This window comes from Halorussus salinus (genome assembly GCF_004765815.2).
GTDB classification, from domain to species: Archaea; Halobacteriota; Halobacteria; order Halobacteriales; family Haladaptataceae; genus Halorussus; species Halorussus salinus.
This window is the reverse complement of record NZ_ML974128.1, coordinates 162025-273025: the sequence shown is the minus strand read 5'-3', so window position 1 is coordinate 273025 and position 111001 is coordinate 162025. Positions and strand designations below refer to the sequence as shown.

Genomic DNA, 111001 nt, shown 5'->3' with positions numbered 1-111001 from the left:
AGGAGCCCGAAAAGTACACGAAGGGACTCGGCCTGCACGCCAGTTCGTTCCCGGACGCTCACGAGGACATCGTGACGATGGGCGCGAACGCGGCCAAGCGCCTGATGGACCGCAAGGGTCTCTCGCCCGACGACATCGGTCGCATCGACGTGGCCACCGAGAGTTCGTTCGACAACTCCAAGCCCGTCTCGACGTACATCGCGGGCTGTCTCGAACAGGTCTACGACGGCGACTTCCACCACGCCAACAAGGGCGAGCGCAAGTTCGCCTGCATCTCCGGCACTCAGAGTCTGGACGACGCGTACAACTGGATCAAAGCGGGTCGTAACCGCGGCCGCGCCGCGCTCGTCGTGGCGACCGACACCGCCCTCTACGCGCGGGGCGACCCCGGTGAGGCCACGCAGGGCGCGGGCGCGGTCGCCATGCTCATCGACGAGGAGCCGAGCCTCGTGGAACTCTCGACCGAGCAGGGCTACGGGAGCGCCGACGAGACCGACTTCCTCAAGCCCAACCAGCAGTTCCCGAGCGTGGACGGTAAGCGCTCGATGCAGGTCTATCTCGCTCGGATGCGCGAGGCGCTGGAGGACTTCGAGAGCGTCTCGGGCGACACCCACCCCGACGACTTCGCGTACATCCCGTTCCACACGCCGTTCCCCGGCATGGTCCGGAAGGCGGGCCTGCTGGGCTACCGACACATGATTCGGGACACGCCCATCGAGGAGGAACTCGCGGAGGAAATCGGCTTCCAGCCCCGCGAGGAGGACTTCGACGACCGCGAGAGCTACGAGGAGGCCATCCGGGACCACATGGACGACCTGAGTTCGACCGAGGCGTACCGCGACTGGTACGCCGCCACCGTCGAGCCGACCCTCTCCATCTCCCGAGAGGTCGGCAACTGGTACACCGGGTCGGTCCACATCGCCCGTGCCAGCGCGCTCAAGACCGCCGCCGAGGAGGGCATCGACCTCGCTGGCCAGAAACTCCTCGTGGGGTCCTACGGCTCGGGCGCGCAGGCGGAAATCCACGCGGAGACGGTCGCCGACGGCTGGGAAGACGAAATCGAGGCGCTGAACATCGACGCCCAGAACGACGCCCGCTACGACCTCAGCTTCGAGGAGTACGAGAACGTCCACGACCGGCACAACCACGACAAGACCATCGAGATGGAGGACTTCACGGTGCCGGACGGCGAGTTCGTCTTCACCGGGACGGGCCGGATGAACGAGCGGCTCTACGATTATGTGGACAACTAGTCGGACCAGCTGAGTCGGTTGCTTTTCTGCGGTTCTATCGGCTGTTTTCTCGGTCGAGCGGTCTTGGACCCGCAAACCGCCCTACTGCCGACACCTCGGAGTGACCGCGACGCCACCGCATGACACCGCCCCGCACGGGCCTCACACCTCCCCAACCGCTTCCCTCACTTCGTTCGGTCATCCCTCGCGCGACGACGGCGCGAGATGAACTCGCGCCAGCGCGCGCCGACCACCACGGGACGTAACGATTCGAGCGAGAACGAATCCGCCGCGGTCCGAGAGCTTATAAACGACGACGCCCGACGATACCGGCATGAGTGACGCTGGCACGGAAGGCGCGAACGAGTCGGGTGCGGAGGCGACCCCGACCGAGTTACCGGAGCGTGCGGCGGTCGAGGAGACCCGCGAGTCCGACGCGGGGACCGTCACGGCGGACACCGAAGCCGCCGCACCCGCGCCGGAAGTCGAGTCGAGCGCGGCCAGCGACGCCTTCGAGGCGCTGGGCAACGAGGTCCGGATGGCGGTCCTCCGGGCGCTCGCGGGCGGCGAGGACGATAGCGACGCCGCGGGCGAGGGCACGTCGGACTCGCCCGAGCGCCGGACGATGACTTTCTCGGAACTCTTCGAGCGAAGTCCCGCCGACACGACCGCCGGGTTCGCCTACCACCTTCGGCAGTTGACCGACCTGTTCCTCCGGCGAACCGGCGACGAGGGCGACCGCTACGCGCTGACCTACGCCGGGCGGCAGGTCGCCCGAGCCATCGCCGCCGGAACCTACACCGACCGGGTGTCGTTCGGTCCCGTGCCGACCGGCGACGCCTGCCCGCTCTGTGAGTCGGGCGACCTCGCGGCGGTCTGCGAGGCCAACTCCGTCACCGTGGCCTGCGACGACTGCGGGCGCGGCGTCCTAACCTTGCCGTTCCCACCGAGCGCGCGCCGGGACCGCGACCCCGAGCGCCTGCTTTCGGCGTTCGACCGCCACCACCGCCACCGCCTCTCTGTGATGTCCGACGGGGTCTGTCCCGAGTGCGCGGCGACGATGGACGCCGCGCTCGCGTCCCCGCCCGACTCCCTGACCGACCGCCTGCCCGACAGCGACGCCGAGCGCGCGCAGGTCCTCCTCGACTGCGCGCAGTGCGGGTGCCGACTCCACGCGCCCGTCACGCTCGCGGTCCTCGAACACCCCGCGGTCGTCGCGTTCTTCCACGACCACGGGCTGAACGTCCGGGATAGGCCCATCTGGAACGTCGGCGACGAGTGGACCGAGACGGTCGTCTCCGACGACCCGTGGTGTGTCAGGGTCGGCGTCGAACTGGACGACGAACTGCTGGACGTGTTCGTCGCCGGGGACTGCTCGGTGGCCGGGACGCGGCGGCGCGGCGCGGAGTCGGTTCGGCAGGCGTCGTAGGTTTCGCTCTTTTCGATTCGAGGAGTTCCGGAGCGCCAGCAACAGCGACCCCGCCAGCGAGACGAGCGTCGCACTCGGGCCGGATAAACGAATAAGCGCGATAGGAAATCGCCGCGGAACCGTCAGGACGCCTGCCGATTCCCGCTCTCGTCCAGCAGTCCGAGACGGTCGAGCGCGCTCCGGCGCTCGTCGGCCGAGAGGTGGCGGTAGCCCGCCTCTTTCGTCACCGTCGCCACGGCCACCTCCGCGGGGGCGAACGACTCGTCGTCGGGCGCGGCGAGGGCTTCCAGCGAGAGGTCCACGCCCGAATCGAGGTCCGCGTCCGGACGATACTCGGCTTCGAGGAACTTCCGAATCTCGGCGCTGTCGCGTCCGACCGCCGCGGCGTCCCACGCCGAGGGCGTCCCCGAGGGGTCGGTCTCGTACAGCGCGGGCCGGTAGTCTCCCGAGGCGTCTTCGGTCACGCCGCCGACCAGCAGGCCGGTCCCGAACGGGCGCGCGCCGCCCGACTGCGTGTACTCCTGCACGTGGTCGGCGACCGCCTTCGCGAGCGGTTCGACGCCCATCGGCTCGTCGTAGGTCAGGCGGTCGCGCTGGGCGGTCTGACGCGCGAACTCCACCAACTGTCGGGCGTCGGCCGCGTTACCCGCCGAGGCGACCCCGAGGAGGTCGTCCACCTGATGCAACTTCTCGACGCTCTCGGGGTCCATCAGCGGCGAGCGCACCCGGCGGCGGGCCGCGAGGACGACGCTCTCGGCGGTCGTGACCCCGACGCTCGCGCTCCCGCGCTCGACCGCCTCGCGGGCGTACTCGACCTGATACAGTCGTCCGTCGGGCGAGAAGATGCTGGTGCCCCGGTCGTAGGCCTGCTGGTCGCCCTGCATCAGGCCACCTCCTCGCCGTCGTCGGCGTCGCGGTCGGCCGCGTCGCCTCCGGCCGCGGTGGCCGGGTCGGCGTACAACTCGGCCGGGTCGTCGTACGCGTCGATGGCGACCTCCTCGGCGGTGATTTCGGCGACGGTGACGCCGTTCCCGCTGGCGGTGTCGCGCTCGATTGCGCTCTCGACGGCGCGGGCCGCGGCGTCGGTCGCGGCTTCGACCGAGAGGCCGGGCCGGAACTCGCGTTCGAGGACGCCGAGCGCGAACTGGGTGCCGCTCCCCTTCGCGGCGTAGGGCGCGTCCATCACCGCGCCGCCGCCGTCGAGGTCGTAGACCTGCGGGCCGTCGCCGTCCACGCCGCCCAGAATCGGCCGGACCATGCGGTAGGGACCGTTTCGGAGGAGGTTCCCCGCGAAGGTGGCGAACGCGGCGACGCTCGGCGGGTCGCCACGGCGAATCTCGTACTGGTCGGCCCGCGAGCGGAGTCGGCGGGTGTAGTCTTGGAGACTGCCGACCGCGCCCGAGAGCGCGACTGCCGCGGTCGGGTGGACTCGCTCGACTTTCTGGGTATCCTTGCTCGTGACGAACCGGCCGCCCGCGCTCGCACGCCTGTCGGCCATCACGACCACCGCGTCGTCGGCCGTGACCGCGACCGTCGTCGTGCCGGTCTTCGTGAGTTCCGGGTCGCTGTTCGGGGTCGATTCCGAGGGAGGTCTGGCGTCTGGCATCGAAAACAGGTACGGGCCAGCCACCGAAAAGTGTTAGCTAAAATATATTTTAGCCGGACGGGTGGACGGAAGGTCGGACGCGCCTCGGACCGACTGCTCCGGTGGACACTCGGGCCGAAATTCGCTCAGGGGAACTCTCGGAGCGCCTGCAACACGTCGTCTATCGGCTCGTTCGTGACCGAGAGCGAGAAACCGTCGAGGCGGGCCATCTTCGGCGCGTGGTCCCACAGGTCCCCGCGGTCGAGGCCGTGGAGGACCACCGCGTTCGGCGTCGGATTCACGACGCGCATGGCGACCAGCGGCGACTCCCCGCGGGTGACGTTGGTGAACATCAGCGCGCGGCTGGTACTCTGGCCGTAGAGTCGATAGAACTCCTCGCTGGAGAGGCGCGTGATAGCCTCGATGCTGTCGATGACGGTGTGGCCGGTGACGTGGCGCTGGTCGCCCTCTGCGAGTTCCCTCGCGCCAACCGCGTCGTAGAATCGGTCGAGTGAGACCTGCGTCGGATACTCCCGGAGGTCGTTCACGATGTCGCTCTCGAACCCCGCGGAGACGACGCGGGCGTACTGGCGGATGCGGTCGCCCCCGCGGCGCTCGTCGATGTCCAGCAGGGCGTTGACGAGTCGGGAGACCACGCCGATGCCCGGACTCTCGCGGCGGCCGCTCTCGTAGTCGCTGACGACCGACGACGACACGTCGAGGTGGTCGGCCAAATCGGTCTGGGAGACTCCGAAGTCGGTGCGCCACTTGCGGAGCGTCGCGCCGGGGTCGTCGCTCAGGGTTATCTCGCCCGCGATGCGTTCCGCGAGGTCCCCGCGGGGGTCGGTATCTCCAGTCATGCTCCGGTCTGCGCGAGTCGCTCGGAAAAGCGTATCGAAATCGGGGTTCGGCGAACGTCGAAGATAGCGGGAAAGTGATAATGTGGATGGGTCACGTACGACAGTTCACATGCCTTCGACGGTGGTACACGTCGCGCTGGCGGGACTGGTGGGGACCGCACTGTTGGCGGACTACTTCGACGGGAAGTCGGTGGCGGTCGTGATGACGGCGGTGGCGCTGGTGGACTTCGACGTGTTCGTCGGGTTCTGGATAGCGGGCGCGCATCGGGCGGCGTTCCACACGCTCCTGTTGCCGCTTCTGGGTGGGGTCCTGCTGTGGGCGGACCTGCGCCGAGGAGACGCCTCGCTCGTTCGCTCGCAGTGGGGCGGCCGGGGCGTCCGCGTCGCGTGGGTCAGCCTCGTCGCGGTGACGTTCGCCGGAATCGGTCTCGACGCGTTCTTCAACGGCGCGAACCTCCTCTACCCGCTTCACGACCGATTCTACACCTTCGACGGGAAGGTGTTCTACTCCACGAAAGAGGGGTTCGTCCAGACGCTCGTGAACGTCGATTTCGGGGGGCTGGTCGAGGCGTTCGCGCCCGACCGGTCGGGCGGTGCGGGGGCCGACGCGGGGTCGGGAGCCGGGTCGAGCGGCGGCGGTTCGTCGGGTGCTGGCGGCGGGTCCGAGTCGGTGCGGACGACCGAGAACACCCACTACAGCACGGGCATCGACCCCCAAAAGGGTGCCGAGGAGGGCCGGGTCGAACGCCTGTTCCCCATCGCCTACACCGGCGAGCGGGCGCTCCTCGCGCTGACGGGCTACACGGTGGTCGGGCTTCGGGTCTGGATGGAGCGCCGTGAGTGACGCGAGTGCGAGCGGATTCGGGTCGCCCCCGGTAGCGCGAATCGACCCCGACCGCTGGAAACGAAGTTACGCCGACCATCAGAAACGCGAACCGACGCCGAACACGGGACGCGCCGCGCGCTCGGCCGCGCTCGCGGTTCTGCGCGGCCGAGCGCGCGAGCGGGGAGGCACGGGGCGCGGTGCTGTGCGGTCGCGGTCCGAGAGGTGTCGGCGACAGCGCGGTTCGCAGTGTTGTCGCGGTACGGTATCGTCGTGGCCTCACGAGCGTCGGAAACGACTCGCTCGGGGCCGAAAAATCGCGTCACTCCTCGTCCCGACTCGCAATCGCTAACACCCTCTCGGACCAAAGCCGGACCATGACCGAGACCGTCGAACTCCGACCGTACGACCCCGACCGCGACCCCCGCGACCTCTGGGACCTCAAGCGCGCCTTCGAGTTGGGACTCGGGTCCGGCACCGGCGGCGACGACAAGCGGGCCGTCTACGAGGAGAAACTGACCGACGACTACGGCGAGCGGTACCTCGACTGGGTGTTATGGTGTACGAAACACGACCCGCAGTGCGTCACCGTCGCGGAGGTCGTCGGGGACGACGAAGCAGATACAGCACGGTCCGAGAGCGACGAGGAGGCCCCGGAGGAAACGGAAGCGGCCGACGACCCCGCGCTGGCGGGTTACGTCTTCGTCCTGCCACAGCAGTTGGCGATGATCTGGGACGCCGCGGTCCTGAACGAACTCTACGTCCGGCCGGAGTACCGCGGCACCGGTGTCGCCGACGACCTGATGGACGCCGCGGTCGAACTGGCCGACGAGCAGGACCTCCCGCTCGACAGACTCGTGTTGGACGTGGACCGCGAGAACGACCGCGCGCAGGCGTTCTACGACCGCCACGGCTTCGAACATTGGGGCGAGATGGTCGCCAAGAAATTAGCGTAGCGAACTCGTTCTCGGAATGGTTCACTCGTTTTCGGGCACTCCTCGCTTTGAGGTGACCGCCGGAATCGGAACCGTGGAGTCCTCGAAAGCCCCCGCCCGCTCGCGGTCGTTGCTCGGCATATCTGTGCCTCTCCGCACCGCCCGGCGCGGATAGTGGCCGAGCAAGCGACCACGGGTCTTCGACCCGCGAGCAGGCGGCCCCTTTCATCCACCCGAACGGGTGTCTGTCCAGTCGAGCGGTCGCTATCTCGTGAGCGTAATTCCGACGAAAAGCGTCACCCGTCCGGTACCGTCCCGTTCGTCCTACTCAAGCGCGCTACTCAACGCGCCGCCGACAGCGCCCAGCGCCAGCGGATAGACCAGTCCTGCGAGGAGAACCGCGGTCACGAGGTCGGGCGCGATGGCGGCGTCGGTGTCGCCGATGGCGTGGGTCGCGACCAGCGCGACCCCGGCCGACAGCGGGAGGTAGCCGAGCGCGACCGTCGCGCCCGCTTTCGCGCGTTCGAGCGCGCCGCCCGGTCGCCCGTACGCGGCGACGACTCCGGCCGCGAGGAGGACGACGACCGGGAGCGCCAGCATCGCGGTCGAACCCTCCTCGCCGGTCACGAAGTTCGCGGTCTGGGTCCCGCCCGTGATGGTCGGGAACCGGGCGGCGACGAAGTGGGCGTTGAAGAAGAGCCACGAGACGCCCTTCCACGCGGGAATCGCCTCGCCGCCGAGCAGTTCCGAGACGAAGCCGACGCCGCGGAGCGCCTCCGAGACGGCTTGGGACTTCCAGACGTACGCGACCAGATAGCCGAGTAGCCACGCGCCGACGCCCGCGACTGCGCCGCGGGCCAGCGTCGCACGCCGAGCCACGCCGTCGGCGGTGAGCGATGGGTCCTCTGCGGTTGTCATGTCCGGGGCGTACCACCGACGATTGGAGTATCTTGTGGCCGCACGACAGTGGAGTAACACCTCCGGACTCCTCGCGGCCGATTTCGCGGGGGGCATTCGCGGGATTCAAGAGCGACCACTGGGAACGTTCACCACATGATTCTGCGTGACGCCCGAGTCGTGGACGGCACCGGCGACCTGCGAGACGACGCCGCGCTCCAGTTCGACCCCGAGTCGGGACGCATCGAGGCGGTCGGCGACGCCGACCCGCGGGAGAACGAACCGACCTACGACCTCGGCGGGAAGACCGTGGTTCCGGGTATCGTGGACGCCCACGTCCACTTCTCGCTGTCGGGCGAGGCCAGCGTCGCCGACGTGGTGGGGATGAGCGAGGCCGAGTTGATGCTGACCGAGGCGGTCAACGCCCGCAAGACCCTCGAATCCGGGGTCACCGGCGTCCGGGCGATGGGTGCCCGCGACCTCGACGTTCTCCTCGCCGAGCGCATCGACCGCGGCGACGTGCCCGGCCCGCGGATGGTCGCCAACTGTCGTTCTATCACCATCACCGGGGGCCACGGCCACCACCTCGGCCGGGAAGTGGACGGCCCGACCGAGTGCCGGAAGGCGGTCCGCGAGCAGGTCAAGCAGGGCGCGCAGTTCATCAAGTTCATGGCGACCGGCGGGGTCACGACACCCGGTACGGACCCGAACGCGCCCGCGTTCACCCAAGACGAGATGGACGCGCTGGTGGACGAGGCCCACCGCCGCGGCGTCCACGTCGCGGCCCACGCCCACGGCGCGGAGGGCGCACGCGCGGCCATCCGAGCGGGCGTCGATACCATCGAACACGGCACGTTCCTCGACGAGGCGACCATCGACCTCCTCGTGGCGGAGGACGTAGTTCTCGTCCCCACTCTCTCTGCGCCCTACCGCATCGTCCGCAACGCCGACCACGCCACCGACGAGGCGCTTCAGAAGACCAACGACGTGTACGAGCGCCACATCGAGTCGTTCTCCGCGGCGGTCGAGGCGGGCGTGGACATCGCGGGCGGCACCGACGCGGGCACGCCGTTCAACTACCACGGCGCGAACGCCACCGAAATCTCGTTCATGGCCGAGTACGGGATGGACCCCCACGACGCGCTCGTGGCGATGACCGGCCGCGCCGCCGAGGTCATCGGCTTGGACGGCGCGGGCACGCTCGAACCCGACTCGTACGCCGACCTCCTCGTGCTTGACGAGGACCCGCTGGACGACCTCGGCGCGCTCCGGGACCCCGAGACGGTCGTCAAGGGCGGCGAAGTCGTCGCCGGGACGGCGTTCGACCGACTCGCGGAGTAGCGCTCCAACTCCGATTCAGTGGGTGAAGACCAAGAGTCGGCCCTCCTCGCGGACGACGCAGAACCGGCCGTCGGGCTGGCTGAAGCTGTTGTGGCGCTTCTCGGAAATCAGGAGGTCCGCGAACGACTCGTCGCAGGCCGGGCAGTCGAGTCCCTTCTTGTTCTCCCACAGCTGAGTCTGGCCGGTGTCCTTGTGCAACTTCAGGGCGTGACGGTGGTCGTGAACGTCGAAACGCTCGGGCATAGCCGGTGGTTCTCGTCAGTCCCTCTTCGTCGCTTCGACCCACTGCTCGCGCGTGACGGTGTAGCGGTGCAGGTCGGCTATCTCGTCGCCCATCGGCACCCAGTTGCGAAGCACCCCGTCGTACTGCCCGCCGAATCGCTCGACGTACTTCTCGATGGCCCGCCGGGACTTCTCGTTGCCCTCGTTGTAGCCCGCCGTGGCGAGTTCCAAGTCGAGTCGGTCGAACGCCAGTTCCATCAGGGCGGCGGCGCGCTCGCCCGAGTAGCCTCGTCCCCAGAACGACTTTCGTAGAACCAGTCCGAGGATGGCGGTGCGCCTGTCCCACTCGCAGATGAGATTGGCCGTCCCCGCAATCTCCCCGGCGCGAGGTTCGCCCGCCTTCGGACGGACGACGTACTCGGCGGCCTCGCCCTCGTCCCAGCGTTCTTCGGCCTCCTCGATTCGGTCGTGGGCCCCCTTCGGCGTCTGGCACGGGTCCTCGGGGACGTACTCGAAGACCTCCTCGGCGGCGACGCCCGCGGCGAAGCAGTCGTAGAGCGCGAGGGTCTCGACGTTCTCGTGGCAGAGTCGTTCCAGTTGGAGGCGGTCAGTCTCGATAGTTTCGGGGAGGAGGTCGCTCTCGTTCATCGGTTCTCCTCCCACTCCTCGCGGGTGACGGTGTAGCGGTGGGCGTCGGCGGGACCGCCCGGACCGACCCAGTAGTTTCGCAGGCGACCCTCGTGGCGACCGCCGAATCGCGCCACGAACTTCTCGGTCGCGCGCCGGGAGTTGGCGTTGCCGTGGCGGTGGACGATTTCGACCGCGTCGAGGTCGAGGAGATCGAACGCGACCCGAGTCAGCTCCGCGAACGCCTCGCCGTAGTAGCCCCGGCCCCAGAACGGTTCGCGGAGCCAGATGCCGAGTTCGCCGGTCCGGCGGTCCCAATGGGGCGCGAGACCGACCGCGCCAGCGATGGCGTCGGTCGCGGCGTCGCCCGACGAGTCGTTCGACTCGTCGCCGCGGTCGCTCGGCCGAACCAGAAATTCGGCGTTCTCGCCCGCCGCGCGCTGGTCGGCGAGTCGGTCAAGATAGTCCGCGGTCTCCTTGGGCGTGTCGTGTGGCTCCCACGGCAGGTGTTCGGTTACGGTGTCGATGTCGTCGCCAGCGTTCCCGGAGCAGATGTCGTAGTAGTCCAGCACGGGCACGTTCTCGGGCGTCAGGGCGGTCAGTTCCAACCGGTCGGTCTCGATTCGCTCCGGGAACATGCCAGACGTGTCGGAGACCGAGGAGAAAAGCGTTACCCGAGAGCGGGACGCGGTGACGGACCGCTCAGTACTCGGCGGTCGCCTCCTTGCGCCCCGCTAGCTCGTCGGGGTCGAGCCTGAAGAACCGGAAGTTGACTTCCCGCGGGTTGCGCTCGAACACGTCCACCAGCGGAATCTCGACCTGCCGCATCGCCTCGCCGACCGACGAGTCCAGCGACTCCTCGGAAATCTCCTCCAGTTCGCCTTCCGCGACCACGCTCCGCCACCCCTCGTCGGTGTCCTCGTAGGTGACGAACGACATCGACGCGCCCTCCTCGACCGGGCCTCGCTTCTCGGCGTCCGGGTCGAACGCGAGTCGGAAGTAGAAGTGGCCCTCGGTCTCGTCGTAGCCGTACGACACCGGGAGCGAGAGCGGCGACTCGTCGCCGCGCGCGAACGAGAGAACCCCCGTGCCCCCGTGTGCGAGAAATTCGGTGCGCTCCTCGGCGTCCATCTCGACAGCACCTGCGTCTGTCATGCGAGATGGTACCACGCGAGAGAGGAAAAAGCTGTGCGGTGGTCGGGGACGAGGCGGTGCCTGTGTTGCTCGAACGCGACCCGTCCGGTACTCCGCAACAACTAACCGCCGCTCGCACCTACCGACGCTCAATGACCGACTGGACCGAGAAGTATCGGCCCACCTCCCTCTCCGAACTCCGCGGGAACAACAAGGCCCGCGACGCGCTCAAGGAGTGGGCCGAGACGTGGGACGACCACGGCGACGCCGCCATCCTCCACGGCAGTCCCGGCGTGGGCAAGACCTCGGCGGCCCACGCGCTGGCCAACGACATGGACTGGCCCACCATCGAACTGAACGCCAGCGACCAACGGACCTCCTCGGTGGTCGAGAAGGTCGCGGGCGAGGCCGCCAAGTCCGGCACGCTGACCGGGGGCGGCGACGGCCGCCGACTCGTCGTCATGGACGAGGCCGACAACCTCCACGGGAACGTCGATAGGGGCGGGTCGAAGGCCATCACCGAGGTCGTCAAAGAGGCCGGACAGCCGATGGTTCTCATCGCCAACGAGTTCTACGACATGTCCAACACGCTCCGGAACGCCTGCGAGGAGATAGAGTTCCGGGACGTGCAGGCCCGTTCCATCGTGCCCGCGCTCCGGCACATCTGCAAGCAGGAGGGCATCGAGTACGAGAAGGACGCGCTCCGAGCCATCGCGGACAAGAACGACGGCGACCTGCGCTCGGCGGTCAACGACCTGCAAGCCATCGCCGAGACCGAGGAGCGCCTCACCGCCGAGGACGTGGAGGTCACCGGCGAGCGCGACCGGTCGAGCGGCATCTTCGACTTCCTCGACGCGCTGTTCAAGGAGGAGGACGCCCGGAGCGCGATTCAGGCGTCCTACGACGTGGACGAGACGCCCGACGACATGCTGAACTGGGTCGAGGACAACGTGCCCAAGGACTACGAGGGCGCGGAACTGGCCACCGCGTACGACTTCCTCTCGAACGCCGACAAGTGGCTCGGTCGCGTGCAAGCGTCCCAAGACTACTCCTACTGGCGCTACGCTGGCGACAACATCGCTGGCGGGGTCGCGGCGGCCCGGCAGGGCGACAAGGGCGGGTGGACCCGGTACGGCCCGCCGAGCTACTGGCGGAAACTGGGCAGTTCGCGGGGCAACCGCAACAAGCGCGACTACGTTGCCCGAAAGATAGCCGAGGCCGACGGCGTGAGCATGTCCACCGCGCGCCGCGAGATGTTGCCGTTCCTCGCGGCGATGACCCACCACTGCAAGAACCGGGAGCTGACGATAGCGATGACCGCGAAGTACGACCTCGACGCCAAGCACGTCTCGTTCGTCACCGGGTCGGGGAAGGACACCAACAAAGTCCAGAACATCGTGGAATCGGCCGAGGAGCTACGGGAGGAGGCGGCCGTCGAGCATTCCGGGGGCGCGTTCGAGGGCAGTCACGGGTCGATGGCCACCGGCGAGTCGGCGTCCCCCGACGCCGACTCGGGAGGCGACGAGTCGGCGGAGGAGGCCGACTCCTCGGAGGGTGAAGCCAGCGGGGACTCCGGCGACGACGACGCGCAGGCCGGACTGGGCGACTTCGGCTGACGCCCGACCGACGCGGGTCGTCCGGGACGCCGAGTCGCCGAGCGACTCGTCACCGCGCGGGCCACACCAAGATTTCGCCGTCGGCCCGAACCGTCACGTCGTGGCCCTCGTACCGGAACGTGATGGAGGTCTCGGTCTCGCGGTCGCGCATCGACGCCACGAACTCGTGGAGCGCGTCGGGGTCCATGTACTCGTACAGCGGGGCGAGTTCGGTCACCGACACTCCGGTCGCCCGCGAGATGGCGCACGTGACCGCCGAGTCGAGCGTCTCGGAGCCCGACCAGTCGGCCTGCATCCGCAGGGGTGTCTCGCTCTCTCGGAGGGGGTTCTCGCTCTCGTACTCTCTCGCGTCGGCGGTGTGCATTTCGGTCTTCGACATCGTATCTCGCCGACTGTGGCAAGGGTAGACAGGTGCTTGAACCCCCGAAACGCTGAAAGCCGATTGGTGGCTCTGAGGGCGGCTTGCTCCCGAGTTAATCCGAATTAACTCCGCCAGTGGCGACCTAACGGGAGTAACGACTGCCTACCGCGGAGAAACGAGCCGTGGAACCGCCCGGAATGGGGTAAGACTACCCAAAACGACGCAATCCCTTTTTCCTTGCGCGTCGGACGTTCCTGACGAATGGGGGCGCGACAGTCCGTAGCGTTGCTCGCCGCGGCCCTCTGTCTGGTGGCCGCGGTCGGCACAGTCGTCGGTGGGGCGTCGGCTATCGGCGACGCCGGGACGGCGACCGGCGAGTCCGAGGTAGCACTCGCCGACGCGAGCGCGCAGTCTCGCATCGACGCGAACGCGCAGTCCCGCGCCGACGCGAACGCACAGTCCCAAAGCCAGCGCGTCACGCCCGACACGGTGGTCCTCGACGTGTCGGTGTACGGCAACGGCACCGCCCGGTGGGAGGTCGTCTACCGCACGCGACTCGACGACGCCCAGACGACCGCGGCGTTCCGGAGCTACAAGAACGACGTGGAGGCCAACGCCACGAAGTACAGCCAGCAGTTCGTCGGCCGGATGAACAGCACCATCCGGAGCGCCGAGCGAACCACCGACCGGGAGATGTCGGGGACGAACTACACGGTCAGCGCCGAGATTCGGGAGTTCCCGCAACGGTACGGACTCGTCGTCTACTCCTTCGAGTGGCACGGGTTCGCCACGGTCGCCGACGGCGAGGTCCGCGTCGGCGACTCGCTGTCCGGACTCATCCTCAACGAGAAGACCCGGCTACTCGTCAAGTGGCCCGAGGAGTACGACGCGACGACGGTCGAGCCGCGCCCCGACTCGGGCTACGAGAAGCGCGAGAACGCGGTCATCTGGAACGGCCCGCTGGAGTTCGCGGGCAACGAGCCCCGAATCGTGCTGACCGCGCCCGGCGCGGTCGGGCCGAACGTGCCGTGGACGCTGGTCGCGACCGGCGTCGGCGGTCTCGCGCTCGCCGCGGCGCTCGCGGCTGGCGGGTGGTGGCTCTACCGGAGCCGCGACCGCGACGACCGCGACCCGGAACCGGATGGCGACGCTCCGCCCGAGGACCTGCTGAGCAACGAGGAGCGCGTCCTTCGACTCCTCGAACGCCGCGGCGGGCGCGTCAAACAGCGCGCGGTCGTGGACGAACTCGGCTGGACCGAGGCCAAGACCAGTCAGGTCGTCGGGAGCCTCCGCGAACAGGGGAAAATAGAGAGCTTCCGGCTCGGTAGGGAGAACGTACTCGCGCTGCCGACCGAACGACAGGAGTCCTGAAACTCCGTTAATTCGGCTAAATCCGAGTTCAGTAACGGCGACTTATTGACCGTGGACGCCATCGGATGTATCTATGAGACCGACGTTCGTCGTCCTCCTCGCCGCGGTCGGACTGGCGCTCGCGACCGGCGGCGCGGTCGCCGACCAGTCGCCGCCGGTCGCCGACGGGACCTCCTCGGTGCGACCGGTCGCCGACCCCGGAGAACCGGGCTGGCCGGGCCAAGAGACGACGAGAAACGAGAGCGACGACGGGACCGAGCGACGAGACGCGCCGACCGAACAGCACGAGGAGACCGACCCGGCGGAGGCACCGACAGACCGAACGGAAGCACCGACTGACCGACCCGACGAACCGACCGACCGGAGAGAGACCGACCGACCCGACGACACCACGACCGGCGTCTCGCCGGGCCAGCAGTTGAGCGGCGCGGTCGGCGCGCAGGGCGCGTCCGTGCAGGGGGAACTGCTGAACCGGTCGCTGTCGGGGCGACTGGCGAACGCGACGACGCCCGACGAGCGCGCCGCGGTCGTCGCCGACGAGGCCGAGTCGCTTTCGGCGTACCTCGACACCCTCGAAGGCGTCCGGGCGAACCTCACCGAGGCGTGGGAGCGCGACGAACTCTCCGAAGGGGAGTACCGCGCCGCGCTGACCGAGTTCGTGGTCCGGGCCAGAACCGTCGAGCGTCGGGCCAACCGGACCGCGCGGGCCGCCGAGGAGCTTCCCGACTCCGCGCGCCGGGCGTACGCCATCAACGCCTCCCGAATCTGGGACCTCGGCGCGCAGGCCCGCGCGCTCTACCAGTTCGAGGATGAAGTCGCTCGCGAGGTGGTAGACGAGACCCTCGACAACGGGACCGGCGGGCGCGCGCTCCCGGTCGCTGGCGGGCGGTCCGGCGAGCGGTCGGCTTGAGTCCGGGGAGTCAGTTCGTCGGTCGAACGCGGCCGGGGTCGGCCGACCCGCCGAAGCCGACCCGCCGACCGCTGACCGCCGCCGAGTCAGTCCGACGACGATTTCGCTTGCTCTGACATCGGTGCAGATTTCTCTACTGATTGTAGATGTTTGTCTCGCGCGGACCGGGAACGCTCGGCCGTCGCGACGCCGGACCGTTCGCCCGCGGCGTCGGGTCGGTCGGCGGCCGGAGCGACGGCCTCGGACGGGACCTCGACCAGTTCCGGCGGGCGAGTCGCGCCCTCGGGCAGGTCCGGTGAGTCCGCGGCGTCGCCCGCGCCCGGCACGAGGAGACCCGCCGTGTTCCGAACGTCGCGGGCGAACGGCCCGAAGTCGTCGGCGCTGAGGTAGTCGAACCGGCGGTCGCGGACGACCGACCCGGCGACGGCGAGCGCCGTCTCGGCGAACGAGGGCCGGGAGACCAGCGGGAAGTCGTCGGTGAGGATGCTCGCCAGATGGAGGAGTTCTCCGCGGAGCAGGTGGCCAGCGACGCCCGCGTCGTAGTCGGGCGGGCGCGCGACGGGTCTGCCGGTCGCGCGCCGCCAGTAGAGCGTGGGGAAATCGACGCCCGCCTGCACGGTGAACGGAAGCGACGACCAGAACCGCGGGTTGACCTCCATGAGTTCGAACTCGCCGGTCTCGGGGTCTCGGAGGAACTCGACCATCGCGACGCCGTGCCAGTCGAGTTCGTCCAGCAGTCGGCGGCCAGCGGTCTCCAGTTCGGGGATATCGACCGACTCGCGGTAGGCGCTCGGCCCGCCGGAGTACTCCCACCCGCGGCGCTGGCGATGCTGGAAGGTGGCCAGCGGTTCGCCCTCGTCGTAGAGCGCGAAGAAGCCGTACTCGTCGGAGTCGGGGACGTACTCTTGGACGAGCGGGACGTGACCCATCTCCGCGACCAGCGCGTCCCGGTCGGGCGTCTCGTCGGGCGCGACGTAGCGGGTCGAACTCCACTGGGTGTGACTCCGGGCGAACCGGTCGGAGTACTCGGCGGCGTGGACCGTGTAGCGGGGTTTGACGATAACGTCGCGGTCCCACTCGTTCCACTCGTCCAGTAGCGCGGTTTCCGGTGCCGAGACGCCAGCCGCGGCCGCGGCGTCGAACAGTTCCACGCGGTCTTGAGCGCCGCGGAGGCGGTCGAGCGTGGGCCACGGCGTGCCCACGTGGTCGGCGAACGCCTCGCGGTTGCGCGCGAGGAGGTACACGTCCGGTTCGCGGAAGGGGAGGATAGTGTCGACGCGTTCGCGGCGCGCGAGTTCGAAGAGGGCCTCCTCGTACGCCTGTAAGTCGCGCGTCGGGTCGGGAACTGTGACGAACTCGTCGCAATACTTCGAACTCCTCGCCGGTGGAGTCTCGCGCTCGGAAACTGCGATAGTCCGGATACCGTGCCGACCGAGCGACCGGATGGCGGCCGTGCTACTCGCCGTGTCGATGGCGGGCACGACCACCGTGGACTCGGTGGCGGGATGGGGGTCTCCCATGCGTTCCCAATCGGTTTTCGTCGGCTTTGTTATGCGGAATCTGTTGAGGTACGCATATATTTCTCTGCGTGACAATCTGAGGTAAAACGCCCCTTCGGACCCGAAGACGGCGGTTACCGCGACGGAAGGGAACTCCTACGACGAGAGCGACGAGGAGAAGGCGGTCAGTACGGGAAGATTTCGAAGCCCTGCGGCAGGACCACTCCGAGGAGCAAAAAGAGCGTCCCCGCGATGGTCGCCGTGATGACTGCGTAGGGAATCTGGGTTCGGACGTGGACGAGGTGGTCGCTCCCCGCGGTCGAGGAGGCCAGCACCGTCGTATCGGAGATGGGCGAGGCGTGGTCGCCGAAGATGCCGCCGCTGAACACCGCGCCCAACACTAGCGGCAGATTCGCGCCCGTGGTGAACGCGACCGGGATGGCGATGGGGAACATGATGCCGTAGGTGGACCACGAACTCCCGTCGGAGAAACTGATGCCCGCGGTCGCGAGGAACACGAGTAGGGGAATCACCGCGGCCGGGACGCCTTGGAACCAGTCGGTCACGAAGTCCGAGATACCCAGCACGGTGACGCTGTTCTGAATCGACGAGGCCAACATCAGGATGAGCGCCGCGAGGAAGATGCCCTTGAACCCGTGGACCATCGCGTCGGTCGCGTCGTCGTTGCTCGGGATGTCGCCACGCAGGCGGAACAGGACCGCCGCGACGACCAGCGCCGCCGTCGCCGCGAGTCCCAACCTGACGCCGCCGATGTTGAACGCCCACTCGCCCGCGGGCGGCACCATCAGTTGGTAGCCCCCGAGCGCGAACAGCAGGTTCTCGGGCTTGCCGGGGACGTGAACGACGGGACTCCCGCGCCAGAACATCGCGCCGAGACCGACCAGAATCATCGTGCCGACTGGAACGGCGAAGTTCCGCCAGTCGGGCGTCGCGCTCTCGGCCATCTCGTAGCGGTCCATCTCCTCGGATATCATCGGGTCGTGGTCGTCGCCGACGACGCCGTTTCCGGCGCGAGCGCGGGACTCCTCGCGGCCCATGCCAGCGATATTGGGGAACACCTGCCACGCGACCAGCGCCGCGATGACGAGCGCGACCCACGAGTAAAAGCCGAAGAAGAGGCTGTTGAAGAACAGCGGCCAGATTTCGGCCGTGACCGCGGTCGGGCCGTCGCTTCCCGCCTGTACGAACCCGTCCATCGCTTGGGGAAGCACGTCTTGGGTCGCCGCCGACTCCAGTCCCGCGCCGATGAAGCCGATGAGCGCCGCGCCCCACGTCGAGTAGAACGCGAGGCGCGCGGCCGGACTCCCTGCCGAGTCCACGTAGTAGGCCAGTTTCGCCCGCGAGACGTTGTACTTGTCCGTCAGCGGGCGCATCATCGACCCGACCACCAGACAGTTGAAGTAGTCGTCTATGTGGACCGCGATTCCGGCGAGGAAGGCGGCCTTCTCGGCGTCGGCCGGGGAGTCGGCCCAGTCGGCGAGGGCTTCGAGGACGCCCTGAATCGCGCCCGCCCGAATCATGAGTCCGATCATCCCGCCGATGGCGAAGATAGCCAGCAGGACGTTCTCGACGTACCACGCGGAACTGAACAGCGGTGCGGTGGCGACGAGCGTCGGAATCAGTTTCAGGCCGAACAGCGCGCCGAGAGCGTTGCCCAGCGGCGTGCCCACCAAGTCCGGCGGCACGCCCACCGCGTCCGCGCCCGGCTTTATCGCGCCGTAGACCGGTCCGGCGCTCGCTACGCCGACGAACAGGCCGATGAGTGCGTCTCGCGTCGTCCACGCCAACGTGATAGCGAGGATTGCGGGGACGAGCGACCAGACGCCAGCGTCGATGCTTTCGAGAGCCATCTACCCGGTCAGTGGTAGTCGGTATCACATAGGAGTTGCGACTGAAAGAAACGCGCTCGGCACGCGATTTCGGGAGTACCGAGGAGCCTCCGTTTCGGGAGTCGAGGAGTTCCCGCCCCGACAGACGGTTCGGCTACCGGTCCCGGCCCTCGACGTTGCCGATGCCGGGGATTGCGGACCGTCGTTCCACGGCCGACATTAGCTTCGAAGCCGAGAGGACGAGTCCGAGGTAGACGAGCGCGGCGAACGCGTACATCGTGGTGAACTCGAACGACTCCGAGGCGATGGCGTCGGCGCGCTCGAACAGTTCGGGAACCGTGATGAACGCCGCCAGCGACGAGTACTTGATGAGGTAGACGAGTTCGTTCGACCAGCCGGGTATCGCGTAGCGAAGCCCCTGCGGGAGGACGACGTGGCGAATCCCCGCGAGCTTCGACAGTCCGACGGCGCGGGCCGCGGTCAGTTGTCCCGAATCGACGCTCTCGATGGCCGCCCGGATGTACTCCGACTGGTAGGCCGAACCGTTGATGGTGAAGCCGACGATGGCGACCCAGACGGCCTGACCGGGGACGAAGCCGACGCCGACGAGCGGCAGTTCGCGTACCCACGCCGACAGCCCGGTCCCGTAGTACAGCACGAACAGTTGGGCGAGCAGCGGCGTCCCGCGGATGAGTTCGGTGTATCCGAGCGAGAGCCACGCCGTCCGGTCGCCGTACACCCGCGCGACCGCGAGCGGAACGGCGAGGAGGAACCCCAGCGCGATGCTGGTGACCGTCAGCACGACGGTCAACCACGCGCCCTGTGCCAGTCCGGGGAGCGCCGACGCGCCGGTCGCGAGAAACGAGAACAGTCCCGCGACCTGCGAAAGGGGCCAGCCGAGGAGACCGAGCGCGTCGGCCGTCGCCGACAGCGACTCGGCGACTCCGGCGAACGTCGCGGCCGGAACGAGCGGCTGGCCGGGCGACACGACGGCCCCGCCGAGGAGCAAATCGTTGACCCACCGGAAGACGAGCCACCCCCAGAACAGCGCCCCGACTGCGACGGCGAGCCACTGCCGGAGTCCGTACGACCGCCAGCGCGGGACCGCCGTCGCCCGGCGAGTAACGTCACTCATGGTCGGCGTGGACGCTGTCGAGGCGACCGAGGAACTCCTCGGTTCGCGCCTTCTCGGGCCTCTCGAACAACTGTTCCGGCGGGCCGCGCTCGACGATTTGGCCGTCTTCGAGGAACGTGACCGTGCTGGCGGCCGACCGAGCGAACCCCATCTCGTGGGTCACCACGAGCATCGTCATCCCGCGCTCGACCAGTTTCTGCATCACGCCGACCACCTCGCCGACGAGTTCGGGGTCGAGCGCGCTGGTCGGTTCGTCGAACAGCATCAGTTTCGGCTCCATCGCCAGCGCGCGGGCGATGCCGACGCGCTGTTTCTGGCCGCCCGACAGTTCCGCGGGGTAGGAGTCGGCCTGCGCCGCGAGTCCGACCATATCGAGGTGTTCGTCGGCCACGCTCCGGGCCTCCTCCTCCGAGAGTCCCTTGACTCGTCGGAGACCGAGCGTGATGTTCTTGCGAGCGGTCAGGTGCGCGAACAGGTTGAAGTCCTGAAACACCATCCCGACGTTTCGCCGGAGTTCGTTCACGTTCGCGTCGGGAGCGGTCGTGAGGTCGCCGTCGAGGTAGACCTCGCCCGAATCAGTCTCCGTGAGGCGGTTGATACACCGCAGGAGCGTGGACTTCCCGCTCCCGCTCGGGCCGACGAGGACTTCCACGTCTCCTCGGTCCATCTCGAAACTCACGTCCCGGAGGACGCGTTCGTCACCGTAGCTCTTCGAGAGGTTCTCGACGCGTAGCAGACTCATGTTGAATCACCCGTAGGAATCGCGAAGACGTTGCCGACGTAGTCCAGCGTCCGATTCGTGACGAACGTCAGCACGAAGTACACCGCGCTGGCGAACAGGATGACCTCCAGCACGGCGTTGGTGTTCTGGACGAACAGGTCGTTGCTTCGGGTCAGCAGTTCCGAGAGACCGATAGCGAACGCGACGCTCGTGTCCTTGAGGACGATGGTAAACTCGTTCTGGAACCCCGGAATCGACCGGCGGAGCGCCTGCGGGACGACGACGCGACGAATCGCTTGCAGTCGGGACAGTCCGACGGCGCGGGCCGCCTCCATCTGGCCCTCGTCGACGCTCTGTATCGCACCGCGGAATATCTGGGACTGGTAGGCTCCGCTCCGGAGTCCGAGTCCGAGGACGGCCGCGACGAACGCGCTCTCGATGGGCGTCCCGAAATACGCGAACAGCAGGATGACGACGATGGGCGTCCCTCGGAGGACGACGCCGACGGTCTCGACCGCGCCGCTCGCGTAGCGGCCGCCGTACACCTCGACGGTTCCCGCCGGGAATCCGGCGAGGAAGCCGAGCAGGATGCTGGCGGCCGTCAGCGCGACGGTCAGCACGATGCCACCGAACAGATACGGCACGTTGTCGGCGACGAACGCCCAGTCGCTCGACAGCAGCGGAGTCAGCACGGCTCTACGAGTCGCTGAACCACTCGTTGCGAATCTCGGCGTACTCGCCGCTGTCGCGAACGGCTTTCAGGCCGGTGTCGAGCGCCGACTGCACGTCGCTGTCGCCCTCTCGCACGCCGAACCCGTACTGCTCGCCGGTCTCGTAGGTGAACGCGATGGAAACGTCGCGCTCGCTCTGGAAGGTCTGGGCGACCGGCTTGTCGATGACGATGGCGTCGATGTTGCCGTTCACGAGGTCCTCGACCGCCAGCACGTAGCTTCCGTACGAGTTGTAGTTCGACTGCTTCAGTTGGTCCGTCGAGACGAGTTCGTCCTTGACGATGCCCTCGCCCGTGGTTCCCTTCTGCGCGCCGATGGGGTGGCCCGAGAGGTCGCCGAGTTTCGACGGCGAGAAGTCGCCGCCCTTGCGCACGAGTATCGACTGGTCGGCGCTGTAGTAGGGGTTCGAGAAGTCGATATTCTTATCGCGCTTGTCGTTTATCGTCATCGCGGCCGCGATAACGTCTATCTTCTCGCTACCGAGCGCGGGCGTGAGGCCCTTGAACTCGAACTCCTCCCACCCCGAGAGGGTGTACTCGCTCTCGGCGACGACGGCCTCCAGCAGGTCGATGTCGAAGCCGACGAGGTCGCCGCCCTCCTTCATCTCGAACGGGGGGAAGCCGGGCGCAGTACCGGCGGTTAGGGTCTTGTCGGGGGTCTCGTCGCCGCCGCTTCCGGTGAGACTACCGACGCAACCCGCGGTCGCGGTCAGCCCTGCGACACTGCTCGCGCCGACGACCTTCACGTAGGTACGCCGGTCCATATCGACGGAAGTTCTGTGTTCCATACTCTCACAGGAAGAAGACTACGCTTTTGAACCTTTCTCACCCATTTTAACCTTCAAAAATTGCGTATAAGGGACAGATTATTGAAGCTTCGTCAATCAAAGACCGACGACTCCGGGCAGTCACCCGGAGTCGCCGAGACTGCGATTCACAGTACGCGCTGGAGGAACTGCTTCGCTCGGTCGGTCTCCGGACTGTCGAAGAACGCCGCTGGCGCGCCGGACTCCACGATGCGTCCCTCCGACATCAGCACCACGCGGTCGCCCACCTCGCGGGCGAACCCCATCTCGTGAGTCACGACGAGCATCGTCATGCCCTCCTCGGCGAGGCCGCGCATGACGCCCAGCACCTCGCCGACCAGTTCCGGGTCGAGCGCCGAGGTCACCTCGTCGAACAGCATCACGTCGGGGTCCATCGCCAGCGCGCGAGCGATGGCGACCCGCTGTTGCTGGCCGCCCGAGAGTTCCGCGGGATAGGAGTCCATCTGGTCGCCCAGACCGACCTCCTCCAGCAGGTCCTCGCCGGTCTGTCGGGCCTCGGCGTTCGAGAGGCCGCGGACTCGCACGGGCGCGAGCGTGACGTTCTCCAAGGCCGTCTTGTGCGGAAAGAGGTTGAAGTGCTGGAACACCATCCCGACCTTCTGGCGGAGTCGGTTCACGTCCACGCCCGGCGCGGTGATGGACTCCCCGCCGATGCGAACCTCGCCGTCCTGAATCTCTTCGAGTCGGTTGACACAGCGCAGGAGCGTGGACTTCCCGCTCCCGCTCGGGCCGACGACGACGACGACTTCCTGCTCCTCGACCGCGAGGTCGATGTCCTTCAGGACGTGGGCGCTCCCGAAGAACTTGTCCACGCCCTCGAACTCGACCATCGGTTGGCCGCTAGCGAGGTCGTCGGTCGTGACGGTGGTCTCGTCGGCGTCGCTCACGCGCGCTCACCCAACCCGAGCGCCGCCAACAGTCCGGACTCCTCGTCGTCGCCGGTGCCCCACTCGGCGCGGTCTTCGAGATACTGGACGGTCCGCATCAGCGGGAGCGTGATGGCGAGATACGTCACCGCCACGAGGACGATGGGCGTCCACGCGTCGAACGTGTTCGAGTTTATCTCCCGGAAGACGGTGATTATCTCCGGGAACGCGATGACGGTCAACAGCGACGTGTCCTTGACCAAGATGACTTGGTCGTTGCCGATGGCCGCCAGCGCGTTGCGCCACGCTTGGGGCAGAATTATCTCCTGCATCGAATCGACGTACGACATCCCGAGCGACCGCGCGGCCTCCATCTGGCCGTCGGGCACCGCGTTGATGCCGCCCTTCACGGCCTCGCCGACGTACGCCGCGTGGTTCAGCGTCAGCGCGACGACGGCCGTGATGAACGTCCAGTCGATGACCAGAATCGGCGGGTAGACCTGCCACCCCTGCGATATCGGGAACTGGCCCGTCGCCCACAGCGACGGGACGCCCAGATAGATGATGAACAACTGAAACAGCAGTGGCGTCCCCCGGAAGAACTGGACGTACGCGGTCGCGATGGCGTGCGTGATGGAGGTACGCGAGACTCGACCCAACCCGACGAACACCCCGGCAGTGACCGCGAGGACGCTGGAGATGACGACCACCACCACGACCCGGAAGAACGCTACGACGAATCGCGGCACGACCGCCGTCAGCAGTTCGTAGTTCACGTACTCGAGGAGGACGAGACCGATGAACCCGACGACGAGCGCCGTGAACACCAGCGCCACCGCCATCCCCGCCCACTTGACGCGCTCGTCGGTCAGCAGACTCTCGTCTCCGGGTGCCTCCACCGCCTGCTCGTCGGTGTACGTCTCCCCCATCTCGGATTACCCGCCGTTCGTCGTGGTGTCGGTCGCGTTCCCGGCCGTGCCGTTCTCGGTCCCGTTCGCCGCGGTCGTCCCCGGCGACGGGCGCGCCCGGTCCAAGATGCTCTGTGGCGGCGCGCCGGTGAAGTACTCGCTGTAAATCTCCTCGTACCGACCGCTCGCGATGACGGCGTTCAGCGCCTCGTTGACCTGCTGGCGGAACTCGTCGTCGTCCTGCCGGAACGCGATACCGTAGCGTTCGACCGTCAGCGTGAGGTAGGGCGGCGCGCTCTCGAACTCCTCGGCGGCCTGTCCTTCGCCCTGAAGCAGGGTGACCGCCTCTTGGTCCTCGGTGTACTGGAGATTGACCGCGTTGTCGTTGATGACCGCGACCGCCTGATTGTTCAGTAAGGCGTTGAACGCGCCCGTAATCTGGTCGTAGCTGTCGATGTTGAGGTTGCCGCCGAACTGCTGTTGCAGTTCTTGAGCGGCGGCCTCGCCCGTGGTCCCCTTCTGGACCGCGACGGTCTTCCCTTCGAGGTCCTCCAGACTTTGGATGTTGCCGCTCTCCAGAATCGCGACCGTCTGGAACGCGATGAAGTACGGTTCCGAGAAGTCCACCTGCTCGGCCCGCTGGTCGTTGATGGTCATCGCCGACATGATGATGCGGAAGTTCCCGTTGTTCAGACTCGGAATGATGGTGTCGAACCCGGTCTGGACGAACTCGTACTCCCGGTCTAACTCGCCGAAGATGGCCTCCGCGATGTCCACGTCGAACCCGACCAGCGTCCCGTCCTGCGTTCTGTACTCGAACGGCTTGTACGGGATGTCCGACCCGATTCGAATCACGCCTTGGTCCTGCGCTCCGGAGACTCCGCCCAACGCGAGTCCGCCGACGATTCCTGCACTCCCCTTGACAAACGACCGCCTGTCGATGTCCATTGTTTTTCCCCCGACATCACGTCTACGCGATACTATATAATCGTGGCGCGAACCGTCCAGATTCGGAGGAGAGCGCCGCTAAATTGTTCAGTCGTCGCTCGGATACCCGGCCGCGGCGTCGGCGGTCCGGGAGTCGGGCGCGCCCGACTCCTCGTAGGACCACAGCGTCGTCGCCAACAGCGCGCCGAAGATTATCAGCGCGGCGGTGTGGTGGGCCACCTGCACGAGCGGCGTGTAGACGAACACCGTCGCGCCGCCGAGGACGACCTGAATCGGCGTGACGGCGAGCGCGAGGGTGGCGGCTCCTCGGATGCGCTTCTGGCTGGTATACTTCCACGACCCGGCGGCGGTCCCGAGGATGAAGAACCCGGTGATCATGGCGACGAGGCGGTGGAACCACTCGATGAAGCTCGGCCACGTCTGCGGAATCAGACCGCCGTCACAGAACGGCCACTGGGCCGAACACGACAGGCCCGCGCCCATCGCGGCGGTGTAGACGCCGAGGAGGATGAGCGCGAACGTGAGACCGGTCGTGACGCCCGCGAGGTGGCGGAACCGGACCATCAGTGGATACCTCCCGCGTGTCGGAGTGTGTGGACTTGCACGGTTGGAACTCCCCTTATCGGACCTTTCGACCGGTCGTACTTAGGTCTGTTCGACTGGCGCTCCGGACGGGTCCAAGACGAGAGCAATCCGGGGCGGAAGAATGACCGAATTCGACCCCTTCAAGGCGGTTGGTGACGACCGACCACACATGACCAAACAGGAGCGTCTCGACACCTACCTCGCCGAGAACGACCTCGAAGCGGTCTGGTTCGCGCGACCGAACTCCTTCGCGTGGCTGACCGGCGCGAGCAACGTCGTGGACCGCGAGGGCGACATCGGCGTGGCCGCGGTGGGGTACGACGGCGACGGACTCGAAGTCGTGACGAGCAACATCGAGACCAACCGCTTCCGCGAGGAGGGACCGACCGACGTGCCCGTCACCGAGTTCCAGTGGTACGAGTCGTCGCTCGCCGAGGCCGTCGCCGACCACAGCGCCGCGCCCGCCGCGGCCGACTTCGACGTACCGGGGATGGAAACGGTAGACGCGTCGCCCCTCCGCCAGCCGCTCACCGACGAGGACGTAGAAAACTACCGGCAACTCGGGCAGGAGACCGCCCAAGCCGTCGAGTCGGTCTGTCGGGAACTCCGACCCGGCGACGTGGAGTCGGAGGTCGCTTCGGCGCTCCGCGTGGCGCTCTCGGCGCGGGACATCGAGGTCCCCGTCGCGCTGGTCGGCGGAAGCGAGCGCGCCCGTAAGTACCGCCACTACACGCCGACGAACGCCCAGTTGGGCGAGTACGCGCTGGTCTCGGTCACGACCCAGCGCGACGGTCTCCACGCTAGCGCGACTCGGTGCGTCGCCTTCGAGTCGGAGATGGACGACGCCGACCTGAACGAACTCGGCGAGAAGCACCACGCCGCGCGCATCGTGGAAGTGACTGCACTCGGCGCGACCCGAGCCATCGCCGGTCTCTCGGGCGACCCAACGAGCGTCTTTCAGGCGATACAGGCCGCTTACGAGCATCTGGGCTACGACGACGAGTGGCAAAAGCACCATCAGGGCGGCGCGGCCGGGTTCGCGGGCCGCGAGTGGTTCGCCGCGCCCGAGGTCGGCGACGACGCCGAGATTACCACCCCGATGGCCTACGCCTACAACCCGACGATTCAGGGGGCCAAGAGCGAGGACACCGTGCTAGTGACCGACGACGGCTTCGAGGTCCTGACCGACACCGGCGACTGGCCGACGACGCCCGTGGACGCCTACGACTACGACGGCGTGATAGCACGCCCCGACGTGTTGGTGCAGGAAGACGACGAGAGCTGAGACTCGCGGTCTTTCGTCGTCTGTCGAACCCCGATTCGACGCCTTCGGGTAGCTTTTTACGCTCGGAACCGGTTGCCCCGACTATGGGACTAGACGAGGACTCACTCGATTATCACCGCGAGGAGCCGCCGGGCAAGATAGAGATTTCCACGACAAAGCCGACGAACACCCAGCGCGACCTGAGTCTGGCGTACTCGCCGGGCGTGGCCGCGCCCTGTCGGGCGATAGACGAGAATCCCGACGACGCCTACAAGTACACCGCCAAAGGGAATCTGGTCGGCGTCGTCTCGAACGGGTCTGCGGTCCTCGGACTGGGCGACATCGGCGCGCAGGCGTCCAAGCCGGTCATGGAGGGCAAGGGCGTCCTGTTCAAGCGGTTCGCCGACATCGACGTGTTCGACATCGAGTTGGACCAAGACGAGGCCGACGAGATAATCCGGACGACGAAGGCGATGGAACCGACTTTCGGCGGCGTCAATCTGGAGGACATCAAAGCGCCGGAGTGCTTCGAAATCGAGGAGACCCTGCGCGAGGAGATGGACATCCCCGTCTTCCACGACGACCAGCACGGCACCGCCATCATCTCCGGCGCGGCCCTGCTCAACGCGACCGAAATCAACGGGAAGGACCTCGAAGACTTGAACATCGTCTTCTCGGGTGCCGGGGCCTCGGCCATCGCCACCGCGCGGTTCTACGTCTCGCTCGGCGCGAAGAAAGAGAACATCTTGATGTGTGACTCCTCGGGCATCATCACCGAGAACCGGGCCGAACACGGTGATGTCAACGAGTACAAAGCCGAGTTCGCCCGCGACGTACCGGAGGGCGACCTCGCCGACGCGATGGAGGGCGCGGACGTGTTCGTCGGTCTCTCGGTCGCTGGCATCGTGAGCCAAGAGATGGTCCGGTCGATGGCCGACGACCCCGTCATCTTCGCGATGGCGAACCCCGACCCGGAAATCGGCTACGAGGAGGCCAAGGCCGCCCGCGACGACACGGTCATCATGGCGACCGGCCGGTCGGACTATCCGAACATGGTCAACAACGTCCTCGGGTTCCCGTTCATCTTCCGGGGTGCGCTGGACGTTCGCGCGACCGAAATCAACGAAGACATGAAGATAGCCGCCGCGGAGGCGCTCGCGGACCTCGCCAAGCAGGACGTGCCCGACGCGGTGGTCAAGGCCTACGGCGACCAGCCGCTCCAGTTCGGTCCCGAGTACATCATTCCGAAGCCGCTGGACCCCCGCGTCCTCTTCGAGGTCGCGCCCGCGGTCGCCGACGCCGCGATGGACTCGGGCGTCGCCCGGAGCGAGTTGGACACCGAGCGGTACGTCGAGACGCTGGAAGCGCGTCTCGGCAAGTCCCGCGAGATGATGCGAGTCGTCCTGAACAAGGCCAAGTCCGACCCCAAGCGCGTCGCGCTGGCGGAGGGCGACGACGAGAAGATGATTCGCGCCGCCTACCAGATGCAGGAGGAGGGCATCGCCAACCCGGTCCTCGTCGGCGACAGCGACTCCATCGCGGCGACTGCCGCGGACCTCGGTCTCGACTTCGACCCCGACATCGCCGACCCCGCGAACGCCGACCACGACGCGTACGCCGAACGCCTCTACCAACTCCGCCGCCGGAAGGGCATCACCGAGAGCGAGGCCGAGGACCTCGTACAGAAGGACAGCAACTACTTCGCCAGCGTGATGGTCGAACAGGGCGACGCCGACGCGATGCTCACGGGGCTGACCCACCACTACCCCTCGGCGCTCCGTCCGCCCCTACAAGTCATCGGGACGGCCGACGACGCCGACTACGCCGCTGGCGTCTACATGCTCACGTTCAAGAACCGCGTCGTCTTCTGCGCCGACGCGACGGTCAATCAGGACCCCGACGAGGAGGTCCTCGCCGAGATCACCGAACACACCGCTGAACTCGCGCGTCGGTTCAACGTCGAACCGCGCGCCGCGATGCTGTCGTACTCGAACTTCGGGAGCGTGGACAACGAGGGCACGCGAAAGCCCCGAAAAGCCGCCGAAACGTTGCGAGCGGACCCGAACGTCGATTTCCCGGTTGACGGCGAGATGCAGGCCGACACCGCGGTCGTCGAGGACATCCTCAACGGGACCTACGAGTTCTCGGAGTTGGACGACCCCGCGAACCTGCTGGTCTTCCCGAACCTCGAAGCGGGCAACATCGGCTACAAACTCCTCCAGCGGTTGGGCGGCGCGGACGCCATCGGCCCGATGCTGGTCGGCATGGACAAGCCGGTCCACGTCATCCAGCGCGGCGACGAGGTGAAGGATATCGTGAATCTGGCGGGCGTGGCGGTCGTAGACGCCCAGCAGAACGAGTAAGCTCCGCGAGCGAACGGAGTGAGCGAGCGGCCTTTTTTGGTGGAGATTTTTTGCGCGAGCGGTGCCCGCAGTAAGCGACGCGAACGCCGGTGGCGTGAGCGGAGCGAGCGAGGAGACCCGAGCGGAAAAAAGGTCCAAGCGACATGGTGAATCTGGCGGGCGTGGCGGTCGTTGACGCCCAGCAGAACGAGTGAGTCGGTCGGCGAGAACCGACTCGGCGGACTTTCACGACCTGAAGCTCTCGGTGGGTTTTTATGTCGATTGCGTCAGTACCTCGATACCAGTGAGTGAGGACTGCGATGTCGAGGAGGTCGCCGCGCTCCTCGAAGACGAGACCGTCCGCGAAATCCTCACAGCTACGAGTATCGAACCCATGTCAGCCAACGCACTGAGCGAACGCTGTGGCGTATCGGAGCCGACCGTCTACCGGCGACTGGAGGAGCTACGCGCCTGCGACCTCGTGGAGGAACGGACCAAACTCGACCCGACCGCGGGCCACCACCACAAGGTGTACTCGCCGCGGTTGGAGCGCGTGACCGTCGAGTTGGACGAGGGGTCGCTGTCGCTCTCGGTGACGCGCCGCGAGGACGTGGCCGACCGGTTCACCGACCTCGTGGAGGGGATGTGAATGGCGATACCGTTCGACCCCTTCGTCCCCCTGCAACTCACGCCGCCCGACGTACCCGGTTGGGTCCGAGCGGTCTCGCAGGCGATGAACCTCGTCGCCGCGGTCGTCGGCCTCCTCATCGCGTATCAGGCCTTCCGGGGCTACCGGCGCAACGACAGTCGGCCGATGCTGTTCATCGCGGTCGGGTTCGCGCTGACCGTCGGATTACCGTTCGTGATGCTGGGACCGATGCTCCTGTTGCAGAGCAACGCCGCGGCGGTGACGGCGATGGTTCTGCTTTCGAACGGAAGCACGCTCGTCGGACTCGGCTGTATCCTCTACGCCCTCCGGATGCCGAGTTGAGCGGCTACGCTCGGCCGCCGTCCACGTTCTCGAACTCGAAGCGCGCGCCCCCCGACTCGCTGTCGATCACGCGACATCGCCACCCGTAGACCGCCGCGAGTTCCTCGACGAACGCGAGGCCGAGTCCCGTGCCGCCCTCGCCCGCCGCCGTGGTGAATCCGGCCTCGAAGACGCGCTCGCGCTCCTCGGCCGGAATCCCGCTCCCGTCGTCGGCGACGTAGAACCCCGTCTCGGTCTCGCCGAGGAGAACGGTCGTCGCGTCGCCGTGTCGAATTGCGTTCTCGAACAGGTTCCGCAACAGGTGCCGGAGGTACGTCTCGTCGGCCCGAACCGTCTCCGTGACTTCCACGTCGAGGCTCGTCTCCGGGGCGTCGATTCCGTCCCACGCCTCGCGGGCCACCGCCGCCAGCGCCACGTCGTTGCACTCGCCGACGGCCTCTCGGCCCCGCGTCAGGACCAACATCACGTCTATCATCTCCTCGATGCGGTCGAACGCCTCCGTGACGTAGCCGACCGCTTCGGACGCTCGGCCCTCGGGCAGTTGACTGCTGTAGATTTGGCCGATGGTGACGGGGTTGCGCAGTTCGTGAGCGAGCATGCTGGCGAAGCTTTCGAGGCGCTCGTTCTGGCGTTGCAGGCGCTGTTCGCGCTCCTCGCGCTCGGTCACGTCGGTCACGGTGGCGACCCCGCGAGTGACTTCGCCGCTCGCGTCCCGAATCGGCATCCCGTGGACCATGACCGTCCGGCGCTCGCCGTCTCCCGCGTCGAGTTCGTACACGTCGGGGTCGGTTACCTCCTCGCCGCGGAGGACGCGGGCCAGCGTCCACTCGTCGGGGGCGACCGGTTCGCCGGTGTCGGCCCACCGGCCCGGATAGCCGTCGTACTCCGCGACGCTGTCGGGAGTGAACGGGTTCTCGCCGACGATTTCGGTCGCGGCGTCGTTCATCTCGACGCCGCCGCCGTCTTCGTCCGCGACGACGACGCCGACGGGCAGGACCTCGAAGAGCGTTTCGAGCTGTTTGCGGTGGTCTTCGAGTTCGCGTTCGGCCCGCTTGCGCTCGGTGATGTCGGTGAGCGCACCGGGGAACGTGACGGGTTCGCCCTCGTCGTCGCACTCGACGTGGCCCCGCGCGACCACCCAGCGGAGTTCGTCGTCGTCGTTCCAGACCCGGTACTCCGCTTCGTAGTCCTCGCCGCTCTCGACGGCCGCGGCTATCTCGCGCTCGACGCGCTCGCGGTCCTCGTCGTGGATGGCCTCGATGTATCGGTCGAGCGAGACGCCATCGCGGGCCGCCTCGGGGTCCACGCCGAACGTCTCGGCGAACGACGTGCCCGTCACCATCTCGTCTTCCTGAATCCGCCACTCCCACGTGCCGACCGCGCCCGCCTCGGTCGCGGCCTCCAGTTGGGACTTGGCCTCCCGCAGGTATCGCTCCCGTTCTTTCTGCTCGGTCACGTCTTGGGCCATCGTCATCCCGGCGAACACGTCGCCGCCCTCGTCGGTGATGGGCACCGCGTGGACGACCCACTCGCGTCCGGCGTAGCTCACCTCGACCGACCGCTTCTCGCCGTCGAGCGCGGCCGAGAACGCCGGTTCGAGTCCGTCGGCGGTCTCGGCGTCCCACACGTCCCGGAAGTGTCTGCCTTCGAGGTCGCCGGGTTCGACTGGGATGTAGTCGAACGCTTGGCCCGCTGCCAGCGTGTACTCGCAGTCGGGGTCGAACAGCGTCACGATGCCGTTCGGGAAGTACTCCGCGAGCGAGCGATAGCGTCGCTCGGACTCCTCTAACTCGCGCTCGCGGCGTTTGCGCTCGGTCACGTCCCGGAAGTAGACGGAGAGGCCACTCTCGGATGGGTACGCCCGGATTTCGTACCACGCTTCCAGCGGCTCGGGGTAGTAGAGTTCGAAGGCGGTCGGCTCTTGGGTCGCCATCGCCTCGCGGTACTCGTCGGCGAGTTTCGAGTCGGCGGCCCACTCGAACACGTCCCAGAGCTTCCGGCCGACCAGTCCCTCGCCCCGGTAATCGACGAGTTCCTCGGCGCGGTCGTTGGCGTGGGTGAACTGCCACTCGTCGTCCAGCGCGTAGAACGCGTCGGTCACGCGGCCGAATATCTCGCTGAGTTCGTTTTCGAGTTCGCGCTCGCGCTCCTTGAGGTCGGTCACGTCCTCGTAGGTCGCGACGACGCGCTCCGTGTCGCCGTCGGGCGAGACCGGCGCGGCCTCGACCGACAGCCATCGCCGCTCGCCGTCCGGCGGTTCGACGCGCAGGACGCTCCCGGCGACCGACTCGCCGGTCGCCGCCACGCGAGCAGACGGGCGCTCGTCCGGAGGGACGCGGCGACCCTCCTCGTCGTAGAACCGCGGTGGGGCGGCCGAGTCCGGCCCGGATTCGGCCAGCGGGCGCTCGTCGCTCGTCCCGGTTCGGCACTCGCCCGCGGACGCGCCGAGGAGGTCCCCGGCCCGGTCGTTGGCCCGCACGACCGCTCCGTCGGCGTCGCGGACGACGACGCCGACGGGACTCGCGTCCAAGACCGCCGCGGCCCGTCGCCGGTGGGCGTCCCGGTCGGCCTCGCGGACGACGCCGGTCGCGCCCCGGAACTCGCCGTCGGCGACGCAGACCGAGACCGACACCTCGGCCGGAATCGCGTCGCCGTCGGCCGCCCGGAGCGCCACCGCGACCGACTCGCCTGCCTCACCAGCGAGTCGGCGCTCGGTCTCGCGCTCGACGGCCGCGAGGTCGCTGGCGTCGAGGAGCGCGCCGAGGTGTTCGCCGAGCAACTCGTCGCGGGCGTAGCCGGTCGTCGTCAGGAGCGCGTCGTTGACGCCGACGAAGCGACCCTCGGCGTCGAGTCGGTAGACGCCTTCGCCGATGTCGTCGAGGAGCGTCCGATAGCGCCGGAGGGCCTCCTCGTCGTCGGCGTCGCCCCAGAACGCCGACCCCGAAGCCTCCGCCGGTTCGTTCATGGGCCGGATACGATACTGCCCCGGAAAAACCTTCATATAGTCTATCTCTTGAAAGAAGCCGTCGCCGGATTCGCCCGAACTCGGCAGACGGTGGCGTTCGGGGCGATAGAACGCGAGCGAGCGTAGACGACCCGCCCGCCGCTGAATCGACCGCTGGGAATTCTCTGTGTTTCTAATAAACGCCTATACAATTGATTTCGACAGTTATTTCTGTCCGATTGCGCGCAGGCGGCCGTCCGACGCGCCGACGAAGACGCGACCGCCGCCGATTGCGGGCGACGAATCGAGGTACGGGCCGCCGTCGCGCTCCCCGTCGAAGGCGATGCGCCACAAGCTCTCGCCGCCGGTCGAGACCGCCGAGAGTCCGTCGCCGTTGCCGACGTAGACCGCGCCGTCGGCGACCGCTGGCGACGAGCGCGTGTCGGTCCGGAGTTCGGCGGTCCACCGGCGTTCGCCGCTGGCCGCGTCGAGGGCGTAGAGTCGCCCGCGGTTGGTCCCCGAGCAGTTCGAGTCGCCGTCTTCGGTGCCGTCTCCGCCGTTGGTGCCGTTCTCGCCGTCGTCGGTACCGTTCCCGCCGTCGTCGGTCTCGGTACTCGGCTCCCCGCCGCCGAGGAGACACGCCCGCGTCGAGGAGGCCGCGACGTACACCGTCCCGTCCGCGATTGCGGGGGAGGTCCGGAGGCTGGTGTCCTCGATACCGGCGGTCCAGACCGTCTCGCCCGACGCCGCGTCGAGGGCGGACAACTTCGCGGGCGGACCCTCGTCGGCGGCCGACGGCCCGCCGTAGTACACCGTTCCGTCCGCGACCGCGGGCGACGACTGTGGGTGGGCCGCGACCTCGCGGGACCACGCGACCGACCCCGAGTCAGTGTCGAGCGCGTACACCGCCGACTCGCCGCCGAAGTAGACCCGACCGTCCGCGACCGCGATGGACGACTCGACGTTCTCCTTCTCGCCGAAGTCGTCGTAGCGCCACCGCTCGTCGCCGGTTTCGGCGTCGAGCGCGAGGACCGCACAGGACTCGAACTGCTCCTCGTCCTCCTCGCCGCTGACGACCATCGGCCCGTCGCCGACGGTCCCGACGTAGACGGTGCCGTCCGCGACGGCGGGCGAGGAGGACCCGAACCGGTGGCCCGCGTCGTTCGTCCAAAGCTGTTCGCCGGTCTCGGCGTCGAGTGCGTAGAATTTCTTCCCCCACGTCCCGACGTAGACGCGGCCGTCGCTGACCGCGGGCGCGCAACTCGCGTAGCCCGCCGGTTCGAAGCGCCAGACCGATTCGCCGGTCTCGGCGTCGATGGCGTGGACGTAGCCGGGGTCGCCGCTCCCCGGCGCGTAGACGGTGCCGTCCGCGACCACGGGCGAGGAGTTCATCGTCGGCGTCTCGGCGTCGAAGCGCCACGCCAGCGCGGCGTCCGCGCCGGGACCGCTGGCCGACCGCGCGTGCCCGGCGTTGCTCGCGTCGTGGCCGAACTGGGGCCACGCCGTCGAACCGGGCGGTTCCGCGGCGACCTCGTCGGCAGTCTCCTCGTCGGCCGTCGCTCCGTCGGCCGGTTGCCCGTCGTCGGTCGTCGGCGTCTCACTCGTAGTGGGTTTCGACCCCGTACCGGAGATACAGCCCGCGAGTCCGGCGGTCCCGACGAGGAGACCGCCACTCGCGAGGAGCCTTCGCCGCGTCGAATCGGGGGCGTCGGAGGGACTGGTCATCGCTTCGAGTCGTGTCAGCCGAGCCATTAATAATCGGCGGTGAGTGAAACGAGCGTCGTAGTTACCGGACCTCCTCGTCGCGGGTCGGGGACCGCGAGCGTCCGAACCGCGACCCGCCGAATCGTCGGCGGACCGACCCGCGGGAGGCAGTAGCTTCAATTACCACGCGACAGAGAACCTATCATGGACCACAGTGCAGAGCGCGTCACGCTCGCGCGACTCCCGTCCGGCGTCGAAATCGAGACCACGGTTCACACCTACGACGGCGACGACGAGGGACCGACCGTCTACGTGCAGGCCGCCCAGCACGGCCGAGAGATAAACGGGACCGAGACCCTGCGGCGGGTCCACGACCGCCTCCGCTCCGAGGAGGGGTTCGCGGGGCGACTCGTCGCGGTCCCGGTGGCCGACCCGCTCACGTTCGACCGGGTGTCCTACACCACGCCCGAGCAGTTGGACAGCGTGAACCCGAACATGAACCGGGTCTGGCCGGGCGACCCCGGCGGCACCGTCCACGAGCGCATGGCCGCGACGCTCTGGGAGTACGTCTCCGAGGCCGACGCCGTGGTGGACCTCCACACCGGGAGCGCCGACATGCTCACCCACGTCGTGTTCATGGAGGGCCACGACGAGTCGCGCGCGCTGGCCGAGGCGTTCGGCACCGACTTGCTCCTCTCCGAGGAGGCGGGCGAGGACGCCGACGCCGAGTGGGCCGACCGGGACTTCGACGGGAAACTCCGCGTCGCGGCGACCCGCGAGGGCATCCCGACTATCACGCCCGAACTCGCGCACAACAAGCAACTCGTGGAGGACGCGGTGGAGGCCGGGGTCGAGGGGACGCTGGCGGTCCTGCGCCACCTCGACCTCCTGCCCGGCGACCCGGACGCCCCCGGCGAGCGCCGACTCGCGCGCAACCACCTCGGCCGCGTCACGGCCGACGACGCGGGCCTGTTCCGACTCGACCCCGACCGCGCGGTCGGCCAGCGCGTCGAACCGGGCGAACGCATCGGGACGCTCTATGACCCGACGACCTACGAGGTGCTACAGGAAGCCGAGACCGACCGCGCCGGGATTCTGTACTCGCTGACCCGAGAGGCGACGGTTTCGGGCGGAGAGACGTTGCTGAGCGTGGCGCTCCCCCGAGACGAGTGACGAACGCGTAGAAGGGCCGCTCGACTGTGGTTCGGTCCTCACACTCGCGCCGTGACGAACAGCACGGGCGCGACGACGAGGAGCGCGATGCCGAGGAACTTGAACGGCAGCGGTGCCATGCTCGCCGGGGTCACGACGAACAGGAGTCCGAACGTGATGGCGTTCAGCGACAGCACCTTCCGCGAACCGAGCGGTATCGCCGCCAACACCGACAGGACGAACAGGAACAGCAGCACCTGCCCGATGTTGTACTGGAGCAGGAAGTCGTCGATGAGGGGCAGTGGCACGAACTCTATCATCCTTACCGAAAACTCGCCCCGAAATACCCTTTAAAGTTCCGCTATCCGCCGGTCGGCCGCGAGCAGTCGCCCCGCGGCGTCGGGGGGTAGCTACGTCGCACCTTGCAGGTCGAGGGGCCGAATCCAGACGTACCAGACGACGAGGATGGCGGTCAGGTAGCCGCTGACCCACACCGCGGTCCCGAGCCTCGCGTAGCCGATAGTGGTGAACGCGTACTTCAGGAACCCCGGCAGGATGACGCCAGCCGCGAGCGCCGCGCCGAACCGGAGCTTCTCACCGCCGCCCATCACCGACCACCGCCGTTCCGTCGGGTCATGGCCGGTGGTAGGAACTCCACGAAAGTCAACTCCTCGGTTCGGGTCCGCTTCCCGCCCGAGCCTGCCGACCTTTTTAACGTATTGATATCTAGTAACAATATTCTCGAATGGTATTGATTTATGTAGCGCGAAAATCGGTATTTCGGTATGCGGAGACGCACTTTCCTGACCTCGCTCGCGGCCGCGACGGGCGGTTCGGCCGCAGGTATCGAACTGACCGGGCGCGTCCGCGGAGCGTCCGGCGAGATTCCCGAACTCGAATGCTACTCCACGTCGAGTCTGGTGAGTTACGACTACACGCCGCTGACCGACGACTCCATCGTGCCGGTGTGGGCCGAGGAGACCGCGACGAACGGCGACGCCGATTCGAGCAACGACGCCGTGGTCTACGGCGACGACGCGAAGATTCCGCTGGTCGCGGCCGACTGGAACGTCGTCGGCTTCGGGTCGATGCTGGCGACCGACAGCGACACCAACTGGCAACGGGGCAACGAGGAGTTCCTGCTCAACGTCTGGGACGACGCGCTCGGCGGGTCGGGCACCGTCCTCTGGGACGAGGGCCACGGCCAGTACTACACTCGCTCGACGTTCTCGCAGTTCGCGTCCTACGCCGAGAGCGAGGGCTACACCGTGACCGCGACCTCGTCGCTCACCGCCGACCTCTCGGGGGCCGACGCCGCGGTCATCACGTCGCCGAGTACCGCGTTCACCCAGTCGGAGCTACAGGCTCTCGGCGACTTCGTGTCGAACGGCGGGTGGCTGTTCCTCCACGACCAGTCGGACTACGGCGGCTACGACGAGACCGCGAACCTCAACGACATCGCCGGGTTCCTCGAACTCGCGTTCCGGTTCAACGACGACCAAGTGACCGACCAAATCCGCAACGGCGGCGAACCGTACCAGCCGACCACCACCCGATTCAACGCCTCGTTCCCCTACTTCTCGGACCGCGAAGGACTCGGCCTCGACCCCACCAAGACCTACTCGGTGCCGGTGCAAGAGGTCATCGACGGCGACACGGTGAAGGTCACGCTCCCCGACGGTACGACCGAGAACGTCCGCATCCTCGGAACCGACACGCCCGAGAAGGCGGCCAACGACCAGTACGAGCGCATCCAAGAGTGGGAAGGCATCGAGTCGAACACCTACCTCGAAGAGCGGGCCGCCGAGGCGACCACCTTCGGACAGAACGAACTCGGCGGGAAGACGGTGGACCTCGTGTTCGACGAGAACGAACCGGTTCGGGACGCCTTCGGCCGCGTGCTGGGCTACCTCTACTACGACAAGTCCGGCGACGGCACCCGCGACGCCAACTACAACCACCAACTCGTCAAGCAGGGCCACGCCCGCGTCTACGACTCGTCGTTCGCCAAGCACCGCGAGTTCCGCGCCTCCGAGGAGACCGCCCGAGCCAACGGCACGCAGGTCTGGGCGCGGAGCGACCCCGACGCGTCCCCGGAGATTCGTGACAGTCCCGTCACGCAACTGTTCTTCCCGAAGACCGCGAGCGTCCGGACGACCGGCGGCGCGGTCCCCGACTCGCGGGTCCCGGTCTACGCCGAGACCAGCGCGACCCAGCGCCTCGACGGCGGCTACAGCTACAGCGGCGACATCCCGCTCGTGGCCGTGGACGAGGCGGCCAGCGTCGCCGTGGTCGGCGGCCCCTTCGTGGACGAGAGCTACGAGAAAGGCGAGGGCTACAGCACCGACACTTCGACCTACGGCAACTACCCCTTCCTGACGAACCTCGTGGACCTCCTCGGGGACTCGTCGGGCGACATTCTCATCGACGGCGGCCACGGCCAGTTCGACGCTGGCTACGGTCTCTCCGCCGAAGACGCCGCCTACTACATGCGCTACCTCGAAGGCCAAGACATCGGCTTCGAGGGCGTCAACGAGTTCACGAGCGCGACCCTCGACGGCGCGCGAGCGGTCGTCGTCACGACGCCGCCCGAGTCGTTCACCGCGAGCGAAATCGACGCGCTGAACAACTTCGTCGCGGACGGCGGCGCGGTCGTGCTGATGGGGAGCGGCCAGACCAGTTCGGCGGCCCGCGCGAACGTCAACGACCTCGCCAGCGGTCTCGGCACCGACCTCCGGGTCAACGCCGACCAAGTGGTAGACAGCACCAACAGCGTCGCCGCCAGCGCGGCGGTCCCCGAGACGACCGTCTTCGATACCTCCTTCCCGCTGTTCGACGCCTACACGCCCGACGACGGCGGGTCGTCCGGACCCCCGGTCTCCATCCCGACTATCAGCCCGGACGGTTCGACGCTGAACGACGAGTACGTGGACGTGAGAAACGACGGGTCGAGGAGCCTCGACCTGACCGGGTGGACCCTCGAAGACGAGGCGGGCAACGACTACGCGTTCCCCGACGGCTTCTCGCTCGACGCGGGCGAGACGGTCCGGGTCCACTCCGGGAGCGGCACCGACTCCGCCACGGACCTCTACTGGGGCGGGTCGTACGTCTGGAACAACGACAGCGACACGGCCTACGTCTACGACGACGACGGCGCGCTCGTCGTGAAGAAGTCCTACCCGACGAACGACGACGGTTCCGGTTCGCAGGGGACGATTCGAGTCGCGACGGTCAGCGCAGACGGTTCGACGCTCAACGACGAGTACGTGGACTTCGAGAACACCGGTTCGGGCGCGCAGGACCTGACCGGCTGGACCGTCGAGGACGCCGCGGGCAACAGCTATCAGTTCCCCGACGGCTTCTCGCTCGGCGCGGGCGAGACGGTGCGTCTCCACTCGGGCGACGGGACCGACTCCGCCACGGACCTCTACTGGGGTGGCTACTACATCTGGAACAACGGCGGCGACACGGTTCTCCTCTACGACGACGGCGGGAGCCTACACACCGAGTACAGCTACTGAGACTCGGACTCGACCGTTCTTTTCGACTCGGACGAGACGACCGTCGGAGCGGGTTTCGAGAGCCACCGCGCGCTCCGCGGTCGTAGAAAAGCCGAAAGGGGAAAGGAGAAATGCGGGAAATCGGGGGACGTAGTGGCAACGACTGTTGGCTGACTGGTTCGTGGCGTGCGTGGCGAGTTGATGACAGGTGCCGTTCACAGCGGCGTTAGCGCGATGCGACGGACGGGACAGCACGCCACGTTTCTATCGGAACACGGAAACATCAAAAGCCTCGCTAATTGCTCGATATATTACTCAATAGTGGTACGTCTTTCGACGGGCGCGGCCGCGTTGGTCGGTCGCCGGATTCCGAGTCGTCGGGTCGCACCGAGTCACGCGATGCGCGCCGCGGAGATTTGGGAACTGAACTGGGTGAACTGGTCGATGGTCGCTCCTTGGAGTCGGACCTCGGCGGACGCGTCGGTCACCGCGCCAGAGATTTGGGTGCCGACGCCCATCCCCAACATCGTGGTGAGGACGCCGAGGTTCGGTCGCCCCGGAATCAAGGCTCGCTCGACGTTGATGATGTTCCAGACCAACCCCTCCGCGTTGTGCGGGTCGGTGAGCGTTCCGGCGAACCCCCCGTTGCCCTGCAACTGGAGGTCCCAGTACTGGAAGAGGTTCGACCCGACCAACGCCGCCGAGTGGACCTCGTAGTGGCCGGGTTGCCCGGTCTCGTTTCTGTCCGCCGGGCCGACGAACAGACTGAAGGGGTTCGTCTCCGCCAACCCGCCCTGCTTCGGCGGGCCGAACACCAAGATGACGTTCCGCTGGTACGTGTTCTGCGTGACCGAGATGCCGTCGCCCGCGAGGATTACCGTGTTCGCGGTCCCGCCGTAGACGAGTTCGGTCTGCTGGGCCGCGCTCGGGGTCGCCCCGAGCGTCAACCCGGAGACCGCTCCGACCGCCGTTCCGACCGCTTTCACGTAGTTTCGCCGGGTGAGTCCGTTCTCCGCCTCGTCGGTGGTATCGTCGTGCATTGGTCCCCGTCCCGAGTATCGGCTACTCCCTCTCCCGGACGACGTGTGATATAATCAAGGTGTTTGACTCGCATCTGGTAAATCTCTGCTCGCGCCACACTACTGCCCGCTACGCACCACCGCCCGCTACGCACCACCGCCCGTTACGAACCACCGCCCGTTACGCATCACCGCCCGTTACGAACCACCGCCCGTTACGCATCACCGCCCGTTACGCACTCCCACCCGCTACGTGCCGGTCAGAATCAGCGAGCAGTTGACGAGCGCGCCCGCCGCCCGGAGAGTTCCGAACTGTTCGTTGACGGCACCGTCGGGCGCGGCGGTGGCCAGTTCCCCCGCACGGAACGCGGCGATGACCTGCTGGTGGCTGACCAGTCTGCGCCGCTCTCCGGCGTCGATGGCTTCCTGCGTCCACGCGACCGGATGCACGTCCCAGAGCGGACTGTAGAACAGCGCGCCGCAGTCGTCGCGGAAACTCGGGTCGCCGCAGGTCTGCTCCTCGGCGACGACGTTGAGCGGACTCCCCTCGCCAGCGACCGCCGAGCGCAGGCCCTGTCGCTCGGGATTGTCGGCACCCATCGGTCCGTTGACCACGGGCACGATGGGTTCGCGCGCGGAGGTGGCGGCGGTCCGGTCGCCCGCGGACGGCGCGGCGTTGAGCGACGGCGCGTACGTCGCGCCTTCGAGCGCGGCCAGTTCCGGCGAGGAGGCCTCGGTACTCACGTACAGCACGCGCTGGCCCTCGTAGAACCCCGCGGTCAAGCCGAGCGTGACCTCCAGCGCGTCGCGGTCGATGTCCACCACGGCGTCGTGGTCGCCAGACTCGTTGGCGACGTGGGGCGCGTTGTAGACGACGCCCCGCCGGGTCACGAACAGCGGCGTGTACCGGTCGCTCCTCGCGCCGGGGTTGGTGCCGCCGCCGAGCGGGAACCCCCGCGGGCCGGGCACTACGCTCCGTTCGAGCGCGAAGTTCGGCGTCGCGGTGAACGCCACGCCCGCCGCCGCGTCGGTGCGGTTGCCCGCCCGCGGTTGGCGGCCAGCGCCGTCCTGCACGGCGTTCGTGTCGAGGGCGTTGGTCAACTTCGGCGACCAGTTCAGGCCCCGCCGCCGGGCCTGTCGAAAGTCGCTGGTTTCGAGGAGAACGTAGTACACCGCGCCGCCGGGTGCCTGCCCGCGGTAGAGCGGGAGCGTGACGGTGCCCGCTTGCACGTCCACGTCGATGGCGCTCGGGAGTCGCGGCGGAATCGTCGGCCCGTCCTGCTGGCGGCCGGTCGGTGCGGTCGCGTCGATTGGGTCGGTCGCGTCGGCGCGTGCGCCCGCGACGCCGACCGCGCCCAGCGCGCTCGCTCCGACGCCCGCGAGGAGCGCCCGCCGCGTCACCTCGTCGGGGCGTCGGCCCGTCGTCTCCTCTCGGCCTCGCTTCGGCACTGTCTCTCGGCCTCGCTTCGGCACCTCCTCGGAACGGTCGCCGTCGCTCGCGGAGTCGTCTGCGGTCATGGTCGGTAGCGAGTGGGTGCCAATCGGGATAAGACGACCCGACTGTTCACCCAGCGCGGGAGTCGAACGGCCCCGTTGGGCAGTCCGACACGGGCGTTACTCGGGCGAAATCGCGAGTTGGACCGGTGGGAGAACGACCGCCGACCGAAGAGCAACCCCGGCGAGGACTACACCGCGTCGGTCGGGTGGCAGAAGGTCTGGAACTCGACGGTCCGGCCGTCGGGGTCCTCGGCGAAGAACTGGTAGATGTCGTACCGCTCGTTCTCGTGGGGCTCCTCGCGGGCGCGGTCGGCCAGTCGCTCGTGCATCCCGTCTACGCCCTCGCGGTCGTCGGCGACGAAGGTGAGGATGCCCTCGGTGTCGGCCTCCTCGCGCTCGCAGAAGCCCAGCAGTTGGTTGTCGTACTTCAGAATCGTGCAGTCGGGCTGTTCGAGCCACACGTCCGCGCCGACGGTCTCGGTGTAGAACTCGACGATGCGCTCCAAGTCGGTCGTGGCGAAGAACGTTATCGCGCTCACACGTATCGTCTCGGAGTCGGCCGATAAAATGGTTTGAGGTAGTGAGTCACGAATGTAGACCACTCCTCCGCAGTAATCAGAGGAGTGAACTCGGAGCGAGCGGTTATCGACAACAATCGTACAGCAACTGCACAGCCCCGCACCGCCCCGCCCCGCACGCGCCAGAGTGGAGAGTCCCACTGGGCGCATCCTCCCATCGAGCGCATTCGGTCGAAAGCTCTGCCGACCGACGAAACGTGCTAACAATTAACATTGTCGCGCCCTTACGACCGTCCATGCCGACGATTCGATTTCGGGGAGAGGAGGTCGAGTGTCAAGAGGGCGCGATTCTGCGCGACGCCCTCCTCGACGCGGGGCTGTCGCCGCACAACGGCGCGGCGCAGTACCTCAACTGCCGGGGGCACGCCACCTGCGGAACCTGCGCGGTCGAGGTCCGGGGCGACGCGAGCGAGATGGCCGACGACGAGCGCAGGCGACTCTCGATGCGGCCACACGACCTCGACTCCGGACTTCGGCTGTCGTGTCAGACCCGCGTCGAGGGCGACGTGGAGGTGGTGAAACACCCCGGTTTTTGGGGCCAGAAGGTCGAAGACGGCGAGGAACGCCGCGAGGAGGTCGCGCCCGACGCCGACGAGTAGCGCGGTCGAGCAGTCGTCGGAGTCGGTCAGCGGTCGTCGTCCGACTCGTCGCCGACCTCGCGCTTGCCGACCGACTCGCCGCGCGCGTCGGTCTTCTCGATGCGCCAGTAGACGTACTGGGTGACGAACGCCGGGAAGTTGTCGTGGCCGCAAGCCCGGCACTCGAAGCCGACCGCCTCGTCCACGTCGGCCGGGAAGACGTACCCGCAGTCGTTCTGGCAGTTCCTGTCGCCGAACGCGACGGCGAACACCTCCCGCATCTCGTCGCGGTGGGTTTCGAGGTGCGCCTCGGCGTCGGCTTTCAGGTCGTCCACGTCGTCGGTCACGACGCACTCGTCGCAGTACGCGCAGTCGAACCGGTACCCGGTCACGACTCGTCACCCGGTTCGACGGCGACCGATCCATCGCTCTCGACGCGGACCCGCCACGACCCGTACGTGAACTCGACTCGACCGTCGCAGGGCTGGAGTCCGCGGTCGGGCGCGAAGAGGGCGTCTAACGCCTCCACGTCGATTACCTCGTAGAGCGGCGGGTGCAGTTCCGTGGCGTCCGCGCCGTTTCGGTCGGCGATTTCTGCAATTATTTTTTCGCTCGTCGGCCGTGACTCGTCGCACATCTGGCCGATTCATCTGGACACAGACGCAAAAATTTGGCGGAATCGGCGTTTTCGTGTCCTCGAAAGCGGAATTTTATTGCTATTTCGTTACGGTTCTACCCTTCGATTCACACCGAGAGACGCCCGCGTCGGCAGAATTATCGAGAGGAGCCAACTGACGAGACGCGTCTACTCGTCGCCGACGGAGGTCCCGAAGTGGTTGAACGGTTGGTGGAGTTGGGACTTCAGCACGTCCGACCGAACTATCTCCAGTCCCATCTCGCGCAGGGAGTCGGCGATCTCGGTCAGGTGGTCCGTATCGGTGCCAACCGCCTCGACGTGGAGGTTCTCGGTCCCGGCTAGCAGTTCCCGGACCGCGACGACGCCCTCCTGTTCGAGTACGTCCTGTCCGAAGTTCTCGGGCTGATCGGGGGCCGTACAGGTGAACAGCACGCGAAGCTGAAACCCGGCCCGCTCGTAGTCTATCTGGGGGACGTACTTCTCGATGACGCCCTCGTCTTCCAACCGAGCGAGGCGATTCCGGACCGTACTGGCCGTGATGTCTAGCTCCTCGGCCATCTCTGTGCTGGTGCTGTTGCGAGCGTCCTGCTGGAGATAGTAGAGAATACCGTGGTCCACCTCGTCCAGTTCGTAGGTGTCCATACGAGAGGCTACTACACTTCCCCGTTAAGACGGTTCTGTCTCGTCGCTGACGCCGCGTTCTCCTCCTGCTCACTCCCCGAACTCTCCCCGGCCCGCCCGACGCCGACCGACGCCCGAACTTAAGCCGCTCCCGTCCGAAGCGCCGACCATGACCGTCTGGGTTCTCGGCGACCAGTTGCACCCCGACGCGGGACCGCTCGCCGACTGCTCGCCCGACGACGAACGCGTTCTCCTCGTGGAGTCGCGCAGGTTCGCCCGCCGGATGCCCTACCACCCCCAGAAGCTCACGCTCGTCTTCGCCGCAATGGGCCACTTCCGCGACGAGTTGCGCGACGCTGGCTACGAAGTCGAGTACAGGCGGGCCGAGACCTTCGCCGACGCCCTCGACGCCCACTTCGCCGACCATCCCGACGACCTCCTCCGGGCGATGGAACCGGCGAGCTACGGTGCGGCCGACCGCCTCCGTGAACTCGTCGCCGACGCCGCGGGCGAGGAGGGCCGCCTGACCCTCCTCGAAAACGACCTGTTCCTCTGTTCGCCCGACGAGTTCGACCAGCGATTTCCCGACGCGATTCCCCGCCAAGAGACGTTCTATCGCTGGATGCGCGAGCGGACGGGATACCTGATGGAGGGCGGCGAGTCGACCGGGAAAGACGGCGACTCGACCGAAGGAGACGCCGACTCGGCCGAGGAGCCTCGACCCGCGGGCGGCGAGTGGAACTACGACGAGGACAACCGCCAGTTCCCCGACCCCGAGTACGAGTTTCCCGACCCGCCAGCGTTCGACGCGACCGAGACGACCGAAGCCGTCGCCGACTGGGTGCGCGACGAGTTCGAGACGTGGGGCGACGACGCGATTCTCGACGTTGGGGACGCGGACCCGACCGACGCCGCGAGGACCGACCTCACCGACTTCGCCGACGGGGAGAGAGAGGAGGACGCAGAACGCGAGACCCGATTTCGCTGGCCCGTCACCCGCGAGCAGGCCCTGACCGCGCTTGACCGCTTCGTCGCCGAGCGGTTGCCCGAGTTCGGCCCGTATCAGGACGCCATGCTCGCGCGGTCGTGGTCGGGCAACCACGCCCTGCTGTCGCCCGCGCTCAACCTCGGCTTGCTCCGGCCCGAGGAGGTCATCGAGCGCGCTATTGCGGCCTACGAGGCCGACGAGGCACCAATCGAGAGCGTCGAGGGGTTCGTCCGGCAGGTACTGGGGTGGCGCGAGTTCGTCCGCCACGCCTACCGCCGCCGGATGCCCGCGATGGGAGAGGCGAACCACCTCGACGCGACCCGCGACCTGCCGCCGCTGTACTACGACGGCGAGACCGACATGCACTGCCTCGAAACCGTCGTCGGGCGCGTTTGGGACCGAGGGTACAGCCACCACATCGAGCGCCTGATGATTCTGTCGAACTTCGCGCTCACCTACGGCGCGGACCCCCACGAACTCAACCGCTGGTTCCACTTCGGCTACGTGGACGCCTACCACTGGGTCACGACGCCAAACGTCGTCGGCATGGGCACCTTTGCCACCGACGCGCTCTCCACGAAACCGTACGCCGCAAGCGCGAACTACGTCGAGAAGATGAGCGACTTCTGCGAGACCTGCCGGTACGACCCCGACGAGACCACCGGAAAAGATGCCTGCCCGTTCAACGCCCTCTACTGGGACTTCCTCGCGGAGAACGACGAGACACTTCGGGACAACCACCGGATGGGACTCACCTACCACAACCTCGACCGGAAGGACGACGACGAACTCGACGCCGTCCGCGAGCGCGCCGCCGAGGTCCGGGAACTGGCGGCCGACGGCGACCTCTGAGGCTCGTCCTCCTTCGCCCAGTCGCGCTCCGTCTCAGTCCTCGGGACCCTCGTAGATTTCCGGGTCCACCATCGGTTCGGGGTAGTCCGCACCGAGTTCGACGCCGTACTCGGCCTCCTCGGCGGCGGTCATGGTCCACGGCTGATGAACTTTCTCGACCGGCACGTCCGCCAACTCGGGGCACCACGTCCGGACGTACTCGGCGTCGGGGTCGTAGCGGTGGGCCTGCCACAGCACGTCGAACGACCGGTCTCTGGCGTCGTTGCCGACGCCCGCGACGTAGGCCCAGTTGCCGTAGTTGCTCGCGGGGTCGTAGTCCACCAGCAGGGTCTCGAACCGGGCGGCCCCGCGCCGCCAGTCGATTCGCAGGTCGTTGGCCAGAAACGACGCGGCGTTCTGGCGCGCCCGGTTGGACTGGTAGCCCGTCGCGGCCAGTTCGCGCATCGCGGCGTCCACGAACGGGATTCCGGTCTGTCCCGCGGCCCACCGCTCGAACGCGCCGGAGTCCACGGACCACTCAACCTCGCGCTCCCGAATCCCCTCCGGGCGAAACAACTGCGCGCCGTGCTTGGTGACCTGAAACTGGAAGAAGTCCCGCCAGCGCAACTCGAAGACGAGCCAGTACGTCGAGTCGTTTTCGACGCGCTCGGCCTCGTAGCGTTCCACCTCGGCGTGGACGCGCCGAGGAGACAGACAGCCCAGATTCAGCCACGCGGAGAACTTCGAAGAGTAGTCCGGCCCGAGGAGGCCGTTTCTGGTCTCGCGGTACTCCCGAAGGCGGTCGCGCTCCCAGACGTACGCGTCCAGTCGGGCGAGTCCGGCCGACTCCCCGCCCCGGAAGTCGAGCGCCGCGCGGTCGTCCTCGGCGGTCGGAGCTTCGACGGCCGAGACGCCGAGCGTGTCTGCATCGGGAACTTCTTTCGCCCCCCAATCGGACGAGTCCGACGACCCCGACGAGACGGACGAATCGGGCGTCGGTGCGGGCGGTAACTCGGGCGTCGAAATCGGCTCGCGCACGCGACTCGTCGCTTCGAGGCGGTCCTTGAACGGCGTGAAGGTGTCGGCAATCTCGGCGACCGGCGTCGGCAGGTCGTCGCGGTGGTGGAGCGTGTGGGTCCAGCGCGTCCGGAGTTCGACGCCCCGGTCGGCCAGCGCGGACTCGACGCTCGCCTCAACCGCTCGCTCCTCGGGGACCGGAAGCGTCTGGCAGTAGACCGCCGACGCGCCCGCGGCGTCCGCGATGTCGGGGAGGAGTTCTTCGGGACGGCCGTGGCGCACCACCAACGCCGAATCTCGCTCGCGCAGGCTCTCGCGGAGGTCGGCGACGCTCTCGCGCAGGAACCGAGCGCGGTGGGGGCCGGTCTTCTCGTACTCGAAGGAGTCGGGACCGCCGTAGGGCCGCGGGCCGAACTCGCGCGGGTCGAAGCAGTAGACCGGCAGGAGGTGGTCAGCAGTAGCGGCCGCGGCCAGCGTCGGGTTGTCGTGCAGTCTGAGGTCGCGCCGGAACCAGACGAGCGCAGTGGACTGCTCACCACTCATCACCGGTCCTCCCACGAGTCCAGCAGGGCGGGCAGGTCGGCCACCGAGTCCAGAACCGTGTCGGGGGCGGCCGACGACGAGTCCGCGTCCGCGCGGGTCGTGATACCCGACAGCACCAGCGCGGTTCGCAGACCCGCGTTCTCGCCGAGCGCGATGTCCGTGTCGAGTCGGTCCCCGACGACGAGGACCTCCTCGTTCCGCCCCGCGACGCGGGCCTCGACCGCCTCGGCCGCAGTTTTGCCGGGCTTGCCGAGCATCGCGTCGGGGTCGCGGTCGGCGGCCTCCGCGAGCGCGGCGACGATGGGACCCGACCCCGGCACCGGCCGGTCGGCCGCGGGGATGGTCCGGTCGGGGTCCGAGGCGACGAAGGCCGCGCCCTCCAGCGCCCAGAGCGCGTTCCGGAGGCGGTCGTAGGTGAACTCGCGGTCGATGGAGGCGACGACGACCTCGGCGCTGTCGGGGTCGGTCACCAGCGAGACGCCGCGGGCCGCCAGCATCTCGCGCAGGCCCGCCTCGCCGAGGAGATACGTCGCCGCGTCGGGGTACTCCTCGGCCACGTAGTCGGCGGTCAGCGACCCCGAGGTCACCACGTCGTCGGGACCCACCGTGAACCCGAGGTCCGCGAGGCGGGCGGCGTAGGCGGCGGGGGTCTGCGTCGGGTTGTTCGACAGCATGAGGAGGTCCAGACCCCGCTCGCGCAGTCGGTCCACCGTCTCGATGGCCCCCGGAATCGGTTCGTCACCCCGGACGAGCGTGCCGTCCACGTCGAGGACGACGCCGCGGACCGTCATCGGTCGCTCGCCTCCGCGGGGTGGGTCCGGTCCGGGTCACTCGTCACGCCGCGCCCGTCCTCCAGCACCCACCGAACCAGCGTGGCCTCCACCCTGTCGCGGTCGGTGAACTGTCCCGCTCCGGCGAAGACCTCCTCGCTCCGGTCGAGCATCCGCCGTTCGACGCCCGACTGGTCGGGTTCGTCGCGCACGTCGTTGAGTAGCGCCTCGAAGTCCTCCCGCAAGTCGAAGGAGGCCCGCGCGACGTTGCACTTGCCGAGCGGGTTCTGCCCGAGGTCCAACACGAGGTCCCGGACCAACTCCCAGTCGCTCGCGCAGAAGTGGATGGAGACCTCGCCCACCACGTCCTGCCACGCGATGGGGCCGCTGTGTTTCATCGCGGGAATGGCACGCGGCGGCAGGTCGATGCGCATCGCCGTCTCGGGGTCGTCGCAGAGACAGCAGGGCTTCTCGGTCTTCCCGGTGTACATTGTCGGACGCTTAGGACTCGGCGTCCTTGGGTCTATCTGCGAGGAGAACGCCGGACGCGTCGGCCGACCTCACGCCACGGACAGTTGACGGACCTCCGCGAGCGCGTCGAGGAGGGCTTCGAGGTCGGGGTCCTGATACGCGTCGTCGGTCGCCCACGCGTAGCGGACGGTCCGGGTCTCGTCCACGAGAAAGAAGGCTCGCTTGCCGATGCCCGCCTGCCCCTCCCACGAGTCGTAGCGGATGTCGTACGATTCGGTTACGTCGCCGCCGGTGTCCGCCAACAGGGGAAACGTGATGTCGTGTTGTTCGACGAACTCGCTATGAGCGTAGAGACTGTCCTGCGAGACGCCGAACACTTGCAGGTTCTCCTCGAAGTCGAACCACTCCATATCACAAATCGCGCACAGTTCCTTCGTACAGACGGGACTGAAGTCGCAGGGGTAGAACGCGAGCAAGACCTTCCCGTCGTCCACGCAGTCGGAGAGCCGATACCGGTTCCGTTCGCCGCCGACGACGCCCGGCAACTCGAAGTCCGGGGCGCGGGTTCCTGTCGAAAGCATTGCTTGAACTAGTAGGAGAACATAACAAAAAAGATAACGACTGTTCCGACCGTTCTCGCGGCGGTTTCGTCTCTCCCGCGCGACTTACCGACCACAAGGCACTTCACACCGTCCTGTGAGCGACACGATATGAACCGCGAGAAACTACTGGCGGGCGGTATCGTCGCCGTCGTCGCGGCGTCGCTCGTCGCCGCCGCCGTGGTCCCCGGCGCGATAGCCGACTCCGACCCCGACCCGGTCCGGCCCGGTCACCTCTCGATTCAGGAGGTCGCCATCGCTCCGGGCACGGTGTCGGGCGGCACCGCGACGTTGCAAGTCGATACGCGCCTCGAACACCGGGGCGGGAAGTCCGAGAACGTCACCGTCCGGGTCAGGGCGGTCCACCTCGACTCGGGGCTGGTCGAGACGACGAGCGAGACCGCCGTCGAACCCATCACTGGCGACCGGGAGGTCTCGGTCGTCCGGAACCTCTCGGTCGAGCGGTCCGGCGGCTACCGCGTCGAGACCGTGGTCTACCGCGACGGCGCGCGCATCGCCGAGGGGAGCAAGGAAGTCCGTGGCGTTGGCACGCTGACGCCCGAATACGCCCGGACCAGCGTCCGGTTCCACTGGCAGGGCGGCGACGGACTCCCGCCGATAGAGTACACCGTCCAGAACGCGGCCAACGACAGCGCCACGCTCGACGTTTCGACGTTCCTGACCAACGAGGGCGACGACTCGTCCGAGGAGTTACGCGTCGTCTTCACCGCGCGGCAGGCCGACTCGAACATCGTCGCCGACCGGACGGCCGTCGAGGTCGGCACCATCCGGCCCGGCCGGACCGCGACCCCGAACGTCGAATTGACCGTGCCCGACGGCTACAACTACTACCTCGACGCGGTGCTGTGGAAGGACGGCGTCATCGTCGGCACGACCCGGAGCGTGGCGAACCTGAACCCGACCGAGACCGTCCGCGCGAACGAGACGGTCCGCGAGGTCGGCATCGAGGTCGGCGACTTCGAGGGCGACGGGAGCGGGCCTGCGAGCGGCGGAGATTACGAGACGACCATCGAGCGGGGTGCAGACGGCGGCGCGGGCGGCATCCCCGGCTTCGGCGTCGGCGTCGCCGTCGTCGCGCTGGTCGGCGCGCTCCTGCTCGCGCGGAGGCAATCGTGACTGACGCGACCGCGACCGACGCGACCGCGACCGATGGAACTGCGACCGACGCGACCGAGATAGACGACACCATGACGGAGACCAACATCGACACCGAGACGAGCGAGGCATCGACCGACGACTTCCGGATTCGGACGAACCTCTACCGGGCCGCGCTGGGCCTGTTCGTCCTACTGGCGGTCGTCGCGGTGGTGCAACTGTACGCCAGCGTGAACGCGAGCATCGCCACCTTCGTCGCCGAGGAGTACCGGCCGCTGTTCCGCGCGGCGTTCAATCTGGTCGTGCTGTTGGTCTCGGGCATCGGCATCTCGCTGACGGTGCGGGAACTGAGCGGGGAGTAGCCTCAGTCGCTCGCGGTCGCGCTCGGCGTCTCCCACAGGTCCGCGAACGGACTGTCCAGTTCCCGCGAGTCGGCCGCGACCGGACCGGGGTCGTAGGTGACGCTCCGCAACTTGAACGCGCCGTCCTCGAAGACGGCGTAGCGCGCCTCGTCGGCTGGCCAACCGGGGCGCTGGAGGCCGACGCTTCCCGGATTGACGAACGTTGTCCCGGCGACTGTGGCGACGAACGGGAAGTGCGAGTGACCGTGCAGGAGTAGCGTCTCGTCGTAGCGGGCCGCGACCGCCTCGAAGGTTTCCGGGGCCTCCTCGGGCGTCACGCGAGTCCGCCACGTCTCCATTTGCTTCTTCGTCTCGGTCGCCGTCCCTGTCCCGGTCGCCGTCCCTGTCCCGGTCGCCGCGTCCCTCTCCGTCTCGTCCGGCGCGGGGAAGTCGCCGTGATGCAGGCGCGCGGTTCGCCCGCCGAGCGAGAGGGTCGTCGTGCGGTCGAACGACCGCAGAAAGTCGCGATTCTCGGCCGAGAGGCGGGCGCGCGTCCACGCCTGCCAGTCGGCGAAGGGGTCGCCGTCCGTGGTGTCGGACCTGTTCACGGCGGTCCCGTCGGGCGTCGCGTCGAGGACGGTCCGGTCGTGGTTGCCGCGGACGCCCGCGAGGAGGGCCTCCTCGCGGAGGCGGTCGCAGACCGCGTTCGGGTGGGGACCGTTGTCCACGGCGTCGCCGAGGAACAGTACCGCGTCGCGGTCGGGTTCCGCGGCCAGAACCGCGTCGAGGGCGACGGCGTTGGCGTGTACGTCCGAAACGACGAGTGTCCGGGGCACGGGCGGGAGTTGGTGAGTGTCGTTATAGGTCTGTTCGTTCGATGCGGGTCGCTCGGGTCGGCGCGGTCGGGGTCGTTCCGGCGGCGCTCAGTCGAGGTAGCTCCGGACGAACATTCGGTGTTCGGCGGCGCGCTCGTCGCGGACCGCCGGGTCGGCGTCGGCGTACCAGTCGGGGTGGCAGGCCATCGCGTGCAGGCGATTGCAGAGGTGGGCGACGCGCTTTCGCTCGCGGAACTCCTCGCCCTCGGCCGAGCGCCCGGCGCGGTACGCCCCCCGGAACGCCTCGCGGAGTCGCCGCCGGAGAACCGGGTCGCGGGTCCGCCAGTCGATGGCGTGGTCCTCGACGGTGGCGAGGTTGTAGGCGGGGTCGCCCGCGAGGAGGTCCGCCCAGTCGAGGACGCCGGTCGTCTCGCCGGTCTCGGGGTCGGCCAGCAGGTTCCCCAGTCGGTAGTCCCAGTGGACGAGCGATGCGGTCTCGGGACCGGAGAGCGCGGGAACCGCCTCTTCGACGTACTCGCGGAGCGCAGGTACGAGGTCGTCGAACCGGCCGCCGGACAGACCGTCGAGGGTCTCCTCGGCGTCCGCGAGCAACCAGTCGGCCCACCGCGTTCGCGGGCCGTGCCGGTCGCCGACGACCGCGAGGTTGCCGTCCTCCGCGCCGACCTCGCGCTCGCTGTCTGCCCCGCCGACCTCGCGCTCGCTATCGGTCCCGTTCGTGCTGGCCGGTTCGACGCCGACGCGACCGAAGCGGTCGAACGACCGGAGGTCGTGGAGTTGCGCGAGGTAGCGCCCGGCGTCGGCCAGCAGGGTTTCGAGGGCGTCGGCCGACAGGTCGAAGAACCGACCGCCGACCTCCTCGCCGGGGAGTCGCTCCGCGAGGAAGAACGGTGCCGGGAGGTCGGGGTGGTCGTCCACGAAGCCGACGACCTCGGGGACCGGAACGTCGGTCTCGCGGGCCAGCAGGCCGAGGAGTCGCGGCTCCGAGCGCGCGACCCGAGCGGGGACGCCCGCGCCGGAGAACGACTTCAGGACGACCTCTCGGCGGCCCTCGGGCGTGGCGACCGCGAGGAGGGCCACGTCGTCGGTCCCGCCGTCCTGCGGTCGGATGCGTTCGACCGACCACGAGGGCGCGACGGCGGCGACCATCCGGACCACGTCGGCCCGTTCTGGCGTCTCGGTCATCGCCGCGGTTAGCACCGCGAGGCGTGTCAGCCTTCCGGCCGTGAGCGGGAGAGGGTCGCGTCGGTTCGGCGTCCGGGGCTACCGCGACCCGTCGCGCTGTCCCGACGCGGCCTCGACCTCGCGCATGAAGACCTCTTGGGCGTTGCGGGTCTCGTCGCCGTCCGCCGGTCGAAGCTGTTCGTAGCTCCCGTCCGGGTGCATGACCCACCGCTTGCGGTTGTCCGAGAAGTACGTCTCCAGTATCCAGTCGAGTTCCCGCTGGAGGCGCGGGTCCTCGATGGGCGCGATGGCCTCGACGCGGTTGTCCAGATTCCGAGTCATCCAGTCGGCCGACCCGACGTAGTACCCGAGGTCGTCGTTCTCGAAGTGGTAGATGCGGGAGTGTTCGAGGAACCGACCGACGATGCTGTAGACGTTCACGTTGTCGCTGACACCCTCCAATCCGGGGCGGAGCCGACAGATGTCCCGGACCAACAGGTCGATGTCCACGCCCGCCATCGACGCCTCGTAGAGTTCCGCGACGATTTCGGGGTCCTCTAGTCGGTTCATCTTGGCGACGATGCGGGCCTCCTCGCCCCGGCGGGCGCACTCTGCCTCGTTGCGAATCAGGTCCACGAACCGGTCGCGCATGTTGCCCGGCGCGACCAGTAGCTCGCGGTACTCCTCGTGGAGCGAGTGGCCCGTGAAGTAGTTGAACAGTTTCACGAGGTCCTGCCCGATATCGCGGTCCGCGGTCAACAGGCCGAGGTCGTCGTACCGCTTGGCGGTCTCGGAGTGGTAGTTCCCCGTGCCGACGTGCGAGTAGAGGCTGACCTCGTCGCCCTCGTCGCGGACGACCAGCGAGGTCTTGGTGTGGGTCTTGTAGCCGATGGTGCCGTAGGCGACGTGGATGCCCTCGGCTTCCAGTTTCTTGGCCCACTCCAAGTTGTTCTGCTCGTCGAAGCGGGCCTTCAGTTCGACCATCACGGCGACCTGCTTGCCGTTCCGGGCGGCCTCGATGAGCGTCTCGACCACCTTCGAGTCGCTGGCGGTCCGGTAGATGGCGGCCTTGATGGCCAGCACGTCCGGGTCGCGGGCCGCGGTTTCGAGGAACTGCTGGACCGTCCCGGTAAACGAGTGGTAGGGGTGGTGGACCAGCACGTCGTCGTCGCGAATCTCGGCGAAGATGTCGCGGTCGTCGGCCCGCGCGTCGGCGAGTCGCGGGTGGTGCTTGGGCGACCAGTTGTCGAGTTTCAGGTCCGGGCGGTCCACGTCGAGCAGTCCGTCGAAGTCCCGAAACGCCAGCGGACCGCGGCGCTCGAATATCTCGTGGTCGTCCACGTCGAGTTTGTCGGCCAAAATCTCGCGGACGAGCGGATGGGCGTCGTCCTCGATTTCGAGGCGGACGACCGTGGCGAACCGGCGCTCCTCCAAGACCTCCTCTATCATCTCGATGAGGTCCTCGGCGACCTCCTCGTCGCGACCGACCTCGGCGTTCCGGGTGACGCGGAACGTCGAGTAGTCCACGATTTCGACGTTCGGAAACAGGAGGTCGAGGTTGTCGGCGATAACGTCCTCCAACAGGACGAACAGGGCGTCTCGGTCGCTCGCGGACGCGCTCGCCGCGCTTTCGCCGACGCTCTCCTCGCCGCCGTCGCCGACGCGGAGGAGTCGCGGCCGGTTCTGCGGGACTTTCACCCGCGAGAACGTGAGGTCGTCGTCGGGGTCCTCGCGGGTCAACACGCCCAGCGAGAGGCTGAGATTCGAGATGTGCGGGAAGGGGTGTGCCGGGTCGAAAGTCAGGGGCGTCAGCGTCGGCAGGACCGAACTCTCGAAGTACACCCGGAGGTCGCCGCGCTCGTCGGCCGAGAGGTCGTCGTAGTCGAGAATCCGGATTCCCGCGTCGGCGAGCGCGGGCCGAAGTTCGTCGTGGTAGCAGTCGGTCTGGCGCTCGAACATCGGCCGGGCGACCTCGTGTATCTCCTCCCACTGCTCGCGGGGCGTGCGACCGTCGGGCGTGCGCTCGGTGACTCCGGCGGCGATCTGCTGTTTCAGACCGCCCACGCGCTTGCGGAAGAACTCGTCCATGTTCGTCGTGAAGATGGCGAGGAACTTCACCCGCTCCAGCAGGGGATTGCGCTCGTCGGTCGCCTCGTGGAGGACGCGCTTCTGGAACTCCAACTCGCTAAGTTCGCGGTTCAGATAGTACTCGGAGTTCGACGGGTCGAACTCCGCGGCGTCGGCCGGTTCGGTAGCGGCGGGCGAGTCGGTGGCGGTGGGCGAGTCGGTGGTGGTAGACGAGTCGGTGGTGGTAGACGAGTCGGTAGCGGTGGACGAATCGACGGCATCGGTCGCCTCGACGGAATCGACCGTCTCCGCGTCGGTGACTTCGGTCTCGTCGTCGTCCGAACGCGGGCGCTCGCTCGACATCCTACCGGAACACCGAGCCGTCGCCGTCGAGTCGAACTATCTTGTCTGCACTGCGCTCGACGTAGGTCTCCTCGGCCGACACCTCGACGAACTCCTCGGCGTGCCAGTCGTAGGCGGTCAGCGCGCCGCCGTGGACACAGCCGGTGTCGAGCGCGACGCCGCCGTCCGCGTCGTGCGGTCGCTCGTGGACCGTGTGCCCCGAGAAAATAGTGGTCGCCCCGTCGTACTCGTCGTACCAGAGCGGGCCGACGTACTCCTCGTCGGCGTGAGGAGCGCGCATGTTCAGCAGGTCGTCGACGCTGTGGTCGCGCAGGTCCCTGCGTGGGTCCACGCCGCCGTGGACGACCAGCGCGCCCTCCCACGAGAGCGCGACCGGGAGCGACCGGACGAACTCGGCGTTCGCTTCCGAGAGGTCGAGGTCGGTCTCGCCGCGCAGAATCTTGGCCTCGTTGTTCCCGCGGATGCTCACGAGATTCGGCCGCTCGCGCACGATGTCCAGCACGCCCTCGGTGTCGGGACCCTTCCGCGCGAGGTCGCCGACGAACACCACGAGGTCGTCGTCGGACACGTCGAGACGTTCCAGCAACGTTTCGAGTTCGGCCCGGCAACCGTGTACGTCGCCGACGACGTAGATGTTGGTCCACTCCTCGGCGTCGATTCGCTCGTGAGGGACGCCTTCGGCGAAGCGCGATTCGGACTCGCTCGCCAGTTGCTCGCCCGTAGTAATAGCCATTCGGTGTCGTAGAGGGCCGAGCAGTATTAAATCGGTGCTATGAGCAGTATATAGGGGTTTTTAGACGGGGAGAGGAGACCGGCGGGGATAGTGTCGTACGTCTCCTCTTCGTCTCAGGATAGAACGTCGCCTTGCCTATTCGGCCACCACGACAGTTCTCGAACGGACAGACATCGTGAGGAAAGCGAGTGGGCCAACGCGGATTTGAACCGCGAACCTCCCGGTTATCAGCCGAGCGCTCAACCTGATTGAGCTATTGGCCCGTGCGAACGCATTCTCTGCTTGCGCCCTTGAATGTTTAAGCGTTTCCTTTCGACGCCGCTTCGGGACGCCCTCACGCTGTTTTCCGGCAAAATCGTTCGTGAGTCTCGCGGCGTCACTGCCGCTCCGCTCTCGCTACTTCTCGTTCTCGTCGTCCTCGAACTCGATGTCGTAGGCGTCGTCGTCCACGCGGTAGGTGTCCTCCGAGGAGTCCCGACTCCGCGACCCGGAACCGCTCGCGCTACCCGACCCCGCGCCAGCGCCCGTTCCGCTCGCGTTCACGTCCTCGGCGTTCGGGAAGCCGAAGGTGTAGACGTTGCCGGAGGCGAAGCCGCCGGTCTTCTTCTCGACGTAGGGCTTGACGACCCACTTCTGGACCGCCTCGCGGGCGAGGATGCGCGAGGGCGGGAACGCCAGCAGGAAACCCAGCGTGTCGGTGACGAGACCGGGCGTCAGCAGGAACGCGCCCGCCGCGATGAGGAGCGCGCCGTCGGTCAACTCGTCGGTCGGAACGTCGCCCTCGCCGACCGCCTTCTGGAGCCGTCTGATGGTGTGACGGCCCTCCGCACGGACGAACAGCGTGCCGACCAGCGCGGTCAGGACGACCAGCGCCACCGTCAGCACCGGGCCGAGTTGGCTCGCCACGTAGACGAGGAACAGCGCGTCGAGCAGCGGGATGAGCAGCAGTCCGAATAGTGCGCGTTTCATCAGTGCTGTCTTGGCCGATGGTAGTCGTTCACGCCCTAAAACCCTTTAGGTGCCGCGAGCGTCGGGTGTCGCTCGGACGGGCAGGTCCCGTCGGGTGACGCGCTTCGCCGCCAGACCGAACCGTTTTTTCGACGTTTCTTCCAACGGGGCACATGGACCGGCTCCGCGAGTCACTCCACGAGGCACCGATTATCGACAAGGACGGCTACCAGTACCTCGTCCACCCCATCAGCAACGGCGTGCCGATGCTCGAACCCGAACTCCTCCGGGAGGTCGTGGTCGGGGTCACCCGCGAGGCCGACTTGGACGTGGACAAAATCGTCGCCCCCGAGGCGATGGGCATCCACATCGCTACCGCGCTGTCGCTCCAGACCGACGTGCCCCTCGTGGTTATCCGCAAGCGCGAGTACGGACTCGACGGCGAGGTCGCGCTCCACCAGACCACCGGCTACTCCGAGTCGGAGATGTACATCAACGACGTAGAGGAGGGCGACCGGGTTCTCATCGTGGATGACCTCCTCTCGACCGGCGGGACGCTGGCGTCCATCTGCGACGCGATGGACGAAATCGGCGCAGAAATCGCGGACATCGTGGTCGTCATCCGGAAGTTAGGTGAGACGGCGCTGGACGAGACCGACTACGAGGCGACGAGTCTGATAGACATCACGGTCGAGGATTACGAAGTCACGATTCACTGACGCCCGCCGCGGGGACGGGCGGAGATGCGACGCGACGACCGGCGGAGATACGACGCGACGACCGGCGGAGATACGACGCGACGACGGGTGGAGATGTGACGCGACGACGGATTGAGACACGCCGACGGCAGGCTCACATCGCCACTCGGGGGCCAGTCAGGCTCTCGGCCTCGCGTCGGACCGCCAGCGTCGTCGCGAGGTCCGCCGACGTGAGTATCCCGACGACCTCGCCGTCGGCTTCCACGAGCGCCGCGCTCGCGCGCTCCTCGTTCATCAGCCCGACGACCTCGAACATCGGGGCGTCCGGCGCGACTCTCGGAAACGTCTCGACCATCACGTCGCCGACGGTCGTCGCATCCCGGCGACGGCCCCGGCGGAGTCGGTCGAGCGAGACGACGCCGACGACGGAACCGGACTCGTCGGCGACGGAGTAGGCGGTCTGGCGGTCCGCGAGCATCCGCTCGCCGAGTTCCGAGAGCGGCGTCTCCGCGGAGACGACCTCTACGTCCGAGTTCATCACGTCTCCCGCGGTCACGCCGTCGAGGAGGGTCTCCAGCGCGACCATCCTCGACTCGCCGTTGGCCGCCCCGTAGACGAACAGCGCCAAGATGAGCAGCATCGGGCTGAACGAGAGGACGCCGAGGAGTGCGAACCCGATGGCGAACAGCGAGCCGATTCGCGCCGCGGTCCGGGTCGCCTCGGCGTACGGCCGGGACCGGGCGAGGAGCGCCCGGAGGACGCGTCCCCCGTCCATCGGGAACGCGGGCAGGAGATTGAAGACCGTGAGAACGAGGTTCGTGACGACCAGCCAGCCGACGACGAACGTGACCGCGGGAACCGACGCGGGGAGCGCGAGGACGACGCCGTAGCAGACGACCGCGACGAGAACGCTCGCCGCGGGTCCAGCGAGCGCGATCCAGAGTTCCTGTTGCCACTGTCGGGGCATCGCTTTCAGGTTCGCGAGTCCGCCGAGGAGCCAGAGGGTTATCGACTCCACCTCGATGTCGTATCGGCGCGCGGCCCACGCGTGGCCGAGTTCGTGGACCGTCACGCTGGCAAAGAGGCCAACCGCGGCGGCGATGCCGATGAGCCACGGCGTGTTTCCGGTCCGGAGGACCGCGGGGTCGAGCGCGACGATGGGGAAGCCGTTGATTATCTGCGTGTACAGGTCGATCTGCTCGCCGCTCCCGATGAGCCACGCCAGCACGGGCAACACGACGACGAGCGAGACGTTGATTCGGATGGGGATGCCCCACACCGAGAGGAGCCGATACCCTTTCACACGGAGTACGTGGTAGAGAGTCCGGTTGTAGCTTTCGGCGACGGCGAAAGCCGCCCGCTCGGCGACGAGTACGTCGAACGCTGGCGGTCGGCACTTTCGAGGACGGTACCGACCCCGGAATTTTATGCACGAATATGGGTATTTCGGACTTTTTGAGACTGAATATGCGCTCGAACGCGAAACTATTATTGAACCCGACCGATTCGTCGGGAGTACAATGGCGACAGACACGGAGGGAGAGATAGACCTCGACTACGAACTCGACGACCGGCCGCCGTGGCCCAAGTCCATCCTGCTAGGACTCCAACACGTCGCGGTGATGCTGGTCCCGGCGACCGCGGTGGCGTACATCGTCGCGGGCGCGGTCGGCCTGAGCGCGGGCGACACGGCCTACATCGTCCAGATGGTCCTGCTGTTCTCCGGACTGGCGACCGTCGTGCAGGCTTACACCGTCGGCCCGGTCGGTGCCAAACTCCCCATCGTGATGGGGACGAGTTTCACCTTCGTCGGCGCGGCCTCCTCCATCGGCGCGAGCTACGGACTCGGGGCGGTCTTCGGCGCGATACTCGTCACCGGCTTCCTCGTGGAGGGCGTCATCGGCTGGCAGTTCGACCGCATCGAACCGTTCTTTCCGCCGCTCGTGACCGGACTCGTCGTGATAATCATCGGTCTCTACCTCGTGCCGGTCGCGATGGACTACTCGGCAGGCGGCGTCGGCGCGAGCGACTACGGCGCGGCCCACAACGTCGGTCTCGCCGCACTGGTCCTGTTCGTCGCGGTCGCGCTCAACCTCTTTACCGACGGCGTGACGCGACTCCTCAGCACGCTCGTCGGTCTCGCCATCGGCTACGTCGCCGCGATTCTCCTCGGCCTCGTGGACTTCGGCCCGGTCGCACAGGCCTCGTGGGTCGCGATTCCGAAGCCCGGCGCGTTCGGCTTCTCGTTCGAGCCAGTGCCGATGATTACCTTCGCGTTCCTCTTTCTCGTCTCGGCGATGGAGACGGTCGGCGACCTGTCGAGCGTCACGGCCGCCGAGGGCCGGACCCCCGACAGCGAGGAGTTACGCGGCGGCCTGTTCACCGACGGAATGTTGAGTTCACTCGGCGCGGCGTTCGGCGCGTTCCCGGTCACCTCCTTCTCGCAGAACGCGGGCATCGTCAACTTCACGGGCGTCATGAGCCGCCACGTCGTCGGCGTCGCCGGGGTCCTGCTGGCGCTCCTCGGCCTGAGTCCGAAGGTCGGCGCGGCGGTCGCCACTATCCCGAGTCCGGTGTTCGGCGGTGCGGTCCTGCTGATGGCGGGGATGGTCGCCGCCAGCGGCGCGCGCCTCGTCTTCTTGCACACCGACCTCGACCGCCGGAACATGGTCATCCTCGCGGTCTCGCTCGGTCTCGGACTCGGCATCGCCACGCGTCCGGACGCGATTTCCGGCCTCCCGAGCGCGGCCCGGACCTTCTTCGGCGAACCGGTCGTCGTCACCGCGCTGACCGCGCTCGTCCTCAACACCTTCACGCCCGGCGACCAGAGTCCGCTGTTCGACGCGCCGCCCGACGAGTCGGTCGCCGAGACCGACGAGCCGCCCGCGTCCGCCGACGACTGAGCGCACTGGATTCTCCAACCGTCCCGCCGCCCCGGCACACTTTTCCCCGCACGCCGGACACTCCTCTCCATGCGACTGCTGTTCGTCCACTCCGACCACCTCGAATTCGAGACCACGACCGAGGCCGAGGAGGGCGTCGCCGAGACCGAGGGCGTGCCGATGGCGGGTCGGATGGAAGACTGCGTGACCGCGTTCGTCAGCGTCGAGACCGGAGACGAGACCGACCTCGACGCCGTGGCCGCGAACGCCGCCGACGAGTTGCGCGACGTGACCGATCGACTGAACACCCGGAACATCGTCCTCTACCCCTCCGCCCACCTGAGCGACGACCTCGCCGGTCCGGAGAGTGCGAAGACCGTCCTCCGAAAGCTCGACGCCCTCCTCGACGCCGACTACGAGGTCCTGCGGGCACCCGTCGGCTGGTACACGTCCGTCGAGGTCGCGTGCAAGGGCCACCCAATCTCGGAACTCTCTCGACACGTCACCCCCGAGCGCGCCGACGAGGGCGAGGGTGAAGGCTCCTCGGAACGCGCGCCGAGCGACTGGAAACTCGTCTTCCCCGACGGCGAAACGGTAGACGCACGCGAGGCGAAAGACGCCGACCGCGTGAGCGACGACATGCGCGCGCTCGTCGCCGACGCGGTGGATGGTATCGCCAGCGAGGCTGAAGGCAAGACCACGAGCGCGGACGAGGAGCCGCCACACGTCGAGTTGATGCGAGACAAAGAACTGGTCGGCGACGACGAGTCGAGTGACGCGGGCACCCTGCGGTGGTACCCTCGCGGGAAACTGATTCGGGACTCGCTGATGGAGTACGCGAACGACCTCGCGGTCGAGTACGGCGGTATGCCGGTCGAGACGCCCGCGACGGACGACCTCGGGGTGCGCGCGATGCGGGACCACGCCGACGAGTCCGGCGAGCGCCCGTACCGCTTCGAGTCGGGCGACCGGCCGACGATGCTCCGGTCCGCGGCCTGCGCCGGTCACGTCTCTCTCATGCGGGACATGCACCTCGCCGAGTCGGACCTGCCCCTGCGACTCTACGAGACGGCCACGTCGTTCCGGCGCGAACAGGAGGGCGAGGCGACGGGCCTGCACCGCCAGCGCGCGGTCACGATGCCCGACATGCACACCGCGACGCGGGATATGGAAGGGGCCAAAGCAGAACTCCGCGCGCAGGCGAAACTCGCGCTGGAGACCGGCGACGACCTCGACCTGAACTACGAACCGGTGATTCGCGTGACCCGCGAGTTCTACGACGACAACGAGGCGTGGGTCCGGTCGCTCGCCGAGGAGTTCGGCAAGCCCGCCCTGCTCGAAATCCTGCCCGAGCGCCGCCACGACTGGTCGGCGAAGGTGGACTTCGCGGCCATCGACGGGTCGGGGCGGCCCATCGAGACCGCCACCGTCGAAATCGACGCGGAGAGCGCCGAGCGATTCGACATCGAGTACGACACCGGCGAGGAGGCCCGCCGTCCCGTCCTCCTGCACTCCTCGCCGACGGGGAGCATCGAGCGCGTGCTGGCCGCCCTGTTGGAGACCGCCGCCGAGCGAGAGACGCCGCTCCTCCCGACGTGGCTCGCGCCGACGCAGGTCCGGTTCGTCCCCGTGGGCGACGAACACGTCGAGTACTGCGACGCGCTCGCCGACGACCTCGCAACTGCGGGAATCCGGGCCGACGTGGACGAGCGCGACGAGACGGTCGGGGCGCGTATCGCGAAGGCCGAGAGCGACTGGGTGCCCTACTACGTCGTGGTCGGCGACCGCGAGACGAGGGGTGGCGAGCGGGGAGACGACGGGAGGTACGACGACGGGGGAGGCGACGATAGAGGGAACGACGACGAGGAGCGCGCGCTGAAAGTGACCGTCCGCGCCGAGGAGGAAGAACGCAAGTTGCGTTTCGAGGAACTGAAGTCGGCAGTGCTTGCCGATATCGGTGACTCGCCCCAAAAGCGGCGCTACCTCCCGAAACACGTCGGTAGGCACCCGCTGTTCACGGGTCGGTAGCGCCGACTTCGTCAGTGGCGACTTAGGTGCTGGCCGGAATTTCTTATTTCGAGCGTACAGGCTCCCTCGACCGACTACAGGCGTGGTTAGCGATACCAGACCGCAATTTGAATATTCCTTATACGAATAAAATCGTTCTACTTTAATGTCCTGAGGTAATACGGGGCTACACCATGGCTTCACTCGACTTCGAACCGCTCACCTACGGAGAACTGTCGCCGGAGCGTCGGCCGACGCTGGCCCAAGCGTTGGTCCCGGTCCTCGGCGTGGTCGTCTTCCTCGGAATCGGGTCGGGGTACCTCGGGATGAACCCCCACGCGCCGCTGGTCTGGAGCGTCGTGCTGACCGGACTGGTCGGCTACTACTGGATGGGTCTCTCGTGGGACGACATCTACGGGGGCATCGCCGACGGTCTCCTGATGGGACTACAGGCTCTCCTCATCCTGTTCACCATCTACGCGCTCATCGCGACGTGGGTCAGTTCGGGCACGATTCCCGGCCTGATGTACTACGGGCTGTCGATTCTCACGCCCGAGGTGTTCCTGCCCGCCACCGTGATTCTGGCGGCCATCGTCGCGTTCTCCATCGGATCGTCGTGGACCACCGCGGGCACGCTCGGCGTCGCGTTCGTCGGCATCGGGTCGGGACTCGGCATCCCCGCGCCGATGACCGCTGGCGCAATCTTGAGCGGCGCGTACGCCGGGGACAAGCAGTCGCCCCTGTCGGACACGACCAACCTCGCGGCCGCGGTCACGAACACCGACCTCTACGACCACATCCGGGCGATGCGGACCGGCACCGCCGTCGCGTTGGGTCTCTCGCTGATTCTGTACGCGGTCCTCGGACTCCGCGCTGGCGGGGCGATACCGGCGGGCCGCGTCGGCGAGATTCAGACCGCACTGGTCTCGACCTACGACCTCTCGGTGCTGGTCTTCCTGCCGCTGGTCGTCACGTTCGGGCTGGCGCTCTACGGCTTCCCGGCACTCCCCTCGCTGGTCGCTGGCGTCTTCGCTGGCGTGTTCACCACGATGGCGGTGCAGGGGGTCGGCTTCACCGCCGCGTGGGACGTGTTCCTGAACGGAATCGAACCCGAGACCGGCACGAAACTCGTCAACGACCTCCTCGCGCAGGGCGGTCTCTCCGGGTCGGCGTGGACCATCACCGTGGTCGTCGCCGCGCTCTCGCTCGGGGGTCTCCTCGAACGACTCGGCGTCCTCGCGGTGCTGGCTCACCACCTCGCGCAGGGCGTCCGGAGTTCCACCAGTCTCGTCGCGTCGTCGGGCCTCGCGGCGATTCTGGTCAACGTGTTCAGTGCCCAACAGTATATGGCGATTGTGATTCCGGGCATGACGCTCCGGAACCTCTACGACGACTACGACTTGGAGAGCAGTGACCTCTCGCGGGCGGTCGAGGCCGCGGGCACCCCGACGGGCGCGCTCATCCCGTGGCACGCCGGGGCTGTCTACATGTCGAGCGTGTTCGGCGTGGCGACCCTCGAATACGCGCCCTACTACTTCTTCGCGTTCCTCTCGCCGCTGGTGCTGTTCGTGATGACGCTGCTCGGGCGGGCGACGACGCCGAAGGACACCGCCGACTCGTCGGCGGCCGCGTCGGCCGACGACTGAGTTCGGCCGCGTCGCCCATTCGTTCCACTGTGTATCCGAGGCGGTCACTCCGTTCGCGCACCCGTCCCCGGTCGGTCGAGACCGGCGAGGTCGATGGCTCCGTCGGGCATCGGGACGCCCTCGTAGGGGTCCTCGTCCAACAGGAGCGACCCGTCGAGGTCGGCGTAGTCCAGCAGGGGCGCGAGGTGGGCCGCCGCGGAGATGGCCGCGTTGGTCTCTATCATGCACCCCAGCATGACTTCGAGGCCGTGGGCGCGGGCGGCGTGAATCATTCGCTCGGCCTCCCGCAGGCCACCGCACTTCATCAGTTTCAGGTTGGCGATGTCCACGTTTCCGGCGATTTGCGGGATGTCCGCGAGCGTGACACAGGACTCGTCGGCCGCGATGGGGAGCGCCGACCGGTCGCGGACGAAGCCCATCCCCTCGGGGTCGTCGGCCGAGACGGGTTGTTCCACGAATTCGAGGTCGTACTCCGCGAGGCGGTCTATCTTCCGGACCGCTTCGCGAGGAGACCACGCCTCGTTGGCGTCCACGCGGATGGTCGCGTCGGGGGCGGCCGCCCGGACCGTCGAGATGATCTCCTCGTCGCGGTCGGTCCCGACCTTGACTTTGAGGACCGAGTAGCCCCGTTCGACCGCGGTCTCGGTCTTCTCGGCCATGCGCTCGGTGGTGTCGATGCCGATGGTGTAGGAGGTCGGGACCGACTCGTCGGGGTCGAGTCCCCAGTAGCGGTACAGCGGCAGGTCGGCGCGCTTGGCCGCGAGGTCGTGGAGCGCGATGCTGACCGCGCATCTGGCGGCCGGGTTGCGCGCGACGGTCTCCTCCATCCGGCGCTCGATGCGGTCGAGTTGGTGGGGGTCGCCGACCTCCTCGACGACTTCGAGGAGGGCCGGGAGAACCGCCTCCACAGTCGCGGCGGTCTCGCCGTAGTGTTCGGAGGGTGCGGCCGCGCCGACGCCCACGTTGCCCGCATCGTCGGCGATTCGGACGACGACGTTCTCGGCGGTCTCCTGCGTGGTCCGCGAGATGGTGAAGGCGTTCTCCAGCGGGAGCGACAGGCGCTCGAACTCGGCGTCGAGGCTCATCGACTCACCTCCGGTTCGGCGTCGAAATTCATAGAATCGCCTCCAGAACGTCGTCGGCGTCGAATCTCACCGGGTCGGTCGCGGGCGCGTCGAGTTCGTCGGCGAACGTTGCCACCGCGTCGCGGGCCGCGGCGTCGTCGCCGATGTCGCTGGTGTTGAGCGCGCCAGCGACGACTTCGGTCTCGTGGACCGGCCGAGCGAGGTCCTCGTAGAGGTCCACGTACTCCGAAATCGGCGGGACGGCGGTGTCCTCGTAGCCGTGGATGGCCTCGCGGCCCGCCTCGTGACAGAGGACCAATTTGTCGGCCATCGACCCGTGGAGGATGCCGCAGGTCACGGCCGAGTAGGCCGGGTGGACGATGCTCCCTTGGCCCTCCACGAGGAGGTAGTCGTGGTCGTCGCCGCGTTCGAGAATCATCTCCTCGACCGCTCCGGCGGTGAAGTCCGAGACCACGCGGTCGATGGGCGTCCCCCAATTCTCTATCATGATGCCGGTCTGGCCCGTCGGGATGAACCCCACGTCGGCACCGCGGTCGCGGGCCGCTTCCAGCAACTCCATCGTGGCGGTCATCTTCCCGACCGAGCAGTCGGTGCCGACCGTGAGGACGACCTCGGCCTCGACCTCGTCGGCGACGCCCTGCGCGACGGTCAGGTCCTCGGGCGGCTTGCGCACGTCCCAGATGTCGCAGTCGTTTTCCGCGGCGAGGTCCGCGAACTCCTCGTCCTCGGCGAGGAAGTAGTGGAGACCCGAGATAAGGTCCGCGCCGCCTTCGAGGGCGGTCCGCACGTCCGAGCGCCACGACTCGTCGAACCCGCCGCCGATGGGCGCGATGCCGACGATGAGCGCGTCCACGTCGGGCGCGTCGGCCATCTCGGCGACGATGGGCGCGTCCTGCACGTCGGGGAGGAAATCGGAAACTCGTTTTCCGGCGTTCTCGCGGTCGAGGACCGCTTCGACCTCGTAATCGGCGTAGCGCAACAGGCCGACCGCGGTCTTGGCGCGGTCGGGGAACTTCTCGTGAGCGAGTACGGCGACTTGCATGCGTGGGAGGTTGTGGCAGTGGGGTATAAAGGTCGGTGTGGCGGTAAGGAGGTGTCAGGCGAGGTAACGGGTTCTGGTCCGTTCGCTGAGGCTGCCGGACGCTCGTCAGCCAACCCGTCCGGTGCGCGTCGGGAAACGGCAGTTGCCGCGGTGAACTATATTTAGATTTGTTTCAGAATTCTATAGACATGTATTCGTCATCGAACGATTGTCACCGGGACCGGCGACCGCCGCAGGACGCGCTCGGCGGTACTGCCCAGAAGCAACCGCGAGACGCCCGACCGGCCGTGGCTCCCCATCACGACGTGGTCGATGTCGCGGTCCTCGACGGCGGCCAGAATCTCGCGCGACGGGCGGCCGGTCTCGACGGCCGTCTCCACCTCGCATCCGGCGTCGGCGAGCGTCGCCGCGGCGTCGGCGAGGGTCTCCTCGGCCTCGTCGGTCGCGCGCTCGTGCCACGTCTCGGCGTCGGGCAGGCCGCGGGCCTCGGCCTCGTACACGACGCCCACGGGGTCCACGACGTAGAGGAGTGTCACGTGGGCGTCGGAGTGTTTCTCGGCGACGCGTTCCAGCGCGCGCTCGGCCAGCGGCGACCCGTCGAACGGAACGAGGAGGCGTTCGGTCACGCCACCGAGTCACGGCGCGCTGTCGGTTAACTCCTCGGGCGCGGGGACGCTCGCCGTCTCCGTTACGGACCGGGCCGCAGAATCAGCCACGCGACGAACACCGCCGCACCGCCCAGACCCGTACTCGCCACGGCTCGCGCCCGAAGCCGGTCCAGCAGGTCGTGGGCGTCGTCGGTGATTTGGGCGACCTCGTAGACCTCGCCGCCGAGTTCACAGCGCGGCAGGAAGTCCATCGCGACGTGGAGGAACACGCCCGCCGCGAACCCGAAGACGACCGCGTTCACGGGGTCGCTGGAGGGAAGTCGGAGGAGCGCGGACGGAATCGCGGTCAGGCCGACGCCCGCCGCGGGAAGTAGGATGACCGAGACCGGCTTGTCCGCCCGTCGGAGTCGGTCGGCCGCGGCGTAGCCCGCGGGACCCTTGTGCGAGACGATGGCGAGACCGAGGAGTAACCCGAGGCTCGGCATGTTGCCGTAGACGAGACCGATGATGGCCCCCGCGGCCAGCGAGTGAGCGGTCAGTTCGGCGGCGGTGTGGTCAAACGGCAGGTCCATGTGGGTCGCGCGGTGGCCGAGCGTGTGCGCCGAGAAGCCGACGAGGACGCCCAGCGCGATGCCGAACCCGCCGAACTTCGGGTGGTGTCCGATGGCGCTCGGGACGATGAAGACGGCCGCGCTGGTTATCATCGCGCCGCTGGCGAGACCGTACCCCCACACCAACCGCCCGGCGTCGGTCGTCGCGCCGGTCCGTCCGCCGACGAGCGCCGCGCCCGCCATCGCGGCGAACGCGACCCACGAGATACCCGCGACTTTCGGGGCGTTCGCCCAGAGCGCGAACGGCGTGAGTGCGACGAGGAGAACCGGACCGACCAGACCGAGACGAGAGAGACGCATGTTGTTAACGCTGTCTCGGCAATTAATAAGCCCTCCGATTGCCGGACTCCAAGCGCCGGAGTCCCGCGAGCCGACGGACGTACACTGCCGCGGCGTATTTGCCGCTGGGGCGCGTCTCCGGAAGTATGCGTGACGTTCCCGCCCTGTCGCTGACGTGGCGCGAGGGGCTGTTCGCCCACTGGCCGGTGGACTCCTCGCGCGTCCGACCGCTCGTCCCCGACGCCCTCGAAATCGACACCCGCGACGAGACCGCGTGGGTGTCGGCGCTCCCCTCGCTGGTCGAGGCCGCGCGGCCGCGATTCCTGCCCGAGCGCGCCGGACTCACCTTCCCGCAGGTCAACCTCCGAACGTACGTCCGCTACGAGGGGGAACCCGGCGTCTACTTCCTGAGCCTCGACGCGACGACCGAACTCGGGGTCCGACTCGCTCGCGCGGTCTGGGACCTGCCGTACCACCGCGCCGAAATCGACTTCCAGCGGGCGGGCGACCGACGCCGGTTCGACAGCCAGCGACTCCACACCGACGAGTCACCGGCCAGATTCGCGGCCGAGTACCGGTCGACCGGCAAGCCGACCCACGCCGACCCCGACTCGCTGTCGTCGTTCCTCGCCGAGCGGTACCGGCTCTATCTGGTCCGGAACGGGAGTATCGGGGCCGAGAGCGCCGACAGCGCGGACGGGGACGACGAGGCCGAGAGGGCCGACGCCGAGGAGTCCCACGCCGGGTCGGTCTGGTGCGCCCGCGTCGAACACGACCCGTGGCGACTCGCCCCCGCGGAGGCGTCGGTCCACGCCGACTCCCTGCTGGAGTCGGTCGGTCTGCCCGCCCCCGCCGAGGACCCGGTGGTCTGGCACGCGTCGGTCGCGGAGTTCACGGTCCGGACGCCGTTCCGGGCGTGAACCTCGTTTCGAGTCGGAGTCACGCTTCCGGCGGCGAGTCACACCTCGTGGGTCTCAGTCCGGCCGTCCGCCGAGATTCGGACCTCGCCGACGCTGACGTTCGCGGCGTCGAGTCCGCGGTCGGTCGCCCGAACGCGGTCGGTCAGGTCGAACTTCGTCCGCGCGGGGACGTAGGTGAGATACGCCGTCTCGCCGTAGGGCATCGTCGCCATCTCCGTGAACGAGACGTAGCCGCCGTCTACCGTGACCTCCGCGCCCTTCGGAAGTGTCTCGCCGTCGCGGGGCGAGACGGCGATCACTCGAATCTGCGAGTCGTTCGCCGTCACCGTCTCGACGGACACCTCGTACCGCGGGCCGGAGTCCAGCGGGAGGGCACTACATCCGGCCACCGTCAGAACGCCGACCAACGCGAGCGCCAACAGAAGTCTCCTCATCGGCGACACCTCCTCACGGTCGAGACAAAACTGTTGGCGCTTCGCTCCGCGACCGCAGTTAGCGATTTACGACTCGCCGCCGTCTGCTCCGGCGTGACGACGATACCCGAGGAGTTCCGCGACCTGTTCGAGAAGCGCACGTTCGCCCATATCGCCACGCTCCTGCCCGACCACACGCCCCACTCGGTCCCGGTGTGGATAGACTACGACGCCGACGAGAACCACCTGCTGGTCAACACCGTCCGAGGGTCGCGCAAGGAGCAGAACGTCGAGGAGAGCGCCCACATCGCCGTCTCGATGACCGACCCCGACGACCCGTACCGCTTTCTCGCGGTCCGCGGCGAGGTGGTCGAGATAACCGAGGAGGGCGCGGTCGAACACGTCAACCGACTCGCCGAGCGGTACCTCGGCGAACCGGAGTACCCCCGACTCGGCGACGAGGAGGCCCCGCGCGTAATCGTCCGGATTCGGCCCAACAGCGTCACGACGCAGGAGAGTTCGGGGTAGTCCTGTTCGGTCGCCGCGGTAGCCCGCCCGGACACGGTGACTGAAAGGCGTCTTTCAGTCTCTCGAAACTTTAACTCGGCCGGTCACGGACTCGGCGTATGGAAAGAGTCACGCGACGCTCGCTCGTCGGAGCGGTCGGCGTCGGTCTCGCGTCGGCCGGGTGTCTCTCGGACGCTGGCGGACCCGCGACCGACGAGACGACGACCGACAGCCCGACGACCGACAGCGCGACCGAGAAGACGACCCGCGGGACCGCCGACGCGACGACCGACCCCGCGGCCGACGCGACCGCGACCGAGGAGAGGACGACCGGCGACTGGATAGCCCGAGCCTCGAACAGCCCCGACCCGGACCACGAAATCACCGTCGAACACGACCTCGCCGAGTCCCGGCGGCTCCGGGTGACGGTCGTTCGCGAGGAGACCGGCGAGACCGTCTTCGAGACGACCGACGAGTTCTCGCGGGGCGAACACACCCTCTACAATCTGAGGAAGGCCGACCCCGAGGGCGTCGAGGAGTTCCGAGTCTGCGCGGAACTCCTCCCGGCGGATACGAGCGCGACCACCGCCACCGGAACGACCTCGCCGCGCCGCGACTGCGTGACCCTCGCCACCAACGAGTGCTACGGGAGCGCCTACGTCGAACCGCAGGAAGACGGGTCGGTCCAAATCATCTACGCTATCTGCTGACCGACGATGACCGGTTCTCCTCGCGCCGACGCTCGCGGCCGACTCGTCGGCACCGCACGCGGAATCGCCTCGGAGTTCGATTCGGTCCGGGTCGCAGTCGCCGGAATCGTCCTGCTGGCGCTGGTCGCGCGCCTGTTCGCGCTCGGGGCGCGGGTCGCTCATCAGGACGAGGCGCGGGTCGCCTACTGGGCCTACCGCTACGCCGAGTCGGGCGTCTACTGGTACCGACCCATCGTCCACGGTCCCTTCCTGACCATCGTGAACGGCTCGGTTTTCTCGCTGTTCGGGGCCTCGGATTTCACGATGCGACTGGTGCCCGCGCTGGTCGGCGGTCTCCTCCCGGCGTCGGCGCTCCTATTCCGCGGGCGTCTCCGGGATTCCGAGACCGTCGCGCTCGCGGCCCTCCTCGGGGCGAACCCGCTTCTCCTCTACTTCTCGCGGTTCTACCGCAACGACCTCCTGCTGGCCGGGTTCATGCTGGTCGCGGTCGGGTTCTTCGTCCGGGCCTACGACCACCGCCGCCCGGCGCTCCTCTACGCCGGAACCGCCGCGTTCGCGCTCGCGGTCACGACCAAGGAGAACGCGCTGGTCTACCCGGTCTGTTGGGCGGGGGCCGCGGCCCTGCTGTGGGACCGGCGACTCCTCGCCGAGAGCGCCGAGGAGAGCGGCCTCTCCGCCGCGACCGACCGCGTTCGCGCAATCGCCCGCGGCGTCTGGCGCTGGCGCACTCCCTTCGGTCTCGCCGTCGCGGAGTTCTTCGCTATCGTCGTGTTCTTCTACGCCCCCCGAGGAGCGAGCGCGGGAGCGTCGCCGACGCTCGGGCGGACCCTCCGGGACCCGACCCTCCTCCCGGCGCTGGTCGGCGAGGCGACCCTCGGGTCGTGGCGCGCGTTCACCGGCAAGTGGGTCGGCGGGAGCGACCACACCTACCTCTGGACCGCCAAGTCGCTCTGGCCCGCGCTGGCCGACGGCGGCGCGGTCGTGCTGGCGTTCGCCGCGCTCGGGTTCCTCGCGGACAGGTACTCGGGGTCGCCCCGCGATGTCGTCGGGTTCGCGTTCTTCTGGGGCGCGTCGAGTCTGGCGGGCTACCCCGTCATCGTGGACAACCCCTTCCCGTGGGAGGTCGTCCACGTCGTCGTCCCGCTGGCGATTCCGGCGGCGGTCGGCCTCGCGCTGGTCGCCCGCCTCGGCGCGGCCAGCGTCGCGGACGGCGACGGACTCTCGGCGACGGCGGCCGCGGTCGTCCTGCTGGTCGTGGTCGCGCAGGTCGGCGGGACCGCGGTCGCCACGTCGTATCTCCACCCCCAGAGCGACGACAACGAGTTCGTCCAGTACGCCCAGTCGGGAAGCGAGATGAAGCCCCTTCTCGGCGAGATACAGCGCGTTGCGAAGTCCAACGAGGGAATAGACGTGCTGTACTACGGCTCTGCGTTCTACGTCGCCGACGAGGAGGCCCTCCTCGCCCCGCCGGGCGAGGGCGGGTGGTTCGACCGCCTGCCCCTCGCGTGGTATCTGGAGGCGGCCGGGGCGACGACCGACAGCACGACCCGGCCCGAAATCGTCGGCGAGAATCCGCCGCCGGTCGTCGTCTCGCTCGGGGCCGTCGAGACCTGCGACGAGTCGCACGACCGCGCCAGCGACATCGACCGCCACCTGCGCGACTACGAGCGCCACGAGGTCCACCGGTTCCTACAGGACAGCGGGTGTCACAAGAGCAGTCTCGTCGTCTACGTGGCCGAGAACGCCAGCGAGGAGTCGGTCGAGTTGTGACGGCGAGCTTTCGAAAGCTTCTCCGCAGAAGTCCCGCTAATCGTCTCACTCGCCCTCCCGTCTCGAAAACGGGGATATTCCTACGCCGTCGCCTTCTTGAACTCCTTGAGACCGACGACGCCGCCGTCGAACTCGTCGGGCGACGCCTCGGTGGCGACCCAGTAGAGGAGGTCCGCGGCGTCCTCGGGGTCCCGGCCCTGCCCGCCGGTCAGGTCGGTGGCGACCGCGCCGGGTTCCACGACGCCGACCGGTTGGTCGATTTCGGCCGCGAACTGGCGGACGACCGCCTCGGCCGCGGCCTTCGAGACCGCGTAGGAGCCGTAGCCCGGTTTCGCGTCGCGGGCGACGTTGCCGGAGGGGACCAGCACGCGCGCGTCGTCGGCGAGGTGGGGCAGGGCCTCCTTGACCGCGGCGAAGACGCCGCGGGCGTTGGTCCGGAACGAGTCGTCGAACGCCGAGTAGGCGTCTTCGGCCAGCGGCGACTCGCCGGGACTGCCGTGGAAGACGCCCGCGCAGGCGACCACCACGTCGATGCCGCCGTCGCTCCCGCGCGCGGCGGTCTCCATCAGTCGCTCCACGTCGAACTCGTCGCGCACGTCGGCGCGCATCGCCTCGATGGTTCCCTCGCTATCCGACTCCTCCGCGTCCGCGACCACCGCGTCGAGGTCGTCCTTGTCTCGCGCGCATCCCACGACCCGCGCGCCCTCGGCTGCGAACCGCCGCGCGACCGCCGCGCCGATGCCTCGACTCGCGCCCGTCACGACCGCAGTCTGTCCGTCCATACCGCCACAGACGGACTCCGCCCCCAAACCGGTTTCTGCATTCGACGACCGCGGGCGACCGGCGGACGCTCCTCGACCGACCCCGGCCGACGCTCGGGCGACGAACCGCCAGCGAACGCTCGACGCCGCGAACCACGCCGAGAGCGACCGACCACGGTCCACCGCCGGGTGGGGTGAAGGGGCCGCCCGCTCGCGTGTACGTGGTCGTCTGACCGACCCCTATCCGGACCGGGCGGTGCGGAGCGGTCCGGATATGTCGGTCAGCGACCGCGAGCGGGCGGGGGCTTCCGAGGAGCCGTTCACTACGATATTGCGGTTTCCCCGAATTCGACTGCCGAGCCGAGCATCGACGGAAGAACCCCCAACCCACGGTCTCGGAAAATCCGGCACAGTTACGTCCCCCGAGTCGCCACAGTCGGCCGTGTTCCGAATCGGACACTACGGCGTCTCGCTCGCGCTCTACGCGCCGGTGGGCGGACTCCTCGTCGCTGGTGGCTCCCCGACTGCGGCCGTGGCAGGCGGGGCGGTCGTCTGCTGGCTGGCGATGCTCCCCGACGTGGACCACCAGTTACCCGGCATCTCCCATCGCGGACCGACTCACACGCTGGCGTTCGCCGCGCTGGTCGGCGGCGCGGTGTGGGCCGCCGCGAGCGCGGGCGCGTCCGCGACCGGACTCGGCGGCGTCGCCGTCGGTTCGGTCGGTCCGCCAGCGTTCTCGCTCGGCCCGGTCGGCGTCCCGGCCTTCGCGGGCGGAATCGTCGGGTTCGCGATTCTCGCCCATCTGGTCGGCGACCTGCTGACGCCGATGGGCGTCGCGCTGTTGTGGCCGGTCTCCGAGTACCGCTACTCGCTGTCGGTGACGCCCGCCGACAGCACGGCGTGGAACTACGGCCTGTTCGCGTTCGGGGTGTTCGCCACCGCCGCGGCGGCGTACCTCGGGTTCGCGGCGACGAGCGCGGGCGGATTCCCGTAGCTTACGGCGGGCAGAATCGTCCCGCCACAAGGGGCCATTCGGCCGAGACTGGCGGGGCGACAACCCTTTTCAGCGTCGATGGCCTGCTACCGGTGTGACTCGGGATTCCGACGCACCCCGCGACGAGTCGCCGGAGGTCTCGGCGCTCGCCGACGACGAACTCCTCGCCCCGTTCCGGGAGTCCGACGACCCGGTGTTGACCACCGAGGAGGTCGGCGGGTCGGTGCCCTACCGGCGACGGGCGACCGCCGCGGGACTCGACCGACTGGCGACCGAGGGACTCCTCGAACGCAAGTCGGTCGATGGCGAAGCGGTCTGGTGGCTGCCGGGCTACACCGCGACCGAGAGTCGGGGCGGGCCGATGCCCGGCGAGAGCAGGGAGTACGAGGGCGGACTCCCTCGCCGACTCGAAAACGCCATCTCGACGCTCTCGGCCCCGGACGAACCCGAGCGCGCGGCGGTCTACGCGACCTGTTACTACCTCGCCGAGGAGGGTCCCGCGACCGACGCCGAACTCCGGAGCGTGGTCTACCCCGACTGTCCCGCGGATTACGACGACGCCAGCGAGTGGTGGACCGCCTGCGTGCGGCCATCGCTGGCGGCGTTGTCGGGCGTCGAACGAACCGAGGCCGGATGGCGACTCGCCTGATGAGCGCCGGTCAGAACTCCGAGAGGGTGGCGCTCCCGGCGGCCCGCCGGAGCGGTCGGAACTCGTCTTCCGCGGCGGCACTGAGGTGTCGGTACAACCGGTCGGACCGGTCGAGGAGTCGGACGGTCTCCTCGTCGGGGTCGTACGCGGCGACGTTGGCGCTCACGAGTTTCGGGAGGTGGACGTGATGGAGCGACGCCGCGACTCGCTCCGTGTCGGCCCCTTCGCGGGACGCCACCTCGTCGGCGAGGTCCGCAAGCGAGGCCCGTCCGCTGTGTCGGTGGAGGGCGTAGAGGACGTAGCGGCGGCGTTCGGCGGCGAGAACCTCGAAGATGGCGTCGAAGGAGTCGTCCACCGAACCGAGCGCCGCGGGGGAGTCGTTCGTGGCCTGTGCTTCGGTCGAGCTGTTCGGTGACTGACTCATGGGTCCTGTTAGAGTGTGACACAGACTTGGACAATAAATCTACGTAGATTTCTAGAAACAGGTTGAGAGGAAAGAAACGACCGAGACGGACTTTCGGTCGCCCCATTCCGCCCTCCGCGGTCGCGAACGTGCCGACTCACCGGTCGCGGTACGTGAGTTCGTCGGCCTTGTTCGTGACCGCCCGCATCATGCACCCGTGGCAGACCCACACGTCCCCGCCGGTACGCGAGACCAGTCGCGTTCCCTCTTGTTTCTGCTGTTCGCAGATGTCACACACTCGCATAGGAGACGTTCATCTCCCCGACGTTTCAATCTCTCGGGCGTTCGCCCGCGTCGAAGTCGAAATCCGGCCGCGTCCCGGTCGCTCGTCGGTCTCGCTCCGGACTCGTCCCGTCCGGTGGGAAAATCCCGACTGGCGGTGGACTCCCGCTCGGGGACGGACTCCCGCTCGGCGGCGGACTTTTGGTCCCGCCCGCCGACTGTCCCGGCGACCAGCGATGACGACCGCCGAGGAGACCCGTCCGAGGGAACCAACCCGCGCCGACGGCGGCGACCGGCCCGGACCGACCGAGGAGGCCGCCCCGTGCTGACTGACTGGTTCGTCCGCGTCGCGGGTACCGACCCCGTGATGCAGGGACTGGTCGGCGGTATCTTCATCGCGTTGCTGAACACCCTCGGGGCCGCGCTCGTCGTCGTCTGGCCCGACCCCTCCGAGCGCGCGCTCGACGGCGCGCTCGGGTTCGCGGCGGGCGTGATGCTCTCGGCGAGTTTCACGAGTCTCATCCTGCCGGGCATCGAAATCGGCGGCATCGGTCCCGTACTCGCCGGGTTCGCGCTCGGCGTCGTCCTGCTGGACCGGGCCGACCAGTGGGTACCACACATCCACGTCGTCGTGACCGGGCGCGGGAACGTCGCGGCGAGCGGGGCGAGCGACGCCGAGGCGGGCGGCGCGAGCGCGAATCCCACGGGCGAAACCGAGACCGGCGACCCCCGCATCGAGGAGGACACGCCGACCGGCCGGGAGCGAATCGACCCCGACGACGCCCGGACCGCTTCGGTCCTGCTGTTCATCGTCGCCATCACGCTCCACAACATGCCCGAGGGACTGGCGGTCGGCGTCGGCTTCGGGTCGGGGAACGTCGGCGACGCGCTCGCGCTGATGCTCGCCATCGGCATCCAGAACATCCCCGAGGGGCTGGCGGTGTCGGTCGCGGCCGCCAACGCCGGGTTCGGGTCGCTGTTCTACGCCACGCTCGCGGGCGTTCGGGCCGGACTCGTGGAGATTCCGCTCGCGGTGTTCGGCGCGATAGCGGTGGGCGTCGCCGCGCCCGTCCTCCCCTACGCGATGGGGTTCGCCGCTGGCGGGATGCTGTTCGTCATCAGCGACGAAATCGTGCCCGAGACCCACGCTCGGGGCCACGAACGCGTCGCGACCCTCGGCACGATGCTCGGGGTCGCGGTGATGCTCTATTTGGACATCGTGTTGGGATGACCCGTCACAAGCAGTTCGACATCGCGTCGGGATGAGCCCTCGCAAGCGGTTATCACGCTCGGCGTCGTGGCTTCGCGTATGGAACACGTCGAGTACGTTCACACGTTCGGGATGACCGACGCGGAAGTCGAGGAGTACCTCCGGGACGGCGAAGTCGGCGTCCTCTCGCTGGCGGACGGCGGCGACGCCTACGCGGTCCCGGTCGGCTACCACTACGACGGCGAGCGTCTGTTGGTCAGACTGGGCGAACGCGACGACAGCACGAAGATGGACTACCTCGAAAACACGGGGACCGCCACGCTGGTCGTCTACGAGAACGAGAGCGAGGCGGACTCGTGGAGCCTCCTCGTCCGCGGGAAACTCGTGGAACTCCCGACCGAGACCGACCGGGAGATAAACGAGCAGTTCGAGCCGTTCCGACTGTTCGGCGAGAACGTTGCGGACGTGGATGCCGCGGTCTTCGAACTCCGGATGGAAGAGGTGACCGGGCGACGGACTGACTGAGAATCAGTCGAAGAGACGGCGGACGACGAACCGTTATCAGCCTCGACTCGAACTGTCGGACATGGTGAGCTACGTGGGTCTCGACTGGGCCTCGAACGGGTGGGTCGTCGCCGAACTGGACGAGGAGGGCGACCTCTCGGTGGGGTTCGCGCCGACCGTCTGGAACTGGTGGCACGAGCGGGAGACCGACCCCGAGCAGGTCCTCGTGGACATCCCGGTCGGTCTCGCGGCCGACCGAAAGCGAGCGTGCGACCGCGAGGCGCAGGCGCTCCTCGGCGGGCGGGCCGGGAGCGTCTTCCTGACGCCGATTCGGGCGGCAGTCTACGACGAGAACATCGAGGCCGCGAAGGCGAGACACGACGAGCGAGACGCTGGCTTCAGCATCTCGAATCAGGCGTGGGCCATCGTCCCCCGAATCCGGGAGGTCGATACCTTCCTCCGGACGACCGACGAGGCCCGCGGTCTCGTCCGCGAGAGCCACCCCGAACTCTGCTTTCGGAACCTGAACCCCGGTGACGAACCGGTCGGCGCGAAGGGCGACGCCGACGGCATCGAGCGCCGGAAGGCGCTCGTCCGCGAGGCGGTCGGCGTCGAGCGCGACGAACTGGACGCGACCGTCGAGACCCTGACCGAACCGCGCTACGCGCCGCGGGCCAGCGCCGACGACGTACTCGACGCGGCGGTGCTGGCCGCCACGGCCGAGCGCGCGGCCGACGGCGACTGCGTGACGCTCCCCGAGGACCCGCCGGAGGACGCCGCCGGACTCCCGATGGAAATCGTCGCGCCCGAGTCTCCGTAGCCCGACGAGTCGGACGCGTCCGACGCGAGTCCGCGCAACCTCTAACCCTCCCGAGACCCAAGCGAACGTATGAGCGAGAGCGACGAGCCAACGAATCGCGGCGAGGAGACCCGCGAGGAGCTACCCGAAAACGACGCCGAGTGGCGCGAGCGCCTGAGCGACGAGGAGTACCGCGTCCTCCGGGAAGCCGGGACCGAGCGCGCCTTCACGGGCGACCACGTGGACCGGAAAGACGACGGCACCTACGCCTGTGCGGGGTGCGGTGCCGAGTTGTTCGACTCCGAGACGAAGTACGACTCGGGTTGTGGCTGGCCGAGTTTCTACGACGCGGACGACGACCGCATCGAGACGCGCCGGGACACTAGCAAGGGGATGGACCGCATCGAGGTGCTGTGCGCCGAGTGCGGCGGCCACCTCGGCCACGTCTTCGAGGACGGCCCGGAGCCGACCGGCAAGCGCTACTGCATCAACTCGGTCGCGCTCGACTTCGAAGACGAGGAGTGACGGACCGAGGGGGCGACCGTCCGAGAGGGCGACCGTCCGAGAGGGCGACTGACCGTCCGACGAGACGACCCGCCGGTCCGGGCGGCCCGGCTCGAAGTACTCGTACCCGAACATTTATTTTTCTGATAGCTCTGGTGCATGATATGGTAGACCACTCCGAAGTACGAACCGAGTCCCAGACCATGCTCGCCGCCGAGGCCGACGAGGCCTCGACGGCCGACGACGACGCCGACGACCCGACGATAGCGTATCGCTGTCCCGGAGTCACGTACGCGCCGGGTGCGCCGGTCGCGGGCAACCCCATCCTCTTCGAGACCGACTCCTCGCCGGACGACCCCGACTGCCGACTGGAGTGGTCGTTCGGCGACGGCGCGACCGCGACCGGCGAGAAAGCCAGCAACGTCTACGACGCTGGCGGTCGCAAGGAGGTCACGCTGACGGTCACCGACGGCGACGGCGAGACCGAAACCGAGACCGAGACCGTGACCGTCTACCACGAGGTCGAGACCGAACTCGGCGAGCGCGACGGCGACCTCGTGGCGGTTCTCCTCCGCGGCGACGACGAGTTCGCGCCCGCCGAATCGGTCTCCGTGACCTCGCTCCGCTTCGGCGCGCCGACCGCGGTGGCGATGGGGTCGGGCGCGACTCCCGCCCGGAGCGAGACCGAGGGCGACGACCTCCGGGTGTGGGTGCGACCCGACCGCGCGGGACTCGGCGACGCCGAGACGGTCCGACTGGCCGGGCACTCCACCGACGGGGTGCCGCTCGCGGGGACCGTGGACCGCTGAGGCGTTCGGAAATAGAGAAGAGTCTCAGAGAAATATTCTTCTTGATTAGAAGTATATGCCGTATCCTTAACCCCGATGATTGCAGGGCCGACTTACGGAAGCAGGTCGCGGTTTGTGTTCTTCCCCTCGGCCGGAACTCGACCGGTGTAGCTTATCGCCACGAAGAGGAGACCGAATGCGAACATGAACACGCCGACCGCGAGTTGACCGATGGTTCCCGACTGAACGATGGCCGCGAGTCCTCCACCTCGATTTACTCCGGAACCGACGAGCGTACTCGGATTCCAGCCGAGCCAGAGACTCACCACGCCCAGAGCGAATAGCCCGACGCGGATCGGGACTCCTAGTTCCGTCGTTTCAATGTCGTCGGGTTCACGGAATCCAGTGCGGATGGCGAGTCGCTCGCGGTAAGGACGCTCACGCATCTTTCGAACGTAGGTGTCAGTCGGGTTCTCCTCGGTGGTCTCGTCCGCCGCGGTTACGCCACCGTCGGTTCTCACTCGGTCGAACCCGCACTCACAGGTAGTCGCGGAATCAGGGGTTGAACGGCCACATCTCTGACAAGTCGGCATGCGAATTACACTCTACTATTAAAACTTATAATTTTTGTTGTACCTAAGATTAGCGATTGTTGCGGCCAGCGGTATCCGACCGACATCCCGTCCCGAGACACACTTATGACGACAGAGCAACTACATTCGACCGAAAGCCGATGAGCGAACCCGCCAGCGACGCGCCCGCGGGCGGCCCGACCGCGAGCGCGCCCTCCACGACGACCGAGGAATCGGCCGGGAAGAGCGTCGAATCGGTCGAACAGACCGGCGACGCGGCCGAACCGACCCGACGGACCGCCGAGGAGACCGCGAGCGCCGACCCGACCGCCGACGACGAGGCGGCCGCCGAGTACGAACACCTCCGGCGCAAGAAGAAAGAGCGCAAGGGCAACGCCGAGGAGGCCACGGTTCGGGACGTGTTCGTCGGCGAGAGCCAAGTCGTCCTGACCGTCGCGTTCCCGTGGACGACCGACACCGAGCGACTGGTCTACGACCTCGACAGCGACCGTGACGTACTCAAACTGGAGGCGCTGGCCGAGTCGAAGGGCTTCGACTTCGAGCAGGTGTCGTTTCTCGACGGCGAGAGCCTCGCGGTCGTCTACACCGGCGGCGAGTGGGTGCCGAAGGCCCAAATCGAGTACGTCAAGGGCGAGGGGTCGGCGAGTTCGACGTTCCTGACCGAGCTTCGACTCCTCGGGCGGGAACTCGCCCGGTCGCCGAAGTTCGTCCGGCGACTCGTCCGCCTCTCGCGGACGATGACGACCAAGCAGGCGGTCATCGCGGTCATCCTCGTCAAGAAGATAATCATCGTCGCGCTGGTCGCGTGGCTGTTGCTGTAAGTCGGCGTCGCACTGCGGGCACCGACTCCGGTAGGAAGGCTTTTTCTCGCGCCGCCCGAACGCGTTCCATGGCCAATCCGGTCCCGGCGGCGGCCGAGGAGTTACTCACCAGCGAACCGCTGATGGCGCACTTCGCCACCTGCACCGACGGTCGCCCGCACGTCGCGCCGGTCTGGTACCACTACGACGACGGCACCGTCGAGGTGCTGACCACGGGCAAGAAGCTCGCGAACGTCCGCGAGAACCCCCGCGTCGCCGTCTCCGTCCAGAAGGACGAGGAGGGCGTCGCTCAGTGGATGGTGACGCTTCGCGGGACCGCCGAGGTGGTCGAAGACCGCGACGAGCGCCTGCGAGCCGCCGAGCGCATCAACCCGAAGTACGGCGCGAGCGGCGACGAGTACCCCGAGAACGTGCTGGTCCGGGTGACGGTCGGGTCGGCGAGCTATCAGACGTACTGACGAGCGGTCGCGGTCGTCCCGAACTCCGACGGGAGCCGCGAGCGAATCTGACCGCACTAGACGGGGAAACCATTTTTCCCGCGACCCGTCGTACTCGTCGCGTCAGATGCCAATCATCCACTTCGAGGAGGCCGACACCCCCGAGCGAACCCAAATCGGCGAGGGGTTGGTCAAGTTCGCGCGGCAGGCCGACCGACTCGAAACCGGGCGTCCGGACGGCAAGTACTTCCTGAACCACGCGGAGGGCTGTGACGTTGGCGGCGAGCGAATCGAAGCGGGCGGCGAGTTCTTCTTCGACACCGAGACCGGCGAGATTCTCTGCACCGACCACGGTCGCGGGCGGCGCGACGAGCGCGACGAACGGGACGAACGCGACGAGCGGGACGCCGCCCGCGAAGAGTAAGCCGGGCTACTCGTCGCCCAGCACGGCTTCGACCTGCCAGTCAGGCAGGACGAGCAGTTGCTCGTCAGCCGCCAACTCGTCGCTCGTCACGAATTCGAGGCGGTCGCCCCCCGAGACCGAGACGCCGCCCGCCTCCTCGTTCCAGTGGTCGGACACCGCGTCGGGGACCGGGAGCTGTCTACTGTCGTCGTCGATGACGGTGCTGGTCAGGAACCGGACGCCGGGGTCGTTTTGGATGGGGTCGTAGAGCTGAGAAGCGACCACCGCGCCGTCCTTCTCGCGGACGCCCCAGTAGACCTCGCCGCCCTGCTTCACCAGTTCGAGGTTGACGGCCTTCTGTGGCACCGGCACCTCGCGGGTGTTCGCGCTGACTGACGCATCGCCGAGTCGGTCGTAAGAGTCGGACGCCATACCAGAGCGCCCGACGCCCACGCGGTTAGCTCGTACGGCCGCGGGGCCGGGAACGTCACCCTCAAGCCCGAAGCCTATCGACCGACAGAACGATTTTCCCGGCGGCCGACGGACGACACATGACGACTACCTCGGACGCGAGTTCGACCGCTTCCGACGCGAGTTCGACGGACGCGGACGCCGGGCGGAAGCGAGACGCGACGGTCCTCTCCGGTCCCGACGACGACAGCGAGGAGGCCGAGGGCGCGACGACCGACGCCACGGCGGCCGACGAGACGACGGTCGGAGCGCCGACCGACGAAGCCGACGACTCGTCGTCGCTGGCCGACAAACTCGACACCGCGGGGACGATTATCTGGACCGGCTTCCTCGCCGCAATCGTCGTCTTCACGCTGATTCCGGTCGTCGGCCTCGCGGCGGGGTACGCGCCCTTCGACCCGCCGCCGACCCTGCCGTACTTCGCGCTCGTCGGGTTCGCGCTCGTCGGCGCGGCCGCGCTCGTTGGCGGCGCGATACTCGACGTGTAGTCGGGCGAGAACGCGAACGAGACTGCTAACTGACTCGATACGCTACGGGGACCCATGAGCCAGATGGGACCGGCCGAACTCGACGCGCGACTCGCGGACGACGACGTGTTCGTCCTCGACGTTCGCCCGCGGGAGAACTACCAGCGCCGTCACGTCGCGGAGAGCTACAACGCGCCGGTGTACGGCGACCTGCGGCGCGGCGACGCGGCGGCGCTCGACGACCACCTCGACGCGATTCCCGACGACGCCGAGGTCGTGACCGTCTGCAAGGCTGGCGTCGTGGCGAAGAAAGCGACGAGTCGATTGCAAGAGCAGGGCTACGACGCGACGACCCTCTCGGGGGGCTTCCGGGGGTGGCGACACTACGAGGACGAGACGCTCGTCTACCGGGTCGCCTCGGTGGTTCGGGGTCTGCTTCCGTAGATTTGTCGCGGCCCGCAGTCTCTCGGAACGACGAGGAGTCGGGGTAGGCTTTTGGAATCGCGGCGCGCGGGTTCACCCATGAGCAAGACGCCCTTCCGCGAGCGGATGTACCCCTGCGCGCGGTGCAACCGGGACGTGCGCGTCGAGTCGCTGTTGCACCACTTCGCGGCGATACACGACGAGCGACTCGTCTCCGCGAACCGCGACGGGACCGACACCTGCGCGCTCTGCGGAATGGAACTGCCCGGCGACGACGAGAACAACGCGTGGAAACTCCGCGTGCGCCACTTCCGGGACCACCACGGCAAGCGACTGCTGGACACGGACGCGCTCCGGTGAGGCGTCGGCGAGCCAGCGCGAAAAGAAACGCCGGTGACGAGCGGACTGCGACGACCGTCGGAGACGACGGCGACGCGAGGCGACTTACGAGTTGACGTTCGTGACCTCGAAGTAGAAGGTCTCGCGCGTGTCGTCGCCGTAGGTCAGCGTCGCGGCGATGTAGTTGCCGCTGGGTCGCTCTTGGACCGGGTTCACGGTGAGCGCGACGTTACCGTTGTCGTAGAGGCCGAAGTCGGCCTGCCCGGTCGTGCCGGGGTCGTAGACCGCCTTCGTGTCGAGGGCCTTGAGTTTGCCGTCCACCGCGAAGCCATCTTTGCTGTCGGCCGCGCCCGCGGTGTCGCCAGCGAGCGTGACCTCGGCACCCGACCGCTTGATGGTCTCGACCTGCACGTTCGTTTCGAGGGCGAACTCCTCGACGGTGACGGACTCCTCGCCGACGTTTTCGAGCGTGAAGGTCAGGCTCTTCGAGCCGGAGGTTTCCGTGGACGCGCGGGCCATCCGGCCAGCGTCGCCCTCCTGACCGCCGCCGCCCGAACCGGGGTCGGCGCTCGCGTCGGGGTTCGTCTCGTAGATGGTGCCGGAGCTACCGACCGCAACGTCGTTGTCTTTCTGGTCCACGACCGCTTTCAGGTTCTGCCCGGCGGGCGTCTCGTCTTTCGACCACGAACCGTTCGCGCGGTCGAAGACGGCGCCGGAGTTGCCGACCGCGTAGCCGTCGCCGTCGGCCGTCTCCACGTCGCGGAGGCCGGGTTGGCCGATCTTCGTCCGGAACCACTTGGGAGTGCCCTCGGCGTCGGGCTTGTAGTGGTAGACGACGCCCGCGCCGCCGACGACCCGGACGTTCTCCTTCGCGTCGGAGTCGATGCCGTACAGCGACACGTCGGAGTCGGCGATGCCGATGCGGTTCCACGTCGTGCCGTCGCCAGTGTAGTACACCTTGCCGTTGCCGTTGACGAGGTGACCCTTCCGGGTGTCGTGGAAGTCGATGGCCTCGATTCCCGCACCCTGCCCGACGGTGACGTAGTTCCACGTCCCGCTGGCTCCGTTCTCGAAGCTGTAGTAGACGTTGCCGGAGGCCCCCGCGACGTAGACGTTCGCGTCGCCAGCCGGACCCGTGACCGACACGTCCATGAAGTTGTTCGTGGCGTCGTTGGGTGCGGAGTGGCTTTCGAGGTTGCCCGTCTCCACGTCGTACTCGCCGATAGCGCCCGAGGAGCCGACGAACCAGAGGCGCTTGCCGTCGTCGGTCACGTCCGCACCGTAGAGACCGCTCCCGTTGCCGGTCGGGCCGCCGCTGACGACCTTCGTCCAGCCCTCCTCGGTGCGCTCGACGACGATGCCGGAACCGCCGACCGCGAAGGTGTTGCGCGCGGTCTTCTCCACGTCGTAGAGCGTAACGTCAACCGGACTCTCGACGGACTCCCACGTTGCCGACTCGGCGGAGACCGTGCCCGCGCCGAGCGCGGAAGCCGCGACTGCTGTGCCACTCAACTGCAAGAACCGTCGTCGCGTCGGATTGCGTTCGCTCATGGTGCATTCGGCGCTCGTCGGCGGACGACACTTCAAAGCCGGGAGATGTTTTCGGCGTTCAGACCGTTTAAAACCGCTCGTCAGGCCGAGAAAACTGTGGCGAGTTCGCTTCGAGCGGTCGTTTTGATTACGGAAATTAACGCCCGGAAGCGATGAATAAACAATGATATACGAGGCTGTCGCTTATAAGAGCGGTCGGAAAACGAGTGCCGACGCGTCACATCATCACGTACCTTCACCGGAAATCCGTTGCTCGCACGCACGTCGAAAATTCAGCTATAGGACTACCTGTACCGCAAGATACATACTCAGCACAACAAGAAAACGGCGGGATTCGAGGCTCGAACTCCGAGAGTCGGCGACGGACGTTACGAGTTGACGTTCGTGACCTTGAAGTGGAACGTCTCCTGCGTGCCGTCGCCGTACGCCAGTGTGGCCGAGACGAAGCTACTGGCGGGCTTGTCTTCCACGGGGTCGACGGTCAGCGCGACGTTGCCGCCGTCGTAGAGGCCGAAGTCGGCCTGTCCGGTCGTCCCGGCGTCGTAGACCGCCTTCGTGTCGAGGGCCTTCAGTTTGCCGTCCACCGCGAAGCCGTCCTTGCTGTCGGCGCTTCCGACCGTATCGCCGTTCAGCGTGACCTCGGCACCCGACCGCGTGATGGTGCTGACCGGCGCGTCGGTTTCGAGAGCGAACTCCTCGATAGTGACGGACTCCTCGCCGACGTTTTCGAGCGTGAAGGTGAGGCTCTTCGAGCCGGAGGTCTCGGTGGACGCGCGAGCCATCCGGCCAGCGTCGCCCTCCTGACTCCCGCCGCCGGAACTGGGGTCGGCGCTGGCGTCCGGGTTCGTCTCGAAGATGGTCCCGGAGGCACCGACCGCGATGTCGTTGTTCGACTGGTCGATGACCGCCTTCAGGCCTTGGGAGTTCGGAGTGGTGTCTTTCGACCACGAACCGTTCGCGCGGTCGAAGACGGCCCCGGAGTTGCCGACCGCGTAGCCGTCGCCGTCGGTCATCTCGATGTCGCGCAGACCGGGTTCGCCGATCTTCTCCTTGAACCACTCCAGTTTGCCCTCGGCGTTGGGCTTGTAGTGGTAGACCGTCCCGCTCCCGCCGACGACCCACACGTCGTCCGCGGCGTCGGAGTCGATACCGTAGAACGAGACGTTCGAGTCGGCGATACCCGTCTTGTTCCACGACGAGCCGTCGGTGGTGTGGAAGACTTTCCCGTTCCCGTTGATGAGATGACCCTTGCGGGCGTCGTAGAAGTCGATGGCCTTGATGGCCGCGCCCTGTCCGGGCGAGACGTAGTTCCACGTCCCGCTGGCTCCGTTCCGGAAGGAGTAGAAGACGTTGCCCGAGCCGCCCGCGACGTAGACGTTCGCGTCGTCGGCCGGACCCGTCACGGCCACGTCCTTGAAGTTGTTCGTGGCGTCGTTGGGCGCGGAGTGGTTCACCAAATTCCCGGTCTCCACGTCGTACTCGCCGATTGCACCCGAGGAGCCGACGAACCAGAGGCGCTTGCCGTCGTCGGTCACGTCAGCGCCGTAGAGGCTGTTGCCGTTACTGGTCGGCCCGTCGCCGACGACTTTCTTCCAGCCCTTCTCGGTGCGCTCGACGACGACGCCGCCGCCGCCGACCGCGAAGTCGTTGCGCGCCGAGGAGGCAACGTCCCAGAGCGTCACGTCCACCGGACTCGTGACCAGTTGCCACGAGGCGGATTCGGCCGAGACCGCACCCGCGCCGAGCGCGGAGGTTGCAGCGACTGTGCCACTCAACTGCAAGAACCGTCGTCGCGTCGGGTTGCGTTCGCTCATGGCGCAGTCGCCTCTGGTTCGCAGTTGCTATTTCAACCCCGCACACTGTTTCGACCGTTTCGAACTCCGAAATTTACCCGGCGGCGGCCAGAAAGGCCGGGAACCCGTCGTCCGACACGCGTTTTAATTCCAATCGTTAACTACGGGAAAGAGTGATAAATAATGCAAAACAGAGCGACCGCTTAAGTCAAACCCGGAGACGAGACCGCTTTCGCGTTAATTTGTCACGTATTCGCTAGCGGAAATATCGGCTCGCGCGCGTTCGGGCGGCCGGACGGAATCCGGGCGTCGGTGGGTCGCCGACGGGTGGATTTCGCGTGCGGTCTCCGCAGTCGGCGCGACGCGGCGACTCGTGAATCTCGGACTGGCGGCGAGGAGAGACCCGAATAGAGCGTCGAGGAGGAACGTTCGACGGCGCGACGGCTACGACGAGTCGGGAAGGGCCTCGGCACTCATAGGGCTCGTCACGACTGGTTGCCGAGACCAGTTCGGAGCGTGCGCCTCGTCATCGGCCACTTCGTCCTATCCACTCCGGCGAAAAGACCCTTACTCCTCGTGCGGACCGGTGGCGACTTCGGACCCGAGGGAGCGTCGAGTCGCGGACGACTACCGCCGACGCCGAGGAGACTCCCTACCGGTCTCGCTCGTCCGTCCCCGAACACGCGACCGACGCGCCACAGCACGAGGAGCGATACCGCTGGCGCTCTCGCACCAGTTTACACTTGCGGTACCGGCGTCCGACCACGGCCCCGCAGTCGGCGCAGGTCAGGACGTACTTCGGGTCGGCGAAGGGCGGACACCGGACCGTCGCGTCCACCGCGGCGGCGCGCTCGCGGAACGCCTCGCCGTGGTCGGTCGTGCCGTACCGCTGGAACTGCTCGACGTGGACGAGTTCGTGGCGGAGCGTCGCGGTCCACTCGCCCGCGTCGAACGACTCGAACGCGCGCCACGTCAGCGAGAGCGTGCAGGTTCGGAGGTCGTCGCGGTCGGTTCCGGTGCGCTCGGCCGCGGCCGCCCAGTCCATCGGCTCGCCGACCGTCGCCGCCGGAATTTTCGGGCGCTTGACCGCGGCGGCGCGGCGCTTCGCGCGGGTCGAGACCGCCCAGTCCAGCAGGGAGAACTCCACGTCGAGGTCGTACTCGCGGGTCGCCTCGCGGCAGTAGGCCCGCGACCCGAGAATCAACTCCTCGTGGCTCCCGGCGTGGGCCAGCGCCCGGACCGTCGGGGACTCCTCGGGGTCGTCGTCGGGCGCGAGGCGGCGGGTGTCGGTCATGAGGCCTCGTTGGTGGGTCGTCGGACGCCCTCCTCAAGAGCGTTTCCCGAGCGCCGAGCGTCGCGTCACTCCCACCGAAGCGACTCGTCGCGGTCGGTTCCCCGGAGGACGAACGACCCCGGCGCGAGCGTCCGCTTGAGGACCGTCAGAATCCGCAGGACGTAGACCAGCAGGAGGACGAACGGCGCGAGCGTCAACGCGTACGCCGCGCTCACCAGCAGGTAGAGGTTCTCCACGCCGAACAGGGTCCCGTCCACTTGCGGCGCGTCGAACGTGAGGATGAGGTACGCCGCGACGACGAGACCGGGGAGCGCGGCGTACACCATCCCCCGCGAGACGTTGATGAGTTCCCACTGGAAGTACAGCGACTTGAAGAACCCCCGCGTCGGGCCGAACAGTTCCAACAGGTCCATCAGGTCCGAGAGCGCCGCCTCGCCCGACTCCGAGAGTCGGTCGCCGTACTCCCGACGCAGGCGTCTGGCGTCGTTTATCTTCCGCGAGTAGTTGAAGTTCAGAACCGCGGTGACGACGGTGAAGGTGCCGAACTCCTCGTCCTTGAGGTCTTCTTCGACGAGTCGGCACTCCTCGGCGATGCTGTCGGCGAACGCCGCCAGCGGCCGGAGGTCGTCGGCTACCGAGGAGTCGTCGGTTACCGAGGAGTCGTCGGCTCCTGACGGGTCGTCGGCCACCGACGCGCCGTCCGCCGCCGCGGATGCGGCGGCCACCCCCTCGCCGGACCCGTCCCCGCGGTTCGCTGGCTCGTCCGCCTCCGCTTCCCGGCGGGCGACCTCCTCGCGGAGTACCCGCGCTTCCTGCTCGGTCGCTCGCAGGAGCGCCCGGAAGAACGTCGCCGGTTCGGTCGGACTCACGTCGAGGTCGGCGGTCTCCTCGACCCGCTCGCGGAACTCCTTTTGCTCGTGCAGGCGCTCGCTCTGGTCGCCCAGCGACCCGACCTCTTGGGAGATGACCAGTTGGGTGATGGTGAGGATGAGCGTGACGCTCGTGATGATTGCCCCCACGATGGACGCGAACAGCGTCGAGAGTTCGTCGGACCCGAGCAACTTCTCGACGCTACTCGGCCCGAACGTCGAGAGCGCCAGCAACCCGCCGAACAGCCCGACGAGTCCCACCACGGTCACGACGCCCCGATTGGCCTCGATGAGGAGCCAGAGCTTCGCCTCGTTCACCCGTCCGCGCTCCCACATCGTGTCTCCGGGCTCGGTCTCGACTTCGGCCTCGGTCTTCACTTCGCCGGTCGTCGCACCGGTCTCCTCGGACATGCTCTGTCTCCCGACACGCCCCAGACGAACGTGAAGATTTCCGCAGTTCAAGCGCGTGCCCAGTCGGTGTTTCCACACAACGCCTAACCCCGCGTCTACCGTAGTCCCTGTCATGGCGACAGATACCGACACAGACCGCGAGAGCGCCGAGGAGACCCGCGTCTGGCTCGTAGAGCGCACCTACTCCGACGACGAACAGAATCTCGTCATCTTGGTGTACGCGACGCCCGATGGCGACCGGTACTTCCGGAAGGAGCGCGCGCTGACCAGTTTCACCGACGAGCGCGACACCACGGCGGCGCTCTCCGTGCCCGCGGACAACCTCGGCACCGTGGACGACCCCGACGACCGCGAGCAGTACGCCGCCGAGGCCGCGCGGATGGCCGACCTGCACGACCCCGACGACGTGATTTAGAGCATTCTTGCGGTCTATTTCGTCCCGGTTACCTGAATCAATGCGAGAGCGAGAGTCGGGAATAACGCAGTAAAGTCGTAGAAAGCCCCCGCCCGCTCGCGGTCGCTCCGCGACATATCGTCGGCGGTCACGTTCGCTCCGCTCGCGTTCCCTTGCCGATAGCGGTCGCGGAGACGACCACGGGTCTCCGACCCGCGAGCGGGCGGCCCCTTTCAGTCCACCCAAACTGCTGTTCGTGTCACCGAGCGTCTGCTGGCGGTTGCGTCGCCGAGCGCCCGGAAACCGGAAGCGCGGTGACTACTCCTCGATTCGCTCGCGGGCCGCGGCGACGACCAGCGGGAGCGTGATGGTCGCGTCGGCGTAGACCGAGGCGTTGCGCGCGGCCTTCTCCAACTTCCCCCACGACCGGGCCTCGTCCAGCGTCGCGCCCGAGAGGCCGCCGGTCTGTGGCGGGTCCATCGTCAGTTGGACCGCGTAGTCGTACGCCTCCGGCGAGACCAGCATCGTCTGGAGGACGTAGTTCTTCGGCACCCCGCCGCCGACGACCATCGCGCCCGCCTTGTCGGCGTCGAACGCTTGGTCGGTGATGGTCGTCATGTCCGCCAGCGCGTCGAGCGTGAAGTCGGCGGTCTGGGAGTACATCCACGCTTGCAGGCCCAGCACGGAGTCCTGAATCGCCGGACAGTAGATGGGCACGTCGTTCTCGTAGGCGGCGGCCGCGATGCCCGCGCCCTCCGAGACCGCCTCGCGGTCGTTGACCTCGCTGTTTGCCTTCCCGAGCGCCGCGGTCAACTCTTGGATGCTGACCACGCCGTCGTCGGCCGCTCCGTCGCCCTCGACCTGCGGGAAGACCTCCGAGCGCAGGTGGCTCTCGAACAGCGCGAAGTGTTCCTGCGGCAGGTAGACGTTGTAGATTCGGTCCACCTCCTCGTCGCGCAACTGCTCGTCGTGGTCCCGGAGCGTCCGGTCCTCGCCGGGGTCCTCGGTGCCGTGGTGGTGCTTCCCGCCGATGGCCTCGATGGCGTCGTGGGTCAGGTTCGCGCCGGTCGTCACCAGCGCGTCGATGTGGCCGTCCCGAATCAACTCGGCGACGATTTTCCGCATCCCGGTCGGGACCATCGCGCCAGCCAACCCGAAGAAGTTGGTCACGTCGTCGTCCAGCATCTCGGCGTAGATGTCCACCGCCTCGTGGAGGTCGGCCGCGCCGATGCCCGCGTCGCCGTACGAGTCGGCCAACTCGCCGACGGTCATCCCCGCCCGGACCTCGGCGTGGCCGATGGGGTCGTGGTGGAACTCCTCGCGGTCGGGGTCGTGGTGGCCGTGGTCGTCGCCGTCGTGGTCGTCGTGAGAGTCGTCGCTCATACGTGGGCCTCCTCGCGGAGTGGGTTGAATCTCTTGGTTTGCGCGCCGGACACCCCGTCGTCGCGTTCACGCTGGCGAGGAGAACCGACTCGTCGCCGCGGTCGCGTTCGCCGCGCCGGTCGCGTTCCCGACGCTCGCGTTCGGCGGCGCGGTCACGAGCCGTTCGTCCTCGTGGGCCGCGAGCCACTGGCGGTAGGTCTCCGGGTCCACGACGTACACCTGCGCGCGCATCCGGGCGTGGCCGTCGCCGCAGAACTCGGTGCAGTAGCCCCGATACCGACCGTTCTCCAGCGCGCGGGTCAGAATCGTCGTGTTTTGCCCCGGAAACACGTCCTGCTTGAGTCCGAGTTCCGGGACGTACAGCGAGTGAAGCACTTCGTCGGACCTGAGGCGCAAGCGGGCGTCCTCGTCGCGGGGCAGGACCAGCAGGTTCTGGGTCGTCACGTTCGCCGCCGCGTAGTCGAACTGCCAGCCCCACTGGTAAGCCAGCACGTCGATTTCGGCGTCCGGTTCCACGTCCGGCGGCGCGGCCTCCACTTCGGGCGTCGGCGAGATGTACGGACTGGCCAGCACGTTGTACGCCGACCAGCCGACGAACACGAGGACGATGGCGGTGGCCACGGTCCACGTGACTTCCAGCGTCGGGTTCTCGGCGGTCGGCTCGGGGTCGTCGTTGTTCCGGAACCGAATCACGGCGTAGACGAGGATGACCTCCACGAACAGCGTGAGCGGGAGGGCGACGTAGATGAGCTGTAAGTTCAACTGGTCGATGAGGTTCCGGTTGACCGACTGTGCGGCGACCGGTGAGACGGTGGCGACTCCGAGCGCGACGAGTGCCCCGGCGGCGAGTACGCTCCATCGTATCACGGCGCGTCCGCTCGGTCGAGTCGCGCGCGCTCCGCTCTCTCGACTCACTGCGTGTCCCCCCGTCGAGTCCCCATGCACTCCCCCGACAACGGACGCCGTGAAGTAAGTGCCGCCCGTGGCCCCGATTCGCGATACGGCCCGCTCGTGATACCGCCGACCCGTAACACTGCCGACCCGTGGTCCGCGGGAGGGTCGGGGTCGGTCCGGCCCTGTAGTTTTATCCCGATTCGCGCCGACCCCTGCATTCGTGCGTGGGGGACGAACGGGGACACCGATAGCGACGGGGAGACGATGAACGGCCCGACAGTCGAGTTCACGGCGCTCTGTCTGGTCGTGTTCGGCGTCGGCGCGCTCGCTCGCCGGGCGAGGAGACGGGCGCGCGCCGACGGCGGGGAGTATCCCGGCCGCGAAGGATGGTTCGACAGGGAGGCGCTGACCGCTGGCATCGTCCGGTGGACGACGACGACGAACCACCGCGACGTGGGCCTGCTCTACATCGCGTTCGGCACGTTCGCGGCGGTGTGGGGCGGCATCGACGGGATGATGATGCGGACCGAACTGCTGACGCCCGCCGCCGACATCTGGTCGGAAAGCACCTACAACGCGCTCTTTACGACCCACGGGCTGACGATGCTGTTTTTCTTCGTGACGCCCGTCTTCTTCGGCATCGGGAACTACTTCCTCCCGCTGCTGGTGGACGCCGAGGACATGGCCTTCCCGCGGGTCAACGCCATCGGCTTCTGGTTGCTCCCGCCCGCGCTCCTGCTCGCTCGGGCCGGACTCCTCTCGCAGGTGTCGGGGCAGTTCCTCGGACTCCTCGCGCCCGACGCGCTCGCGGAGGTGGTTCGGTTCTTCCAGACCATCGAAGCACCCGGCGTCGGGTGGACGATGTACACGCCGCTGTCGATTACGGTTGAGAACCCGCAGGTCGATTTGCTCCTGCTGGGACTCCACCTCAGCGGCATCGGCACGGTCTTGGGCGCTATCAACTTCGTCGTGACCATCGTCTACGAACGCGGCTCCTCGGTGGAGTGGGAGACCCTCGACATCTTCTCGTGGACGATGCTCACGACGAGCGGCATCGTCATCTTTGCGTTCCCCTTGCTCGGGAGCGCGCTCGTGATGTTGCTCCTCGACCGGAACTTTGGGACGACGTTCTTCACCGTGGACGGCGGCGGTCCGCTGCTGTGGCAACACCTCTTCTGGTACTTCGGCCACCCCGAGGTCTACATCATCTTCCTGCCAGCGACGGGGCTGATGAGCTTCATCCTCCCGAAGTTCTCCCGGCGCGCCCTCTTCGGGTTCAAGTACATCGTCTACTCGACGCTGGCCATCGGGGTCCTCTCATTCGGCGTGTGGGCACACCACATGTTCGCCACCGGAATCGACCCGCGCGTCCGGGCGAGTTTCATGTTCGTCTCCATCGCCATCGCGGTACCCTCCGCCATCAAGGTGTTCAACTGGCTGACGACTATCTGGGACGGGACGGTCCGGCTCACCGCGCCGATGGTCCTCTGTGTCAGTTCCATCGGGATGTTCGTCGTCGGCGGGGTCACGGGCGTCTTTCTGGCGGCCATTCCGGTGGACCTGCTCTACCACGGGACCTACTACGTCGTCGGCCACTTCCACATGATTCTGATGGGCATCATCCCGCTGATGATGTTCGCCGCGAGCTACTACTGGTACCCCATCGTCACCGGACGGCTCTACGACCGGGAACTCGCGCTGTTCCAATCGGTCCTGCTGGTGTTCGGCGCGGTCGTCACGTTCGGGTCGCTCATCGTGTTGGGGTTCATGGAACTGCCGCGCAGACACGCGGTCTACCCCGAGATGTTCGCACCGGTCCAGCAGGTCGCCACTATCGGCGCGTTCCTCATCGGTATCAGCGTCCTGCTGTGGCTCTACAACATGGTCTGGTCGGCGTGGAACGGCCAGCCGGTGCGCTCGGCGGACGTGTGGAATCTGAAGGAAACCGAGCAGTTCACCCGCGAGTGGCAGTGGTTCGAGGAGCAACTCGAACGGAAGTACGCCATCGAACCGACCGAACCCGAGGAGACCCGCTCGGCCGCGGCGACCGAACCGGGCGAGGGGACCCCGCAGGTGCTGACCGACATCACCTCGGTTACGGGCGCGGTTCGGGACAACGCCGCGGTCGCGGCGCTCGGCGGACTAGTCGGCACGCTCCTGCTGTCGGGGGTCCTCTTCCCCGCGACCATCATCGGCGTCTTCGACCTCGCGGCGTTCGCCGACCTCTCGGAACTGGTCGGGTTGCCCCGGAGCATCGCGTTGGGGTACGGCCTGTTTCTGGCGGGCGGGATGACGACGTGGGCGCTGTTGTTCGTCGCCTTGGCGTCGTACCTGCCGGGGCGAGTCCTCGTCGTCCGCGGACTCTCGTACGCGACCATCGTCTCGGCCGGGTTCCTCGTCGCGTTCTACTCGGGCCAGTCGGGCCTCGCGCTGGTCGGCTACGTCGTGTTCACGCTCGTCGCCCACTGGCTCTACGGGTTCGGGCTGGCCGCGACGATTCAGGCGGTGTCGCTCCGGGGTGTCGAGCGATGAGCGGGACCCGCGACTCGGGAGGTTGGTCGCCGTGAGTGACCGCGACCGGAGAGGTGAGTCGCCGTGAGCGAGACGCCCGGCCCGCCCCGGACCGACCGGACCGCGCGGGGTGCCCTGCTGACCTACGGCGCGCCCCTCGTCGGCGCGCTACTGGTCTCGGTCGGCATCGCGGGGAGCGTCCTCGGCGGGTACGCCGTCGTCCAAGCAGAGTTCGGCCTCTGCGGCAACCCGACCATCGGGGTCTCCGAACCGCCCGCCGCGACGGGCGCGGGCTCCGGGCCGGGTGCGACGAGTCCGGTGCTGGCCAGACTCGACGCGCAGGACCTCTCGCCCGCCGAGCGGAGCGCCGTCGAGCGCGCGCTCGCGGAACCGGGCGGACAGGCGGACGTGCGCGGGGCACTCGCCAACCGCGAGGCCTTCGAACGCGGCGCGCTCGTCAGCCTCGACGGGACGACCTACTACGTCACCGTCGTCTCGTCGGTCGAGTGTCTCGGCGTGGACCCGCTCGTCCTGCCGCTCGGACTGGTCGCCATCCTGCTCGGAATCGGGGGCGTCCTCACGCCGCCCGCGTACCGGCGACTCCTCGAACGCGGCGACGCCGGGCGGTTCGGCCGGTAGGCCGGACATTCGGCCGGTAGACCGGGCGTTCGGCCAGTAGACCGAGCGACTCGTCGGCTCCTCGTTCCTTCGACCGGCAACTCAGAGCGAGACCTCCGCACCGACGTACAGCACCGCGACCAAGAACAGCCACACCGCGTCCACGAAGTGCCAGTACAGCGAGACCGTCGAGACCGAGGTGTCGCGCTCGGCGTCGTACTGGCCACGGAGCGCGCGCCAGAGGAGAATCCCGATCAGAACCACGCCGAGCGTGACGTGGAGACCGTGGAGACCCGTCAACCCGAAGAACGCCGAGGCGAACACGCCGCTGGTCAGGGTGAAGCCCTCCTCGACGACGAACACCTCGTATTCGAGAACCTGTCCGCCGAGGAACGCGGCCCCGAGTGCGAACGTCACGCCCAACAGCGCGAGGAACCGGCGTCTGTTCCCGTCGTGGAGCGCCGTGTGCGCGAAGTGGAGCGTGAAACTCGACAGGACCAGTAGGCCGGTGTTGACCAACACGAGCGACCCGAGGAGTTCCGGCAGTTCGCCCGGCGGCCACGTTCCGACCCGGACCCAAAAGTAGTAGGCGAACCCCGCGCCGAACGTCGCCACGTCGGTCACGAGGAAGACGGCCATCGTCGCGCGGTAGGCCCGGCGCTTGCGCTCGCTCGCGGCACTCGCCCAGTAGTCGCTGAGGAACGCCTCGCGGAGCCACCCGACCAGTCCGCCGGTGAGGACGGCGAACCCGACGACGGCGATGCCGACCCCGACCGACTCCGGGAAGATGTCGGCCCGGCTTCCGGCGAGCGCGAGCGCGGCCCCGACGTAGAGGACCGCCGCGCCCCCGGCCGCGACGATGGGCCAGCGGCTCCGATGCTCGTGTTCGTGGTCGCGCTCGTCGCTCTCTCGGACTGCGGCGTCGGTCTCCCCCATCCGCGGGGAAGACGACGGCGAGCGAAAAACGAGTTGTGGTCGGTTCGCCGCAGTCGGGCGCTCGTCAGTTGGCCGTCGTCACCGCATCCTCAGTCCGCCGCGGTCGCGGGTCCGTCACCGGCGTCCGCGGGGTCGGTCAGCGCCTCCTCGGTCCGGAGTTGGTCGAGCGCGTCGGCCCCGTTGACGGCCATGAACACGAACCCGACCTTACTGATGAGGTCGAGGTAGGTCACGACCATCACCTCGGTCCCGACCTGTAGCAGGCCGACGCCGAGCGGGCCGAGGAGCCAGACCACCGGGTAGATGGTCCAGAGGACCACCGTGAGATTCCGGAGCTTCGTGAACACCGCGGTCACGCGGTCGCCGTGGAGGGTCGCCTGCCGGGGGAGGACGCTCACGAGCAGGTACAGGAGGCCGACGTAGGCGACACAGCCCAGCAGGTACGCGCCGTAGCTGTACGGCTCCGACAGCAGGCCCGCGGCCACGCCCGACCCGATGACCAGCACGTCCACGCCGACCAGCGCGGCGTAGGTCCGCTTGTCGGGGCGACAGAGCATCCCGAGGTACAGCACCAGCAGGGGCGTCGTCACCAGCCAGTCGAGATACCGGGGCAGGAACAGGGAGGCGTCGCCGACAGCGACCTTCCCGACGCCCAACGCCATCGCGAGGTACGCCGCCGCGGCGAACCCGGTCACGCCCGCCAGCACCGCGTAGTAGGTCGCGTACTTGCGGTCGGTGGCGAACCGCCACAGCGGGTAGACCGTCCCGACCGTCATGCCGAGAGCGCCGAGCCAGAACCACGCGACGGTGAGGTCCATCAGTCGCTCACCTCCGCGCTCCGGAACTCGGTGTCGTCCAGCGGCCCGGCCCCGCGCGTCACCCGGAAGTCGTCGAGCAGTTCGGCGAGTTCGCTCGCGCGCTCCGCGAGGTCGTCGGCGTCGTCCCGAACGTCGGCCAGCGTCTCGGTCTGGGCCTCGGCTGCTTCGGAGACGGACTCGGCCTGACTCGTGGTCTCCTCGCTGATGGAGGCCACGTCGTCCACCATCTGGACGACCGCCGACGAGGACTGGGCTTGGTCGTCGGTCGCGGCCTGAATCTCCTGAATCCGCGCGTCGGTCTCCTCGACGTACTCGGCGATCTCTTCGAGCGCGTCGATGGCTCCCTCGACGGTCTCGACGCCGGTACTGATGCGCTCGCTGGTCTCGGTCATGCCCTCGACCGACTGGGCGGTCTTCTCTTGGACCCGCTCGATGCGGCCCTCGATTTCGGCCGCCGATTCTTTGGTCTCCTCCGCGAGGTTCTTCACCTCGTCGGCGACGACCGCGAAGCCGTCGCCCTCCGCGTCGGTCCGGGCGGCCTCGATGGAGGCGTTCAGCGCGAGCATGTTGGTCTGCTCGGCGATTTCGGTGATGACCTCCACCACGTCGCCGATGGCCTCCATCTCGGCGTCGAGTTCCTCGATTTCGGCGGCGGTCTGCTCGGTCTGGGCCTCGACCGCGTCCATCTCCGCGAGGGCCTCCTCGGCGGCTTCCTTGCCGAGTTCGCCCGCGGCCGCGGCCTGCTGGGAGGTCGCGGCCACGTCGTCCACGGTCGCGGCGACCTGCTGGGCGCTGGCCGAGAGGGTGTTCATCTCGCTGGCGACCTCGCCGAGTTGGTCGGTCTGGCGGGCCGCGCCCTGCGAGATTTCGGTCACCGAGTCGCTGACCTCCTCGCCGGTCGTCATCACCTGTTGGGCGCTCTCCTCTACGTCCACGACCGCGTTCGAGACGTGGGAGGCGAACCGCTTGACGTTCGCCACCGTGCGCTCGATGTCGTCCAGCATGTCGTTGAGCGACTCGCCGATGGCGACCATCGCCTCGCTCCGACTCTCGGTCTCGACGCGGACCGAGAGGTCACCCTCGGCGGCCCCGTTCATCACCTCCTCGTAGTGGCTCGCCTTCGATTCGAGGTGCGACGAGAGGGCTTCGGCCTCCTCGCGGCGACTCTCGGCCTCGCGCCGGGCGGCCTCCGCGCTCTCGCGGGCGTCTTCCGCGCTCTCGCGGGCCTCCTCGGCCTCGTCGCGCGCGGTCTCCGCTTCACGTATCTGCTCGCGCAGGGAGTCGCGCATCCGGGCGAACGAGTCGTGGAGCGTCCCGAACTCGTCGCGGCGGTTGGTCTCCAAGTCCACTTGGAGGTCACCGCCAGCCATCGCGTCGGCCTTCCGGGAGAGTTGCCGGAGCGAGACGACGGTGTTCGACCCGACGGTCACGCCGACGAGCGCGAGGCTCACGACCGCCACGAGGATGAGTCCGAGGATGTTCGATGTCACGGCGTCGCTCAGCGCGTAGGCCTCGCTGGCGGGCGCGTGGACCACGACTACCCAGTCGGTCGATTGCATCGGCGCGTAGGCCATCAGCGTTCCGCCGTCCATCTGCATGAAGCCTGACTCTCCGGCGAGTCCGTTCTCGACCGCGGCACTGTCCGCGCCGCCGTGGTGGGTCGTCAGGAGTTTGCTCGCGTTCGGATGCGCGAGATAGTTCCCCGACGAGTTCAGGACGACCGTGTAGCCGCCTTCGACGCCCCCGGTCAGCGAGCGCGTGTGCTCCTCGATGTTGACCATGTAGATGACGCGCTTGTCGGGCGCGTCGGCAACCGGCGCGACGACCGCCACGACCGGGAAGTCCACGACGGGGACGGTGAACGGCTCCGAGACGTGAACGTCCTTCCCGTCGAAGTTCGGCGGGTCTGTCGCGAACGGTGCGCCCTGTTCGGCCGGACTGACGCCGACCATCTTCTCGCTCGAACTGGTCACGATGGTCTCCTCGCCAGCGTCGTAGTAGTGAACCGCGACGACGCCGTCCGGGACGTTCCCGTCGGCAACCATCCCCGTCAGGTGGTCGCGGATGCGGTCGCGGTCACCGCTCTCGAAGACGGGATGTTCGGCGGTCAACTGCGTCTGGGTCTTCACGCCGGAGAGCCACGCGTCCAAGCTCTCTGCCCGCGAGTTCGACAGCGTTTCTAGCTCGTCTTGGGCGTCTTTCTGCACCTGCTCGGCGGTCTGGGCCTGCACCAAGGCCCCGACCGCTACCGTTATCGCGACGACGGACACCAGCGCGATAGCGAGTTTCAGCCCGTAGCTGCGTCGTATCCGCTCCAGAAATGGCGTTCGTTGTCCCATTTTGGTTTTTCTCGAAAACGGATAAGTATTCGAGAAAAATAAGCGTAGGTGGTCGTATCACGGATGATAATCGGGGGATTCGTATCTATCAGTCGTGTTTCGTCTGAAAACTGTAGTGCCAACTACCGCGGGGGCCCGCGTGGCGCGGGTCGGACGCCAGCGGCGGTTCAATTAGCCGTACCCGGCGGGTCGGCTGTCGGGGCCGGTTGGCCGCGGCCCGTCTCCGCCGAGAACCGTCGCGTGACCGTTGCTCCGGCAACCGTCGAGGGTTGTTGAAACCCGGCGGACACGTAATTCAAGTTGAACCGGGGGGTTTTAGTATTATCTATTTCAGAGAACGTCGGCACCGAATTCACCCGTCAACGATTCCCGTATCGAGAGCTAACGTTTCGCATGGTAACTGACGGCACCCCGGCGAAACAGGTGACGATACTCGTCGCCCTCGGCATCCTCGCCCTGCTCGCGCTACTGTTCGTCGGTCTCGTCCAACTCCTCGGTCTCACCGGCGTCGCGGTGTTTCTGGGTCTCGTCGGACTCGTCGCTCTCGTCGCGGCCGTCGCCGGAGTGACCCTCGAAGTCGCGTTCGAGGGCGTCGCGTACGCAGTCGCCGTCACGCTACACACGGTCGGTCGCCTCGGCGAGCGATTCGGCCGCTGACGGTTTTTGGGGTCGCCGCTCCCCGTTCGTCCCTCGTCCCTACTTCTCGTCCGTCGGTCTGAACGCGAGCCGATAGAGGTCCTCGTCCGAACACTCGCCAGCGCCCGGTTCGCACCGCTCGGTCTCGACCACGCGGTAGGTCCGGGGCGGAACCTCCCCGGCCCGGACGTTCATCCAGACGGTCGGCTCGGTGCCGGGGAGGTCGGCGTACACCTCCTCGCGCTCCCCGACGCAGGCCGGGGCGAGTCCGTTCAACCGAATTACGTCGCAGTCCTCGCCCTCGCACCGCGACTCGACCGTGAAGGTGGTTCCCTCCGAGTGGCCGGTCCCGCAGGTGACGCCCGCGAACCGTCCCGAATCTCGGCGCGCGAGAGCGGATTCGCTCGCCGCGAGTCCGCCACCGCCGACTGCGAGCGCGCCAGCGGTCCGTTTCAAGACGTTGCGTCGGGAAATCGACTCCTCGGAGTTCGGCTCGACCATCGCCGCCAGAGACAGCACTTTCGCCCTTGAGTCTTTTCGGCGTCGCCGGATACGTTCCGAAAGTGGTGTGTCGGCGGCCGGTCGCGTCGCGGCTACGCGCCGCCGAGGTAGCCCCACGCCTGCAACCGGTCGCCGTCGGACTCGACCCACCGATCGCCGATGTCGTCTCGGTAGTACATGTTCGGAATCACGACGTTACCGATGCGGTCGTACGCCTGCCGCTGTGCGTCGCGCATCGTCTCGCCCTTGCCGGTGACGACGAGGACGACGCCCGAGGAGCCCGCGACGCGCCACTGCCCGTCCACGTTCTTGGTGTCCTCGATGTGGACGCCCGCGGTCCGCTCGGGGTCCTCGAAGACGACGGCGGCGTTCCGCGAGTTCTCGTCGAACGTCGTCTCGTCGTCGAAGGGGAACGGCGGCACGCAGACCCGGACCGCGACCTGATACCCCCGGTGGACCGAGAGGTCGGGGTCCTCGCCGCGGGCGAGACCCACGAAGAACTCGCCGGTCGGCGACTCCATGCCCTCCTCCTGTAGGGCGATGGTGGGGTAACCGAACCGAGGAGTGAACTCCAGCGGGTAGACGCCGTCCTCGTCCACGATGCAGTTCACGTCGATGGACCCGACGTACCCCTCGTCCGCGAGCCATCCCGCTAGCTTCCCGAGGGTGGTCTCGAACAGTCGGTTGCGCTGACACCAGAACATCGAGGTGCCCATCTCGCCGGTCGAGGGACCGATGTTGCCCGGAAAGAGCTTCTTGTGTTCGAAGTTGATGTTTATCGGCTCCACGAACGAGTCGCCGTCGAAGAACCCGCAGACCGCGACCTCGACGCCCTCGACGCGGCGCTGAAGCTGGAACCCCTTCATCCGGTGGCCCCACGACTTCTCGTAGGCGCGCAGAACGTCGATTACGTCGCCGCCGTCGCGCTCGCGGCCGACGTACAGCAGGCGCTTGACGTTCTGGACCTCGCCGAGGGGCTTGACGACGTAGGGCGCGGGGTTGTCCTCGACGTACGCGATAGCCTCCCCGAAGTCGGTGAACTCGCGGTGGGGCAGGGTCTCGACGCCGTGGTCGGCCAGCACCTCCATCGCGTACCCCCGGTCGGATTCGAGGCGGTCGGTCGCCGGAGTACCGCCGACGACGGCCTTCCCCCGTTCGCGTAACTCCTCGGCGAGTTCGCCGGTCCCCAACTCGCCGTCCACCCAGATGTCGTCGAAGACGATTACGTCGGCCCACTCGATTTCGGCCCGCCAGTCGTCGGTCTTGGGCACGAAGCCGTCGGCGACTTCGGCCTCCGACTCGGACTCGACGTAGTAACGCACGTCGTGGCCTTCCCGGCGAATCTGCCACGCGAGGTCCCCGGCGAGCGGTTCGTCCAGCGAGCAGAACAGGAAGTTCTGAGTCTCCATGTGGGGTTTGGAACGCGAGCGGACAAATGCGTGTGGTCGAACTCCTCGGCCGGGCGGCGACCCCGGACGCGGGGATTAACTCCCTCCGCGGCGAATCCCCGGCCGTGATAGAACGACGCTGGCGCGGGTGGACGACGCCCGAGGAGGCCGACGAGTACGAGCGACGCCTGCGCGAGGAAATCGTTCCGGGCTTCGCCGACGAGACCGACGACGGGTATCGCGGGTTCCGCCTCCTCCGGCGCGAGAGCGGCGCAGAAGCCCCGGACGACGCGAGCGGCGACGAGGCGGAAGTCGAGTTCGTCACCGCGATGCGGTTCGACTCGCTGGACGCGGTGGCCGATTTCGCTGGCGAGGACTACGAGCAGGCCCACGTCCCCGACATCGCCCGCGAGGTCCTCTCGCGGTGGGACGACCGGGCGCGACACTACGAGATTCGCGTCGAGGAGGAGTACTGAGCGGCGCTACCGGTCGCGTCGCTCGCGGAGTACGTCCCGAAGAATCGTCCGGTGACACCGCTTGTCGTCGGTGTTCTCGTAGCAGACCAGCCACACGTTCCGCGAGTCGAGCGCGTCGAGGAGGTCGTCCATCGCGGCCCGCGCCGCGCTCGTTCGAAGGTGGTCGCGGTAGCGCGCGCCGAAGTCCACGCGGTCCCACACCTCGTCGTGGGTCAGGTCGTCGCGCTCGTCGGCGAGGGTCTTGAACTCGCTCAGGAGGTCGTCGGGCGGCGCGAGTCGCGGGTCGTTGCGGTCGAGGTGGGTCTCGATGCCGTACGAGGGGCGGCGCACGACGCCGACCACGAGGTCCTCGTCGTCGGGAGTCGCGTGGCCGTGTTGGAGCGCGGCGTGGTAGGTGTCGCGGAGTTCGGGCATGCGTCGTCTCCTCCCCGTCGGCTACAGTCCGGTCGGCGCGTCGATGTACGTCGTTTCGAGACCCCAGTCGTCGGCGAGCGACCGGAGCGACCGGACGCCGAACGTCTCGGTGGCGTAGTGGCCCCCGAGGAGGACGGTAATCCCCGCCTCCCGCGCCTCGTGGTAGGCCTTCTGCTTGCCTTCGCCGGTAATCAGGGCGTCCACGCCCGATTCGACCGCCTCGTCCAGCCAATCGACGCCGCTCCCGGTCAGGACGGCGACCTCCTCGATTTCTTCCGGCCCGAAGTCGAGGACGCGCACGCCCTGTCCGAAGTGGTCGAGTTCCGATTCCAGCGTCTCGCGCAGGCGGTCGGTCGGGATGGGGTCGGGGGCGATACCGCGCTGGCCGACGTGTTCCGGCCCCAACTCGCCGAACGGTTCGCGCGATTCGAGACCGAGGAGGTCCGCGATTCCGGCGGCGTTGCCCAGCTCCTGATGGCCGTCGAGCGGGAGGTGGGAGACGTACAGCGCCACGTCGTTCTCGATTAGCGGCGCGATGCGGTCGTGCTGGCGGCCGGTCACGCGCTCGATGCCGCCCCACGAGAGGCCGTGGTGGGTCACCAGCAGGTCGGCACCCCGGTCGGCCGCGGCCTCGATGGTCTGCTCGGCGGCGTCCACCGCGAACGCGACGGTCTCGACCTCGCGGTCGTCGGGGCCGACCTGCAAGCCGTTGGCACTCGCGTCCACGTCGGCGTAGTCGCTCGTGCGTAGCTCCTCGTCGTATCGGGCGACGATTTCGGAGAGGTTCATACTGTTTTCGAGTTGTGTTCGGGAGATGCTTGTATCTGTATCCCTGCTCTCGATGGGTCGTGTCGAGATGGGTCTCCGAAGTGGATGTTGGCCGACCGAACCGCCGTGGAAGTTCCGCGTTGCTCCTGTTTCCCCGCGGTGAACGTTCAGTGCCGAGAAACGGCGGTGAAAGTCGAGACGAAGGTAGCTACTGCCGACTCGAAGGAGTCTCCCGCACTGCGACCGCACCGCGCCGGTCGAATCGGTGCGGAGCATCCTAAGAAACCTACAAAATTCCTAAAGAACGGAAAATATTGCTCTACACCGGATCCGTCGCGTTCGCGTCGGCGTCCGCGAAGACGAACTCGCGGAGCAGTTTCCCACCGAGCGCGGCGGCCTGTCCGTCGTCGCGGTCGTTGACCTCCACCACGTCGAATCCGGCGACAGCGCCCGTGGCGGCCACCTCGCGCACCACGTCGCGCATCTCGCGGGGCGTCATCCCGAACGGCTCCATCGTGCCCGTGCCGGGCGCGAATCCGGGGTCCGCGCCGTCGATGTCCACGCTGAGGTAGATGTCAGTTTCCGCGTCGAAGTCGGGCGACCAGTCGGCGACCTCCTCGGGGGGTACGACCGTCATGTCCGACTCGCTGGCGCGATTCCACTCGTCCTCGCTCCCGGTTCGCGCGCCGAGGAGTATCGCCTCGTCGGCCACGTCGAGGGCGTGGCGGGTCACGGTCGCGTGGCTCAACTCGTTGCCGTCGTACTCCTCGCGCAAGTCGAGGTGCGCGTCGAGACAGACGAAGATGTCGGGGTCGGCCGCGCGGACGCCCGCGACCGTGACGGTGTGTTCGCCGCCGAGGAGCAGTGGCACGGCGTCGTCCCACACCGCGTCGGTGGCGACGCCCTCCAGATAGTCGAGATACTCCGCGGCGTCGTCCCACGCCCGCACGTCGCCGTGGTCGTGGACCGCGAGGTCCGAGAAGTGCTGGTCGGTGCGCGCGTCGTAGTCGTCGTAGGTCCGGGCGAACCGCCGGATGCGCTCCGGGCCGAACCGGGCACCGGGTTGGAACGTCGTGGACACGTCGAGTGGCGCGCCGACGACCACGTAGGCGGCCTCCTCGCGGTCGGCGGACGCGCCGGGAAACATCTATTCGAGAATCTTGCGCTGCTCTTCCATTTCGAGGTACTCGATCTCGTCGTCGGGGGACAGCGAAACGTCACCGGGGGTCGCGATGGTGATGGTCTCGTAGGTTTCGAGGTCCATGACCTGCGCCACGTCGGCGCTCTCGACGGAGACGACCTGCCCCTGTTTCCGGTTGATGATGGGGACCCAAATCTTGGCGTCGACGGGCTGGGAGAGACTACGCTTCTTGCCGTCGAAGACGCCCTCGGCCTCGATGCGGGCTTTCGCACTGCCGTGCTTGCCCGGCTTGGCCGTGCTGTAGGAGTTGATTTCGCACGCCGCGTCCTCGATCATCACGTAGTTGCCTTCCTGCAGGTCCCGCACTTCCTTCTGCTCTTTTGCCATATGGCCGGATAGCAGATGCGACGGTATAAACAGTTTGGAATGCGTTTTCCCCGGCTTCCCGTCATTTCGACCGGGCAGTCGGTTCGGACGGCCGACAGCTCTCGCCGCGGCGACCGAACGACGAGAGCGACCGGACGAAAAGAGCGACCGAGGAGTCCGCCAGTGGCCCGACCGACCGAGCGCGACAGGTGAGAGCCGACGAAAGCGGAGGACCAACGAAATTAGAGAGCGAGCGTGAGGGAGGGCCGAAGGCGCGAGGGAGGGTGAGCGCCGGACGGGCGAACGCGGAGCGCCGGACGGGCGAACGGGGGCCGCCGAGCGGAGGACACGGCGAGGGACCGGAGGCGGGAGGTGACTCGTTCGCGCGGGCGTCAGTCGGCCCGGTGGCCGTGACCCGCGACGAGCGCGACGGCGTGGACCGCCAGCAGGACGACCAGCGACACGCGCTCGAAACCGGGAATCCGGCCCCCGAGCCAGCCAGCCATCACGGGGACGTAGAACAGCGGCAACACGACCGCCGACCAGAACCCGACGAACTGGAAGGGCGTGGCCAGCACGTCGAGGGCCGACTGGCCGAGTTCGAGGGCGTCCGCGAATCGGTTGTCGGACAGGTCGTCCGTGAGCGGGCTGTCGATAGTGGAGGGAGCGTTCGACATTGGGGTGGTCACCTATCTCCTGCTTGCACCCCCAACCCCATATAAAGGGGCGAGCGTTAGCGGAAATTTGCGTCTTTTACCCCCGTCCCGGAGCTTTTCTCCGGTTTTACGTGACGCTCTCGACGTTTTATAGATAGCTCAGAACGCTCTAGAAATTTTAAAACCGATTTTACGGACGTTTCTCCGAAATCAGTGGTCGTGGTACGACCACTCATTCCAAGGGTGGGAAGCGTGGTCACGGACGGCGGAACTGCGGGACGAAACTGCGGGCCGACCGCGCGCGAACTCGACGCCTCAGCGGTGGCGCTCGATGCAGTCGCCGACCCGTGCGAGACCGTCTTCCAGTTCGTCGGTCGGCAGGCCGAACCCGATACGGAAGTAGTCGTCGTAGCCGAACGACTCGCCCGGCGCGAGGACGACGCTCTCTGCTTCGACCACGGTCCGGCAGAACTCGACGCTCCCGTCGAACTCGTCGGGCACCGAGACGAAGCCGTTGACGCCCACCGGGTCGTGCCACGCCAAGTCGTACTCGGCGACGAACTCCCGGACGCGCTCGTGGTTGTGCGCCGCGAGTTCCCGGTTCTCGGCCAGAATCGACTCCTCGCGCTCCCCCAGCGCCTGCCGGGCGAGGTGCTGGCCGAAGATGGACGGCGAGATGGTGGTGTAGTCTTTCCACTGCCACGCCGGTTCGACGACCTCCGTCGGTCCCGCAATCCAACCGAACCGCAGGCCAGCGAGTCCGTACGCCTTGGTGAGACTGGTCGTACTGATACCGTACTCTCCCATGCTCGCCACCGGCGGCAAGGGGGACGACGACAGCAGGCGGTACACCTCGTCGCAGAGCAGGTAGGCGTCGTTGTCGGCCGCGAGGTCGTAGAGCGCCCGGACCTTCTCCTCGGGGTGGTAGCGTCCGGTCGGGTTGTTCGGGTTGTTCAGGACCACGACCGAGGTCTCGGGCCGCATCGCGTCGGCCACCGCGTCCACGTCCAACTCCCAGTTCGGCGGGTCGAGCGACACCCTGCTCACGTCGCCGATTGCTTCGGGCACGGCGTGGAGCGCCTGATAGGTCGGCGTGACGACGACCGCGTGGCTGTCTCGGTCGAGGAGCGACAGGAACGCGAGCAGGTTCGCCTCCTGCGTGCCGCAGGTGAACAGCACCTCGTCGGCCTCGCGGTCGTAGCGGTCCGCGACGCTCGCCCGGAGTTCGGGGTCGCCGTCGGTCGGGATGACGTAGTCGAGTTTGCCGGGGTTCAGGTCGAATCGGTCGGCCTCCAAGCTCCGGATGCCGCTCTCGGCGAGCATGATGTCGGCCTCGTGTTCGTACTCGGCGAACCAGCGTTCGAGTTCGAAAGGCGGGATGTCCATACCGACGACACGCGGGCGACCAGCGTAAAGTCAGGGGGAAGACCTCGAAGTCGGACGCCGCCCGTCGCCACCTCCGCCACCGATTTTTCACCCACCAACTCTCATCGACCAACTCTCACCCACCGACTCTCATTCGCCGACTCGCACCCACCGGGCCTTCTTCCACCGCTACTCCGCTACACTAAAGTCGTCTACCTCTCTCCCGCCAGTATGAAAGAGCGAGCGAGCGCGGTTCTCCGCCACGGTGTCCGAGCCGCGGCACTCGTCGCCGGGAACCTCCTCCCGCTGGTCGGCGTACTGGTCTGGGAGTGGAACCTCGCGGCCCTACTGGTCCTCTACGGCGTCGAGGGCGTCGTCACGTCGGCGTTCGCGGGCGCGAAGATGCTGTTCGCCGAGCGAGTACCCGCCGAGGAGTTCGGCACCGCGAATCTCCCACTGCCGGAACTGCGGGACAAGCGCGGTGGCGTCAGGCTCCGGGAAGGCTGGCCGCCCGTCTACCCGCGAAACATCCCGGACGCGCTCGGGATGGTCGGGTCGCTCCTGTTCGTCTGGGTCGTCGTCGGGGTCCTCGTCGCGGCGGACTTCCTGCTCTCGGCGTCGGCCGCGATTCCCGCCACGGTTCTGCTCTCCGCGGTCGGACTGGTGGCGACCCGCGCGGTGGAGTTCCGTCGGGAGTACATCGGCCGCGGCGAGTACGCCGACGTGTCCGCCCGCGCGGCCGCCGCGACCGCCGGTCGGCAACTGCTTCTGGTCTTCTTCCTCCTGCCGCTCCTCGCCGCACTGGACGAGTCGCGCGCCGCGGGGACCGTCCTGTTGCTGGTCGTCGTCGCGGCCAAGACCCTCGCGGACGCCTACGGTTTCTGGGTGGACCACCTCGACAGGGAACCGCTCGGTCTCCTCGAACGACTGTTCGACGCCGCCGAGACGGGCGACCCGCCGCCAGCCATCGACGTGCCGGAGGAGTCGCCCGACGAGCGCGTCCAGACCGACACGTCGGCGGTGCTGTTCACAGGTCTCGTCCCTATCGCGCTCGCGTTCCTCAACCGCACCGGACTCCTCTTTCTCCTGCTGTGCGCCTTCTCGGCGTTCGTAATCGGCGTTTGGGCGGTCGTCCCGCTGGTCGTCGTGGTCGGCGTCCTCGGGGGCGTGAGCCTGCTGACCCACTACGTCCGGTTCGGCACCCTCGAATACCAGCGCCGAGGAGAGACGCTGGTCTGCTACGACCGGTGGCTCGACGCGGCCCAGTGGGCCTGTCCCGTCGGCGAGATTCGGGACCCGTCGGCCTCGCGCCGCATCACGAGCAGACTGTTCGGGACCACCGTCGTCCGGTTCACCGACGACGAGGGCGACCGGTATCGAATCGGTCCCCTCGCGGACGCCGACAGCGCGGTCGAGCGCCTCGGCTTCCCGGCGTTCGACGCGAGCCAAGACGAACCGAACCGACAGCTAGCGGCGGCCGCGCTCGGTCTCGCCGCCGTCTTCGTCGCGCTTCCGACCTTCCTCTACGTCACGCCCGTCACGTCGAAAAGCGAGGCGATGGCCGTCGCTGTCGTGCTGGTCCCGGCGATGGCGGCGACCGTCTTGCCGTTGCTCTGGGTGTCGCTGTACAACGCCTGAAAACCCGCGGTCGGGAACGTCACCACTTCGCCCAGACCGCGAGCGCGAGGAGCGCGACCAGACCGAGATACGTCGGCGCGAGCGGGACGATGGTCGCACATCCGGCCCAGTCGGCGTGGACGTGGTCGATTCGCACCTTCGTGATTCGGCGGGCGCTCTCGGCCATCGAGGGCGGGCAGTTTCGGAGCGTCTGACTCCTCGTCGTCAGGACCACCTCGACGCCGACCGCGACCGAGGAGACCAGCGCGGCGGCGACCTTCTGGCGGCGCGTCGGGTCGGGAAACTCCACGAGAGAATCGGAGTCGCCACCGGAACTTCTGCTTTTCTAACTACTCGCGGGCGGAGAAACGAGCGGCGGTCAGACGTACATCAGCGGGACCATCGCGACGACTCCCGCGACCAGTCCGGCGAGCAGTTCCTTGTAGCCGTCGCCGGGGAGGTCCGCACCGGTCTCCAGCGCCTCGGGGACGAACTCGGTGGCGACCAAGTAAATCATCGCGCCCGCGGCGAACCCGAATCCGAAGGGCAGGAACTCCTGCGCCCAGCGGACGAACACGAACGCGACGACCGCGCCGATGGGTTGGGGGAGACTGGAGAAGACGGCCGCGCCGACCATCCGCCACTTGCTCACGTCCATCGCGCGCATCGGGATGGAGATGGCCAACCCCTCCGGGACGTTGTGGATGGAGATGGCGACGGTCATGAAGACGGCCAGCAGGGGCACCGAGAAGCCCAGAATCGGGATGCCGCCCTCGAAGCCCAACTCGGCGAACGAGACGCCGATGGCGACGCCCTCCGGGAAACTGTGGACCGTCAGGATGCCGAGGACGAGGACGAGCGTCTTGAGGTTCCCCGTGGCGATGGCTTCGGCCTCCATCGCGTGGTCGTCGTGGCCGTGGCCGCCGTCCGCGTGGACCTCCTCGTCGGCGTGGTGATGGTCGTCCGTCTCGCTCCCGTCGCTCTCCTCGTCAGCGTGCTTCCCGATGTCGATGGCATCGAGCGCCCTGTCGGCGACTTCCACGAGGAGAACGCCAGCCAGCAGGCCGCCGACCATCAGCGTCGGAAAGCCTCCCGACGCGTACGCCAGTCCCTCGTTCACCAAGCCGAACAGCGACGCCGCGACCATGATTCCCGACGCGAGACCCCACAGCGCGACGTTCCAGCGGTCGCTGAAGTCGTCCACCACGAAGAACGGGAGCGCACCGAGACCCGTGGCGAGCGCCGTCACGAGGCCCGCGACGAACACCAACACGAGGTTCTCGACGAGTGCCATGTGCGTCCGTTCTCACTACTGGTCAAAAAGAGTTTCCAAAACACCAATCTGTTTTTGGCTATCCTAAAACGGGCTCCTCGTCTCGCGGCGTCCGACGCTCCCACCTCGAACAGTTTCTCCCGCGAACTGTGTATTTTCTACGCCTTAATACCGAAATTAAGTGGGTAGCGACCGACTCTCGGCGTGCGGACGAACGAGTTCGACCCTCGGCGGTCCGGCCACTCTCGCGACCGACCGTCGGTGTCCGTCGCGCGAACCGAGAGCGACAGCTATCGCCAGACTACCCACGACGATGCTCACGAACACGCTCGCCGACGACCGCCGTCGGCACGGCAACCCGGCGTATCGACCGACGACTGCGGGACCGGTCCCCGTCACCGACGACCGCCCGACTCCCTCCTCGGCCGGGGTCGCCCGGAGGAGACCGCGATGAGTCCCGACCTCGGCTCGCTCCTCGACCGCGAGCGTTTCGCGGGCGCGGTCTTCGACGCCTCACTCGACCGGACCACGGCGGTCGTCGCGGCCATGCTCGCGCTCGACGCGGTGTGGTGGCTCCTGCTCTACAACGGCGACGTACCGATGCCGGGGATGATGTGGCTGATGAAACAGGGGGTGCCGATGGCCGCGCCCGGCGCGATGGAGTTGGGCGTCTTCCACGTCGGGACCCTCGACGCGGTCGTCGGCTACGTCTCGATGTGGGGCGTGATGATGTGGGCGATGATGTACCCCGCGATGACGCGGTTCACACGGGAGTACGCCGCGTCCCACCGCGGGTCGGACGCCGACGCCGCCCTCGCGCTGGCCTCGTTTCTGACCGGTTATCTCCTCGTCTGGGCGCTCTCGGCGGTCGTCCCGCTGGCGCTCCACGCGGCGCTTCCGGGCGGCATCTACGGCTTTACCGAGTCGCACACGACTCTCGCGCTGGGCGGCGCGTTGGTCCTGACCGGACTCTATCAGCTCTCGCCGTTCAAGCAGTCGCTCCTCCGCACGTGCTGTCACGAGGTCGAGCGCCACGCCGACGGCATCGCTCGCGCGTTCGAGGAGGGCGCGGACCACGGCCTCCGGTGCGTCCTCGTCTGCTTCGGCCCGTTCTTCGTCCTGATGCCCTTCTTCGGCGAGATGAACTTCTTCTGGATGGTCGCGCTGACCGCCGTCGTCACGATGGAGCGACTCCCCTCGTGGGGCCGGGAGATAGCGGTCTCGACCGGTCTCGTCTCGCTCGTCGCGGGGCTGGCCGTGTGGCTCCTCGGGCCGGACCTGCCCGTGACGTTCACGATGGCGATGTAGAAGGCGTGACGACCGGGGTCGCGCTACTCTCCGCCGCGACGCTGGCGCATCTCGTGGCGGGTGAACTGCGGGGTGACTCGGGTGCCCTTTCGACCCCGGAAGTTCTTGTAGAGCAACGCGGCCACGCCGACCGAGAAGGCCCCGGCGACTGCCGCCGACTGCACGTCGGCCAGCGCGTAGAGGAACGCAGTCGAGAAGACGCCCGCGGTCAGCAACATGCCGTAGACGAGGC

Annotated in this window: 114 protein-coding genes, 1 tRNA gene and 2 pseudogenes (2 of these 117 running past the window's edge); 47 read left to right on the top strand and 70 right to left on the bottom strand. The window is 67.7% G+C overall.

The features are described from left to right. Both hmgB and EPL00_RS09435 read left to right on the top strand, forming a co-directional pair. Positions 1–1253 carry the 3' portion of a hydroxymethylglutaryl-CoA synthase gene (gene hmgB, locus EPL00_RS09440; RefSeq protein ID WP_135852946.1) on the top strand. 88 nt of this gene lie to the left of the window's left edge, so 1253 of the gene's 1341 nt are visible here — the last part of the coding sequence; its start codon lies beyond the left edge, outside the window; its stop codon occupies positions 1251–1253. A 313-nt stretch (positions 1254–1566) separates the two neighbouring features. Continuing rightward, positions 1567–2661 (top strand): DUF7351 domain-containing protein, encoded by a 1095-nt coding sequence (locus EPL00_RS09435; RefSeq protein ID WP_135852947.1) that lies wholly within the window; start codon positions 1567–1569, stop codon positions 2659–2661. Between the two features lie 122 nt (positions 2662–2783). On the opposite strand, the gene EPL00_RS09430 is transcribed toward EPL00_RS09435, so the two are convergent. The 3 genes from EPL00_RS09430 to EPL00_RS09420 all read right to left on the bottom strand — a co-directional run bounded on the left by EPL00_RS09430 (position 2784) and on the right by EPL00_RS09420 (position 5106). After that, positions 2784–3545 (bottom strand): archaeal proteasome endopeptidase complex subunit alpha, encoded by a 762-nt coding sequence (locus tag EPL00_RS09430; protein ID WP_135852948.1) that lies wholly within the window; start codon positions 3543–3545, stop codon positions 2784–2786. Beyond that, positions 3545–4267 (bottom strand): Ntn hydrolase family protein, encoded by a 723-nt coding sequence (locus EPL00_RS09425; protein ID WP_135852949.1) that lies wholly within the window; start codon positions 4265–4267, stop codon positions 3545–3547. The genes EPL00_RS09430 and EPL00_RS09425 overlap by 1 nt, the downstream gene beginning before the upstream one ends. A gap of 125 nt (positions 4268–4392) precedes the next feature. After that, entirely contained in the window at positions 4393–5106 is a 714-nt protein-coding gene (locus EPL00_RS09420; RefSeq protein WP_135852950.1) for a helix-turn-helix domain-containing protein, read from the bottom strand. Positions 5107–5215: 109 nt separating this feature from the next. Here EPL00_RS09420 and EPL00_RS09415 point away from each other — a divergent pair, with 109 nt between their 5' ends. Both EPL00_RS09415 and EPL00_RS09410 read left to right on the top strand, forming a co-directional pair. Next, positions 5216–5950, top strand: a complete 735-nt coding sequence (locus EPL00_RS09415) for a metal-dependent hydrolase (protein WP_135852951.1) — start codon at positions 5216–5218, stop codon at positions 5948–5950. Positions 5951–6306: 356 nt separating this feature from the next. Then, positions 6307–6885, top strand: a complete 579-nt coding sequence (locus tag EPL00_RS09410; RefSeq protein WP_135852952.1) for a GNAT family N-acetyltransferase — start codon at positions 6307–6309, stop codon at positions 6883–6885. A 303-nt stretch (positions 6886–7188) separates the two neighbouring features. On the opposite strand, the gene EPL00_RS09405 is transcribed toward EPL00_RS09410, so the two are convergent. After that, the gene (locus tag EPL00_RS09405; RefSeq protein ID WP_135852953.1) at positions 7189–7782 is read right to left on the bottom strand and encodes a transporter; all 594 of its coding nucleotides are present in this window, start codon (positions 7780–7782) and stop codon (positions 7189–7191) included. Between the two features lie 135 nt (positions 7783–7917). Between EPL00_RS09405 and EPL00_RS09400 the strand changes: the two genes are divergently transcribed. Further along, positions 7918–9102, top strand: coding sequence for a metal-dependent hydrolase family protein (locus EPL00_RS09400; RefSeq protein ID WP_135852954.1), 1185 nt, complete (start codon positions 7918–7920; stop codon positions 9100–9102). A gap of 15 nt (positions 9103–9117) precedes the next feature. Here the strand turns inward: EPL00_RS09400 and EPL00_RS09395 are convergent, their stop codons facing one another. The 4 genes from EPL00_RS09395 to EPL00_RS09380 all read right to left on the bottom strand — a co-directional run bounded on the left by EPL00_RS09395 (position 9118) and on the right by EPL00_RS09380 (position 11106). Beyond that, positions 9118–9345, bottom strand: a complete 228-nt coding sequence (locus tag EPL00_RS09395; protein WP_135852955.1) for a DUF7385 family protein — start codon at positions 9343–9345, stop codon at positions 9118–9120. A gap of 15 nt (positions 9346–9360) precedes the next feature. Beyond that, on the bottom strand, positions 9361–9972 hold the full coding sequence (locus tag EPL00_RS09390; protein ID WP_135852956.1) for a GNAT family N-acetyltransferase: 612 nt from the start codon (positions 9970–9972) through the stop codon (positions 9361–9363). Beyond that, positions 9969–10589 carry a GNAT family N-acetyltransferase gene (locus tag EPL00_RS09385; protein WP_135852957.1) on the bottom strand — a complete coding sequence of 207 codons (621 nt, stop codon included), beginning with the start codon at positions 10587–10589 and terminating at the stop codon, positions 9969–9971. The genes EPL00_RS09390 and EPL00_RS09385 overlap by 4 nt, the downstream gene beginning before the upstream one ends. 64 nt (positions 10590–10653) lie before the next feature. Further along, the gene (locus EPL00_RS09380) at positions 10654–11106 is read right to left on the bottom strand and encodes a pyridoxamine 5'-phosphate oxidase family protein (protein WP_135852958.1); all 453 of its coding nucleotides are present in this window, start codon (positions 11104–11106) and stop codon (positions 10654–10656) included. Between the two features lie 131 nt (positions 11107–11237). On the opposite strand from EPL00_RS09380, the gene EPL00_RS09375 reads away from it, so the two are divergent. Further along, the gene (locus tag EPL00_RS09375) at positions 11238–12701 is read left to right on the top strand and encodes a replication factor C large subunit (RefSeq protein ID WP_135852959.1); all 1464 of its coding nucleotides are present in this window, start codon (positions 11238–11240) and stop codon (positions 12699–12701) included. Positions 12702–12750: 49 nt separating this feature from the next. Here the strand turns inward: EPL00_RS09375 and EPL00_RS09370 are convergent, their stop codons facing one another. Further along, entirely contained in the window at positions 12751–13080 is a 330-nt protein-coding gene (locus EPL00_RS09370) for a HalOD1 output domain-containing protein (protein ID WP_238398167.1), read from the bottom strand. A gap of 243 nt (positions 13081–13323) precedes the next feature. Here EPL00_RS09370 and EPL00_RS09365 point away from each other — a divergent pair, with 243 nt between their 5' ends. Both EPL00_RS09365 and EPL00_RS09360 read left to right on the top strand, forming a co-directional pair. Beyond that, positions 13324–14433, top strand: a complete 1110-nt coding sequence (locus EPL00_RS09365) for a DUF7343 domain-containing protein (RefSeq protein WP_135852960.1) — start codon at positions 13324–13326, stop codon at positions 14431–14433. 73 nt (positions 14434–14506) lie between these two features. Beyond that, on the top strand, positions 14507–15343 hold the full coding sequence (locus EPL00_RS09360; protein WP_135852961.1) for a hypothetical protein: 837 nt from the start codon (positions 14507–14509) through the stop codon (positions 15341–15343). A gap of 86 nt (positions 15344–15429) precedes the next feature. Here the strand turns inward: EPL00_RS09360 and EPL00_RS09355 are convergent, their stop codons facing one another. The 10 genes from EPL00_RS09355 to EPL00_RS09310 all read right to left on the bottom strand — a co-directional run bounded on the left by EPL00_RS09355 (position 15430) and on the right by EPL00_RS09310 (position 25391). Then, positions 15430–16863 carry a carboxylate--amine ligase gene (locus EPL00_RS09355; RefSeq protein WP_202932588.1) on the bottom strand — a complete coding sequence of 478 codons (1434 nt, stop codon included), beginning with the start codon at positions 16861–16863 and terminating at the stop codon, positions 15430–15432. A gap of 164 nt (positions 16864–17027) precedes the next feature. Next, entirely contained in the window at positions 17028–18713 is a 1686-nt protein-coding gene (locus tag EPL00_RS09350) for a Na+/H+ antiporter NhaC family protein (protein WP_135852962.1), read from the bottom strand. Positions 18714–18846: 133 nt separating this feature from the next. After that, a complete protein-coding gene (locus tag EPL00_RS09345; protein WP_135852963.1) occupies positions 18847–19827 on the bottom strand; it encodes an amino acid ABC transporter permease in 981 nt (326 codons plus the stop codon). Then, positions 19820–20569: an amino acid ABC transporter ATP-binding protein gene (locus EPL00_RS09340; RefSeq protein ID WP_135852964.1), complete on the bottom strand. Its 750-nt coding sequence runs from the start codon at positions 20567–20569 to the stop codon at positions 19820–19822. The genes EPL00_RS09345 and EPL00_RS09340 overlap by 8 nt, the downstream gene beginning before the upstream one ends. Beyond that, the gene (locus tag EPL00_RS09335; RefSeq protein ID WP_135852965.1) at positions 20566–21240 is read right to left on the bottom strand and encodes an amino acid ABC transporter permease; all 675 of its coding nucleotides are present in this window, start codon (positions 21238–21240) and stop codon (positions 20566–20568) included. Before EPL00_RS09335 ends, EPL00_RS09340 begins: the two co-directional genes overlap by 4 nt. Positions 21241–21244: 4 nt before the next feature. Then, positions 21245–22066: a transporter substrate-binding domain-containing protein gene (locus tag EPL00_RS09330; RefSeq protein ID WP_135852966.1), complete on the bottom strand. Its 822-nt coding sequence runs from the start codon at positions 22064–22066 to the stop codon at positions 21245–21247. A 146-nt stretch (positions 22067–22212) separates the two neighbouring features. Continuing rightward, positions 22213–22935 (bottom strand): amino acid ABC transporter ATP-binding protein, encoded by a 723-nt coding sequence (locus tag EPL00_RS09325; protein WP_135853237.1) that lies wholly within the window; start codon positions 22933–22935, stop codon positions 22213–22215. 53 nt (positions 22936–22988) lie between these two features. Continuing rightward, positions 22989–23900: an amino acid ABC transporter permease gene (locus EPL00_RS09320; RefSeq protein WP_135852967.1), complete on the bottom strand. Its 912-nt coding sequence runs from the start codon at positions 23898–23900 to the stop codon at positions 22989–22991. 6 nt (positions 23901–23906) lie between these two features. Next, positions 23907–24821, bottom strand: a complete 915-nt coding sequence (locus tag EPL00_RS09315; RefSeq protein ID WP_368407946.1) for a transporter substrate-binding domain-containing protein — start codon at positions 24819–24821, stop codon at positions 23907–23909. A 93-nt stretch (positions 24822–24914) separates the two neighbouring features. Next, positions 24915–25391: a COX15/CtaA family protein gene (locus tag EPL00_RS09310; RefSeq protein ID WP_135852969.1), complete on the bottom strand. Its 477-nt coding sequence runs from the start codon at positions 25389–25391 to the stop codon at positions 24915–24917. A 190-nt stretch (positions 25392–25581) separates the two neighbouring features. Between EPL00_RS09310 and EPL00_RS09305 the strand changes: the two genes are divergently transcribed. The 4 genes from EPL00_RS09305 to EPL00_RS09290 all read left to right on the top strand — a co-directional run bounded on the left by EPL00_RS09305 (position 25582) and on the right by EPL00_RS09290 (position 30009). Continuing rightward, a complete protein-coding gene (locus EPL00_RS09305) occupies positions 25582–26697 on the top strand; it encodes a M24 family metallopeptidase (RefSeq protein WP_135853238.1) in 1116 nt (371 codons plus the stop codon). An 83-nt stretch (positions 26698–26780) separates the two neighbouring features. Further along, complete coding sequence (locus tag EPL00_RS09300) at positions 26781–29039, top strand: NADP-dependent malic enzyme (protein WP_135852970.1); 2259 nt, start codon at positions 26781–26783, stop codon at positions 29037–29039. 283 nt (positions 29040–29322) lie between these two features. Then, positions 29323–29667: an ArsR/SmtB family transcription factor gene (locus tag EPL00_RS09295; RefSeq protein WP_135852971.1), complete on the top strand. Its 345-nt coding sequence runs from the start codon at positions 29323–29325 to the stop codon at positions 29665–29667. Beyond that, on the top strand, positions 29668–30009 hold the full coding sequence (locus tag EPL00_RS09290; RefSeq protein ID WP_135852972.1) for a DUF7521 family protein: 342 nt from the start codon (positions 29668–29670) through the stop codon (positions 30007–30009). Positions 30010–30013: 4 nt separating this feature from the next. Here EPL00_RS09290 and EPL00_RS09285 read toward each other — a convergent pair whose 3' ends face one another. Both EPL00_RS09285 and EPL00_RS09280 read right to left on the bottom strand, forming a co-directional pair. After that, complete coding sequence (locus EPL00_RS09285; protein WP_162224189.1) at positions 30014–32974, bottom strand: PAS domain S-box protein; 2961 nt, start codon at positions 32972–32974, stop codon at positions 30014–30016. Between the two features lie 204 nt (positions 32975–33178). Next, complete coding sequence (locus tag EPL00_RS09280) at positions 33179–34705, bottom strand: outer membrane protein assembly factor BamB family protein (RefSeq protein WP_135852974.1); 1527 nt, start codon at positions 34703–34705, stop codon at positions 33179–33181. A 156-nt stretch (positions 34706–34861) separates the two neighbouring features. On the opposite strand from EPL00_RS09280, the gene EPL00_RS09275 reads away from it, so the two are divergent. Then, complete coding sequence (locus EPL00_RS09275; RefSeq protein ID WP_135852975.1) at positions 34862–35830, top strand: succinylglutamate desuccinylase/aspartoacylase family protein; 969 nt, start codon at positions 34862–34864, stop codon at positions 35828–35830. A 38-nt stretch (positions 35831–35868) separates the two neighbouring features. On the opposite strand, the gene EPL00_RS09270 is transcribed toward EPL00_RS09275, so the two are convergent. Both EPL00_RS09270 and EPL00_RS09265 read right to left on the bottom strand, forming a co-directional pair. Continuing rightward, positions 35869–36129, bottom strand: coding sequence for a hypothetical protein (locus tag EPL00_RS09270; RefSeq protein ID WP_135852976.1), 261 nt, complete (start codon positions 36127–36129; stop codon positions 35869–35871). A 90-nt stretch (positions 36130–36219) separates the two neighbouring features. Then, positions 36220–36417: a hypothetical protein gene (locus tag EPL00_RS09265; protein ID WP_135852977.1), complete on the bottom strand. Its 198-nt coding sequence runs from the start codon at positions 36415–36417 to the stop codon at positions 36220–36222. Between the two features lie 177 nt (positions 36418–36594). On the opposite strand from EPL00_RS09265, the gene EPL00_RS09260 reads away from it, so the two are divergent. Beyond that, the gene (locus EPL00_RS09260; RefSeq protein WP_162224188.1) at positions 36595–39330 is read left to right on the top strand and encodes a lamin tail domain-containing protein; all 2736 of its coding nucleotides are present in this window, start codon (positions 36595–36597) and stop codon (positions 39328–39330) included. Between the two features lie 371 nt (positions 39331–39701). On the opposite strand, the gene EPL00_RS09255 is transcribed toward EPL00_RS09260, so the two are convergent. The 3 genes from EPL00_RS09255 to EPL00_RS09245 all read right to left on the bottom strand — a co-directional run bounded on the left by EPL00_RS09255 (position 39702) and on the right by EPL00_RS09245 (position 42364). Next, complete coding sequence (locus EPL00_RS09255; RefSeq protein WP_135852978.1) at positions 39702–40349, bottom strand: hypothetical protein; 648 nt, start codon at positions 40347–40349, stop codon at positions 39702–39704. Between the two features lie 228 nt (positions 40350–40577). After that, the gene (locus EPL00_RS09250) at positions 40578–41846 is read right to left on the bottom strand and encodes a hypothetical protein (protein WP_135852979.1); all 1269 of its coding nucleotides are present in this window, start codon (positions 41844–41846) and stop codon (positions 40578–40580) included. A gap of 167 nt (positions 41847–42013) precedes the next feature. Further along, positions 42014–42364, bottom strand: a complete 351-nt coding sequence (locus EPL00_RS09245) for a VOC family protein (protein ID WP_238398165.1) — start codon at positions 42362–42364, stop codon at positions 42014–42016. Positions 42365–42639: 275 nt separating this feature from the next. Between EPL00_RS09245 and EPL00_RS09240 the strand changes: the two genes are divergently transcribed. Beyond that, on the top strand, positions 42640–43002 hold the full coding sequence (locus EPL00_RS09240) for a 2Fe-2S iron-sulfur cluster-binding protein (RefSeq protein WP_135852981.1): 363 nt from the start codon (positions 42640–42642) through the stop codon (positions 43000–43002). Positions 43003–43028: 26 nt separating this feature from the next. Here EPL00_RS09240 and EPL00_RS09235 read toward each other — a convergent pair whose 3' ends face one another. The 3 genes from EPL00_RS09235 to EPL00_RS09225 all read right to left on the bottom strand — a co-directional run bounded on the left by EPL00_RS09235 (position 43029) and on the right by EPL00_RS09225 (position 44260). Next, positions 43029–43373 (bottom strand): hypothetical protein, encoded by a 345-nt coding sequence (locus EPL00_RS09235; protein ID WP_135852982.1) that lies wholly within the window; start codon positions 43371–43373, stop codon positions 43029–43031. After that, positions 43370–43618 (bottom strand): HalOD1 output domain-containing protein, encoded by a 249-nt coding sequence (locus tag EPL00_RS09230; protein WP_135852983.1) that lies wholly within the window; start codon positions 43616–43618, stop codon positions 43370–43372. The genes EPL00_RS09235 and EPL00_RS09230 overlap by 4 nt, the downstream gene beginning before the upstream one ends. Positions 43619–43786: 168 nt before the next feature. Beyond that, positions 43787–44260 (bottom strand): Lrp/AsnC family transcriptional regulator, encoded by a 474-nt coding sequence (locus tag EPL00_RS09225; protein WP_135852984.1) that lies wholly within the window; start codon positions 44258–44260, stop codon positions 43787–43789. A 148-nt stretch (positions 44261–44408) separates the two neighbouring features. Between EPL00_RS09225 and EPL00_RS09220 the strand changes: the two genes are divergently transcribed. Next, on the top strand, positions 44409–46079 hold the full coding sequence (locus EPL00_RS09220) for a cryptochrome/photolyase family protein (protein ID WP_135852985.1): 1671 nt from the start codon (positions 44409–44411) through the stop codon (positions 46077–46079). Positions 46080–46112: 33 nt separating this feature from the next. Here EPL00_RS09220 and EPL00_RS09215 read toward each other — a convergent pair whose 3' ends face one another. The 4 genes from EPL00_RS09215 to EPL00_RS09200 form a co-directional block, all read right to left on the bottom strand. Then, the gene (locus EPL00_RS09215; RefSeq protein ID WP_135852986.1) at positions 46113–47618 is read right to left on the bottom strand and encodes a DASH family cryptochrome; all 1506 of its coding nucleotides are present in this window, start codon (positions 47616–47618) and stop codon (positions 46113–46115) included. Continuing rightward, a complete protein-coding gene (locus EPL00_RS09210; RefSeq protein ID WP_135852987.1) occupies positions 47618–48409 on the bottom strand; it encodes an HAD-IIA family hydrolase in 792 nt (263 codons plus the stop codon). Before EPL00_RS09210 ends, EPL00_RS09215 begins: the two co-directional genes overlap by 1 nt. After that, positions 48406–48879 carry a hypothetical protein gene (locus EPL00_RS09205; RefSeq protein ID WP_135852988.1) on the bottom strand — a complete coding sequence of 158 codons (474 nt, stop codon included), beginning with the start codon at positions 48877–48879 and terminating at the stop codon, positions 48406–48408. The genes EPL00_RS09210 and EPL00_RS09205 overlap by 4 nt, the downstream gene beginning before the upstream one ends. Positions 48880–48948: 69 nt before the next feature. Then, entirely contained in the window at positions 48949–49440 is a 492-nt protein-coding gene (locus tag EPL00_RS09200; protein WP_135852989.1) for a redoxin domain-containing protein, read from the bottom strand. Between the two features lie 129 nt (positions 49441–49569). Between EPL00_RS09200 and EPL00_RS09195 the strand changes: the two genes are divergently transcribed. Both EPL00_RS09195 and EPL00_RS09190 read left to right on the top strand, forming a co-directional pair. Beyond that, the gene (locus EPL00_RS09195) at positions 49570–50595 is read left to right on the top strand and encodes a DUF7490 domain-containing protein (protein WP_135852990.1); all 1026 of its coding nucleotides are present in this window, start codon (positions 49570–49572) and stop codon (positions 50593–50595) included. Beyond that, positions 50592–50936 (top strand): hypothetical protein, encoded by a 345-nt coding sequence (locus tag EPL00_RS09190; protein WP_135852991.1) that lies wholly within the window; start codon positions 50592–50594, stop codon positions 50934–50936. Before EPL00_RS09195 ends, EPL00_RS09190 begins: the two co-directional genes overlap by 4 nt. Positions 50937–50938: 2 nt before the next feature. On the opposite strand, the gene EPL00_RS09185 is transcribed toward EPL00_RS09190, so the two are convergent. The 6 genes from EPL00_RS09185 to EPL00_RS09160 all read right to left on the bottom strand — a co-directional run bounded on the left by EPL00_RS09185 (position 50939) and on the right by EPL00_RS09160 (position 57044). Beyond that, positions 50939–51751 (bottom strand): metallophosphoesterase family protein, encoded by an 813-nt coding sequence (locus EPL00_RS09185; protein ID WP_135852992.1) that lies wholly within the window; start codon positions 51749–51751, stop codon positions 50939–50941. Positions 51752–51838: 87 nt separating this feature from the next. Beyond that, positions 51839–52933 carry a phosphotransferase family protein gene (locus tag EPL00_RS09180; RefSeq protein WP_135852993.1) on the bottom strand — a complete coding sequence of 365 codons (1095 nt, stop codon included), beginning with the start codon at positions 52931–52933 and terminating at the stop codon, positions 51839–51841. Between the two features lie 78 nt (positions 52934–53011). Beyond that, the gene (gene ppk1, locus EPL00_RS09175; protein WP_135852994.1) at positions 53012–55342 is read right to left on the bottom strand and encodes a polyphosphate kinase 1; all 2331 of its coding nucleotides are present in this window, start codon (positions 55340–55342) and stop codon (positions 53012–53014) included. Position 55343: 1 nt separating this feature from the next. After that, entirely contained in the window at positions 55344–56075 is a 732-nt protein-coding gene (locus EPL00_RS09170; RefSeq protein WP_135852995.1) for a metallophosphoesterase family protein, read from the bottom strand. 189 nt (positions 56076–56264) lie between these two features. Beyond that, positions 56265–56338 (bottom strand) — tRNA-Ile (locus tag EPL00_RS09165). A 133-nt stretch (positions 56339–56471) separates the two neighbouring features. Next, positions 56472–57044: an FxsA family protein gene (locus tag EPL00_RS09160; RefSeq protein WP_202932587.1), complete on the bottom strand. Its 573-nt coding sequence runs from the start codon at positions 57042–57044 to the stop codon at positions 56472–56474. Positions 57045–57196: 152 nt separating this feature from the next. Here EPL00_RS09160 and hpt point away from each other — a divergent pair, with 152 nt between their 5' ends. After that, positions 57197–57742: a hypoxanthine/guanine phosphoribosyltransferase gene (gene hpt / locus EPL00_RS09155; protein ID WP_135852997.1), complete on the top strand. Its 546-nt coding sequence runs from the start codon at positions 57197–57199 to the stop codon at positions 57740–57742. A gap of 133 nt (positions 57743–57875) precedes the next feature. Here the strand turns inward: hpt and EPL00_RS09150 are convergent, their stop codons facing one another. Further along, positions 57876–59024: a site-2 protease family protein gene (locus EPL00_RS09150; protein ID WP_135852998.1), complete on the bottom strand. Its 1149-nt coding sequence runs from the start codon at positions 59022–59024 to the stop codon at positions 57876–57878. A gap of 217 nt (positions 59025–59241) precedes the next feature. Here EPL00_RS09150 and EPL00_RS09145 point away from each other — a divergent pair, with 217 nt between their 5' ends. From EPL00_RS09145 to arcD, 3 genes are all read left to right on the top strand, one after another. Beyond that, positions 59242–60624, top strand: coding sequence for a uracil-xanthine permease family protein (locus tag EPL00_RS09145; protein ID WP_135852999.1), 1383 nt, complete (start codon positions 59242–59244; stop codon positions 60622–60624). 69 nt (positions 60625–60693) lie between these two features. Next, a complete protein-coding gene (locus tag EPL00_RS09140; RefSeq protein ID WP_135853000.1) occupies positions 60694–62631 on the top strand; it encodes a threonine--tRNA ligase in 1938 nt (645 codons plus the stop codon). A 173-nt stretch (positions 62632–62804) separates the two neighbouring features. Further along, positions 62805–64256, top strand: a complete 1452-nt coding sequence (gene arcD, locus EPL00_RS09135) for an arginine/ornithine antiporter ArcD (protein ID WP_135853001.1) — start codon at positions 62805–62807, stop codon at positions 64254–64256. Positions 64257–64300: 44 nt separating this feature from the next. On the opposite strand, the gene EPL00_RS09130 is transcribed toward arcD, so the two are convergent. The 4 genes from EPL00_RS09130 to EPL00_RS09115 all read right to left on the bottom strand — a co-directional run bounded on the left by EPL00_RS09130 (position 64301) and on the right by EPL00_RS09115 (position 67902). Then, entirely contained in the window at positions 64301–65341 is a 1041-nt protein-coding gene (locus EPL00_RS09130) for a dipeptide epimerase (protein WP_135853002.1), read from the bottom strand. 28 nt (positions 65342–65369) lie between these two features. Beyond that, positions 65370–66383, bottom strand: a complete 1014-nt coding sequence (locus EPL00_RS09125) for a DUF1611 domain-containing protein (protein ID WP_135853003.1) — start codon at positions 66381–66383, stop codon at positions 65370–65372. A 197-nt stretch (positions 66384–66580) separates the two neighbouring features. Then, entirely contained in the window at positions 66581–67009 is a 429-nt protein-coding gene (locus EPL00_RS09120; protein ID WP_135853004.1) for a universal stress protein, read from the bottom strand. 62 nt (positions 67010–67071) lie between these two features. Beyond that, complete coding sequence (locus tag EPL00_RS09115) at positions 67072–67902, bottom strand: ZIP family metal transporter (RefSeq protein ID WP_135853005.1); 831 nt, start codon at positions 67900–67902, stop codon at positions 67072–67074. 125 nt (positions 67903–68027) lie between these two features. On the opposite strand from EPL00_RS09115, the gene EPL00_RS09110 reads away from it, so the two are divergent. Beyond that, a complete protein-coding gene (locus EPL00_RS09110) occupies positions 68028–68801 on the top strand; it encodes a YqjF family protein (protein ID WP_135853006.1) in 774 nt (257 codons plus the stop codon). A 38-nt stretch (positions 68802–68839) separates the two neighbouring features. Here the strand turns inward: EPL00_RS09110 and EPL00_RS09105 are convergent, their stop codons facing one another. Beyond that, entirely contained in the window at positions 68840–69235 is a 396-nt protein-coding gene (locus EPL00_RS09105) for a hypothetical protein (protein ID WP_135853007.1), read from the bottom strand. Between the two features lie 93 nt (positions 69236–69328). On the opposite strand from EPL00_RS09105, the gene EPL00_RS09100 reads away from it, so the two are divergent. The 3 genes from EPL00_RS09100 (at position 69329) to EPL00_RS09090 (ending at position 72201) form a co-directional block, all read left to right on the top strand. Beyond that, a complete protein-coding gene (locus EPL00_RS09100; protein WP_135853008.1) occupies positions 69329–69742 on the top strand; it encodes a PPOX class F420-dependent oxidoreductase in 414 nt (137 codons plus the stop codon). A gap of 98 nt (positions 69743–69840) precedes the next feature. Next, positions 69841–70431, top strand: a complete 591-nt coding sequence (locus EPL00_RS09095) for a hypothetical protein (RefSeq protein WP_162224187.1) — start codon at positions 69841–69843, stop codon at positions 70429–70431. A 6-nt stretch (positions 70432–70437) separates the two neighbouring features. Beyond that, positions 70438–72201, top strand: coding sequence for a flippase activity-associated protein Agl23 (locus tag EPL00_RS09090; RefSeq protein WP_135853009.1), 1764 nt, complete (start codon positions 70438–70440; stop codon positions 72199–72201). 80 nt (positions 72202–72281) lie between these two features. Here EPL00_RS09090 and EPL00_RS09085 read toward each other — a convergent pair whose 3' ends face one another. Next, complete coding sequence (locus EPL00_RS09085) at positions 72282–72983, bottom strand: SDR family NAD(P)-dependent oxidoreductase (protein WP_135853010.1); 702 nt, start codon at positions 72981–72983, stop codon at positions 72282–72284. Between the two features lie 421 nt (positions 72984–73404). On the opposite strand from EPL00_RS09085, the gene EPL00_RS09080 reads away from it, so the two are divergent. Then, positions 73405–73956 carry a metal-dependent hydrolase gene (locus EPL00_RS09080; protein ID WP_135853011.1) on the top strand — a complete coding sequence of 184 codons (552 nt, stop codon included), beginning with the start codon at positions 73405–73407 and terminating at the stop codon, positions 73954–73956. 94 nt (positions 73957–74050) lie between these two features. Continuing rightward, positions 74051–74605 carry a hypothetical protein gene (locus tag EPL00_RS09075; protein WP_135853012.1) on the top strand — a complete coding sequence of 185 codons (555 nt, stop codon included), beginning with the start codon at positions 74051–74053 and terminating at the stop codon, positions 74603–74605. Between the two features lie 10 nt (positions 74606–74615). On the opposite strand, the gene EPL00_RS09070 is transcribed toward EPL00_RS09075, so the two are convergent. Together EPL00_RS09070 and EPL00_RS23500 are read right to left on the bottom strand one after the other, a co-directional pair. Continuing rightward, positions 74616–75029, bottom strand: coding sequence for a DUF7344 domain-containing protein (locus EPL00_RS09070; protein WP_135853013.1), 414 nt, complete (start codon positions 75027–75029; stop codon positions 74616–74618). Between the two features lie 136 nt (positions 75030–75165). Beyond that, positions 75166–75312 carry a hypothetical protein gene (locus EPL00_RS23500; RefSeq protein ID WP_202932586.1) on the bottom strand — a complete coding sequence of 49 codons (147 nt, stop codon included), beginning with the start codon at positions 75310–75312 and terminating at the stop codon, positions 75166–75168. A gap of 345 nt (positions 75313–75657) precedes the next feature. Between EPL00_RS23500 and EPL00_RS09065 the strand changes: the two genes are divergently transcribed. The 5 genes from EPL00_RS09065 (at position 75658) to EPL00_RS09045 (ending at position 79116) form a co-directional block, all read left to right on the top strand. Further along, a complete protein-coding gene (locus EPL00_RS09065) occupies positions 75658–76521 on the top strand; it encodes a ZIP family metal transporter (RefSeq protein ID WP_135853239.1) in 864 nt (287 codons plus the stop codon). A gap of 78 nt (positions 76522–76599) precedes the next feature. Beyond that, a complete protein-coding gene (locus EPL00_RS09060; protein ID WP_135853014.1) occupies positions 76600–77025 on the top strand; it encodes a pyridoxamine 5'-phosphate oxidase family protein in 426 nt (141 codons plus the stop codon). Positions 77026–77086: 61 nt separating this feature from the next. After that, positions 77087–77824: a DUF429 domain-containing protein gene (locus EPL00_RS09055; RefSeq protein ID WP_135853015.1), complete on the top strand. Its 738-nt coding sequence runs from the start codon at positions 77087–77089 to the stop codon at positions 77822–77824. A gap of 69 nt (positions 77825–77893) precedes the next feature. Then, entirely contained in the window at positions 77894–78328 is a 435-nt protein-coding gene (msrB, locus tag EPL00_RS09050) for a peptide-methionine (R)-S-oxide reductase MsrB (protein ID WP_135853016.1), read from the top strand. A 143-nt stretch (positions 78329–78471) separates the two neighbouring features. Next, positions 78472–79116 carry a PKD domain-containing protein gene (locus EPL00_RS09045; protein ID WP_135853017.1) on the top strand — a complete coding sequence of 215 codons (645 nt, stop codon included), beginning with the start codon at positions 78472–78474 and terminating at the stop codon, positions 79114–79116. A gap of 92 nt (positions 79117–79208) precedes the next feature. Here the strand turns inward: EPL00_RS09045 and EPL00_RS09040 are convergent, their stop codons facing one another. Beyond that, entirely contained in the window at positions 79209–79616 is a 408-nt protein-coding gene (locus tag EPL00_RS09040; RefSeq protein ID WP_135853018.1) for a hypothetical protein, read from the bottom strand. 212 nt (positions 79617–79828) lie between these two features. On the opposite strand from EPL00_RS09040, the gene EPL00_RS09035 reads away from it, so the two are divergent. From EPL00_RS09035 to EPL00_RS09025, 3 genes are all read left to right on the top strand, one after another. Then, a complete protein-coding gene (locus tag EPL00_RS09035; RefSeq protein ID WP_238398163.1) occupies positions 79829–80509 on the top strand; it encodes a hypothetical protein in 681 nt (226 codons plus the stop codon). A 68-nt stretch (positions 80510–80577) separates the two neighbouring features. Next, positions 80578–80967, top strand: a complete 390-nt coding sequence (locus EPL00_RS09030) for a pyridoxamine 5'-phosphate oxidase family protein (RefSeq protein WP_135853019.1) — start codon at positions 80578–80580, stop codon at positions 80965–80967. 106 nt (positions 80968–81073) lie between these two features. Next, positions 81074–81370 carry a hypothetical protein gene (locus EPL00_RS09025; RefSeq protein WP_135853020.1) on the top strand — a complete coding sequence of 99 codons (297 nt, stop codon included), beginning with the start codon at positions 81074–81076 and terminating at the stop codon, positions 81368–81370. A gap of 6 nt (positions 81371–81376) precedes the next feature. Here the strand turns inward: EPL00_RS09025 and EPL00_RS09020 are convergent, their stop codons facing one another. Beyond that, positions 81377–81781 carry a hypothetical protein gene (locus tag EPL00_RS09020; protein WP_135853021.1) on the bottom strand — a complete coding sequence of 135 codons (405 nt, stop codon included), beginning with the start codon at positions 81779–81781 and terminating at the stop codon, positions 81377–81379. Between the two features lie 119 nt (positions 81782–81900). Here EPL00_RS09020 and EPL00_RS09015 point away from each other — a divergent pair, with 119 nt between their 5' ends. From EPL00_RS09015 to EPL00_RS09005, 3 genes are all read left to right on the top strand, one after another. Then, positions 81901–82308 carry a hypothetical protein gene (locus EPL00_RS09015; RefSeq protein ID WP_135853022.1) on the top strand — a complete coding sequence of 136 codons (408 nt, stop codon included), beginning with the start codon at positions 81901–81903 and terminating at the stop codon, positions 82306–82308. Between the two features lie 54 nt (positions 82309–82362). Beyond that, entirely contained in the window at positions 82363–82731 is a 369-nt protein-coding gene (locus EPL00_RS09010; protein ID WP_135853023.1) for a rhodanese-like domain-containing protein, read from the top strand. Positions 82732–82809: 78 nt separating this feature from the next. Next, positions 82810–83070 (top strand): hypothetical protein, encoded by a 261-nt coding sequence (locus EPL00_RS09005; protein ID WP_135853024.1) that lies wholly within the window; start codon positions 82810–82812, stop codon positions 83068–83070. 564 nt (positions 83071–83634) lie between these two features. Here the strand turns inward: EPL00_RS09005 and EPL00_RS09000 are convergent. The 4 genes and pseudogenes from EPL00_RS09000 to EPL00_RS08985 form a co-directional block, all read right to left on the bottom strand. Beyond that, positions 83635–84600 (bottom strand): annotated as a pseudogene (locus tag EPL00_RS09000) (twin-arginine translocation signal domain-containing protein); the annotation flags it as partial. An 848-nt stretch (positions 84601–85448) separates the two neighbouring features. After that, positions 85449–86414: pseudogene (locus tag EPL00_RS08995) on the bottom strand (WD40/YVTN/BNR-like repeat-containing protein); the annotation flags it as partial. Positions 86415–87045: 631 nt separating this feature from the next. Further along, positions 87046–87687 (bottom strand): SprT family zinc-dependent metalloprotease, encoded by a 642-nt coding sequence (locus EPL00_RS08990; RefSeq protein WP_135853025.1) that lies wholly within the window; start codon positions 87685–87687, stop codon positions 87046–87048. A gap of 65 nt (positions 87688–87752) precedes the next feature. Beyond that, a complete protein-coding gene (locus EPL00_RS08985; protein WP_135853026.1) occupies positions 87753–88967 on the bottom strand; it encodes a hypothetical protein in 1215 nt (404 codons plus the stop codon). Positions 88968–89079: 112 nt separating this feature from the next. Here EPL00_RS08985 and EPL00_RS08980 point away from each other — a divergent pair, with 112 nt between their 5' ends. Continuing rightward, on the top strand, positions 89080–89382 hold the full coding sequence (locus EPL00_RS08980; RefSeq protein WP_135853027.1) for a hypothetical protein: 303 nt from the start codon (positions 89080–89082) through the stop codon (positions 89380–89382). A gap of 297 nt (positions 89383–89679) precedes the next feature. On the opposite strand, the gene EPL00_RS08975 is transcribed toward EPL00_RS08980, so the two are convergent. Together EPL00_RS08975 and coxB are read right to left on the bottom strand one after the other, a co-directional pair. Beyond that, positions 89680–90744: a deoxyhypusine synthase gene (locus EPL00_RS08975; protein WP_135853028.1), complete on the bottom strand. Its 1065-nt coding sequence runs from the start codon at positions 90742–90744 to the stop codon at positions 89680–89682. 66 nt (positions 90745–90810) lie between these two features. After that, on the bottom strand, positions 90811–91611 hold the full coding sequence (gene coxB / locus EPL00_RS08970; RefSeq protein ID WP_202932585.1) for a cytochrome c oxidase subunit II: 801 nt from the start codon (positions 91609–91611) through the stop codon (positions 90811–90813). A 291-nt stretch (positions 91612–91902) separates the two neighbouring features. Between coxB and EPL00_RS08965 the strand changes: the two genes are divergently transcribed. Together EPL00_RS08965 and EPL00_RS08960 are read left to right on the top strand one after the other, a co-directional pair. Beyond that, on the top strand, positions 91903–94170 hold the full coding sequence (locus EPL00_RS08965; protein WP_135853029.1) for a DUF6789 family protein: 2268 nt from the start codon (positions 91903–91905) through the stop codon (positions 94168–94170). A gap of 63 nt (positions 94171–94233) precedes the next feature. Further along, the gene (locus tag EPL00_RS08960) at positions 94234–94788 is read left to right on the top strand and encodes a hypothetical protein (RefSeq protein ID WP_135853030.1); all 555 of its coding nucleotides are present in this window, start codon (positions 94234–94236) and stop codon (positions 94786–94788) included. 81 nt (positions 94789–94869) lie between these two features. On the opposite strand, the gene EPL00_RS08955 is transcribed toward EPL00_RS08960, so the two are convergent. The 3 genes from EPL00_RS08955 to EPL00_RS08945 all read right to left on the bottom strand — a co-directional run bounded on the left by EPL00_RS08955 (position 94870) and on the right by EPL00_RS08945 (position 98860). Next, positions 94870–95703, bottom strand: coding sequence for a cytochrome c oxidase subunit 3 (locus EPL00_RS08955; protein WP_135853031.1), 834 nt, complete (start codon positions 95701–95703; stop codon positions 94870–94872). Positions 95704–95792: 89 nt separating this feature from the next. After that, positions 95793–96521: a bacteriorhodopsin gene (locus EPL00_RS08950; protein ID WP_135853032.1), complete on the bottom strand. Its 729-nt coding sequence runs from the start codon at positions 96519–96521 to the stop codon at positions 95793–95795. Beyond that, positions 96521–98860, bottom strand: coding sequence for a methyl-accepting chemotaxis protein (locus EPL00_RS08945; protein WP_135853033.1), 2340 nt, complete (start codon positions 98858–98860; stop codon positions 96521–96523). The genes EPL00_RS08950 and EPL00_RS08945 overlap by 1 nt, the downstream gene beginning before the upstream one ends. A 393-nt stretch (positions 98861–99253) precedes the next feature. On the opposite strand from EPL00_RS08945, the gene EPL00_RS08940 reads away from it, so the two are divergent. Beyond that, the gene (locus tag EPL00_RS08940; protein ID WP_135853034.1) at positions 99254–99517 is read left to right on the top strand and encodes a hypothetical protein; all 264 of its coding nucleotides are present in this window, start codon (positions 99254–99256) and stop codon (positions 99515–99517) included. Positions 99518–99556: 39 nt separating this feature from the next. On the opposite strand, the gene EPL00_RS08935 is transcribed toward EPL00_RS08940, so the two are convergent. Both EPL00_RS08935 and EPL00_RS08930 read right to left on the bottom strand, forming a co-directional pair. Further along, the gene (locus EPL00_RS08935) at positions 99557–99997 is read right to left on the bottom strand and encodes a twin-arginine translocation signal domain-containing protein (protein ID WP_135853035.1); all 441 of its coding nucleotides are present in this window, start codon (positions 99995–99997) and stop codon (positions 99557–99559) included. A 92-nt stretch (positions 99998–100089) separates the two neighbouring features. Then, positions 100090–101406: a phosphoribosylglycinamide synthetase C domain-containing protein gene (locus EPL00_RS08930; protein ID WP_135853036.1), complete on the bottom strand. Its 1317-nt coding sequence runs from the start codon at positions 101404–101406 to the stop codon at positions 100090–100092. Positions 101407–101438: 32 nt separating this feature from the next. Here EPL00_RS08930 and EPL00_RS08925 point away from each other — a divergent pair, with 32 nt between their 5' ends. After that, complete coding sequence (locus EPL00_RS08925) at positions 101439–101861, top strand: hypothetical protein (protein WP_202932584.1); 423 nt, start codon at positions 101439–101441, stop codon at positions 101859–101861. Positions 101862–101867: 6 nt separating this feature from the next. On the opposite strand, the gene EPL00_RS08920 is transcribed toward EPL00_RS08925, so the two are convergent. The 6 genes from EPL00_RS08920 to EPL00_RS08895 form a co-directional block, all read right to left on the bottom strand. Beyond that, positions 101868–102275 carry a DUF488 domain-containing protein gene (locus tag EPL00_RS08920; RefSeq protein ID WP_135853037.1) on the bottom strand — a complete coding sequence of 136 codons (408 nt, stop codon included), beginning with the start codon at positions 102273–102275 and terminating at the stop codon, positions 101868–101870. Between the two features lie 21 nt (positions 102276–102296). Next, a complete protein-coding gene (locus EPL00_RS08915) occupies positions 102297–103064 on the bottom strand; it encodes a Nif3-like dinuclear metal center hexameric protein (protein ID WP_135853038.1) in 768 nt (255 codons plus the stop codon). A gap of 298 nt (positions 103065–103362) precedes the next feature. Further along, complete coding sequence (gene speB / locus EPL00_RS08910) at positions 103363–104190, bottom strand: agmatinase (protein WP_135853039.1); 828 nt, start codon at positions 104188–104190, stop codon at positions 103363–103365. Next, positions 104191–104571 (bottom strand): translation initiation factor IF-5A, encoded by a 381-nt coding sequence (locus EPL00_RS08905; protein ID WP_135853040.1) that lies wholly within the window; start codon positions 104569–104571, stop codon positions 104191–104193. Between the two features lie 371 nt (positions 104572–104942). After that, complete coding sequence (locus tag EPL00_RS08900) at positions 104943–105227, bottom strand: hypothetical protein (RefSeq protein ID WP_202932583.1); 285 nt, start codon at positions 105225–105227, stop codon at positions 104943–104945. Positions 105228–105521: 294 nt separating this feature from the next. Next, on the bottom strand, positions 105522–106592 hold the full coding sequence (locus EPL00_RS08895; protein ID WP_135853041.1) for an aminotransferase class I/II-fold pyridoxal phosphate-dependent enzyme: 1071 nt from the start codon (positions 106590–106592) through the stop codon (positions 105522–105524). A gap of 210 nt (positions 106593–106802) precedes the next feature. On the opposite strand from EPL00_RS08895, the gene EPL00_RS08890 reads away from it, so the two are divergent. Further along, entirely contained in the window at positions 106803–108209 is a 1407-nt protein-coding gene (locus EPL00_RS08890) for a DUF6498-containing protein (protein WP_135853042.1), read from the top strand. 19 nt (positions 108210–108228) lie between these two features. On the opposite strand, the gene EPL00_RS08885 is transcribed toward EPL00_RS08890, so the two are convergent. Together EPL00_RS08885 and EPL00_RS08880 are read right to left on the bottom strand one after the other, a co-directional pair. Continuing rightward, positions 108229–108498, bottom strand: coding sequence for a hypothetical protein (locus EPL00_RS08885; RefSeq protein ID WP_135853043.1), 270 nt, complete (start codon positions 108496–108498; stop codon positions 108229–108231). A 69-nt stretch (positions 108499–108567) separates the two neighbouring features. Then, positions 108568–109482: a ZIP family metal transporter gene (locus EPL00_RS08880; protein WP_135853044.1), complete on the bottom strand. Its 915-nt coding sequence runs from the start codon at positions 109480–109482 to the stop codon at positions 108568–108570. 292 nt (positions 109483–109774) lie between these two features. Here EPL00_RS08880 and EPL00_RS08875 point away from each other — a divergent pair, with 292 nt between their 5' ends. Further along, positions 109775–109915: a hypothetical protein gene (locus EPL00_RS08875; RefSeq protein ID WP_162224186.1), complete on the top strand. Its 141-nt coding sequence runs from the start codon at positions 109775–109777 to the stop codon at positions 109913–109915. Then, positions 109912–110769 (top strand): DUF2182 domain-containing protein, encoded by an 858-nt coding sequence (locus tag EPL00_RS08870; protein WP_135853045.1) that lies wholly within the window; start codon positions 109912–109914, stop codon positions 110767–110769. Before EPL00_RS08875 ends, EPL00_RS08870 begins: the two co-directional genes overlap by 4 nt. A gap of 23 nt (positions 110770–110792) precedes the next feature. On the opposite strand, the gene EPL00_RS08865 is transcribed toward EPL00_RS08870, so the two are convergent. Then, positions 110793–111001, bottom strand: the 3' portion of a protein-coding gene (locus EPL00_RS08865) for an ABC1 kinase family protein (RefSeq protein WP_135853046.1). It continues 1465 nt past the right edge of the window; only the last 209 of its 1674 coding nucleotides appear in the window; the start codon falls outside the window, past its right edge; it ends in the stop codon at positions 110793–110795.

Coding starts and splice junctions, on each gene's coding strand:
- EPL00_RS09435 (WP_135852947.1), top strand. CDS start 1,567: ATGAGTGACGCTGGCACGGAAGGCGCGAACGAGTCGGGTGCGGAGGCG.
- EPL00_RS09430 (WP_135852948.1), bottom strand. CDS start 3,545: ATGCAGGGCGACCAGCAGGCCTACGACCGGGGCACCAGCATCTTCTCG.
- EPL00_RS09425 (WP_135852949.1), bottom strand. CDS start 4,267: ATGCCAGACGCCAGACCTCCCTCGGAATCGACCCCGAACAGCGACCCG.
- EPL00_RS09420 (WP_135852950.1), bottom strand. CDS start 5,106: ATGACTGGAGATACCGACCCCCGCGGGGACCTCGCGGAACGCATCGCG.
- EPL00_RS09415 (WP_135852951.1), top strand. CDS start 5,216: ATGCCTTCGACGGTGGTACACGTCGCGCTGGCGGGACTGGTGGGGACC.
- EPL00_RS09410 (WP_135852952.1), top strand. CDS start 6,307: ATGACCGAGACCGTCGAACTCCGACCGTACGACCCCGACCGCGACCCC.
- EPL00_RS09405 (WP_135852953.1), bottom strand. CDS start 7,782: ATGACAACCGCAGAGGACCCATCGCTCACCGCCGACGGCGTGGCTCGG.
- EPL00_RS09400 (WP_135852954.1), top strand. CDS start 7,918: ATGATTCTGCGTGACGCCCGAGTCGTGGACGGCACCGGCGACCTGCGA.
- EPL00_RS09395 (WP_135852955.1), bottom strand. CDS start 9,345: ATGCCCGAGCGTTTCGACGTTCACGACCACCGTCACGCCCTGAAGTTG.
- EPL00_RS09390 (WP_135852956.1), bottom strand. CDS start 9,972: ATGAACGAGAGCGACCTCCTCCCCGAAACTATCGAGACTGACCGCCTC.
- EPL00_RS09385 (WP_135852957.1), bottom strand. CDS start 10,589: ATGTTCCCGGAGCGAATCGAGACCGACCGGTTGGAACTGACCGCCCTG.
- EPL00_RS09380 (WP_135852958.1), bottom strand. CDS start 11,106: ATGACAGACGCAGGTGCTGTCGAGATGGACGCCGAGGAGCGCACCGAA.
- EPL00_RS09375 (WP_135852959.1), top strand. CDS start 11,238: ATGACCGACTGGACCGAGAAGTATCGGCCCACCTCCCTCTCCGAACTC.
- EPL00_RS09370 (WP_238398167.1), bottom strand. CDS start 13,080: ATGTCGAAGACCGAAATGCACACCGCCGACGCGAGAGAGTACGAGAGC.
- EPL00_RS09365 (WP_135852960.1), top strand. CDS start 13,324: ATGGGGGCGCGACAGTCCGTAGCGTTGCTCGCCGCGGCCCTCTGTCTG.
- EPL00_RS09360 (WP_135852961.1), top strand. CDS start 14,507: ATGAGACCGACGTTCGTCGTCCTCCTCGCCGCGGTCGGACTGGCGCTC.
- EPL00_RS09355 (WP_202932588.1), bottom strand. CDS start 16,863: ATGGGAGACCCCCATCCCGCCACCGAGTCCACGGTGGTCGTGCCCGCC.
- EPL00_RS09350 (WP_135852962.1), bottom strand. CDS start 18,713: ATGGCTCTCGAAAGCATCGACGCTGGCGTCTGGTCGCTCGTCCCCGCA.
- EPL00_RS09345 (WP_135852963.1), bottom strand. CDS start 19,827: ATGAGTGACGTTACTCGCCGGGCGACGGCGGTCCCGCGCTGGCGGTCG.
- EPL00_RS09340 (WP_135852964.1), bottom strand. CDS start 20,569: ATGAGTCTGCTACGCGTCGAGAACCTCTCGAAGAGCTACGGTGACGAA.
- EPL00_RS09330 (WP_135852966.1), bottom strand. CDS start 22,066: ATGGAACACAGAACTTCCGTCGATATGGACCGGCGTACCTACGTGAAG.
- EPL00_RS09325 (WP_135853237.1), bottom strand. CDS start 22,935: ATGGTCGAGTTCGAGGGCGTGGACAAGTTCTTCGGGAGCGCCCACGTC.
- EPL00_RS09320 (WP_135852967.1), bottom strand. CDS start 23,900: ATGGGGGAGACGTACACCGACGAGCAGGCGGTGGAGGCACCCGGAGAC.
- EPL00_RS09310 (WP_135852969.1), bottom strand. CDS start 25,391: ATGGTCCGGTTCCGCCACCTCGCGGGCGTCACGACCGGTCTCACGTTC.
- EPL00_RS09305 (WP_135853238.1), top strand. CDS start 25,582: ATGACCAAACAGGAGCGTCTCGACACCTACCTCGCCGAGAACGACCTC.
- EPL00_RS09300 (WP_135852970.1), top strand. CDS start 26,781: ATGGGACTAGACGAGGACTCACTCGATTATCACCGCGAGGAGCCGCCG.
- EPL00_RS09290 (WP_135852972.1), top strand. CDS start 29,668: ATGGCGATACCGTTCGACCCCTTCGTCCCCCTGCAACTCACGCCGCCC.
- EPL00_RS09285 (WP_162224189.1), bottom strand. CDS start 32,974: ATGAACGAACCGGCGGAGGCTTCGGGGTCGGCGTTCTGGGGCGACGCC.
- EPL00_RS09280 (WP_135852974.1), bottom strand. CDS start 34,705: ATGGCTCGGCTGACACGACTCGAAGCGATGACCAGTCCCTCCGACGCC.
- EPL00_RS09275 (WP_135852975.1), top strand. CDS start 34,862: ATGGACCACAGTGCAGAGCGCGTCACGCTCGCGCGACTCCCGTCCGGC.
- EPL00_RS09270 (WP_135852976.1), bottom strand. CDS start 36,129: ATGATAGAGTTCGTGCCACTGCCCCTCATCGACGACTTCCTGCTCCAG.
- EPL00_RS09265 (WP_135852977.1), bottom strand. CDS start 36,417: ATGGGCGGCGGTGAGAAGCTCCGGTTCGGCGCGGCGCTCGCGGCTGGC.
- EPL00_RS09260 (WP_162224188.1), top strand. CDS start 36,595: ATGCGGAGACGCACTTTCCTGACCTCGCTCGCGGCCGCGACGGGCGGT.
- EPL00_RS09255 (WP_135852978.1), bottom strand. CDS start 40,349: ATGCACGACGATACCACCGACGAGGCGGAGAACGGACTCACCCGGCGA.
- EPL00_RS09250 (WP_135852979.1), bottom strand. CDS start 41,846: ATGACCGCAGACGACTCCGCGAGCGACGGCGACCGTTCCGAGGAGGTG.
- EPL00_RS09240 (WP_135852981.1), top strand. CDS start 42,640: ATGCCGACGATTCGATTTCGGGGAGAGGAGGTCGAGTGTCAAGAGGGC.
- EPL00_RS09230 (WP_135852983.1), bottom strand. CDS start 43,618: ATGTGCGACGAGTCACGGCCGACGAGCGAAAAAATAATTGCAGAAATC.
- EPL00_RS09225 (WP_135852984.1), bottom strand. CDS start 44,260: ATGGACACCTACGAACTGGACGAGGTGGACCACGGTATTCTCTACTAT.
- EPL00_RS09220 (WP_135852985.1), top strand. CDS start 44,409: ATGACCGTCTGGGTTCTCGGCGACCAGTTGCACCCCGACGCGGGACCG.
- EPL00_RS09215 (WP_135852986.1), bottom strand. CDS start 47,618: ATGAGTGGTGAGCAGTCCACTGCGCTCGTCTGGTTCCGGCGCGACCTC.
- EPL00_RS09210 (WP_135852987.1), bottom strand. CDS start 48,409: ATGACGGTCCGCGGCGTCGTCCTCGACGTGGACGGCACGCTCGTCCGG.
- EPL00_RS09205 (WP_135852988.1), bottom strand. CDS start 48,879: ATGTACACCGGGAAGACCGAGAAGCCCTGCTGTCTCTGCGACGACCCC.
- EPL00_RS09200 (WP_135852989.1), bottom strand. CDS start 49,440: ATGCTTTCGACAGGAACCCGCGCCCCGGACTTCGAGTTGCCGGGCGTC.
- EPL00_RS09195 (WP_135852990.1), top strand. CDS start 49,570: ATGAACCGCGAGAAACTACTGGCGGGCGGTATCGTCGCCGTCGTCGCG.
- EPL00_RS09180 (WP_135852993.1), bottom strand. CDS start 52,933: ATGACCGAGACGCCAGAACGGGCCGACGTGGTCCGGATGGTCGCCGCC.
- ppk1 (WP_135852994.1), bottom strand. CDS start 55,342: ATGTCGAGCGAGCGCCCGCGTTCGGACGACGACGAGACCGAAGTCACC.
- EPL00_RS09170 (WP_135852995.1), bottom strand. CDS start 56,075: ATGGCTATTACTACGGGCGAGCAACTGGCGAGCGAGTCCGAATCGCGC.
- EPL00_RS09160 (WP_202932587.1), bottom strand. CDS start 57,044: ATGAAACGCGCACTATTCGGACTGCTGCTCATCCCGCTGCTCGACGCG.
- hpt (WP_135852997.1), top strand. CDS start 57,197: ATGGACCGGCTCCGCGAGTCACTCCACGAGGCACCGATTATCGACAAG.
- EPL00_RS09145 (WP_135852999.1), top strand. CDS start 59,242: ATGGCGACAGACACGGAGGGAGAGATAGACCTCGACTACGAACTCGAC.
- EPL00_RS09140 (WP_135853000.1), top strand. CDS start 60,694: ATGCGACTGCTGTTCGTCCACTCCGACCACCTCGAATTCGAGACCACG.
- arcD (WP_135853001.1), top strand. CDS start 62,805: ATGGCTTCACTCGACTTCGAACCGCTCACCTACGGAGAACTGTCGCCG.
- EPL00_RS09130 (WP_135853002.1), bottom strand. CDS start 65,341: ATGAGCCTCGACGCCGAGTTCGAGCGCCTGTCGCTCCCGCTGGAGAAC.
- EPL00_RS09125 (WP_135853003.1), bottom strand. CDS start 66,383: ATGCAAGTCGCCGTACTCGCTCACGAGAAGTTCCCCGACCGCGCCAAG.
- EPL00_RS09115 (WP_135853005.1), bottom strand. CDS start 67,902: ATGCGTCTCTCTCGTCTCGGTCTGGTCGGTCCGGTTCTCCTCGTCGCA.
- EPL00_RS09110 (WP_135853006.1), top strand. CDS start 68,028: ATGCGTGACGTTCCCGCCCTGTCGCTGACGTGGCGCGAGGGGCTGTTC.
- EPL00_RS09105 (WP_135853007.1), bottom strand. CDS start 69,235: ATGAGGAGACTTCTGTTGGCGCTCGCGTTGGTCGGCGTTCTGACGGTG.
- EPL00_RS09095 (WP_162224187.1), top strand. CDS start 69,841: ATGGAAAGAGTCACGCGACGCTCGCTCGTCGGAGCGGTCGGCGTCGGT.
- EPL00_RS09090 (WP_135853009.1), top strand. CDS start 70,438: ATGACCGGTTCTCCTCGCGCCGACGCTCGCGGCCGACTCGTCGGCACC.
- EPL00_RS09085 (WP_135853010.1), bottom strand. CDS start 72,983: ATGGACGGACAGACTGCGGTCGTGACGGGCGCGAGTCGAGGCATCGGC.
- EPL00_RS09070 (WP_135853013.1), bottom strand. CDS start 75,029: ATGAGTCAGTCACCGAACAGCTCGACCGAAGCACAGGCCACGAACGAC.
- EPL00_RS23500 (WP_202932586.1), bottom strand. CDS start 75,312: ATGCGAGTGTGTGACATCTGCGAACAGCAGAAACAAGAGGGAACGCGA.
- EPL00_RS09065 (WP_135853239.1), top strand. CDS start 75,658: ATGCAGGGACTGGTCGGCGGTATCTTCATCGCGTTGCTGAACACCCTC.
- EPL00_RS09060 (WP_135853014.1), top strand. CDS start 76,600: ATGGAACACGTCGAGTACGTTCACACGTTCGGGATGACCGACGCGGAA.
- EPL00_RS09055 (WP_135853015.1), top strand. CDS start 77,087: ATGGTGAGCTACGTGGGTCTCGACTGGGCCTCGAACGGGTGGGTCGTC.
- msrB (WP_135853016.1), top strand. CDS start 77,894: ATGAGCGAGAGCGACGAGCCAACGAATCGCGGCGAGGAGACCCGCGAG.
- EPL00_RS09045 (WP_135853017.1), top strand. CDS start 78,472: ATGGTAGACCACTCCGAAGTACGAACCGAGTCCCAGACCATGCTCGCC.
- EPL00_RS09035 (WP_238398163.1), top strand. CDS start 79,829: ATGAGCGAACCCGCCAGCGACGCGCCCGCGGGCGGCCCGACCGCGAGC.
- EPL00_RS09030 (WP_135853019.1), top strand. CDS start 80,578: ATGGCCAATCCGGTCCCGGCGGCGGCCGAGGAGTTACTCACCAGCGAA.
- EPL00_RS09025 (WP_135853020.1), top strand. CDS start 81,074: ATGCCAATCATCCACTTCGAGGAGGCCGACACCCCCGAGCGAACCCAA.
- EPL00_RS09020 (WP_135853021.1), bottom strand. CDS start 81,781: ATGGCGTCCGACTCTTACGACCGACTCGGCGATGCGTCAGTCAGCGCG.
- EPL00_RS09015 (WP_135853022.1), top strand. CDS start 81,901: ATGACGACTACCTCGGACGCGAGTTCGACCGCTTCCGACGCGAGTTCG.
- EPL00_RS09010 (WP_135853023.1), top strand. CDS start 82,363: ATGAGCCAGATGGGACCGGCCGAACTCGACGCGCGACTCGCGGACGAC.
- EPL00_RS09005 (WP_135853024.1), top strand. CDS start 82,810: ATGAGCAAGACGCCCTTCCGCGAGCGGATGTACCCCTGCGCGCGGTGC.
- EPL00_RS08990 (WP_135853025.1), bottom strand. CDS start 87,687: ATGACCGACACCCGCCGCCTCGCGCCCGACGACGACCCCGAGGAGTCC.
- EPL00_RS08985 (WP_135853026.1), bottom strand. CDS start 88,967: ATGTCCGAGGAGACCGGTGCGACGACCGGCGAAGTGAAGACCGAGGCC.
- EPL00_RS08980 (WP_135853027.1), top strand. CDS start 89,080: ATGGCGACAGATACCGACACAGACCGCGAGAGCGCCGAGGAGACCCGC.
- EPL00_RS08975 (WP_135853028.1), bottom strand. CDS start 90,744: ATGAGCGACGACTCTCACGACGACCACGACGGCGACGACCACGGCCAC.
- EPL00_RS08965 (WP_135853029.1), top strand. CDS start 91,903: ATGAACGGCCCGACAGTCGAGTTCACGGCGCTCTGTCTGGTCGTGTTC.
- EPL00_RS08955 (WP_135853031.1), bottom strand. CDS start 95,703: ATGGGGGAGACCGACGCCGCAGTCCGAGAGAGCGACGAGCGCGACCAC.
- EPL00_RS08950 (WP_135853032.1), bottom strand. CDS start 96,521: ATGGACCTCACCGTCGCGTGGTTCTGGCTCGGCGCTCTCGGCATGACG.
- EPL00_RS08945 (WP_135853033.1), bottom strand. CDS start 98,860: ATGGGACAACGAACGCCATTTCTGGAGCGGATACGACGCAGCTACGGG.
- EPL00_RS08940 (WP_135853034.1), top strand. CDS start 99,254: ATGGTAACTGACGGCACCCCGGCGAAACAGGTGACGATACTCGTCGCC.
- EPL00_RS08935 (WP_135853035.1), bottom strand. CDS start 99,997: ATGGTCGAGCCGAACTCCGAGGAGTCGATTTCCCGACGCAACGTCTTG.
- EPL00_RS08930 (WP_135853036.1), bottom strand. CDS start 101,406: ATGGAGACTCAGAACTTCCTGTTCTGCTCGCTGGACGAACCGCTCGCC.
- EPL00_RS08920 (WP_135853037.1), bottom strand. CDS start 102,275: ATGCCCGAACTCCGCGACACCTACCACGCCGCGCTCCAACACGGCCAC.
- EPL00_RS08915 (WP_135853038.1), bottom strand. CDS start 103,064: ATGAACCTCTCCGAAATCGTCGCCCGATACGACGAGGAGCTACGCACG.
- speB (WP_135853039.1), bottom strand. CDS start 104,190: ATGTTTCCCGGCGCGTCCGCCGACCGCGAGGAGGCCGCCTACGTGGTC.
- EPL00_RS08905 (WP_135853040.1), bottom strand. CDS start 104,571: ATGGCAAAAGAGCAGAAGGAAGTGCGGGACCTGCAGGAAGGCAACTAC.
- EPL00_RS08900 (WP_202932583.1), bottom strand. CDS start 105,227: ATGTCGAACGCTCCCTCCACTATCGACAGCCCGCTCACGGACGACCTG.
- EPL00_RS08895 (WP_135853041.1), bottom strand. CDS start 106,592: ATGGACATCCCGCCTTTCGAACTCGAACGCTGGTTCGCCGAGTACGAA.
- EPL00_RS08890 (WP_135853042.1), top strand. CDS start 106,803: ATGAAAGAGCGAGCGAGCGCGGTTCTCCGCCACGGTGTCCGAGCCGCG.
- EPL00_RS08880 (WP_135853044.1), bottom strand. CDS start 109,482: ATGGCACTCGTCGAGAACCTCGTGTTGGTGTTCGTCGCGGGCCTCGTG.
- EPL00_RS08875 (WP_162224186.1), top strand. CDS start 109,775: ATGCTCACGAACACGCTCGCCGACGACCGCCGTCGGCACGGCAACCCG.
- EPL00_RS08870 (WP_135853045.1), top strand. CDS start 109,912: ATGAGTCCCGACCTCGGCTCGCTCCTCGACCGCGAGCGTTTCGCGGGC.